The 113,308-nt window shown below is 72.0% G+C and carries 104 protein-coding genes, 1 tRNA gene and 2 pseudogenes (1 of these 107 cut by a window edge); 44 read left to right on the top strand and 63 right to left on the bottom strand.

Annotation, left to right across the window (positions count from 1 at the left end):
• A protein-coding gene (locus IE275_RS35260; protein ID WP_229870915.1) for an ABC transporter ATP-binding protein crosses the window boundary here: on the top strand, positions 1-432 show its 3' end. Its footprint begins 1,431 nt before the window's first position; the window shows 432 of its 1,863 coding nt (coding positions 1,432-1,863); its start codon lies off the left edge, out of view; it ends in the stop codon at positions 430-432.
• Between the two features lie 4 nt (positions 433-436).
• On the opposite strand, the gene IE275_RS35255 is transcribed toward IE275_RS35260, so the two are convergent.
• Positions 437-610 carry a DUF8839 family protein gene (locus tag IE275_RS35255; protein WP_189716717.1) on the bottom strand — a complete coding sequence of 58 codons (174 nt, stop codon included), beginning with the start codon at positions 608-610 and terminating at the stop codon, positions 437-439.
• Positions 611-763: 153 nt separating this feature from the next.
• Positions 764-1,408 (bottom strand): DUF899 domain-containing protein, encoded by a 645-nt coding sequence (locus IE275_RS35250; protein WP_189716716.1) that lies wholly within the window; start codon positions 1,406-1,408, stop codon positions 764-766.
• Between the two features lie 377 nt (positions 1,409-1,785).
• Here IE275_RS35250 and IE275_RS35245 point away from each other — a divergent pair, with 377 nt between their 5' ends.
• Complete coding sequence (locus IE275_RS35245; protein WP_189716715.1) at positions 1,786-2,772, top strand: endonuclease/exonuclease/phosphatase family protein; 987 nt, start codon at positions 1,786-1,788, stop codon at positions 2,770-2,772.
• Between the two features lie 16 nt (positions 2,773-2,788).
• Here IE275_RS35245 and IE275_RS35240 read toward each other — a convergent pair whose 3' ends face one another.
• Positions 2,789-4,669, bottom strand: coding sequence for an FUSC family protein (locus IE275_RS35240; RefSeq protein WP_189716714.1), 1,881 nt, complete (start codon positions 4,667-4,669; stop codon positions 2,789-2,791).
• Between the two features lie 280 nt (positions 4,670-4,949).
• A complete protein-coding gene (locus IE275_RS35235; protein ID WP_189716713.1) occupies positions 4,950-5,765 on the bottom strand; it encodes a nucleotidyltransferase domain-containing protein in 816 nt (271 codons plus the stop codon).
• A 786-nt stretch (positions 5,766-6,551) separates the two neighbouring features.
• On the opposite strand from IE275_RS35235, the gene IE275_RS35230 reads away from it, so the two are divergent.
• A complete protein-coding gene (locus tag IE275_RS35230; RefSeq protein ID WP_189716712.1) occupies positions 6,552-7,025 on the top strand; it encodes a RidA family protein in 474 nt (157 codons plus the stop codon).
• Between the two features lie 16 nt (positions 7,026-7,041).
• Here the strand turns inward: IE275_RS35230 and IE275_RS35225 are convergent, their stop codons facing one another.
• The gene (locus IE275_RS35225) at positions 7,042-7,755 is read right to left on the bottom strand and encodes an aspartate/glutamate racemase family protein (protein WP_189716711.1); all 714 of its coding nucleotides are present in this window, start codon (positions 7,753-7,755) and stop codon (positions 7,042-7,044) included.
• Between the two features lie 5 nt (positions 7,756-7,760).
• Positions 7,761-9,239 (bottom strand): annotated as a pseudogene (locus tag IE275_RS35220) (NCS1 family nucleobase:cation symporter-1).
• 206 nt (positions 9,240-9,445) lie between these two features.
• Between IE275_RS35220 and IE275_RS35215 the strand changes: the two are divergent.
• Together IE275_RS35215 and IE275_RS35210 are read left to right on the top strand one after the other, a co-directional pair.
• Positions 9,446-10,126, top strand: coding sequence for a GntR family transcriptional regulator (locus IE275_RS35215; RefSeq protein WP_189716710.1), 681 nt, complete (start codon positions 9,446-9,448; stop codon positions 10,124-10,126).
• Positions 10,127-10,192: 66 nt separating this feature from the next.
• A complete protein-coding gene (locus IE275_RS35210) occupies positions 10,193-11,659 on the top strand; it encodes a LamG domain-containing protein (RefSeq protein ID WP_189716709.1) in 1,467 nt (488 codons plus the stop codon).
• Positions 11,660-11,717: 58 nt separating this feature from the next.
• On the opposite strand, the pseudogene IE275_RS35205 reads toward IE275_RS35210, so the two are convergent.
• From IE275_RS35205 to IE275_RS35190, 4 genes and pseudogenes are all read right to left on the bottom strand, one after another.
• Positions 11,718-11,858, bottom strand: a pseudogene (locus IE275_RS35205) (uracil-DNA glycosylase); the annotation flags it as partial.
• Positions 11,859-11,873: 15 nt separating this feature from the next.
• Positions 11,874-12,335 (bottom strand): DoxX family protein, encoded by a 462-nt coding sequence (locus tag IE275_RS35200; RefSeq protein WP_189716708.1) that lies wholly within the window; start codon positions 12,333-12,335, stop codon positions 11,874-11,876.
• 92 nt (positions 12,336-12,427) lie between these two features.
• The gene (locus IE275_RS35195; RefSeq protein ID WP_189716707.1) at positions 12,428-13,105 is read right to left on the bottom strand and encodes a class I SAM-dependent methyltransferase; all 678 of its coding nucleotides are present in this window, start codon (positions 13,103-13,105) and stop codon (positions 12,428-12,430) included.
• A 122-nt stretch (positions 13,106-13,227) separates the two neighbouring features.
• Complete coding sequence (locus tag IE275_RS35190) at positions 13,228-14,130, bottom strand: acyltransferase domain-containing protein (protein ID WP_189716706.1); 903 nt, start codon at positions 14,128-14,130, stop codon at positions 13,228-13,230.
• A gap of 76 nt (positions 14,131-14,206) precedes the next feature.
• Here IE275_RS35190 and IE275_RS35185 point away from each other — a divergent pair, with 76 nt between their 5' ends.
• Positions 14,207-14,482 carry a DUF6343 family protein gene (locus IE275_RS35185; RefSeq protein ID WP_189716705.1) on the top strand — a complete coding sequence of 92 codons (276 nt, stop codon included), beginning with the start codon at positions 14,207-14,209 and terminating at the stop codon, positions 14,480-14,482.
• A 64-nt stretch (positions 14,483-14,546) separates the two neighbouring features.
• Here the strand turns inward: IE275_RS35185 and IE275_RS35180 are convergent, their stop codons facing one another.
• The 4 genes from IE275_RS35180 to rpsA form a co-directional block, all read right to left on the bottom strand.
• A complete protein-coding gene (locus IE275_RS35180) occupies positions 14,547-14,927 on the bottom strand; it encodes a tetratricopeptide repeat protein (protein ID WP_189716704.1) in 381 nt (126 codons plus the stop codon).
• Positions 14,928-14,977: 50 nt separating this feature from the next.
• Entirely contained in the window at positions 14,978-15,610 is a 633-nt protein-coding gene (gene coaE, locus IE275_RS35175) for a dephospho-CoA kinase (RefSeq protein ID WP_189716703.1), read from the bottom strand.
• A 72-nt stretch (positions 15,611-15,682) separates the two neighbouring features.
• Complete coding sequence (locus IE275_RS35170; protein ID WP_189716702.1) at positions 15,683-16,621, bottom strand: PAC2 family protein; 939 nt, start codon at positions 16,619-16,621, stop codon at positions 15,683-15,685.
• Positions 16,622-16,877: 256 nt separating this feature from the next.
• Positions 16,878-18,371, bottom strand: a complete 1,494-nt coding sequence (gene rpsA, locus IE275_RS35165) for a 30S ribosomal protein S1 (RefSeq protein WP_189716701.1) — start codon at positions 18,369-18,371, stop codon at positions 16,878-16,880.
• Positions 18,372-18,751: 380 nt separating this feature from the next.
• Between rpsA and IE275_RS35160 the strand changes: the two genes are divergently transcribed.
• Both IE275_RS35160 and IE275_RS35155 read left to right on the top strand, forming a co-directional pair.
• Positions 18,752-19,576, top strand: coding sequence for a class I SAM-dependent methyltransferase (locus tag IE275_RS35160; RefSeq protein ID WP_189716754.1), 825 nt, complete (start codon positions 18,752-18,754; stop codon positions 19,574-19,576).
• Between the two features lie 108 nt (positions 19,577-19,684).
• Positions 19,685-22,267: an ATP-dependent RNA helicase gene (locus IE275_RS35155; protein WP_189716755.1), complete on the top strand. Its 2,583-nt coding sequence runs from the start codon at positions 19,685-19,687 to the stop codon at positions 22,265-22,267.
• Here IE275_RS35155 and pgfA read toward each other — a convergent pair.
• The 3 genes from pgfA to IE275_RS35140 all read right to left on the bottom strand — a co-directional run bounded on the left by pgfA (position 22,257) and on the right by IE275_RS35140 (position 25,279).
• Entirely contained in the window at positions 22,257-23,249 is a 993-nt protein-coding gene (gene pgfA, locus IE275_RS35150; protein ID WP_189716700.1) for a cell envelope lipid trafficking protein PgfA, read from the bottom strand. The genes IE275_RS35155 and pgfA overlap by 11 nt on opposite strands.
• A 21-nt stretch (positions 23,250-23,270) precedes the next feature.
• Positions 23,271-23,405: an SPW_0924 family protein gene (locus tag IE275_RS35145; protein WP_189716699.1), complete on the bottom strand. Its 135-nt coding sequence runs from the start codon at positions 23,403-23,405 to the stop codon at positions 23,271-23,273.
• A gap of 134 nt (positions 23,406-23,539) precedes the next feature.
• On the bottom strand, positions 23,540-25,279 hold the full coding sequence (locus tag IE275_RS35140; protein ID WP_189716698.1) for a lytic transglycosylase domain-containing protein: 1,740 nt from the start codon (positions 25,277-25,279) through the stop codon (positions 23,540-23,542).
• Between the two features lie 314 nt (positions 25,280-25,593).
• Here IE275_RS35140 and IE275_RS35135 point away from each other — a divergent pair, with 314 nt between their 5' ends.
• Entirely contained in the window at positions 25,594-26,466 is an 873-nt protein-coding gene (locus IE275_RS35135; RefSeq protein WP_189716697.1) for a DUF4184 family protein, read from the top strand.
• Here the strand turns inward: IE275_RS35135 and IE275_RS35130 are convergent.
• Together IE275_RS35130 and polA are read right to left on the bottom strand one after the other, a co-directional pair.
• On the bottom strand, positions 26,429-26,869 hold the full coding sequence (locus IE275_RS35130; protein WP_189716696.1) for a hypothetical protein: 441 nt from the start codon (positions 26,867-26,869) through the stop codon (positions 26,429-26,431). The genes IE275_RS35135 and IE275_RS35130 overlap by 38 nt on opposite strands.
• 352 nt (positions 26,870-27,221) lie before the next feature.
• Complete coding sequence (gene polA / locus IE275_RS35125; RefSeq protein WP_189716695.1) at positions 27,222-29,948, bottom strand: DNA polymerase I; 2,727 nt, start codon at positions 29,946-29,948, stop codon at positions 27,222-27,224.
• A gap of 334 nt (positions 29,949-30,282) precedes the next feature.
• On the opposite strand from polA, the gene IE275_RS35120 reads away from it, so the two are divergent.
• The 9 genes from IE275_RS35120 to IE275_RS35080 all read left to right on the top strand — a co-directional run bounded on the left by IE275_RS35120 (position 30,283) and on the right by IE275_RS35080 (position 40,284).
• Positions 30,283-32,562 (top strand): FdhF/YdeP family oxidoreductase, encoded by a 2,280-nt coding sequence (locus tag IE275_RS35120; RefSeq protein WP_189716694.1) that lies wholly within the window; start codon positions 30,283-30,285, stop codon positions 32,560-32,562.
• A 50-nt stretch (positions 32,563-32,612) separates the two neighbouring features.
• The gene (locus tag IE275_RS35115; protein ID WP_189716693.1) at positions 32,613-33,101 is read left to right on the top strand and encodes a PaaI family thioesterase; all 489 of its coding nucleotides are present in this window, start codon (positions 32,613-32,615) and stop codon (positions 33,099-33,101) included.
• A 79-nt stretch (positions 33,102-33,180) separates the two neighbouring features.
• Positions 33,181-33,585 (top strand): hypothetical protein, encoded by a 405-nt coding sequence (locus IE275_RS35110; RefSeq protein WP_229870912.1) that lies wholly within the window; start codon positions 33,181-33,183, stop codon positions 33,583-33,585.
• Positions 33,582-34,220: a Tat pathway signal sequence domain protein gene (locus IE275_RS35105; RefSeq protein WP_189716692.1), complete on the top strand. Its 639-nt coding sequence runs from the start codon at positions 33,582-33,584 to the stop codon at positions 34,218-34,220. The genes IE275_RS35110 and IE275_RS35105 overlap by 4 nt, the downstream gene beginning before the upstream one ends.
• Before the next feature lie 288 nt (positions 34,221-34,508).
• Complete coding sequence (locus tag IE275_RS35100) at positions 34,509-35,738, top strand: branched-chain amino acid ABC transporter substrate-binding protein (RefSeq protein ID WP_189716691.1); 1,230 nt, start codon at positions 34,509-34,511, stop codon at positions 35,736-35,738.
• A gap of 115 nt (positions 35,739-35,853) precedes the next feature.
• A complete protein-coding gene (locus IE275_RS35095) occupies positions 35,854-36,786 on the top strand; it encodes a branched-chain amino acid ABC transporter permease (RefSeq protein ID WP_189716690.1) in 933 nt (310 codons plus the stop codon).
• A gap of 5 nt (positions 36,787-36,791) precedes the next feature.
• Entirely contained in the window at positions 36,792-38,615 is a 1,824-nt protein-coding gene (locus tag IE275_RS35090) for a branched-chain amino acid ABC transporter permease (protein ID WP_189716689.1), read from the top strand.
• Between the two features lie 5 nt (positions 38,616-38,620).
• A complete protein-coding gene (locus IE275_RS35085) occupies positions 38,621-39,571 on the top strand; it encodes an ABC transporter ATP-binding protein (protein WP_189716688.1) in 951 nt (316 codons plus the stop codon).
• Positions 39,568-40,284, top strand: a complete 717-nt coding sequence (locus IE275_RS35080) for an ABC transporter ATP-binding protein (RefSeq protein ID WP_189716687.1) — start codon at positions 39,568-39,570, stop codon at positions 40,282-40,284. The genes IE275_RS35085 and IE275_RS35080 overlap by 4 nt, the downstream gene beginning before the upstream one ends.
• An 84-nt stretch (positions 40,285-40,368) precedes the next feature.
• Here IE275_RS35080 and IE275_RS35075 read toward each other — a convergent pair whose 3' ends face one another.
• Complete coding sequence (locus IE275_RS35075) at positions 40,369-41,025, bottom strand: ANTAR domain-containing response regulator (RefSeq protein WP_189716686.1); 657 nt, start codon at positions 41,023-41,025, stop codon at positions 40,369-40,371.
• Between the two features lie 100 nt (positions 41,026-41,125).
• Here IE275_RS35075 and IE275_RS35070 point away from each other — a divergent pair.
• Both IE275_RS35070 and IE275_RS35065 read left to right on the top strand, forming a co-directional pair.
• Positions 41,126-41,200 (top strand) — tRNA-Leu (locus IE275_RS35070).
• A 106-nt stretch (positions 41,201-41,306) separates the two neighbouring features.
• A complete protein-coding gene (locus IE275_RS35065) occupies positions 41,307-42,053 on the top strand; it encodes a helix-turn-helix domain-containing protein (RefSeq protein ID WP_189716685.1) in 747 nt (248 codons plus the stop codon).
• Positions 42,054-42,056: 3 nt separating this feature from the next.
• On the opposite strand, the gene pyk is transcribed toward IE275_RS35065, so the two are convergent.
• Both pyk and IE275_RS35055 read right to left on the bottom strand, forming a co-directional pair.
• Positions 42,057-43,493: a pyruvate kinase gene (gene pyk / locus IE275_RS35060; RefSeq protein WP_189716684.1), complete on the bottom strand. Its 1,437-nt coding sequence runs from the start codon at positions 43,491-43,493 to the stop codon at positions 42,057-42,059.
• A gap of 155 nt (positions 43,494-43,648) precedes the next feature.
• Positions 43,649-44,347 (bottom strand): SIMPL domain-containing protein, encoded by a 699-nt coding sequence (locus IE275_RS35055; RefSeq protein ID WP_189716683.1) that lies wholly within the window; start codon positions 44,345-44,347, stop codon positions 43,649-43,651.
• A gap of 148 nt (positions 44,348-44,495) precedes the next feature.
• Here IE275_RS35055 and IE275_RS35050 point away from each other — a divergent pair, with 148 nt between their 5' ends.
• Positions 44,496-46,298 (top strand): bifunctional metallophosphatase/5'-nucleotidase, encoded by a 1,803-nt coding sequence (locus tag IE275_RS35050; protein WP_189716752.1) that lies wholly within the window; start codon positions 44,496-44,498, stop codon positions 46,296-46,298.
• 35 nt (positions 46,299-46,333) lie between these two features.
• Here IE275_RS35050 and IE275_RS35045 read toward each other — a convergent pair whose 3' ends face one another.
• The 4 genes from IE275_RS35045 to IE275_RS35030 all read right to left on the bottom strand — a co-directional run bounded on the left by IE275_RS35045 (position 46,334) and on the right by IE275_RS35030 (position 52,324).
• Positions 46,334-47,788 carry a lysine N(6)-hydroxylase/L-ornithine N(5)-oxygenase family protein gene (locus IE275_RS35045; RefSeq protein WP_189716682.1) on the bottom strand — a complete coding sequence of 485 codons (1,455 nt, stop codon included), beginning with the start codon at positions 47,786-47,788 and terminating at the stop codon, positions 46,334-46,336.
• On the bottom strand, positions 47,785-49,161 hold the full coding sequence (locus IE275_RS35040) for a pyridoxal phosphate-dependent decarboxylase family protein (protein ID WP_189716681.1): 1,377 nt from the start codon (positions 49,159-49,161) through the stop codon (positions 47,785-47,787). Before IE275_RS35040 ends, IE275_RS35045 begins: the two co-directional genes overlap by 4 nt.
• A 141-nt stretch (positions 49,162-49,302) precedes the next feature.
• The gene (gene pepN / locus IE275_RS35035; RefSeq protein WP_189716680.1) at positions 49,303-51,795 is read right to left on the bottom strand and encodes an aminopeptidase N; all 2,493 of its coding nucleotides are present in this window, start codon (positions 51,793-51,795) and stop codon (positions 49,303-49,305) included.
• Between the two features lie 94 nt (positions 51,796-51,889).
• Complete coding sequence (locus tag IE275_RS35030) at positions 51,890-52,324, bottom strand: chorismate mutase (RefSeq protein WP_189716679.1); 435 nt, start codon at positions 52,322-52,324, stop codon at positions 51,890-51,892.
• Positions 52,325-52,418: 94 nt separating this feature from the next.
• On the opposite strand from IE275_RS35030, the gene IE275_RS35025 reads away from it, so the two are divergent.
• Entirely contained in the window at positions 52,419-53,315 is an 897-nt protein-coding gene (locus IE275_RS35025) for a hypothetical protein (RefSeq protein WP_189716678.1), read from the top strand.
• Positions 53,316-53,447: 132 nt separating this feature from the next.
• Here IE275_RS35025 and IE275_RS35020 read toward each other — a convergent pair whose 3' ends face one another.
• Together IE275_RS35020 and IE275_RS35015 are read right to left on the bottom strand one after the other, a co-directional pair.
• Positions 53,448-54,353 (bottom strand): SDR family oxidoreductase, encoded by a 906-nt coding sequence (locus IE275_RS35020; protein ID WP_189716677.1) that lies wholly within the window; start codon positions 54,351-54,353, stop codon positions 53,448-53,450.
• Between the two features lie 12 nt (positions 54,354-54,365).
• Positions 54,366-55,151, bottom strand: coding sequence for an SDR family oxidoreductase (locus IE275_RS35015; protein WP_189716676.1), 786 nt, complete (start codon positions 55,149-55,151; stop codon positions 54,366-54,368).
• Positions 55,152-55,205: 54 nt separating this feature from the next.
• On the opposite strand from IE275_RS35015, the gene IE275_RS35010 reads away from it, so the two are divergent.
• From IE275_RS35010 to IE275_RS34995, 4 genes are read left to right on the top strand one after another with little or no spacing between them, the layout of a single operon-like run.
• Positions 55,206-55,973, top strand: coding sequence for an enoyl-CoA hydratase family protein (locus tag IE275_RS35010; RefSeq protein ID WP_189716675.1), 768 nt, complete (start codon positions 55,206-55,208; stop codon positions 55,971-55,973).
• A complete protein-coding gene (locus IE275_RS35005) occupies positions 55,966-56,802 on the top strand; it encodes a CoA transferase subunit A (protein ID WP_189716674.1) in 837 nt (278 codons plus the stop codon). The genes IE275_RS35010 and IE275_RS35005 overlap by 8 nt, the downstream gene beginning before the upstream one ends.
• Positions 56,799-57,518: a CoA-transferase subunit beta gene (locus IE275_RS35000; RefSeq protein ID WP_189716673.1), complete on the top strand. Its 720-nt coding sequence runs from the start codon at positions 56,799-56,801 to the stop codon at positions 57,516-57,518. The genes IE275_RS35005 and IE275_RS35000 overlap by 4 nt, the downstream gene beginning before the upstream one ends.
• Positions 57,518-58,567, top strand: a complete 1,050-nt coding sequence (locus tag IE275_RS34995; protein WP_189716672.1) for an NAD(P)H-dependent flavin oxidoreductase — start codon at positions 57,518-57,520, stop codon at positions 58,565-58,567. Before IE275_RS35000 ends, IE275_RS34995 begins: the two co-directional genes overlap by 1 nt.
• Before the next feature lie 58 nt (positions 58,568-58,625).
• Here the strand turns inward: IE275_RS34995 and IE275_RS34990 are convergent, their stop codons facing one another.
• The 3 genes from IE275_RS34990 to IE275_RS34980 are packed head-to-tail and all read right to left on the bottom strand — an operon-like array spanning position 58,626 to position 61,225.
• The gene (locus tag IE275_RS34990) at positions 58,626-59,783 is read right to left on the bottom strand and encodes an acetyl-CoA C-acetyltransferase (RefSeq protein ID WP_189716671.1); all 1,158 of its coding nucleotides are present in this window, start codon (positions 59,781-59,783) and stop codon (positions 58,626-58,628) included.
• Between the two features lie 26 nt (positions 59,784-59,809).
• Complete coding sequence (locus IE275_RS34985) at positions 59,810-60,421, bottom strand: TetR/AcrR family transcriptional regulator (RefSeq protein ID WP_189716670.1); 612 nt, start codon at positions 60,419-60,421, stop codon at positions 59,810-59,812.
• Positions 60,422-60,436: 15 nt separating this feature from the next.
• A complete protein-coding gene (locus tag IE275_RS34980) occupies positions 60,437-61,225 on the bottom strand; it encodes an SDR family oxidoreductase (protein ID WP_189716669.1) in 789 nt (262 codons plus the stop codon).
• Between the two features lie 67 nt (positions 61,226-61,292).
• Between IE275_RS34980 and IE275_RS34975 the strand changes: the two genes are divergently transcribed.
• Positions 61,293-62,432 carry an acyl-CoA dehydrogenase family protein gene (locus tag IE275_RS34975; RefSeq protein WP_189716668.1) on the top strand — a complete coding sequence of 380 codons (1,140 nt, stop codon included), beginning with the start codon at positions 61,293-61,295 and terminating at the stop codon, positions 62,430-62,432.
• Positions 62,432-63,382, top strand: a complete 951-nt coding sequence (locus tag IE275_RS34970; RefSeq protein ID WP_189716667.1) for an acyl-CoA dehydrogenase family protein — start codon at positions 62,432-62,434, stop codon at positions 63,380-63,382. Before IE275_RS34975 ends, IE275_RS34970 begins: the two co-directional genes overlap by 1 nt.
• Positions 63,383-63,409: 27 nt before the next feature.
• Here the strand turns inward: IE275_RS34970 and IE275_RS34965 are convergent, their stop codons facing one another.
• Positions 63,410-63,901: an FBP domain-containing protein gene (locus IE275_RS34965; protein WP_189716666.1), complete on the bottom strand. Its 492-nt coding sequence runs from the start codon at positions 63,899-63,901 to the stop codon at positions 63,410-63,412.
• Between the two features lie 71 nt (positions 63,902-63,972).
• Between IE275_RS34965 and IE275_RS34960 the strand changes: the two genes are divergently transcribed.
• Together IE275_RS34960 and IE275_RS34955 are read left to right on the top strand one after the other, a co-directional pair.
• Entirely contained in the window at positions 63,973-64,545 is a 573-nt protein-coding gene (locus tag IE275_RS34960; protein WP_189716665.1) for a TetR/AcrR family transcriptional regulator, read from the top strand.
• Complete coding sequence (locus IE275_RS34955) at positions 64,542-65,744, top strand: GDSL-type esterase/lipase family protein (RefSeq protein WP_189716664.1); 1,203 nt, start codon at positions 64,542-64,544, stop codon at positions 65,742-65,744. Before IE275_RS34960 ends, IE275_RS34955 begins: the two co-directional genes overlap by 4 nt.
• 16 nt (positions 65,745-65,760) lie before the next feature.
• Here the strand turns inward: IE275_RS34955 and qcrB are convergent, their stop codons facing one another.
• Both qcrB and IE275_RS34945 read right to left on the bottom strand, forming a co-directional pair.
• Positions 65,761-67,398: a cytochrome bc1 complex cytochrome b subunit gene (gene qcrB / locus IE275_RS34950; protein WP_189716663.1), complete on the bottom strand. Its 1,638-nt coding sequence runs from the start codon at positions 67,396-67,398 to the stop codon at positions 65,761-65,763.
• A 73-nt stretch (positions 67,399-67,471) separates the two neighbouring features.
• Entirely contained in the window at positions 67,472-68,194 is a 723-nt protein-coding gene (locus IE275_RS34945; RefSeq protein WP_189716662.1) for a vWA domain-containing protein, read from the bottom strand.
• Between the two features lie 73 nt (positions 68,195-68,267).
• On the opposite strand from IE275_RS34945, the gene IE275_RS34940 reads away from it, so the two are divergent.
• Positions 68,268-69,176, top strand: a complete 909-nt coding sequence (locus IE275_RS34940; RefSeq protein ID WP_189716661.1) for a rhomboid family intramembrane serine protease — start codon at positions 68,268-68,270, stop codon at positions 69,174-69,176.
• 121 nt (positions 69,177-69,297) lie between these two features.
• On the opposite strand, the gene IE275_RS34935 is transcribed toward IE275_RS34940, so the two are convergent.
• From IE275_RS34935 to IE275_RS34925, 3 genes are all read right to left on the bottom strand, one after another.
• A complete protein-coding gene (locus tag IE275_RS34935) occupies positions 69,298-70,758 on the bottom strand; it encodes a glutamate synthase subunit beta (RefSeq protein ID WP_189716660.1) in 1,461 nt (486 codons plus the stop codon).
• Entirely contained in the window at positions 70,751-75,358 is a 4,608-nt protein-coding gene (gltB, locus tag IE275_RS34930) for a glutamate synthase large subunit (RefSeq protein WP_189716659.1), read from the bottom strand. Before gltB ends, IE275_RS34935 begins: the two co-directional genes overlap by 8 nt.
• A gap of 373 nt (positions 75,359-75,731) precedes the next feature.
• The gene (locus IE275_RS34925; RefSeq protein WP_189716658.1) at positions 75,732-76,463 is read right to left on the bottom strand and encodes a VIT1/CCC1 transporter family protein; all 732 of its coding nucleotides are present in this window, start codon (positions 76,461-76,463) and stop codon (positions 75,732-75,734) included.
• 273 nt (positions 76,464-76,736) lie between these two features.
• Here IE275_RS34925 and IE275_RS34920 point away from each other — a divergent pair, with 273 nt between their 5' ends.
• From IE275_RS34920 to IE275_RS34890, 7 genes are read left to right on the top strand one after another with little or no spacing between them, the layout of a single operon-like run.
• Positions 76,737-77,816: an ADP-ribosylglycohydrolase family protein gene (locus IE275_RS34920; RefSeq protein ID WP_229870910.1), complete on the top strand. Its 1,080-nt coding sequence runs from the start codon at positions 76,737-76,739 to the stop codon at positions 77,814-77,816.
• Positions 77,813-79,285 (top strand): ADP-ribosylglycohydrolase family protein, encoded by a 1,473-nt coding sequence (locus IE275_RS34915; RefSeq protein ID WP_189716657.1) that lies wholly within the window; start codon positions 77,813-77,815, stop codon positions 79,283-79,285. The genes IE275_RS34920 and IE275_RS34915 overlap by 4 nt, the downstream gene beginning before the upstream one ends.
• Positions 79,286-79,293: 8 nt before the next feature.
• The gene (locus IE275_RS34910) at positions 79,294-80,472 is read left to right on the top strand and encodes an ADP-ribosylglycohydrolase family protein (protein ID WP_189716656.1); all 1,179 of its coding nucleotides are present in this window, start codon (positions 79,294-79,296) and stop codon (positions 80,470-80,472) included.
• Positions 80,460-81,827: an ADP-ribosylglycohydrolase family protein gene (locus tag IE275_RS34905; RefSeq protein ID WP_189716655.1), complete on the top strand. Its 1,368-nt coding sequence runs from the start codon at positions 80,460-80,462 to the stop codon at positions 81,825-81,827. Before IE275_RS34910 ends, IE275_RS34905 begins: the two co-directional genes overlap by 13 nt.
• On the top strand, positions 81,824-82,717 hold the full coding sequence (gene rbsK, locus IE275_RS34900) for a ribokinase (RefSeq protein WP_189716654.1): 894 nt from the start codon (positions 81,824-81,826) through the stop codon (positions 82,715-82,717). The genes IE275_RS34905 and rbsK overlap by 4 nt, the downstream gene beginning before the upstream one ends.
• On the top strand, positions 82,714-83,919 hold the full coding sequence (locus IE275_RS34895) for a CaiB/BaiF CoA transferase family protein (protein WP_189716653.1): 1,206 nt from the start codon (positions 82,714-82,716) through the stop codon (positions 83,917-83,919). Before rbsK ends, IE275_RS34895 begins: the two co-directional genes overlap by 4 nt.
• Positions 83,916-84,746 carry an HpcH/HpaI aldolase/citrate lyase family protein gene (locus IE275_RS34890; protein ID WP_189716652.1) on the top strand — a complete coding sequence of 277 codons (831 nt, stop codon included), beginning with the start codon at positions 83,916-83,918 and terminating at the stop codon, positions 84,744-84,746. The genes IE275_RS34895 and IE275_RS34890 overlap by 4 nt, the downstream gene beginning before the upstream one ends.
• A 66-nt stretch (positions 84,747-84,812) precedes the next feature.
• Here IE275_RS34890 and lgt read toward each other — a convergent pair whose 3' ends face one another.
• The 11 genes from lgt to hisI form a co-directional block, all read right to left on the bottom strand.
• Complete coding sequence (gene lgt / locus IE275_RS34885) at positions 84,813-85,886, bottom strand: prolipoprotein diacylglyceryl transferase (protein WP_189716651.1); 1,074 nt, start codon at positions 85,884-85,886, stop codon at positions 84,813-84,815.
• A gap of 84 nt (positions 85,887-85,970) precedes the next feature.
• Positions 85,971-86,747, bottom strand: coding sequence for a thioredoxin domain-containing protein (locus IE275_RS34880; RefSeq protein WP_189716650.1), 777 nt, complete (start codon positions 86,745-86,747; stop codon positions 85,971-85,973).
• Between the two features lie 111 nt (positions 86,748-86,858).
• The gene (gene trpA / locus IE275_RS34875; protein WP_189716649.1) at positions 86,859-87,677 is read right to left on the bottom strand and encodes a tryptophan synthase subunit alpha; all 819 of its coding nucleotides are present in this window, start codon (positions 87,675-87,677) and stop codon (positions 86,859-86,861) included.
• The gene (gene trpB, locus IE275_RS34870; protein ID WP_189716648.1) at positions 87,674-88,957 is read right to left on the bottom strand and encodes a tryptophan synthase subunit beta; all 1,284 of its coding nucleotides are present in this window, start codon (positions 88,955-88,957) and stop codon (positions 87,674-87,676) included. The genes trpA and trpB overlap by 4 nt, the downstream gene beginning before the upstream one ends.
• Before the next feature lie 66 nt (positions 88,958-89,023).
• Positions 89,024-89,227: a tryptophan biosynthesis modulator TrpM gene (trpM, locus tag IE275_RS46255; RefSeq protein WP_229870908.1), complete on the bottom strand. Its 204-nt coding sequence runs from the start codon at positions 89,225-89,227 to the stop codon at positions 89,024-89,026.
• A 22-nt stretch (positions 89,228-89,249) separates the two neighbouring features.
• Positions 89,250-90,059 carry an indole-3-glycerol phosphate synthase TrpC gene (trpC, locus tag IE275_RS34865; protein WP_189716647.1) on the bottom strand — a complete coding sequence of 270 codons (810 nt, stop codon included), beginning with the start codon at positions 90,057-90,059 and terminating at the stop codon, positions 89,250-89,252.
• Between the two features lie 151 nt (positions 90,060-90,210).
• The gene (locus tag IE275_RS34860; RefSeq protein WP_189716646.1) at positions 90,211-90,645 is read right to left on the bottom strand and encodes a DUF2752 domain-containing protein; all 435 of its coding nucleotides are present in this window, start codon (positions 90,643-90,645) and stop codon (positions 90,211-90,213) included.
• Between the two features lie 87 nt (positions 90,646-90,732).
• On the bottom strand, positions 90,733-90,993 hold the full coding sequence (locus IE275_RS34855; RefSeq protein ID WP_189716645.1) for an HGxxPAAW family protein: 261 nt from the start codon (positions 90,991-90,993) through the stop codon (positions 90,733-90,735).
• A gap of 197 nt (positions 90,994-91,190) precedes the next feature.
• Positions 91,191-91,841: a TIGR02234 family membrane protein gene (locus IE275_RS34850; protein WP_189716644.1), complete on the bottom strand. Its 651-nt coding sequence runs from the start codon at positions 91,839-91,841 to the stop codon at positions 91,191-91,193.
• Between the two features lie 52 nt (positions 91,842-91,893).
• Positions 91,894-93,387 carry an anthranilate synthase component I gene (locus IE275_RS34845; protein WP_189716643.1) on the bottom strand — a complete coding sequence of 498 codons (1,494 nt, stop codon included), beginning with the start codon at positions 93,385-93,387 and terminating at the stop codon, positions 91,894-91,896.
• A gap of 11 nt (positions 93,388-93,398) precedes the next feature.
• Positions 93,399-93,791, bottom strand: coding sequence for a phosphoribosyl-AMP cyclohydrolase (hisI, locus tag IE275_RS34840; protein WP_189716642.1), 393 nt, complete (start codon positions 93,789-93,791; stop codon positions 93,399-93,401).
• Between the two features lie 128 nt (positions 93,792-93,919).
• Here hisI and IE275_RS34835 point away from each other — a divergent pair, with 128 nt between their 5' ends.
• Positions 93,920-94,555 carry a TIGR03085 family metal-binding protein gene (locus IE275_RS34835; RefSeq protein WP_189716641.1) on the top strand — a complete coding sequence of 212 codons (636 nt, stop codon included), beginning with the start codon at positions 93,920-93,922 and terminating at the stop codon, positions 94,553-94,555.
• A gap of 13 nt (positions 94,556-94,568) precedes the next feature.
• On the opposite strand, the gene IE275_RS34830 is transcribed toward IE275_RS34835, so the two are convergent.
• The 10 genes from IE275_RS34830 to hisD form a co-directional block, all read right to left on the bottom strand.
• Positions 94,569-95,819 carry an MFS transporter gene (locus IE275_RS34830; protein WP_189716640.1) on the bottom strand — a complete coding sequence of 417 codons (1,251 nt, stop codon included), beginning with the start codon at positions 95,817-95,819 and terminating at the stop codon, positions 94,569-94,571.
• 14 nt (positions 95,820-95,833) lie between these two features.
• Entirely contained in the window at positions 95,834-96,421 is a 588-nt protein-coding gene (locus IE275_RS34825) for an ArsR/SmtB family transcription factor (RefSeq protein WP_189716639.1), read from the bottom strand.
• A 123-nt stretch (positions 96,422-96,544) separates the two neighbouring features.
• Positions 96,545-97,300 carry an imidazole glycerol phosphate synthase subunit HisF gene (hisF, locus tag IE275_RS34820; protein WP_189716638.1) on the bottom strand — a complete coding sequence of 252 codons (756 nt, stop codon included), beginning with the start codon at positions 97,298-97,300 and terminating at the stop codon, positions 96,545-96,547.
• Positions 97,297-97,698 (bottom strand): RidA family protein, encoded by a 402-nt coding sequence (locus IE275_RS34815; RefSeq protein WP_189716637.1) that lies wholly within the window; start codon positions 97,696-97,698, stop codon positions 97,297-97,299. The genes hisF and IE275_RS34815 overlap by 4 nt, the downstream gene beginning before the upstream one ends.
• Positions 97,695-98,420 carry a bifunctional 1-(5-phosphoribosyl)-5-((5-phosphoribosylamino)methylideneamino)imidazole-4-carboxamide isomerase/phosphoribosylanthranilate isomerase PriA gene (priA, locus tag IE275_RS34810; RefSeq protein ID WP_189716636.1) on the bottom strand — a complete coding sequence of 242 codons (726 nt, stop codon included), beginning with the start codon at positions 98,418-98,420 and terminating at the stop codon, positions 97,695-97,697. The genes IE275_RS34815 and priA overlap by 4 nt, the downstream gene beginning before the upstream one ends.
• Positions 98,417-99,064, bottom strand: a complete 648-nt coding sequence (gene hisH / locus IE275_RS34805) for an imidazole glycerol phosphate synthase subunit HisH (RefSeq protein WP_189716635.1) — start codon at positions 99,062-99,064, stop codon at positions 98,417-98,419. The genes priA and hisH overlap by 4 nt, the downstream gene beginning before the upstream one ends.
• Entirely contained in the window at positions 99,055-99,219 is a 165-nt protein-coding gene (locus tag IE275_RS34800) for a CG2302 family histidine operon protein (RefSeq protein WP_189716634.1), read from the bottom strand. Before IE275_RS34800 ends, hisH begins: the two co-directional genes overlap by 10 nt.
• Positions 99,216-99,818, bottom strand: coding sequence for an imidazoleglycerol-phosphate dehydratase HisB (gene hisB, locus IE275_RS34795; RefSeq protein ID WP_189716633.1), 603 nt, complete (start codon positions 99,816-99,818; stop codon positions 99,216-99,218). Before hisB ends, IE275_RS34800 begins: the two co-directional genes overlap by 4 nt.
• On the bottom strand, positions 99,815-100,954 hold the full coding sequence (locus IE275_RS34790) for a histidinol-phosphate transaminase (RefSeq protein WP_189716632.1): 1,140 nt from the start codon (positions 100,952-100,954) through the stop codon (positions 99,815-99,817). The genes hisB and IE275_RS34790 overlap by 4 nt, the downstream gene beginning before the upstream one ends.
• Complete coding sequence (gene hisD, locus IE275_RS34785) at positions 100,951-102,276, bottom strand: histidinol dehydrogenase (RefSeq protein ID WP_189716631.1); 1,326 nt, start codon at positions 102,274-102,276, stop codon at positions 100,951-100,953. Before hisD ends, IE275_RS34790 begins: the two co-directional genes overlap by 4 nt.
• Before the next feature lie 177 nt (positions 102,277-102,453).
• Here hisD and IE275_RS34780 point away from each other — a divergent pair, with 177 nt between their 5' ends.
• From IE275_RS34780 to ybaK, 4 genes are all read left to right on the top strand, one after another.
• The gene (locus IE275_RS34780; RefSeq protein WP_189716630.1) at positions 102,454-104,031 is read left to right on the top strand and encodes an oxidoreductase; all 1,578 of its coding nucleotides are present in this window, start codon (positions 102,454-102,456) and stop codon (positions 104,029-104,031) included.
• Positions 104,032-104,208: 177 nt separating this feature from the next.
• A complete protein-coding gene (locus IE275_RS34775) occupies positions 104,209-105,267 on the top strand; it encodes a hypothetical protein (RefSeq protein ID WP_189716629.1) in 1,059 nt (352 codons plus the stop codon).
• Between the two features lie 11 nt (positions 105,268-105,278).
• Positions 105,279-106,019: an LON peptidase substrate-binding domain-containing protein gene (locus tag IE275_RS34770; protein ID WP_189716628.1), complete on the top strand. Its 741-nt coding sequence runs from the start codon at positions 105,279-105,281 to the stop codon at positions 106,017-106,019.
• Between the two features lie 30 nt (positions 106,020-106,049).
• Positions 106,050-106,550: a Cys-tRNA(Pro) deacylase gene (gene ybaK / locus IE275_RS34765; protein ID WP_189716627.1), complete on the top strand. Its 501-nt coding sequence runs from the start codon at positions 106,050-106,052 to the stop codon at positions 106,548-106,550.
• Positions 106,551-106,582: 32 nt separating this feature from the next.
• Here the strand turns inward: ybaK and IE275_RS34760 are convergent, their stop codons facing one another.
• The 4 genes from IE275_RS34760 to IE275_RS34745 form a co-directional block, all read right to left on the bottom strand.
• Positions 106,583-107,266 carry an AAA family ATPase gene (locus tag IE275_RS34760; protein WP_189716626.1) on the bottom strand — a complete coding sequence of 228 codons (684 nt, stop codon included), beginning with the start codon at positions 107,264-107,266 and terminating at the stop codon, positions 106,583-106,585.
• A gap of 34 nt (positions 107,267-107,300) precedes the next feature.
• The gene (locus tag IE275_RS34755; protein ID WP_229870906.1) at positions 107,301-108,122 is read right to left on the bottom strand and encodes an ABC transporter permease; all 822 of its coding nucleotides are present in this window, start codon (positions 108,120-108,122) and stop codon (positions 107,301-107,303) included.
• Positions 108,123-108,186: 64 nt separating this feature from the next.
• Positions 108,187-109,158: an ABC transporter ATP-binding protein gene (locus IE275_RS34750; protein ID WP_189716624.1), complete on the bottom strand. Its 972-nt coding sequence runs from the start codon at positions 109,156-109,158 to the stop codon at positions 108,187-108,189.
• Positions 109,159-109,266: 108 nt separating this feature from the next.
• Positions 109,267-110,487 (bottom strand): NYN domain-containing protein, encoded by a 1,221-nt coding sequence (locus IE275_RS34745; RefSeq protein WP_189716623.1) that lies wholly within the window; start codon positions 110,485-110,487, stop codon positions 109,267-109,269.
• A 224-nt stretch (positions 110,488-110,711) separates the two neighbouring features.
• On the opposite strand from IE275_RS34745, the gene IE275_RS34740 reads away from it, so the two are divergent.
• Positions 110,712-110,876 (top strand): hypothetical protein, encoded by a 165-nt coding sequence (locus tag IE275_RS34740; protein WP_099053949.1) that lies wholly within the window; start codon positions 110,712-110,714, stop codon positions 110,874-110,876.
• Between the two features lie 83 nt (positions 110,877-110,959).
• Here the strand turns inward: IE275_RS34740 and dnaE are convergent.
• Positions 110,960-113,308: DNA polymerase III subunit alpha (gene dnaE / locus IE275_RS34735; RefSeq protein WP_189716622.1), on the bottom strand; the 2,349-nt coding region annotated here is incomplete at its 5' end.

The raw sequence follows: 113,308 nt of genomic DNA, 5'->3' as shown, positions 1-113,308 counted from the left end.
GCCGAGGCGGGGGCGGAGGAGGTGGTGGCGGATCTGCCGCGCGGTCTGGACACGCTGCTGGCCAGGAACTTCAGTGGTGGGCACGAGCTGTCGGGCGGGCAGTGGCAGCGGCTCGGCATCGCGCGGGCCGCGTACCGGCGGGGCCGCATCCTGATCGTGGACGAGCCGACGGCGGCGCTGGACGCCCGGGCCGAGCTGGAGGTCTTCGACAAGATCCGGGCGCTGGCCGACAGCGGGCAGACGGTCGTCCTGATCACCCACCGGCTGGCGTCGGTGCGCCACGCGGACCTGGTGCATGTCCTGGACCAGGGCCGGCTCGTGGAGTCCGGCACGCCGGACGAGCTACTGGCGGGCGGTGGGGTCTACGCGGAGCTGTACGCGCTCCAGGCGGAGCAGTTCACCTCGCCGGCGCCCACCTCGAAGGTGGGCTGACGGCTCATTCCGCCCCGTCGCCCCGGACGATCACCAGGAAGGTGTCGGTCGCCAGGTCCATGACCACCTCGGCGGCCAGCCCCTCCATGCGTCGTGCGTGCGCGAACTCCTCCGCGGGCCACGAGCCGCGCGGCCCGCCCGCGGAAAAGCGCTCGAGAACGGTTCGCCCGTTCACCATCTCGCACCTCCAGAAGCGTCGTACCTGTAGGAGTTAACGCCTTCCGGAGGCCCAACGGCTCGCTCGGTTGCGGTACTGAGACGTAGCTGACACGGGGTCTGCGCGGACCGTGAGGATCCGGTCACTTTCCGGACATCTTCGACACCGTCCGTGTCAGAAGTCGTACTCGTCGTGATAGCGGACACTCGGGTCGCCGACCGGTCCGAGAGCCGTGAGGTCCAGGAGGCTGGTGGTGGAACCGAGGGCGTCGAGGCCCTCGTACACCGAGTAGGTGTGGAAGATGCGCTCGCCCTCCCGCAGGAAGCAGCTGAGCCCGGGCCGCTCCACCAGCTCGCCGTCCCGCTCGCGCGTCACCTCGAAGTCGCGGTTGAAGTCGCTGTCGTACGACGAGTACCAGGGCAGCGTCCATCCCATCCGCGCCTTGAACGGCAGGATCCTCGGATACGGCGCCCGGGACACGGCGGCGAAGGAGGTGCCGCGCGCGTTGAGGTGCGCGAGGTGGCCGAGCTGGTCGAGGAAGCCCGCGCAGCCGGGGCAGCCGGCCTGCCACTGCGGGGCGAACATGAAGTGGTGCACGACGAGTTGCGGGCGCCCCGCGAAGAGGTCGAGCAGGGTGGCCTTGCCGTCGCCGCCGTCGAAGACGTACTCCGTGCCGACCTCGACCATGGGCAGTGCGCGCCGTTGCGCGTTCAGCGCGTCCCGCGCACGCGCCACCGCCTCCTCCTTGAGCAGCAGTTCCTCGCGTGCCGCGCGCCATGCGTCACGCGAGACGACCTCCGGAAGCTCCGGATGTGCCATGGGCCCCTCCTGTGCAGCGGTTCATTCGAAGGGGTGACTGAGGGGCCGCGCGGAACTCATCGCCCGTGCCCGGGAGTTTTTCGCGTACCGGACGGATTTCCTTGCCGGGCGGGCGAATCGGCGACCGCACCGGCTGTCGTGTCGACTGTCGTATCGGCCGTCGTGTCGGCCGTCGTGTCGGCCGTCGCATGGGAGGGAGGGTGAATCGGCGGCGCGGCCGGGCTCCGGGGCGGGCGTCGCAGAAGGCGTCGTCGCGTCGACGTACGACGGTGTCGTGCCTCGGTGTGAGCTGGGGCCCGCATCGTGTCGCGAAGCTGTCGCCGGACCGGCGCGGGCGGGCACCCTGGCGCCACCACGCCCTCTGGAGGGAGCCCGGCATGCTCCTCGGCACCTGGAACCTCGAGAACCTGTACCGGCCCGGCGGACCGTACGGCCCGAAGGACAAAGCCGCCTACGAGACGAAGCTAGCCGCCCTCGCCGACGGCATCCGCGCCCTCGGCCCCGGGCTGCTCGGCGTGCAGGAGGTCGGGGACCCGGAGGCGCTGGCGGACCTGGTGGAGACGGTGGGCGGCGCCTGGCACGCGGCGCTGTCCGGGCACCCCGACGGCCGGGGCATCCGGGTCGGTGTGATCAGCCGTACACCACTGGAGGTGCTGGCGGACACGCACGCGTTCCCGGCGCGGCTGCGTCCGGTGCAGACGGACGACGCCGGGACGGCGGTGGCGGAGTCGGGCCGCGGGTTCCTGGCGGTGGAGACGGTGACGGAGGCCGGCCCGCTGCGGGTGGCGGTGGCCCATCTGAAGTCGAAGCTGCTGTCGTATCCGGGCGGCCGTTTCTTCCCTCACGACGAGGGCGAGCGGGCTCGCTACGGCGCCTACGCCCTCTATCGCCGGGCAGCGGAGGCGACGGCGCTGCGGGCGCTCGCCGACGGCCTCCTGGCGGACGACGGCCGCGAGCGGGACGTGGCGGTACTGGGCGACCTGAACGACGAGGTGCAGGCGGCGACCACCCAGATCCTGCTGGGCCCGCCCGGCTCGGAGATCGGCACGCCCGGTTTCCGGGCCCCCGACCGGGGCGACGCGGCACGCCTGTGGAACGTGGCCCCACTGATCCCGGCCGAGCAGCGGTACTCCCGGATCAACTCCGGCCGCCGGGAGCTGATCGACCACATCCTGACGAGCCATCGCCTGGTCCACCGGGTGACAGCGGCAGGGACAGGGGCGGATACGGAAGCGGGGGCGGAAACGAGGACGGAAACGGGGACGCCGGAGGAGCCGCGGTTGCCGTCCGTGGGCGCGGACCCGGCGGCGCGGCGCGGCGAGCCGGGGTCCGACCACGCGCCGGTATGGGTGCGGATCGGCTGACGGGGGCGCGATCGCGTCACATGGCGCGAGGCAGCTCGGGCAGCGGGGCCGGCAACCCCACCCGGTCCCGTCGTACGGCGAGTTCGTCGAGGAGTTCGGCGAGCCGCTCCCGGTGCGGCGCGGCGAGCCGGCCGGTGTCGTCGAGGTGGACGGCGCAGGCGGTGGTGGTGTCGACGAGCCGTTCCAGGAGGGCGGCGACCTCGTCCGTGCCCTCGGTGTGCCGGGCGAGGGCGGGCAGTTCGGCGGCGGCGCGGGCGATGGCGGCGCGGGCCTCGGCGAGCGTGCGGTAGGCCTCGCGGCGCAGGGTCCATCGGGCGGCGCGGTCGTCCCGTCCTTCGAGCACATGGGTGAGGTAGGCGTGCGCGGCGACGGCGGCCGCGGCGAGCCGGGCGCGTACCTGGCCGCCGCGCTCCCCCGGCATCGGCAGATGCCCGACGATCAGCACGATCGCGCAGGCCAGCAGGGTCTCCACGATCCGGCTGACGGACGCCTGGGGCTCTCCGCCGACCATCACCAGGGACAGTACGAGGGCGGTGACGACGGCGGTCTGCGCGGCGAAGTGCCGGGTGGAGACGGGTATCAGCGCACCGCAGACGGCGACCAGCGCGACAAGCCCCTCCGGCCGGGGCAGCACGGCGGCGAACCCGGCGAACAGCAGCGCCCCGAGCACGGTCCCCGCGGCCCGGCACAGCACCCGTGACACCAGCGGCCCGAGGTCGGGCTTGACCAGGAAGACGGCGGTGGCGGGCAGCCAGTACCAGTGCGTGTGCTGCCCGTACCAGTGGGCGTGGTGCAGCGCCTGGGCGACGGCGGCGCTGGCCCCGAAGCAGAGGGCGACCCGCAGCCCGTACTCGCGGCCGCCGGCCCCGAACGCGGTCCGCAGCAGGTCACGCGCGCTGCGCCGGCGGGTGTGCAGATCGCCTCCGCCGCCCCGGTCGAAGGCTTCGGCGGCGTGCAGCAGCGCGTCGTCGAGCGCCCGCAGCGCCGGCACCGACCGGGAGGGCGCGGGCAGCGGCCCGGTGTGCGTGTTCCCGCGGACGGCCGCGGCGAGCCGCCGGGGTCCTTCACAGGCCCGCTCGGAGACGGGTTCCCCGGCCCAGGCGAGGGCCGTCGCGGCCTCGGCCAGGGGCAGCGCGGCGGCGTACTGGGCGTGCAGCCGGCGTTCGGCGGCGGAACTGGCGAAGCGGCGCAGCCGGGGCCCGGCGAGGGCGTCCTGGGCGTGGTCCAGAGCGGCGGTGAGGGCGGCGCGGCGGGTGGTGGCGTGGCCGGTGGCGGCGGCGTCGAGCAGCGCGGCGACCGCGTCGTACACCCCGGCCACCGCCTCCCGTTCCCCGTCGAACCGGAAGTCGCCGGTCATCGCCCCGGGTGTGGGCAGGGCCAGCCGCAGCGCGAGCAGCCATCCGGCGCCGGCGAGGAAGGCCAGGGCCCGGGTCCAGCCGTCCTCGGGCAGCGGCATCCCGGCCCCGATCGCCGCGGCGACCAGCAGTTGCGTCCCGGCGCCGGAGGCGACCGGCCCGATCGCGCTCATCCCGCCGGCGAGGAGCCCGAGCCCGGTGAGTACGGCCGTCAGCGCGACGGCCCCGACGTGATCCCCGGCGTACGTCCCGACGAGCAGCCCGCCGGCTCCCGCGAGCGCGGGCGCCCCGAGCCGCCTGACGGAGGCCCGCCGGCTGCCGGGCCGGTCGTTGATCCCGGCGAGCATCGCGGCGATGGCGGCCACCACCCCGAGGGGCGTACGGCCGGCCAGGACGGCGGCGAGCAGCAGTGGCCCGGCGGCCAGCGCCCCGCGCGTGACGGCGCTCCAGGGAACGGGCCCGCGCTGCGTGCGCAGGGCGTGCGCGAGCCAGGGCGGCAGGGCGGTGAATGCGCGAGCGGGAATGTGCGGGCGCGGGAACACGGGGCTCCTGTCGGTTCGAGGGCGGGGTGTGCCTTCGGGCGACGGCGGCCGGGGCGGTCAGCGGTGAGCTGTGGTGTCCACGGTACGGGGCGATCTTGGAGGGAGTGGGACGGATACGTTTCGACGAGGTGACGGCCGGGGCGAAACCCGCTTTCTTTATGAACGCAATGCCGGGCGGCCACGCATGGGCTGACGCGTGGGGGCCGCCGCGTGGGCCTGACGCGTGGGGGCCGGCGCGTGAGGGCAGCCGCGCTCGGGCCGCCGCGCGAGGACCCTCACATCACCGGGGCTCTCGTGGCAGGGCCGTGCGCATGGCTTCCGAGAAGAGGGTCTCGGCCTGTTCGAGGACCGCCTCCAGCCCGTCGGGGCCGACGTTCCCGACCTGGGCGACGAGTGCGTCGACGCCTCGCAGTCCCGCCCGTTCCAGCAACCGCTTCTCGTTCGTCACCCATTCCCCGCGCGCGGCCAGCACGGCGTGCCCCACCTGCGTCGCCGCCACGGCGAGGGCACCGGCGGCCTCGGTGCGCCGCCCGGCGGGCGCGTGATGGGCCCTGGCGTAGGCGAGGGTGGCGCGGGCGGTGCCGTACCAGCGGTCGGGGGCGGTCCTGCGGAGTCGCTCGGGATACGCCGCGGGCTGCCGCAACTCGCCGCGCAGCACCTGGTTGAGGGCCAGTTCGGCCACGACGAGACAGCTCGGGATCCCGGCGAGATGGAACATCAGCGGCTCCACCCGGAACCGCCCCTCCTCGGCCTCCGCCCACTCGTGTTCGACGACGTCCAGATCCCGGTAGTGGACGTCGACGCGGCGCCCGTCGACGGTCAGCCAGGCACCCCCGTTGAACACGCCGCCGCCCCAGCCCCCGATCTCGGAGACCTCTCCCTCCCAGCCGAGGGCCCGGAGATCGGCCGGGTCGAACGCGCCCCGGTAGTAGACGCCCAGATCCCAGTCGCTGTCGGGGCGGTGCGTGCCCTGGGCACGGGAGCCGCCGAGGGTGACGGCACGGACGCCGGGAAGGGACGCGAGACCGTCAGCGGTGGTGGAGAGGAAGACGGGGTCGCTGTGCACAGACACGGGCACGGGCACTGGCGCGGGCATCGGCTCGGATCTCCTCGACGTCATGGGGCGGGACAAGGGGCGGGGCAGGACAAGGCGAGGGCGGGGCAAGCGTGTCGGCGACCGGGGCCGGCTGTCGACCGGATATCCGCGAGGCGGGGCGGTCGTGTCGGGCCGATTGTCAGTGGCACGCGTTATCAATGAAGTCGTCACTCAACGTAACGACGGGGGAGGTCGTGATGACGACGCACGGGCGGAATCAAGAGGGGAACGGCGACGGCGGTACGCGCCCGCCCCGCGCCCATCTCTCCACGGCCGGGCTACGGGCCCGGGGATGGACGCCCGCGATGGTGCGCCGCCTGCTCGGCGAACCGGATCTGACGCGCCCCAATCCGTACGTCCGTTGCGCCCCGCACACCCGCCTCTACCGCCTCGAACGCGTCGAGGCAGCCGAGCGGAGCGACGGCTTCCGGGCGGTGTCGGCCGCAGCCCGCCGTATCTCCACGCTCGCGACGGCAACGGCGGCCGGCCGACGCGGGCGACGGGAGGCACGGGCCCGGATCGCCGCGGCGCGGGGAACCGACACCTGGACACCCCGTGGCCGGGACGCCCGCCCTCCGCCTTCCTTCACCGTCCCGCTCCTCCGCCCTCCCCCTTCGCGGTCCCGCTCCCCTCGCTCGCGGCTCCCTTGCCGCTCTCTTGGGGCTCTCTCGGGGCTCTCTCGGGGCTCTCTTACGGCCGAATACTCGGGTGCGCAGGGGGGCTTGAGGATCGGATGATCGACAGTTCACCCCTCACCCCTCACCTCTCACTCGTCCGGGAGCCGACATGATCCGCCGCGTCACGAGTCCCGCCCTCTGTCCCCCGCCCACCTACTCCCACGCGACCGTCGTCGAGGCCGGCACGAAGCTCGCCTTTCTCGCCGGGTCCGTCCCGCTCGACGCCACGGGTCGGCTGATCGGGGAGGGTGATCCGCTACGGCAGGCGGAGCAGGTGATCGCCAATCTGACCGAGCAACTGCGGGCGGTCGGCAGCGATTTGAGGCACGTCGTGACGACCGACGTGTACGTCGTCAGCAGTGACCCCGCGGTGCTCGCCGCCGTGTGGGGTGTGGTCGTACGGTCCGGACTCAGCACCGGGCCGCACTCGTCGACGCTGCTCGGGGTCGCGTGTCTCGGCTATCGGGGGCAACTGGTGGAGATCACGGCCACGGCCGTCGTTCCGGAAACGGACGCGAGAGCAGAGGGAGAGGGAGAGACGCCGGCACAGGAGCAGGCGCAGGTGGAGGAGCAGGTGGAGTGACCCCCTTCCGGACGGCTCATGTCACGTGCCACACCCGCCGCTTGGGCTCGGGCCGCGCGAAGCTTCCTCCGCGGCTCGTGGTCAGGCCCAGACCCACCAGAGCCTCGGCCAGTTTCACCGCCGCCCCCACACCGTCGACGACCGGGAGGCCCAGCTTGTCGCTCACCGCGCGTTGCAGTCCTGTCATACCGGCGCAGCCCAGGACCAGCACCTCGGCCCCGGCGTCCCGTGCCTTCTCGGCCGCCGCGAGGAAGGCACGCTCGGTGCGGTCGGCGTCGCCCAGGTCGAGCACACCGAGACCGGTGCCGACGACGAGGGCGCAGTTGCGGCCCACGCCGGCCAGTTCCAGGCTGTCCTCGATCTGGCCGCGGGACCGCTCCAGCGTCGTGACGACCCCGTACCGGCGCCCCAGCAGACACGCCAGGTGCGCCGCGGCCTCCGTGATGTCGACGACGGGGACGTCCACCAGCTCCCGTACGCCCTCGCGCCCGTGCTCGCCGAACCCGGCCAGGACGACGGCGTCGTACGGCGGACCGTCGTAGGTGCGCAGGGTGTCGAGGACGGCCGCCGCGGACAGGTAGCTGTCGAGCCAGCCCTCCGCCGATTCGGGCCCCCAGGCGGGGGTCAGTCCGGTCACGGTGGTGCCCGGGCCTGCGGCGGCCCGGGCACCTCGCACGATCTCTTCGGTCATCTCCTGCGTGGTGTTGCAGTTGGTGACGACGATCCGCACGATTCTCAGACCTCCACGGGCTTCTCGGGAGCGGCCGGAAGCTGCGCGGCCCGCTCGCCGCGGCACAGCAGCACGTACAGGCCGGCCGCGAGGGCCGTACCGATGAACCAGGAGTAGGGCGCCACATCACTGAAGGTCTTCACCAGAGCGAGCACCGCCGCGACGGCGGCCGAGGGGAGGAACGCCCACAGGGCCTTGGGGTTGACGCCGCCGCGGTAGTAGTAGCGGGAGCCGGGGGTGGCGTCGAAGAGTTCGTCGACGTCGACGCGGCCGCGCTTGACCCAGTAGTAGTCGACCATGATCACGCCGAACAGCGGGCCGAGGAAGGCGCCGAGGCCGCCGAGGAAGTAGTTGACGACGGTCGGGTTGGAGAACAGGTTCCAGGGGGTGACGACCAGTGCGGCGACCGTGCTGATCATGCCGCCCACCCTGAAGGTGATCTTCTGCGGCCAGACATTGGCGAGGTCGTAGGCCGGGGAGACGAAGTTGGCGACGATGTTGACGCCCATGGTGGCGATGGCGAAGGTCAGCGCGGCCAGGACGAGCACCCAGGTGTTGCCGACCTTGGCGACGAGTTCCGCCGGGTCGGTGATGGCCTCGCCGAACACCTCCAGCGAGCCGGCGGTGACGATCACGGAGACGACCACGAAGGCCGTCGAGTTGATCGGCAGGCCCCAGAAGTTGCCGCGCCGGACGGTCTTGTAGTCGGGAGCGAAGCGGGAGAAGTCGCAGAAGTTGAGCATCAGCGTGCCGTAGGTGGCGAGGATCAGCCCGATCGCGCCGAACCACTGCCGCCACTGCTCACCGACCGCGACCGGGTGCGGGGTGCTGGTGAGCGAGATGGTCCAGCCGGCCTTGGCCAGGACCCAGACGGCCAGCGCGATCATCACGAGCCAGATCGCGGGGCCGCAGAAGTCCTGGAACTTGCGCACCGACTCCATGCCCTGGCTGATGATCAACGCCTGGATCAGTCAGAGGGACACGAACGAGACCCAGCCGAGGGCGTCGAGCCCCAGGAAGGAGCTGTGCGTCCAGGACTCCAGGCCCGGCCAGGCCGCCAGCAGCATCACGTTGACGGCGACGGAGGCGAGGTAGGTCTGGATGCCGTACCACATGATCGCGATCACGGCCCGGATGAGGGCGGGAATGTTGGCGCCCCAGACGCCGAAGCTGATCCGGCTGACGACCGGGAAGGGCACGCCGTGACGCTGGCCGATCTTCCCCATCCAGTTCATGCCGATGTAGATGAGCACGAAGCCGACGAGGAGGGAAGTGAAGACCTGCCAGACGTTCATGCCGAGGACCAGCAGACCGGCGGCGAAGGTGTAGTTGCCGAGGTTGTGGACGTCGGACATCCACAGGGCGAAGAGGTCGAAGACCTTCCAGTTGCGCTTCTCGGCGGGTGCGAGGTCTTCGTTGGTGAGCCGGGGGTCGGGGACGAACGCGGGTGCGCCGGTGGCTTCGGCGCTGTCGGCGAGGGACACGGGGCCTCCATGAACGACAAGGGCGAGGGGACGGAGGAGGACTGCTGCCGGGGACGTCGGCGGGGTGCCGGGCCAGGGCCGGCGGGGTACCGAGGTGCGTTTGGTATACCAAACTGCGGTCATGGTCCCGCCGTCAAGCGTTCCGACCGATGTCCGTCCCGTTACGGCTCCGTAAAAGCCCCCTCGCGTCGGCGAAAATGGCTCCCATGAGCTCCACGGCGAAGATCGAACCCCTGGGCGCGGTACGCGAGCGCGTCCTGGCCACCCTGCGACAGGAGATCATCGCGGGCCGCCTGCGCCCCGGCGACCGCCTCGTGGAACGCGAACTGGCCGAGCGGTTCGGGGTCTCCCGCGTACCGGTCCGGGAAGCCATCCGCGCCCTGGTCGCCGAAGGCTTCGTCCTGTTCGAGACCCCGCGCCGCACGGCCGTACGACGACTGAGCCCCACCGACGTCAAGGAACTCTTCGAACTGCGCGAGGCGTTGGAGGTGTACGCGGCAGGACTCGCCGCGGCCCGGGCGACCCCACCGGCACTGGCGGAACTACGGGAACTGCTCGACCGGGCCGCCGAAGCGACCGCGGCCGGCGACGCCGAGGCGATCACCGACATCAACACCCGCTTCCACGACCGCCTGCTCGCCCTCGCCGACAACAGCCTGCTGATCTCCGTCATGGAACCGGTGGCCGGCCGCCTGCGCTGGCTCACCCGACGCAACGAGGAATGGCCCCAACTCCTCACCGAACACCAGGAGCTGTACGACGCCATCGCCTCCGGCGACCCCGACCGGGCCCGCGCCCACGCGCTGCGCCACGTCCAGGCCAACTACCGCTCCACGGTGCGGCACCTGTTCGGCGACCCCACCGAGGAACCGTCCCCTGGCAACTAGACTCTCCCGACCCTTCGGACAGGCGTCCGAAGGGACTCGGGTGGGGACAGGACGGAGAAGACGCACATGGTGAGCAGACGCGGGCTGTTGAGCGGAGCGGCACTCGTGGGGGCGGGCGCGATGACCGGTGTGATCGGCGGTGCCGGGACCGCCGCGGCCGACGCCCCGCTGGACACCCCGTTCACCCCCGTCGCCGCGCCCCACCTCCTGGAGGCCGAGCGGATGGTGCACTACCAGCGGCTGCTGGCGGCAGGCCACTTGCCCCAGGGTCTCGCCGGACACTGGCCACTGGACCGCGCCGCCGCCGACCGCTCCGGCCACGACCGGCCCGTCACCCTCGGCACCGGCGCGTCCTGGACGAACCGGCGGGCCGGCGGCGAGCTCACCCTCGACGGCAACCCCGCGGGATACGCCGCCACCGCCACCGTCCTGGACACCACCGCCCCCTTCACGGTCTCCGCCTGGGTCTGCCTGGCGGCCGACGCCGGCAAGGACACCATGTACACGGCGGTCAGCCAGGACGGCACCGGGTGCAGCCGTTTCCTTCTCCAGTACGACGACACCGCCCAGGCCTGGGCGTTCAAGGTGCGCGCCGAGGACCAGAGCGTCAAGATCTCCGCCGTGTCCACCACCCACCCCGAACCCGGAATCTGGACCCATCTGACCGGAGTGTGGGACGGCACCCGCGTCCACCTGTATGTGAACGGCACCCTGGAGGGCAGCGCCGACACAGCCCTGTCATGGGCCTCGCCCCAAGGCTTCAACATAGGCCGAGCCCGCTGGGACGGCGCCTACGTCAACCGCTTCAAGGGCGCGATCGACGACGTCCGCGCATACGGCCGCGCCCTGAACGCCGACGAGATCTCCCTGATCAGCGGCCTCACCGCCCGCCTCAACAACGTCTATCTGATCGGCTCCCCGTCGACCGTCGCCTGGGGCACGCCCGACGACCTCCCGAGCTGGATCGCGCGGGCACGCTGCTCGTCGTTCGTCACCTGGGTGCTGAAGCACACCTACGGATGGGCCACCGACGCCTACTTCACCCAGTACTTCCAGGACCGCATCCCGGAGGCCGCCGACTACCGCCAGGCGTTCGCCGACGGCACCGCCGGCCCGCGCTTCCAGCTGATCCGCAAGGTCACCGACCTCCTCCCCGGCGACCTGATCGCGGTGGACTACCAGGGCCAGGTCGACGGCAACACCGGCCACATCGTCATGGTCCGCGCGATCAAGGGCGTCTTCACCGGGGTCGCGGACTTCACCGGCGAGACCCAGTACGCCGTCGAGGTGGTCGACTGCACGGCCGACCCGCACGGCGTGTACGCGCTCACCAACTACCCCAGGTACCCGGACACCCGCATGGTCGGCGGCGAGAAGGAGAAGCAGTTCGAGGGCGTCGGCATCGGCCACATGATGTTCTACGCGTCCGCCTCCACCGGGGAGTTCTCCCGCTACCGGTGGAGCGTCAACGTCGCCAAGGAGAACGCCCACCCGGTGTCGTCCCGCCCTCTCGCCGCGGCCCGGATCGTCTGACCGGACCGGAGCCGCCGATACCGACGCCGCCTAAAGGACACCGGCGTCGGTGTCGGCGTCAGCCCGTCCCGCCGGACTCCGGCAAAGCGGCCTCCTCCGCCGCCGTACGCAGCACGTCCCTCAGCATCTCGGGGGTGAGCCGGCCGGTGAAGGTGTTGCGCTGGCTGACGTGGAAGCAGCCGTAGAGAGGGAGGGGCCCCACCCCTCCTCCCCCTCACTCCCCGCGCCGCACCAGCCCCCACAGCTCGTTGTTCGCCGCTCGCCGTGCCCACGCGATGAGGGCCAGGGGTACGAGCAGGATGAGCGGTGTCGCCGCGTTCTCCCCCTCGAACGCGGTCACCTGGACGATGAACGCGCCCACCATCAGCGCGCCCAGTGCCGTCGCGGCCACGGACTGGAGCACGGGGATCAACAAGGCGATCGCGCCGGCCAGTTCGAGGACGCCGATGGTGTACATGCCCCCGCTGCCCCAGCCGAGCCTGTCGAACGCCTCGGACGCCGACGGGTGCGCGATGAGCTTGGGCAGGGCGCTCGCGATCCCGTAGAAGAGGGCGAGCAGCACCTGTACGACCCGCAGTGCGGTCCGGGCGCGGCGGTGCCGGGCCGACGACGGGGTGACGGAATCGGCGGGGGTGACGGTGGACGCAGCGGGGGCGGAAGCCGTGGTCTCGGACATGGTGGTGGTCTCCTGGCGGATGAGGTCCGTTGTGCTGTCGGGGAGGTAGACCGCGCTCTCCCCTCCGACTCATCGCCGCCCGAGGCACTGTCTCAGGCTTTCACCGCCCTCACCCAGATCCGGTCCTCCGTCAGATACCGGTCGACCTCGAGGCCGGCCTCCGCGAGGGCCTGCTCGAACTGTTCCGTGGTCAGCGGGCGGGCCAGGAAGGTCTGGGTCCACACCGCGTCCGGGAACAGGTACTCGGCGCGCACTGAGTGGACTCCGTCGCCGACCGGGTCCGAGGAGACCATGCGGACGGTGAAGCCGGTGGGGTCGACGCGTTCGCGGGGCAGGTGGGAGTGGTAGTCCTCGCCCTCGCGTTGGATCAGTACGCAGCCGTCCTTCGCCACGTGGCGGGCGCAGGCGCGGAGCAGGCCCCGCCGTACGTCGAGGTCGCCGGCGTGGACGAGGAACGAGGCGAGCAGCACCACGTCGAACGTCTCGCCCAGATCGAGGTTCTCGGCCTGGGCGCATATCGTGCGGGCGCCGTGGACGCGGTCGAGCATGTCTGCGGACTCGTCCACCGCGGTGACGGTGAATCCGCGTTCCAGGAGGGCGTGTGTCATGCGTCCGACGCCGCTGCCCAGTTCGAGGATGTGCGCGCCCTCGGGTACGGCCGCGGCGATGACCTCCGGTTCGCTGCCCACGGGGAGGCGGGCGTACAGCTCGACCGCGCAGCCGTCCGGGGTGATCGCGCCGGGGCCGGTTCCTTCGTATCCCTCTCGCATGTGTCGTTCCATGCTTGTGCAACGGGCCGTTCCTGGGCGGTGGTTCCGATCTCGCGTCCAATCACTCGTTCGAGTGAGGAACGGGTTTCCGGGCGGCGGAGGCTCCAGCGGATTCCCTTTCCCTACAGGGGAAACCACCCGTGCCCCAGGTACCAGTGCCCGCCGTCGCGGAGGTGGTCCAGGACGGCTCGTTCCAGGATCGTGCGGCGGGGCAGCCGCTCCGGTGGGACGTCGGTGGTGCCGAAGACGAAGCGGAGGGGTTCCGTGTCCTCGGGTTCCGGCAGGAGGTGGCTGAGGCGGAACCGGTCCTGGAAGCGGACGATGTTGGAGTCGGCGGGGAGATAGCGCTTCAGCTGGGTGTCGAGCAGCCAGGATCCGCAGGTGGCCACCTGGTAGGGCTCTTCGGGGTAGTGGCGGGCGAAGAAGGCGCGGGCCAGGGTGAGCGAGCGGTCGACGGCCCGCGGGGTCAGCGGGCCCATGAAGTCGGGCACGTGGAGTCCCAGTGCGGGGTCGTGCGGTCCGAGGGGGAGTCCGGCCGCGGCGATCGAGTCGCCGGTCCAGGAGCCGATGCGGCCGCGCTGGAACTGGAGGCGCCCGAGTTGGTACAGCTCGCCGTGGAAGTGGAGGCCCAGCCATCGCGGGCTGAGCACGCCGCCCGTGCCGTGCCATCGCCGGTGCCAGGCGACCCCTCGGCCGACGTCGGCGAGGGTGCGTCGGGTGATGTCCTGCGGGATGCCCCGTTCGCGGTGGTGGGCGCGCAGGTGCGGCAGGGCGCCGACGAACACGTACAGGGGGAAGTAGTTCGCGAGCGGGCCCGAGGCGCCGGGGAGGACGGGGATGTCGGGGGTCTTCTCGCGGATCGTTCCCATCCCCTCGACGAGGTCCGCCACGGTTTCCTCCAGGAAGCGCAGTGCTTCCGGGTCGTCGCGGAGCCGTCGGCTCAGCCGTACGGCTTCGTCGATGTCCTCGTGCGGTACGGCGAGGTCGAGGAGCATCTCGGCCAGTTCGTCGGCGTGCGGCAGCATGGCGCCAACCCCCCTCTGTGGACTCGTGGCTTCTCTGGAGAACGTCCGGGGCGAAGAGTACGTTTCAAGGAGGGAGATGTTCCTGATGCGTACGGGCAGTGAGCCGGCGACCGCGCGCAGTGCGCTGCGGATGCGTCTCTGGCTGACCCTGTGGGGGCTGGTCTGGGCGATCTTCGGGACGGTCGCGTTCGCGCTGGTGGGGCGCCCGGGGTGGGCGCTCGCGTGCGGGGTGCTGTGGGTGGTGGTCACGGTCGATCTGACGCTGGTGCTGAGGCACATCCGGCAGGGTCCGCACTACCAGCCGGGCCGTGACATCCCGCCGTACCGGCCCGCCGAGCACCGTCATCCATGACGTCTCGGCCACTTCTGCCCGCCGCCGCCCGTGACGCGTCGGCGGCTCGGGTGCCCCGGTGGGGTCAGGTCTCGAAGCGTGCCGCCTTGAGGTACTGCGGGTTGGGGTCCAGCGCGGCCGCCAGGCGGAAGTGGCGTTTGGCCTGGTCGCCGCGTCCCTGCCGCTCGTAGGTGCGGGCGAGCGCGTAGTGCGCGAACGCGTTGTCCGGCTCCCGTTCCAGTACGACGGTGAACTCCAGCTCGGCGGGGCGCAGTTGCGCGGCGGCGAAGAAGGCGCGGGCGCGCAGCAGGCGGGCGGCGGTGTTCTCGGGGTGTGCGGCGATGACACGGTCGAGCAGTTTCACCGCGCCCCGCGGGTCCCGTGCGGCGAGCAGATGCTCGGCGGCGCGGAAGTCGATGACATGCGTCTCCGGAGTACGTCCGGTCGAACCGCTGGTATCGGGCACGGAAAAATCCTTCCCTTGCTGGGAGGGTTCAACGCGCGGAGCGAGGACCCCTATTCCTGGCCGGATCGCCGGCCGGGCGCCCGCCGGGTGCTCGCTCTGCTCACGAGGTCCGCCCATACCTCCCGCACGCGCTGTTCCAGTTCCGGGAGCGGTACGTCGTTGTCGATGACGATGTCGGCGATCTCGCGGCGCTTCTCGCGTGTCGCCTGGGCGGCCATGCGCGCGCGGGCGTCGTCCTCGGTCATGCCGCGCAGTCGGACGAGCCGGTCGAGCTGGGTCTCGGGGCGGGCGTCGACGACGATCACGAGGTCGTAGAGGGAGGCGAGGCCGTTCTCGGTGAGGAGGGGGACGTCGTGGACGACGACGGCGTCCTCGGGGGCGGCGGTTTCGAGTGCGCGGGAGCGGGCGCCGACGAGGGGGTGCACGATCGCGTTGAGGGCGGCCAGTTTGTCGGGGTCGGCGAAGACGATCGAGCCGAGCCGGGGGCGGTCGAGGCTGCCGTCCGGGGCGAGGACGTCCTCGCCGAAGGCTTCCACGACGGCGGTGAGTCCCGGTGTGCCCGGGGCGACGACTTCGCGTGCGATCCGGTCCGCGTCGATCAGTACGGCCCCGCACGCGACGAGCAGTCGGGACACCTCGCTCTTGCCGGCGCCGATCCCGCCGGTCAGGCCCACTGTCAGCATGAGCGGAAGCTTAGGGCCTGTCGGCGGCGACGCACCCGACAGGCCCCGGGGGAAAAGGCTCAGCGCTCGCGCTCAGCCTTCGCCCTCTCGCTCGGCCAGGAACTTCTCGAACTCGCGGCCGATCTCGTCGGCGGAGGGGATGTCGACGGGTTCGGCGAGCATGTTGCCGCGGGTCTCGGCGCCCGCGGCCGCGTCGTACTGGTGTTCAAGGCCTTGGACGAGGGAGGTGAGTTCCTCGTCGCCCTCCTGGACCTGGCGGTCGATCTCCGTCTGCGTGCGGTGGGCGTCCGTGCGCAGGGTGTGTGCGATGCCCGGCAGGACCAGGCCGGTCGCCGCGGTGATGGCCTCGACGACGGTCAGGGCGGCGTCCGGGTAGGCGGAGCGGGCGATGTAGTGCGGGACGTGGGCGGCGACGCCGAGGACGTCGTGGCCGGCTTCCATGAGGCGGTACTCGACGAGCGCCTCGGCGCTGCCGGGGACCTGGGCCTCGTCGAAGGGGCTGCGGTGGCCCGGGACCAGGTCCGTGCGGTTGCCGTGCGGGGTGAGGCCGACCGGGCGGGTGTGGGGGACGCCCATGGGGATGCCGTGGAAGTTGACCGACAGGCGTACGCCGAGCCGCTCGACGATCTGCTTCACGGCGACGGCGAAGCGCTCCCACTCGACGTCCGGCTCGGGGCCGGACAGCAGCAGGAAGGGGGCGCCGGTGGTGTCCTGGAGGAGTCGTACCTCGATGGCCGGTTCCTCGTACTCCGCCCAGCGGTCGCGCTTGAACGTCAGCAGTGGCCGACGCGCGCGGTAGTCGACGAGCCGGTCGTGGTCGAAGCGGGCGACGAGCTGGTGGGGAGTCGCGTCGAGCAGCCGGTCGACGATCTGGTCACCGGTCTCGCCCGCGTCGATGTATCCGTCGAAGTGGTAGAGCATGACAAGTCCGGCCGACTCCTGGGCGAGCGCCATGTCGACGACGGCCAGCCCTTTCGGCTCCCATGCGTACAAACCCTGCGGATCAAGCACTTGGACCGCTCCTCCTCGTGTTCCTTCATCACAACGCGCGGAGTGGCGCGGGCATTCCCGGTGAGGGCACAACTCCCTTGTGGGAAGCGCCGAGGAGCACCGGGAGCGCTGGGAGCACCCGGCGGCACTCAGGAGCACCGGGCGCACTGAGGAGCACTGGGGAGCGGCGGGAGCACTGAGGAGCGCCGGGCAGCACTGAGGGGCCGTACCCCGGAAGGTACGGCCCCTCAGTCAGGAGCTACTGCTCAGTGAGCGTTCAGCTCTGGCCGCCGGCCAGCTTCTCGCGCAGAGCGGCGAGCGCCTCGTCCGAGGCGAGCGCGCCGGAGGTGTCGGCACCCTCGGAGGAGTACGAACCGCCACCGGCCGCGGCCGGAGCGGCAGCCTCGCCGCCCTCGGCGGCAGCGGCCTCGTCGGCCTCGCGGGACTTGATGACCTGCTGCTGGTGCTGCTCGAAGCGGGTCTGCGCCTCGGCGTACTGGTGCTCCCACGCCTCGCGCTGGGTCTCGTAGCCCTCGAGCCAGTCGTTGGTCTCGGGGTCGAAGCCCTCGGGGTAGATGTAGTTGCCCTGGTCGTCGTAGGACGCGGCCATGCCGTACAGGGTCGGGTCGAACTCGACCGAGGCCGGGTCGGCACCGAAGGCCTCGTTGGCCTGCTTCAGCGAGAGGCTGATGCGGCGGCGCTCGAGGTCGATGTCGATGACCTTGACGAAGATCTCGTCGTTGACCTGGACGACCTGCTCCGGGATCTCCACGTGGCGCTCGGCCAGCTCGGAGATGTGGACCAGACCCTCGATGCCCTCGTCCACGCGGACGAACGCACCGAACGGAACGAGCTTCGTGACCTTACCCGGGACGACCTGACCGATCTGGTGGGTCCGGGCGAACTGCTGCCACGGGTCTTCCTGCGTCGCCTTCAGCGACAGGGAGACACGCTCGCGGTCCATGTCGACGTCGAGGACCTCGACGGTGACTTCCTGGCCGACCTCGACAACCTCGGAGGGGTGGTCGATGTGCTTCCAGGAAAGCTCGGAGACGTGGACCAGACCGTCGACGCCACCCAGGTCCACGAAGGCACCGAAGTTGACGATCGAGGAGACCACGCCGGAGCGGACCTGACCCTTCTGGAGGGTCGTGAGGAAGGTCTGGCGGACCTCGGACTGGGTCTGCTCGAGCCAGGCGCGGCGGGACAGGACCACGTTGTTGCGGTTCTTGTCCAGCTCGATGATCTTGGCCTCGAGCTCCTTGCCCACGTAGGGCTGGAGGTCGCGGACACGACGCATCTCGACGAGGGAGGCCGGAAGGAAGCCACGGAGGCCGATGTCGAGGATGAGACCACCCTTGACGACCTCGATGACGGTACCGGTGACGATGCCGTCTTCTTCCTTGATCTTCTCGATCGTGCCCCAGGCACGCTCGTACTGAGCGCGCTTCTTGGACAGGATCAGACGGCCTTCCTTGTCCTCCTTCTGGAGGACCAGGGCCTCGATCTCGTCACCGACGGCGACGACCTCGTTGGGGTCGACGTCGTGCTTGATGGAGAGCTCGCGGCTCGGGATGACGCCTTCGGTCTTGTAACCGATGTCGAGCAGGACCTCGTCCCGGTCGACCTTCACGATGACGCCGTCGACGATGTCGCCGTCGTTGAAGTACTTGATCGTCTCGTCGATCGCGGCGAGGAAGGCTTCCTCGTTACCGATGTCGTTGACCGCTACCTGCGGCGTGGTAGAGGTGGTCTCGGTGCTGCTCGTCATGTGGGAAAGGGCTCCGGTTACGGACAGAAAGTCGTAGGTACTGCTACGCCGGGAGCCCGTATCGCTCTGAAGAAGCCGGACAGCCAAGGAAGCGCCCCACCAGATAACTGGCGATGGCGCCTCGAAAACCGAGGGGACATACAACAGATGCGAGCGCAGCCTGCTAGGTCTGAGGTGCGCAGGCCCGCAGCGCAACTTGTAGCATACGGGGGCAGCCGGGCAGGGTCAATGCGCGAAGGCGCACACCCGGGGCGGATCGCCGCAATCCCGGCACACAAATCGTCTTCTGAGGCCACACAGGCCGCAGAAGATCCGTCCGGTGACACCTGAGCGGCGCCGCCGGGCGGGTTGCACGGAAGAGTACGACGAGGGAGCCGATCATCCAAGAGCCTGAATCGTCCGAGCAGCCGGCCTTCGAGCCGGAGGCCACCCGCCGCGACGCGGACGTCACGGAGAGCACCCGGGCCAACCGGGGCTGGTGGGACCGCAACGCGGACGAGTACCAGATCGAGCACGGCACGTTCCTCGGTGACGACCGCTTCGTGTGGGGTCCCGAGGGTCTCGACGAGCTGGAGGCCGAGCTGCTCGGCCCGCCGGAGGCCCTGAAGGGCAAGGACGTCCTGGAGATCGGCGCCGGCGCGGCCCAGTGCGCGCGCTGGCTGGCCGCGCAGGGCGCGCGTCCGGTCGCCCTGGACATCTCGCACCGCCAGCTCCAGCACGCCCTGCGCATCGGCGGCGCGTTCCCGCTGGTGTGCGCCGACGCGGGCGCGCTGCCGTTCGCGGACGGCTCCTTCGACCTGGCCTGCTCGGCTTACGGGGCGCTGCCGTTCGTCGCCGAGCCGGTGCTGGTGCTGAGGGAGGTGCGGCGGGTGCTGCGGCCCGGTGGCCGGTTCGTGTTCTCGGTGACCCATCCGATCCGCTGGGCCCTGCCGGACGAGCCGGGCCCCGAGGGCCTGACCGTCTCCTCGTCCTATTTCGACCGTACGCCGTACGTCGAGCAGGACGACCAGGGCCGGGCGGTGTACGTCGAGCATCACCGCACGCTCGGCGACCGGGTCCGTGACGTCGTGGCCGCGGGCTTCAAGCTGGTGGACCTGGTCGAGCCGGAGTGGCCGGCCTGGAACACCTCCGAGTGGGGCGGCTGGTCCCCGCTGCGCGGGAATCTGATCCCGGGCACGGCGATCTTCGTCTGCGAACGCGACTGACCGTCCGCCCGGCGACCTGTACGTCCGCCTGACCACCCGTACGTTCCGTGGCGTGCGTGCACGCGCGCGTAGGGGTGGTTCTCGCGCGCGTACGACACTGGGGGCGTGATCCTCCGTGACGACGCCCTGGACGCGCTGCCCGTGCGGGCCGCCCTGCCCGCCCTGAACGACGCCCTGGACGGGCACGGCACCGCGGTCCTGGCCGCGCCGCCGGGCACCGGGAAGACCACGCTGGTACCGCTGGCGCTGGCCGGTCTGCTGGGCGAGGGGCCGGCGCGCCGGGTGGTCGTGGCCGAGCCGCGGCGGATCGCGGCCCGGGCGGCGGCGCGGCGGATGGCGTGGCTGCTGGGCGAGCGGGTCGGCGCGAGCGTCGGTTTCACCGTGCGCGGGGAGCGGGTCGTCGGGCGGCACACGCGCGTGGAGGTCGTCACGACCGGTGTGCTGCTGCAACGGCTCCAGCGCGACCAGGAGCTGTCGGGCGTCGACGTGGTGATGCTCGACGAGTGCCACGAGCGGCATCTGGACGCGGACACGTCGGCCGCCTTCCTGTGGGACGTACGGGAGACGCTGCGGCCGGAGCTGCGGCTGGTGGCCGCGTCCGCGACGACCGACACGCAGGGGTGGGCGCGGCTGCTGGGCGGTGCGCCGGTGGTCGAGGCCGCCGGTTCCTCGTACGGCGTGGAGGTGGTCTGGGCTCCGCCGGCGCGTGCGGTGCGGCCGCCGCACGGGATGCGGGTCGATCCGGCGCTGCTGGCGCACGTGGCGTCGGTGGTGCGGCGGGCGCTGGCCGAGCGGTCGGGGGACGTGCTGTGTTTCCTGCCGGGTGTCGGGGAGATCGCGCGGGTGGCGGCGGGCCTCGGGGGCCTGGACGGGGTGGAGGTGCTCCAGGTGCACGGGCGGGCGCCCGCCGCCGTGCAGGACGCGGTGCTGGCGCCGGGCGAGCGGCGGCGGGTGGTGCTGGCCACGTCGGTCGCGGAGTCCTCGCTGACGGTTCCCGGGGTGCGGGTGGTGGTCGACTCGGGGCTGGCGCGGGAGCCGCGGGTGGACCACGCGCGCGGGCTGAGCGCGCTGGCGACGGTGCGGGCCTCGCAGGCGGCGGCGCGGCAGCGGGCCGGGCGGGCGGGTCGTGAGGCGCCGGGTGCGGTGTACCGGTGCTGGACGGAGGCGGAGGACGCCCGTCTGCCGCGTTTCCCGGCGCCGGAGATCAAGGTGGCGGACCTGACCGCGTTCGCCCTCCAGGCGGCCTGCTGGGGCGATCCCGAGGCGTCGTCGCTGGCGTTGCTGGATCCGCCGCCGGGTGGGGCGATGGCGGCCGCGCGTCGTCTGCTGACGGCTGTCGGCGCGGTGGACGCGGCCGGCCGGGTCACGGACCGGGGGGTGCGGCTGGCGCGGCTGGGGCTGCATCCCCGGCTGGGGCGGGCGTTGCTGGACGGGGCCCCGGCCGTGGGCGGTGAGCGGGCGGCGGAGGTGGTCGCGTTGCTGAGCGAGGAGGCGCCGCGGGAGTACGGCGACGATCTCGCGGCCGCGCTGCGCGCTGCCCGGCGCGGCAAGGACGCCTACGGTGCGCGGTGGCGGTCGGAGGTGCGGCGGCTGCGGGCCGTCCTCGCGACGGACCTGCCGGGCCCGCCCGCCGGTTCGGGTCCGCGGGGCGGTGGCCGGCCGGGGCCGGGCACCAAGGACGATCGGTTTGCGGGCGGGCGGGCGGGGCCGGACACCGGGGACGATCAGGTCGCCGGTCTCGTCGCCGCGCTGGCGTTCCCGGAGCGGATCGCGCGGTCCGACGGGGGGTCGTATCTGATGCTGTCCGGGACGCGCGCCGAGCTGCGTGAGGGTTCCGCGCTGCGCTCCGCTCCCTGGCTCGCCGTGGCGGTGGCCGACCGGCCCGTGGGGAAGGGGCACGCGCGGGTGCAGCTCGCGGCGGTCGTCGACGAGGAGGTGGCGCGGTTCGCGGCCGGTGCGCTGCTCGTCGAGCGGGAGGAGGTCGGCTGGGCCGGCGGGGATGTCGTCGCCCGGCGGGTCGAGCGGCTGGGGGCCGTGGAGCTGGCGGTGCGTGCGCTGCGGGACGCCGACGCCGCTCTGGTGCGCGGGGCGCTGGTGGAGGGGCTGCGGGAGGAGGGGCTGCGGCTGTTGCGGTGGTCACCGGAGGCGGACGTGCTGCGGCAGCGGCTGGCGTTCGTGCGTCTGCAGGTCGGGGAGCCGTGGCCGGACGTGTCCGACGCGTCGCTGCACGCGCGTGTGGACGAGTGGCTGGAGCCGGAGCTGAGCCGGGCGCGGCGGCGGAGCGATCTCTCGCGGATCGACGCGGGGCAGGCGCTGGGGCGGCTGCTGCCCTGGGCGTCGGGGGAGGCGGCGCGGCTGGACGAGCTGGCGCCGGAGCGGATCACGGTGCCGAGTGGGTCCAGGATCCGGATCGACTACGGGGATCCGGAGCGGCCGGTGCTCGCGGTGAAGTTGCAGGAGATGTTCGGGCTGCACGAGTCGCCGGCCGTGGCGGGGGTGCCGGTGCTGGTGCATCTGCTCTCCCCCGCCGGGCGGCCGGCCGCGGTCACGGCGGATCTGGCGTCGTTCTGGCGGGACGGTTACCAGGGGGTGCGGGCGGAGTTGCGGGGGCGGTATCCGAAGCATCCGTGGCCGCAGGATCCGGCCTCGGCGGAGCCGACGCGGCACACCAACGCGCGGCTCAGGCGGTGACGGGTTCCGCCTCGGTGTCCCTGGCCGGGGCCGGGCCGGCGGGGCGTCGGCCGCGGGCTTCCAGGTAGAGGGAGAGGGCGAGCAGGAGGATGCCGAGGGTGAGGAAGCCCCAGGGCAGGTAGGAGGTCAGCAGCAGGACCAGGGTGCGGTTGTGCTTGACGAGGGCGACGGTGTGCTCGATGTAGTCCTCGCGCATCTTCACGTGGCCGGCGAACGCGGTGACCTTGTCGCGGTCGCCGAGGAGGGTGCCGCCGCGCAGTTCCTCGCGGTGGATCTCCTCGCCGTAGACGGGTGCGCCGGTGAGGGGTTCGACCCAGAACTTGCGGACGGTGGTGTACCAGCGGGTGGTGCCGGTCTTGGCGACGGTCTCGGGGGTGATGCCCTGGACGGGCATCACCTTGGGCATGGGGACCTCGGTCCAGGGGATGGTCTGTTCGAAGTAGTAGACCTCGACGCCGCGGAAGTCCTGGGTGCCCTTGTAGTGGATGGGGGCGGTGAGGCGGGCCTGGGCGTCGAAGTACTCGTAGTCCCGTTTCTCCGTCATGAAGGGCCATTTGAACTCGATGCCCTCGCGGCGGACGGGGTCGCCGTCGACGGCCTCGCCGGTGGCGTGGACGGGTTCCTGGGTGTGGGCGTCGAAGATGTACCGCTCGGGGACCTTGGAGACCATCTTGCCGTCGGGGCCCTGGACGTAGGACAGGCCGTCCCAGACGACGACGTCGCGGCCCGCGGTCTTCTCGATCTTCTCGGAGGCCTCCACATCGCCCTTGAGGGTCTGCACGATGGTGACGCGGGGGACGGTGCGGGCGGTCATGGTGCCGTAGTCGAGGAGGGTGGCGTTCCGCGCCTCCAGGACCATGGTCTGGTACTCGTCGGCCGGGACCTTGGCCAGGCGGGGGAAGGCGTACCAGCGCAGCAGGGGGGACAGGGCCGTGAAGAACACGGCGAGGGCGAGCAGGATCAGGCTGGTCTTGCGGCGCATCTCGGCCTCCTTCCCGGGCGGTTACGGGTGTGCGGGCACGGTCGTCAGCATCGGTTCCGGGGAGGTCTTCCCGGTGGGGGCGCCCACGGCGGTGAGGGTGAGGACGAGTGCGAACGCGACGGCGAGACCGGTCGCGGCGGCGATCAGGGCACGCACAGGGGGCCTCCCTTAGCTGACAGGGCGTCAGGTGCGGCACCGTAGCAACGGGTGGTTGAGATGAGAACAGGTCGGACAGCACTGCGGCGCCCCTCCGTCGGGAGGGGCGCCGCGCGGGCCGGGCTGGAGCGGGGTTACGAGGCGGAGGTGGACGACTCGCTGGGCGTGGCGCTCGGGGACGAGGTGTCCGACGGCTCGGTGGGCTCCGGGCTGGGTGTCGTGGGCTCCGGCGCGGTGACGGTGAGTTCGACCGTCAGGGTCGCGCCGCCGGTGGTGGTGATGCGCAGGAGGAAGGTGCCGGTGGTGTCGTCCGCGTAGAGCTTCGGCAGCTTCAGCAGGCCGTTCGCGTCGGTCTTCAGGCCTGTCAGGGTGCGGACGGGGTTGCCGGTGGCGTCCTTGAAGAAGGGGCCCTTGTCGGCGGCGGTCGGGTCGTCGGCCGACTTCACCAGGGTGGCGGTGGCGGCGACCTGGTCGGCGACGGCGCCCTTGTAGGTGGCCTTCACCTCGACCTGATCGGCGAACTCGCCGCCCGCGACGCAGGTCGGGGCCGCGGTGCCGGTGCGGGCGAGGGTGTCGGCGGCGCGCGCGGTGACGGTCGCCTTGTAGTCGACGGCGGTGACCGTGCGGCCCACGACGGTGGCGCGGACGGTGAAGGTGCCGGTCTTCTCGCCCGCCTGGAGCGCGGGGGCGGCCGCGACGCCCTTGCGGTTCGTGGCGACCGTGGCCACGCTCTCGCCGCCGGCGAAGGTGGCGTCGGTGTCGCCGACGATGGTGAAGCGGACCCTGACCTTGGCGACGGCCTTGCCGGCCGCCGTCTCCGTGCGGGTGCTGATCTTCGTGGTGAACGCGTCGCCCGCCATGGCGGTGAGCTTCGCGGTGCCGGCGTCCTCCAGGTGGTGGACCGTGTCGGTCGGCGTGGGGGGCGTCGACGGGGTGCTCGGAGTGCTCGGCGGTGTGCTGGGGGTCGACGGGCTGGACGGCGTGTTCGGGGTGGACGGGCTCGACGGCGTGACGGGTGTCGTCGGGTCCGTGGTGTCGTCGCTGCGGTCGGAGGGCACGGTGCCGGTGCCGTCGGGGATCTCGTGGGTGCCCTTGCGGTAGTACTCCAGCCACGACATGACGGTGTTGTAGTAGTCCGTCGAGTTGTTGTAGCTGAGGATCGCGCTGCGCAGGCCGGACGTGGTGGACATGTCCCAGCTGAAGCGGCACAGGTAGTGGCCGGCGGCGAGCGCGGCGTCGTAGATGTTGTTGGGGTCCTTCTTGCCGTCGTCGTTGCCGTCGCGGCCCGCCCATTCCCAGGTGGAGGGGATGAACTGCATGGGGCCGACGGCGCGGTCGTAGGTGGCGTCGCCGTCGTAGGCGCCGTTGTCGGTGTCGCTGATGTTCGCGAAGCCGACGCCGTTGAGGACCGGGCCGAGGATCGGCGAGAGGGTGGTGCCGTCGGCGGAGACGCGGCCGCCGCGGGCCTGGCCGGACTCCACCTTGCCGATGGCGGCCAGCAGTTGCCAGGGCATGTTGCAGCCGGGCTTGGACTGCGCCAGCTCCGCCTCGGCCTTCTTGTAGGCGTCCAGGACCGTGGCGGGGATGCCGGCCTCGGCACTGCCGGTGGTGACGGGGGTGGTGTCGGCGCTCGCGCTCGGGGCGGGCAGGGGGCTGTTCAGCGGCGGCAGGTCCGTGTAGTAGGGCGAGTTGCCGGTCGCGCTGTCACCGGTGGCCTGGTCGGCGGCCGGGGCGTCGGCGGTGGTCTGCCTGCCCGTGGTGTCGGCCGTGACGTCCGGGGCCTGGGAGGCGGCCAGGGCCGCGACGGCCAGCGCGGCCACCGTGGTGTTGACGGCCCCCTTGCGCAGCCTGTTGCCGAAATGCGCCGACGACATGTAGTGAACCCCTCCCGTGGACGCCCGAGCGCCCATGTCCTTTTTCTGCACCACGCCTGTGGCTGTTGTGACGATCGGCCCGCCCCGGGGGTTGCGTCCGGAGGGGCTTCGCACCGTTCTGTTCTTTTGTTCGACTGCATCCGGCGGCACGGCAGCCCAAGCGACCCTACGACAACTTCTTTTGCACCGGCACCCGTTCGCGTGTCGATTTCATCCGCCGGCCGGGTTCCGTTCGCCGGGAACCGTCTCCCGCGCCCCCGCGTCGTCGATCAAGGGGCCGACCGGTCCGCCGACCCTCGCCCCCGGGAGCCGCGTTGCCGTTCACCCTGAGTCATGCGGCGGCCGTGCTGCCCGCCGTGCGCGCCGACGGCACCGGCCGCGGGCGGCTGGTGCCCGCCGTCCTGGTGGCGGGCAGCTTCGCGCCCGACATGACCTATTACGCGGCGAGTGTCGCGGACGAGGCGATGACGTTCGGCGACGTCACCCACTCCTTCCCGGGCGTGTTCACCGTCGACGTGGCCATCGCCTGGGCCCTGGTGGGCCTCTGGCTGCTGGTCCGCGAACCGCTGGTGGCCCTGCTGCCGCGCGCCCGCCAGGGCCGCACCGCCGCCCTGACCCGCAGCGGACGGCCCCGCGCGCGGACAGGGCCGGCCACGGTCCTGTGGTGGTACGTCTCCGCCGTGGCCGGCGCGCTGACCCATGTGGTCTGGGACGCCTTCACCCACCTCGACCGCTGGGGCATGCGGCTGTTCCCGGTCCTCGGCGAGACCGTCGCGGGCTCGCCGCTGTACTGGTACCTCCAGTACGGCGGCTCGGCCGTGGCCGCCGTCGTGATCGCCGTGTTCCTCACGCGCGCCCTGCGTCACGCGCCGGACGGGGCGCCGGACGGTGTGCCGGCGCTGTCGGTACGGGACCGGTGGTGGGCCGCGGCGGTGATCGGCGGCTGCGCGCTGGTCGCGGCGGTGCGCCGGGCGACCCGCTGGTGGGAGTACTGGGGGGCGCGGGAGGCCAAGCCGTGGGAGCTGATCCCGACCGTGTGCTTCGGCGCGGGCGCGGGCCTGGTGCTGGGAGTGCTGCTGTACGCCGTCGGCGTGCGGCTGTGGCGGCCGGCCGCCCGGGGTGCTGTGACCGCCGGGCGGCCGGAGCGGGTCACCGTCGGGGAGCGGAGCCGTCCGGGTGTTCGGTGAGGGGCGGCACGAGCCGTAGCGGCAGCGGGGCCGGCGGCGGTACGACGAAGAGGCTGATCCGGCGGGCCCTGCGGCGTCCGCGGAGCCGGCCGAGCGTGCCGAGCGCGAGGGCCAGGCAGCCGCGGGCCGTCTCGCACCACGGGCGCCAGGCGCCGTCCCGGAACCGGTGGACGAGCCGGGTGAGCCGGTCGAGCCGGTCAAGGACCCGGTCGCGGAGCCGTCTCAGGGCCGCGCGCAGGGCCGTGACCGGCGTCCTGGGGACGCGGGGCGTGGCGGCGCCGGGTGCGAGGGCGGGCAGGGGACGCGGCGCGGGGCCCGCGTCGGGATCGACCCGTGTGTCTGTGGTCGCCGTGGCGTGAACGCGTGCGTGTGCCGTCCGGCGGTGAAGCATGCGTATACCCATGGCGGCATCCTTGCGGGCGCGGGCGGTGGGCGGCGTTCTGGCGGGGGCCACGTGGGTGAGGGCCCTTCGGGGGATGTACCGCGCGTGACGGAGGAAGGGCACCGTCGGCCCCGCGCCGCGGCGGCGGCGGAGCGTGGCGGCGCAAGGGTGCGAGGGGTGGCACGGGGGTCACTGGGGGCACGGGGGGCACGGGGGTGCGCACCCCTCCGGGACGGGGAAGGGCCCCGTCCGCGGCGGACGGGGCCCTTCTCTCGGCTCGCATCGGGAACCGGTCGTGTCGGGAACGGCTCGAAACCGCCGGCGTCGGGAACGGCTCCCGCTCCCGCGCCGCAGGCTAGGCCGTGTCCGCGACCTAGTGCGCCGCGGACTCCCAGTCCGCGCCGGAGCCCACCGAGACGTCCAGCGGGGCCCGGAGCCGGACCGCGTCGCTCATCTCGCGGCGGACCAGCTCCTCCACGGCCGCGCGCTCGCCGGGGGCGATCTCCAGGACGATTTCGTCGTGGACCTGGAGCAGCATGCGGGACCGGAGGTCCGCGGCCCGCAGCGCGTCGTCCACCTTGAGCATGGCGATCTTGACGATGTCCGCGGCGGTGCCCTGGATGGGCGCGTTGAGCGCCATGCGCTCGGCGGCCTCGCGGCGCTGGCGGTTGTCGCTGTTGAGGTCGGGGAGGTAGCGGCGGCGGCCGAAGAGCGTCGCCGTGTAGCCCGTCGCCCGTGCCTCGTCCACGGCCCGGCGCAGATAGTCGCGGACGCCGCCGAAGCGCTCGAAGTAGGCGTCCATCAGGGCGCGCGCCTCGCCCGCCTCGATGTTCAGCTGCTGCGAGAGACCGAACGCCGACAGGCCGTACGCCAGGCCGTAGGACATGGCCTTGATCTTGCGGCGCATCTCGGCGTCCACGGCGGTCGGCTCGACGCCGAACACCTGGGAGGCGGCCGTGGTGTGCAGGTCCTCGCCGGAGGTGAACGCCCGGATCAGGCCCTCGTCCTCGGAGAGGTGGGCCATCACGCGCAGTTCGATCTGGCTGTAGTCGGCCGTCATCAGGGACTCGAAGCCCTCGCCGACGACGAAGCCGCGGCGGATGGCCCGGCCCTCGTCGGTGCGGACGGGGATGTTTTGGAGGTTCGGGTCCGTGGACGACAGACGGCCGGTCGCGGCGACCGTCTGGTTGAACGTGGTGTGGATCCGGCCGTCGGCGGCGATCGTCTTGATCAGGCCCTCGACGGTGACGCGGAGCTTCGCCTGCTCGCGGTGGCGGAGCATGATCACCGGGAGTTCGTTGTCCGTCTGGCCCGCGAGCCAGGCCAGGGCGTCGGCGTCGGTGGTGTAGCCGGTCTTGGTCTTCTTGGTCTTGGGCAGGCCCAGTTCGCCGAAGAGGACCTCCTGGAGCTGCTTGGGCGAGCCCAGGTTGAACTCGTGCCCCGCCGCCGCGTGCGCCTCCTTCACGGCCTGCTGGACGGCGCCGGCGAACATCTGCTCCATGGCCTCCAGGTGGGCGCGGTCGGCGGCGATGCCGTGCCGCTCCATCCGGGCCAGGAGGACGGAGGTGGGCAGCTCCATGTCGCGCAGCAGGTCCGCCGCGCCGACCTCCTCCAGCCGGGACCGGAACGCCTCGCCCAGGTCGAGGATCGTGCGGGCCTGCACCATGAGGGCCTCGGCCTCGGCGCCGTCGTCCGCGCCGAAGGCGAGCTGGCCGTCGGCCGCTGCGGCGGGGGCCAGCTCACGGCCCAGGTACTCCAGGGAGAGCGCGTCCAGGTCGAAGGAGCGGCGGCCCGGCTTGACCAGGTAGGCGGCGAGCGCGGTGTCCATGGAGACGCCGGCGACGGACCAGCCGTGCTCGGCGAACACGCGCATGGCGCCCTTGGCGTTGTGCAGGATCTTGGGGCGGTCCCCGGCGGCGAGCCAGGCCGCCCACGTGCTCTCGTCGGACTCGTCGAGCTGGGACGGGTCGAACCAGGCGGCCGCCCCGCCGTCGGCGGCGAGCGCGACCTCGGCGACCGAGCCGGTGCCCAGCGCCCAGGTGTCGACCGTGGCGACGCCGAGGGTCTTCGTGCCGTACTCGGTGAGCCAGCCGGTCAGCTCGCCGGTGCCGAGGACCGTGCCGTCCACCTCCACGCCGGCGGTGGCCACCGGGGCCGCCTCGGCCTCCTGGCCGCCGGGGTCGACGGCCAGGAGCCGCTCGCGCAGCGAGGGGTTCCTGATCTCCAGGGTGTCGAGGACCATCGCGACCGCCGTGCGGTCGTAGGGGGCGCGCTCCAGGTCGACGACGGTCCTGGGCAGCTCGACCGTGCGTACCATCTCCGTGAGGCGGCGGTTGAGCTTGACGGCGTCCAGGTGGTCGCGGAGGTTCTGGCCGGCCTTGCCCTTGACCTCCTCGACGCGCTCGACCAGCTCCGCGAACGAGCCGAACTGGTTGATCCACTTCGCGGCCGTCTTCTCGCCGACGCCCGGGATGCCCGGGAGGTTGTCGGACGGGTCGCCGCGCAGGGCCGCGAAGTCGGGGTACTGGGCGGGCGTCAACCCGTACTTCTCGATGACCTTCTCCGGGGTGAACCGGGTCAGCTCCGAGACGCCCTTGGTCGGGTACAGGACCGTGGTGTGCTCGGTGACCAGCTGGAAGGAGTCCCGGTCGCCGGTGACGATCAGCACCTCGAAGCCCTCGGCCTCGGCCTGGGTGGCGAGCGTGGCGATGACGTCGTCGGCCTCGAAGCCGTCGACCGCGAACCGCGACACGTGCATCGCGTCGAGCAGCTCGCCGATCAGCTCGACCTGGCCCTTGAACTCGTCCGGGGTCTTGGAGCGGTTCGCCTTGTACTCCGTGAACTCCTCGGAGCGCCAGGTCTTGCGGGAGACGTCGAAGGCGACCGCGAAGTGCGTGGGCGCCTCGTCACGCAGGGTGTTGGCCAGCATCGACGCGAAACCGTAGATCGCGTTCGTCGGCTGGCCCGTCGCGGTGGTGAAGTTCTCCGCGGGCAGCGCGAAGAACGCGCGGTAGGCCAGCGAGTGCCCGTCCATGAGCATCAGGCGCGGGCGGCTCTCGCCGGAGGGGGTGTCGGTCTTCTTCGCTGCTGTGTCTGCCACGCCCCCGATCCTGCCACGCCCCACTGACACTCGGCCCCGGCCACCACCGCTCCGGGGACCGACGGGGGCGTTGGGGGTGGCGGAGGACGGCGGAGATCGGTGCGGGGCCCGCCGGGGGCGCGGCGGGCGCGGGACCCTCGGGGACGCGGCGGGCGTGACCCGCGGGGGCCCACCAGGCCCGACCACCGGTCCCCCGCCCACGCCCCTGCCGCGCTCCCGCCCACGCCCCTACCCGTGCCCCCGCCCGTGCCCCGCCCGCTCTCCGGTGCTGTCCGTGGCCCGTGCGAGGATCCCGGGGGTATCGCATCGACAGCTGGTCGAAGGAGAGCGCGCGATGGCAACGAAGCCGCCCAAGGCCGATCCGGTCCAGAACGCTCCGCAGGTCGCCGAACCGCAGCACGCGGCGGCGGGGCTGACGGCCATCGGGCACACCCTGCGGATCGCGCAGCAGCAGATGGGCGTGAGGCGGACCGCGCTGACGCTGCTGCGCGTGAACCAGAAGGACGGCTTCGACTGCCCGGGCTGCGCCTGGCCGGAGCCGGAGCACCGGCACGCGGCGGAGTTCTGCGAGAACGGCGCGAAGGCGGTGGCCGAGGAGGCGACCCTGCGCCGGGTCACGCCGGAGTTCTTCGCCGCCCACACCGTCACGGACCTCGCCGGCCGCAGCGGCTACTGGCTCGGCCAGCAGGGGCGGCTCACCCACCCCATGTACCTGCCCGAGGGCGGCACGCACTACGAGCCGGTCTCCTGGGAGCGCGCGTTCGACATCGTCGCCGAGGAGACGGCCGCCCTCGCCTCCCCCGACGAGGCGGTCTTCTACACCTCGGGCCGCACCAGCAACGAGGCGGCGTTCCTCTACCAGCTCTTCGCGCGCGAGCTGGGCACGAACAACCTGCCGGACTGCTCCAACATGTGCCACGAGTCGTCGGGCTCGGCGCTGTCGGAGACGATCGGCATCGGCAAGGGCAGCGTCCTGCTGGAGGACCTCCACCGGGCCGACCTGATCATCGTCGCCGGACAGAACCCGGGGACCAACCATCCGCGGATGCTCTCCGCGCTGGAGAAGGCCAAGGAGGGCGGCGCGCGGATCATCAGCGTGAACCCGCTGCCCGAGGCGGGTCTGGAGCGGTTCAAGAATCCGCAGACGCCCCGGGGCCTCACCGCGGGCGCCACGCTCACCGATCTGTTCCTCCAGATCCGCATAGGCGGCGACCAGGCCCTCTTCCGGCTCCTCAACAAGCTGGTCCTGGAGACCGAGGGCGCGGTGGACGAGACGTTCGTCGACGCGCACACCCACGGTTTCGAGGAGTTCGCCGCGGCCGCCCGCGACGCCGACTGGGACGAGACGCTCGCCGCGACCGGCCTCACGCGCGCGGAGATCGAGCAGGCGCTGGGCATGGTGCTCGCCTCCGAACGCACCATCGTCTGCTGGGCGATGGGCCTCACCCAGCACAAGCACTCCGTGCCGACCATCCGCGAGGTGGTCAACTTCCTGCTGCTGCGCGGCAACATGGGCCGCCCGGGCGCGGGTGTGTGCCCGGTCCGCGGACACTCGAACGTGCAGGGCGACCGCACCATGGGCATCTTCGAGCGCCCCGCCCCGGCCTTCCTGGACGCCCTGGAGAGGGAGTTCGGCTTCGCGCCCCCGCGCAAGCACGGCTTCGACGTCGTGCGCGCCATCCGCGCGCTGCGCGACGGCGAGGCGAAGCTGTTCTTCGCCATGGGCGGCAACTTCGTGTCGGCCTCCCCCGACACCGAGGTCACCGAGGCGGCCATGCGGCGCGCCCGGCTGACGGTGCACGTGTCGACGAAGCTCAACCGTTCGCACGTCGTCACGGGCGCGCGTGCGCTGATCCTGCCGACCCTGGGGCGCACCGAGCGCGATCTCCAGGGCGGCGGCGAGCAGTTCGTGACGGTCGAGGACTCCATGGGCATGGTGCACGCCTCGCGCGGCCGCCTGGCGCCCGCGAGCGACCGGCTGCTGTCCGAGCCGGCGATCGTGTGCCGGCTGGCCCGCAGGGTGCTCGGCGAGGCCAGCAGGGTGCCGTGGGAAGAGTTCGAGAAGGACTACGCGACGATCCGGGACCGGATCGCGCGCGTCATCCCCGGCTTCGAGGACTTCAACGCGCGTGTGGCGCGGCCGGGCGGCTTCACGCTTCCGCACGCCCCGCGCGACGAGCGCCGTTTCCCGACGGCCACCGGAAAGGCCAACTTCACGGCCGCGCCGGTCGAGTACCCGAAGCTGCCCGAGGGCCGCCTGCTGCTCCAGACACTGCGTTCGCACGACCAGTACAACACCACGATCTACGGCCTCGACGACCGCTACCGGGGGATCAGAAACGGCCGCCGGGTCGTGCTGGTCAACGCCGAGGACGCGCGCGTGCTCGGGGTCGCGGACGGGTCGTACGTCGACCTGGTCGGTGAGTGGCGGGACGGTGTGGAGCGGCGGGCGCCCGGCTTCCGGGTGGTGTTCTACCCGACCGCCCGGGGCTGCGCGGCCGCGTACTACCCGGAGACCAATGTCCTGGTGCCGCTGGACGCCACCGCCGACACCAGCAACACCCCGGCCAGCAAGTCCGTCGTGGTCCGTCTGGAACAATCGTCGACCGACTGAGCGTTTGCTCAGACACCGCACGATGTGATCGACGAACGGAGCCGGGCCCCATGGGCGAGCAGCAGCACGTGAAGTTCCCGCAGGAGGTCCTCGACGAGTACGCCGCGCTCGGCGTCGATCTCGTGGCCCTGTTCTCGGCCGGGCACCTCGGCAGCCGGATGGGTGTGGAGATCGTCGAGGCCTCCACGGACCGGGTCGTCGGCACCATGCCGGTCGAGGGCAACACCCAGCCGTACGGGCTGCTGCACGGCGGCGCGTCCGCGGTGCTCGCCGAGACCCTCGGCTCGGTCGGCGCGATGCTGCACGGCGGCAGCTCCAAGATCGCCGTCGGGGTCGACCTGAACTGCACCCACCACCGGGGCGTGCGCTCCGGTCTGGTCACCGGTGTGGCCACGCCGGTGCACCGGGGGCGGTCCACGGCGACGTACGAGATCGTGATCAGTGACGAGCAGGACCGGCGGGTGTGCACCGCCCGGCTGACCTGTCTGCTGCGCGAGGTGCGGCCGGGCGACGCGGCGCGGGCGGGCGCGACCGGCTGACGGCACCCACCCCACGCCCCCGCGCCCCGGCCGGCGCGGGGGCGTTGCCCCATGCGGCGCGGCGGCCTAGCGTCGGGGTATGACCACGGGAGGGGCCATGGCGGGAGCGGCGCGAGCCGGGGCGGCTCGGCTGCTCGGACCGGCCCTGCTGGCAGGCGTGTTGGCGACCGGCTGCGCCGGCGGAAACGGCGCAGCCGAGGCCCCCTCCCCCTCTCCGGCCACCACCCCGCCCGAGGTGCTGTGCACCCGCCTGGTCACCCACTGGGCGCGCGAGGTCCTGGACAGCGGCACCTACGGCGACTACCAGTCGATGGGGCTGTCCAACGGGCAGTACGAGATCCTGCGCGGCGTCGTGGACGCCGCACGGGCCGAGAAGAAGCGCCAAGGAGCGGACGCGGCAGACGAGTTGATCGGCCGCGAGGCCCACGAGGGCTGCGTCGAGTGGTACCGCTCCGGCGGGCCCGGCGAGGGGCCCTGGCGGTGAGCGGCGTCGGACCGATCGAACCCGGTGAGGGCACGACCCCCCGGGACACCCCCGACTCCCTTGACGTCGAGGGCACTTCCCGCGGATCCGGCCACCGAGAGGGCTCTCCCCTCGCCCGCCTCCTCGCCACCCACCGCCGCGCCGTGCTCGCCGCCGCCACCGCCGTGCTGCTCCTCGCCGGCGGCGGCTACCTCTACGCGACCCGGCCGCACGAGAGCCAACCGGCCGCCGCCGCACCGCCGTTCCCGTCCCAGGTCGTCGATGTCACCTATCTCGGCGGACACGCCGTACCGCCCGGCACCCGGCCCCGGACCTTCGCCTTCGACGTGCTGCTCGGTGTGGAATCCGGACCCGCGGTGACCGTGACGCGAGTGTCGCAGCCGTACGACGGCCTTTCGCTCACCTCGGCGCCACCGACTCCGTTCCGGACCCGGGCCGGTTCCGCCCGGGAGATCGTCATCACCATGCATGTCACGGAATGCGGAAAAGTGCCGCGGAACGCCGGTCTCCCTTTCCTGGACGTAACTCTACGTAATGCGCGCGCAATACAGGTTCACAGTTACATCCTGGGCCCGCGGTATGCACAGGACCTGTCAGAGGCCCTACAAGTCGCCTGTAGCAACGATTCCCGGTAATCACCAAAACACCCGAGACACCTGAACACCGCGGTGTTCCTCCTGCACGTTCTCAACATGTGGACAGGGCGAATCGGCCTGAAATTCGCTGTTCCACCCGCCAAGTACCGCTCTGCATTACCTCGTGTCATAACAAGAGCGTCACAGCCTTCGTCAGACCCTCCTCCGTCTTCCCTTCCCCCGCTTAGAGTCACGCCCAGTCACCGCACGGCTGAAAAACCCCTTCGGCCTCAGCGCTCGACTCGGCCCCTTCCAGGGGGGAGGGCCGCCCAGGGAAAGGACTGGAACGTGCGTCAACGTTCGCTCATCGCCATCACCGCCGCGCTGTCCGCCGGAGCTCTCACCCTCACCGCCTGCGGTTCGCGCGACAGCGGCGGCGACAAGGGCTCCGACAGCGGCGGCACCGTCGTCACCATCGGCGTGGACGCCCCGCTCACCGGCGACCTGTCCGCGCTGGGCCTCGGCATCAAGAACTCCGTGGACCTGGCCGCCAACACGGCCAACAAGCAGAAGTTCGTCGAGGGCGTCACCTTCAAGATCGTCGCCAAGGACGACCAGGCCCAGCCCTCCGCCGGCCAGCAGAACGCCACCGCCCTCGTCGCGGACAAGTCCGTCCTCGGCGTCGTCGGCCCGCTGAACTCCTCCGTCGCCGAATCCATGCAGAAGGTCTTCGACGACGCCAAGCTGGTCGAGGTCTCCCCGGCCAACACCAACCCGGCGCTCACCCAGGGCACCGACTGGGCCAAGACCAAGAAGCGCCCGTACACGTCGTACTTCCGCACCGCGACCACGGACGCCATCCAGGGCCCCTTCGCCGCGCAGTACGTCTACAACGACGCGAAGAAGAAGAAGGTCTTCGTCATCGACGACAAGAAGACCTACGGCGCCGGCCTCGCCGCCACCTTCACCGCCGAGTTCAAGAAGCTCGGTGGCAAGGTCGTCGGCACCCAGCACATCAACCCCGACGCCAAGGACTTCTCCGCCGTCGCCACCGAGGTCAAGAACTCCGGCGCCGACGTCGTCTACTACGGCGGCGAATACCCGCAGGCCGGCCCGCTCAGCAAGCAGATCAAGGACGCCGGCGCCAAGATCCCGCTCGTCGGCGGCGACGGCATCTACGCCGAGGACTTCATCAAGCTCGCCGGCAGCGGCGCGTCCGGCGACCTCGCCACCTCCGTCGGCGCCCCCGTCGAGGACCTGCCCTCCGCCAAGGAGTTCGTGGCCAACTACAAGGCCGCCAACTACAAGGAGGACTACGCGGCCTACGGCGGCTACTCCTACGACTCCGCCTGGTCGATCATCGAGGCCGTCAAGAAGGTCGTCGACGACAACGGCGGCAAGCTGCCCGACGACGCCCGCGCCAAGGTCACCGCCGCCGTCCAGAACGTCTCCTTCGACGGTGTGACCGGCAAGGTCTCCTTCGACGAGTTCGGTGACGCCACCAACAAGCAGCTCACCGTCTACGCCGTCGAGAACGGTGCCTGGAAGGCCGTCAAGTCGGGAACCTACTCCGGCTGACCCCACCACCCGCACCACTCCTGAGCCGCGCGGGGCGCTGTTCCACTGGCGCCCCGCGCGGACTCGCATCCGGCCCCACCCGTCGAAACATCCGAACCGTCTCGGAGGACATGCGGTGAACGAACTGCCGCAGCAGCTGGTCAACGGCCTGCTACTGGGATCCATGTACGGCCTTGTCGCCATCGGCTACACAATGGTCTATGGCATTGTCCAGCTCATCAACTTCGCCCACGGCGAGATCTTCATGACCGGAGCGTTCGGCGCTCTCACGGTCTACGTGTACGTACTGCCCGACGGCACCAGCATGGCGATCGCCCTGCCACTGATGCTGTTCGGCGCCGTGATGGTCTCCGTGACCGTCGCCGTGGGAGCGGAACGGTTCGCCTACCGCCCGCTGCGCAACGCACCCCGCCTCGCCCCGCTCATCACCGCCATCGGCCTCTCCCTCGCCCTCCAGCAGGCCGTCTGGGCCTGGTACCCCGAGGCCAAGTCCGCCCGCGTCTTCCCCCAGATCGAAGGCGGCCCCTTCGAGATCGGCAGCGTCACCATCCAGACCGGTGACATCTTCCTCCTCGTCGCCGCCCCCATCAGCATGGCCGTCCTCGCGTACTTCGTCATGAAGACCCGCACCGGCCGAGGCATGCAGGCCACCGCCCAGGACCCCGACACCGCCAAGCTCATGGGCGTCAACACCGACCGCATCATCGTGATCGCCTTCGCCCTCGGCGCCGCGTTCGCCGCCATCGGTGCCGTCGCCTACGGCCTCAAGTACGGCCAGATCGACTTCCGCATGGGCTTCATCCTCGGCCTCAAGGCATTCACCGCGGCCGTCCTCGGCGGCATCGGCAACATCTACGGCGCCATGATCGGCGGCGTCGTCCTCGGCATCGCCGAGACCCTCGCCACCGCCTACATCGCCGACATCCCCGGCATGGAGCAGTTCGGCAGCCAGTCCTGGGCCGACGTCTGGGCCTTCGTACTCCTCATCCTCGTGCTCCTCCTGCGGCCCCAGGGGCTGCTCGGCGAGCGCGTCGCGGACAGGGCGTGACACCGATGACCACACAGACCACCGCGCCCGAGACCGCGGGCACCACCGGCACCGCCCTCGCAGGCCTCATCGCCATACCGGCGAACACCGCCCGCGCCCTCGCCACCGGCGGCGCCGCCCTCACCATCATCTCCACCTTCCTCGCCTGGACCTGGACCTCCGCCTTCCCCGGCGACCTCACCGTCTACGGCTACCCCGGCGGCCTCCAGGTCCTCGTCCTGATCGGCGCCATCCTCACCACCCTGTTCTGTCTCGCCTCCTACGGCGTCAAGGGCCTCGGCTGGCTCATCCCCGCCGGCGCCGACGGAGCCATCAAGTTCGCCGCCCTCGCCACCTTCGCCACCACCTGGTACACGGTCCTCGCCATCAGCGTCGACCTCGGCGGCGCCGTCAACCTCGAGCCCGGCGGCTACATCGCCGCCCTCGGCAGCCTCACCGCCCTCCTCGGCGCCCTGGCCCTGCCCTTCGAGCACCCCACGCCCGACCCGATCGACCCCGACGACACGTCGTGGGAGCACAACAAGCACAAAGCCGCCCACCAGTGGCAGACCGTCAAGGCCGCCTTCTCCTCCGGCACCGCCCGCCCGGTCGGCGCGCTCCCCTCGTACGCCGAGATCCTGATCATCGTCGCCGTCCTCGCCATCGGCCTCACCGTCTTCACCTACGGCATCGGCACCGAGTACGACGAACTCTTCATCGGCTTCCTCATCACCGTCGGCCTCGGCTTCGCCGCCCTCGGCAAGTCCGGCCTCGTCGCCCAGGCAAGCCAGATCACCGCCCGGCACCAGAACATCACCACCTGCGGCGCCTTCGTCGCAGCGGCACTGTTCCCCTTCACCCAGACCGACGACCAGTACGCGACCCTCGGCGTCTACATCCTCATCTTCGCCACCGTCGCCCTCGGCCTGAACATCGTCGTCGGCCTCGCCGGCCTCCTCGACCTCGGATACGTCGCCTTCCTCGGCGTCGGCGCCTACGCCGCCGCCATGGTCTCCGGCTCCCCCAGCTCGCCCTTCGACCTGCACCTGCCCTTCTGGGCCGCAGCGCTCGTCGGCGCCGGCGCATCCCTGGTCTTCGGCGTCCTCATCGGCGCCCCCACCCTCCGCCTGCGCGGCGACTACCTCGCCATCGTCACCCTCGGCTTCGGAGAGATCTTCCGGATCACCGCCAACAACCTCGACGGCACCTCCGGACCCGACATCACCAACGGCTCCAACGGCATCTCCTCCATCCCGAACCTCGACGTCCTCGGATTCGACTTCGGCGCCGTGCACGACATCGGCGGCTTCTCCATCGGCCGCTTCGCCAACTACTTCTTCCTGATGCTCCTCGTCACCGCCGTCGTCGTCCTCGTGTTCCGACGCAGCGGCGACTCCCGCATCGGCCGCGCCTGGGTCGCCATCCGCGAGGACGAGACCGCCGCCCTCGCCATGGGCATCAACGGCTTCCGCGTCAAGCTCATCGCCTTCGCCGTCGGCGCCTCCCTCGCCGGCCTCGCCGGCACCATCCAGGCCCACGTCACCTACACCGTGACCCCCGAGCAGTACCTCTTCGCCGGCCCCATCCCGCCCAACTCCGCCTTCCTCCTCGCCGCGGTCGTCCTCGGCGGCATGGGCACCATCAGCGGCCCCCTCATCGGCGCCTCGCTGCTCTTCCTCATCCCCAACAAGCTCCAGTTCCTCGGCGACTACCAGCTCTTCGCCTTCGGCCTCGCCCTCATCCTGCTGATGCGCTTCCGTCCGGAAGGCATGATCCCCAACCGGCGCCGTCAGCTCGAGTTCCACGAAGAGGCGGAAGCTCCCACCGTCCTGACGAAGGCAGGGGCCTGACCACCATGACCACCGACACCACCACCACGGTCGCCCCCGCCGCCGAGAGGGTCCTCGACGCACGCGGCGTCACCATGCGCTTCGGCGGCCTCACCGCCGTCCGCAACGTCGACCTCCACGTCAACGCAGGCGAGATCGTCGGCCTCATCGGCCCCAACGGCGCCGGCAAGACCACCTTCTTCAACTGCCTCACCGGCCTCTACATCCCCACCGAGGGCGAAGTCCGCTACAAGGACACCGTCCTGCCGCCCAAGTCCTTCAAGGTCACGGCCGCAGGCATCGCCCGCACCTTCCAGAACATCCGTCTGTTCGCCAACATGACGGTCCTGGAAAACGTGCTGGTCGGCCGCCACACCCGGACGAAGGAAGGTTTCTGGTCCGCGATCCTGCGCGGCCCCGGCTTCCACAAGGCCGAAGCCGCCTCCCGCGCCCGCGCCATGGAACTCCTCGAGTTCGTCGGACTGGAGAAGAAGGCCGACCACCTCTCCCGCAACCTCCCCTACGGCGAGCAGCGCAAGCTCGAAATCGCCCGCGCACTCGCCAGCGAGCCCGGCCTGCTCCTCCTCGACGAGCCCACCGCCGGCATGAACCCGCAGGAGACGCGAGCCACCGAGGAACTCGTCTTCGCCATCCGCGACAAGGGCATCGCCGTCCTCGTCATCGAGCACGACATGCGCTTCATCTTCAACCTCTGCGACCGCGTCGCCGTCCTCGTCCAGGGCGAGAAGCTCGTCGAGGGCGACAGCGCCACCGTCCAGGGCGACGAGCGTGTCGTCGCCGCCTACCTCGGCGAACCCTTCGAAGACGCCCCCGGCAACGAAGAGATCGCCGAGGTCGAGGCCGCCGAAGCCAACGCCGACACCCCGGCCGACACCGAGGCCCCGACGGACGCCGACACCCCGGCGGACGCCGAGACCACGACGGACGCCGCGCCCGGCAAGGAGAACGACCGATGACCGCACTGCTCGAAGTCGAGGACCTCCGGGTCGCCTACGGCAAGATCGAGGCCGTCAAGGGCATCTCGTTCAAGGTCGAGGCCGGCGAGGTCGTCACCCTGATCGGCACCAACGGCGCCGGCAAGACGACCACCCTGCGCACCCTCTCGGGCCTGCTCAAGCCCGTCGGCGGCCAGATCAAATTCAACGGCAAGTCGCTGAAGAAGATCCCGGCCCACGACATCGTCTCCCTGGGGCTCGCCCACTCCCCCGAGGGGCGGCACATCTTCCCGCGCATGACGATCGAGGACAACCTCCGCCTCGGCGCCTTCCTCCGCAGCGACAAGGCAGGCATCGAGAAGGACATCCAGCGCGCCTACGACCTCTTCCCCATCCTGGGAGAGCGCCGCAAGCAGGCCGCCGGAACCCTCTCCGGCGGCGAGCAGCAGATGCTGGCGATGGGCCGCGCGCTCATGTCCCAGCCCAAGCTGCTGATGCTGGACGAGCCCTCCATGGGCCTGTCCCCCATCATGATGCAGAAGATCATGGCGACCATCGCCGAACTCAAGTCCCAGGGCATGACCATCCTGCTCATCGAGCAGAACGCCCAGGCAGCCCTGTCCCTGGCCGACCACGGCCACGTCATGGAGGTCGGCAACATCGTCCTCTCCGGCACCGGACAGGACCTCCTGCACGACGAGTCCGTCCGCAAGGCCTACCTCGGCGAGGACTGACCCACCCGTCCCCGGACAGCCACGAGGCCCGCGCCCCTTCTCCGGGCGCGGGCCTCGTCGTCTGTGTGAAAGGGCTCAGCCTGCTCAGCCCTTGGACGCCTTCTTCTCCTCGGCATCCTCGATGACCGCCTCGGCCACCTGCTGCATCGACATCCGACGGTCCATCGACGTCTTCTGGATCCACCGGAACGCCGCCGGCTCCGTCAGCCCGTACTCCGTCTGAAGAATCGACTTCGCCCGGTCGACCAGCTTCCGCGTCTCCAGCCGAAGCGTCAGGTCGGCGACCTCCCGCTCCAACTCCTTCAGCTCCGTGAACCGCGAGACAGCCATCTCGATCGCCGGCACCACATCACTCTTGCTGAACGGCTTCACCAGATACGCCATGGCACCGGCGTCACGCGCCCGCTCCACCAGGTCGCGCTGCGAGAAAGCCGTGAGCATCAGGACCGGGGCGATCCGCTCCTCGGCGATCTTCTCCGCGGCGGAGATACCGTCCAGCTTGGGCATCTTCACGTCGAGGATGACGAGATCCGGCTGGTGCTCGCGGGCCAGCTCGATCGCCTGCTCGCCGTCACCGGCTTCACCGACGACGCTGTAGCCCTCCTCCTCCAGCATCTCTTTGAGGTCGAGGCGGATCAGGGCCTCGTCCTCGGCGATGACGACACGGGTCGTCAGCGGAGGCACGTGCGACTTGTCGTCGTCGGGCGCGTCTACGGGCTGGGGCGACTCGGGGGCGGTCACTTGGGCTCCTCGTTCAGGGCAGGGGTACTGCTGACAAGAGCCTACCTAGCTGCGGTAAGGTGGGTGCGCGGAGGGTCAAGGGAAACCTTGGATTCTGCGAGCCCCGGTAGCCCAATTGGCAGCAGGCAATGGATTCAAAACCCATACAGTGTCGGTTCGAGTCCGACCCGGGGCACTTTTCCTTGGATTCCAAGGTCGGCATTGGAAAGCGGATGTTCCCATTCTCGTGAACATCCGCTTTTTGGTGCGCGTCGCGGCGATCACTCTCACAGAGTGTCCATATGTACGACGTCAGCTCGCGCAAGCGAGCACTCACGCTGGTTGCGCAGGGGCGCAGTCTGAACTCCGTCAGCCGAGAAACAGGCATGTCGCGCGCCGCAATTCGCTCCTGGCAGACCCGACTTGAACCACTGCCCCGAATGTACACCCCGCTACCCGACCCGCCGAGCGACCGAGTCGCGTACTCGTACCTACTCGGCCTCTATCTGGGTGACGGGTGCATCAGCCCCCACCCACGCGGCGTCGGCCACTACCTCCGCATCGCATGCGCGGATGCCTGGCCCGGCCTCATCGACGCCTGCGAAGCAGCCGTCCGCGCGATCAGTCCCGCACACACCGCGTACCGCGTCCAAGCGGTGGGCTACGTATCAGTAGTCGGCTACTACGCACACTGGCCCCACCTGTTCCCACAACATGGCCCCGGCAAGAAGCACGAGCGCCTGATCACCCTGGAACCCTGGCAGCAGACCATCGTCCGCGAGCACCCCTGGGAGTTCATCCGCGGCCTCATCCACTCCGACGGCTGTCGCATCACCAACTGGACCGAGAAGATCATCGGTGGTGTGCACAAGCGCTACGAATATCCGCGCTACTTCTTCAGCAACCTGTCGGGCGACATCATCCGCCTCTTCACCGACGCGCTGGACCGCGTGGGCGTCGAATGGAGAATGGCGAACCCCAGGAACGTCTCCATCGCCAAGAGAGCCGCCGTAGCTCTCATGGACACCCACGTAGGCCCCAAGCACTAGCCCCTACTTGGGACTGTCGTCCTCCCCGATGTGATGCACCCGGACCAGGTTCGTCGAGCCCGACACCCCGGGAGGCGACCCCGCCGTGATGACCACGACATCTCCCTTCGCGCACCGTCCGTACCGCAACAGCAGCTCGTCCACCTGGTCGACCATCGCGTCCGTCGAGTCCACGTGGGGGCCCAGGAACGTCTCCACACCCCACGTCAGGTTCAGCTGGGAGCGGGTCGCCGGTTCCGGGGTGAAGGCGAGGAGGGGGATCGGGGAGCGGTAGCGGGAGAGGCGGCGGACGGTGTCGCCGCTCTGGGTGAAGGCGACGAGGAATTTCGCGCCGAGGAAGTCGCCGATCTCCGCGGCCGCGCGGGCGACCGCGCCGCCCTGGGTGCGGGGCTTGTTGCTTTCGGTGAGGGCGGGGAGACCCTTGGCGAGGATGTCCTCTTCGGCCGCCGTGACGATCTTCGCCATGGTGCGGACGGTCTGGGCGGCGTATTTGCCGACGCTGGTCTCGCCGGAGAGCATGACGGCGTCGGTGCCGTCGATCACGGCGTTGGCGACGTCGGAGGCTTCCGCGCGGGTGGGGCGGGAGTTGTCGATCATCGAGTCGAGCATCTGGGTGGCGACGATCACGGGTTTGGCGTTCCGTTTGGCCAGTTTGATCGCGCGTTTTTGGACGATGGGTACGAGTTCCAGTGGCATCTCGACGCCGAGGTCGCCTCGCGCGACCATGATCCCGTCGAAGGCGGCGACGATGTCGTCGATGTTCTCGACGGCCTGGGGCTTTTCGATCTTGGCGATGACGGGGAGTCGGCGCCCTTCGTCGTCCATGATGCGGTGGACGTCGACGATGTCCTTGCCGCTGCGGACGAAGGAGAGGGCGATGGCGTCGAAGCCGGTGCGCAGGGCCCAGCGGAGGTCTTCTTCGTCTTTTTTGGAGAGGGCGGGGACGGAGAGGGCGACGCCGGGGAGGTTGAGGCCCTTGTGGTCGGAGACGATGCCGCCCTCGATGACGCGGGTGTGGACGCGGGGGCCGTCGACGGTGGTCACTTCGAGGCAGACTTTGCCGTCGTCGACGAGGATGCGTTCGCCGGGGGTGACGTCTGCTGCGAGTCCGCCGTAGGTGGTGCCGCAGATCTCGCGGTCGCCGGCGATGCCTTCTTCGACGGTGATGGTGAAGGTGTCGTCGCGTTCGAGGAGTACGGGTCCTTCGGCGAAGTGGCCGAGGCGGATCTTCGGGCCTTGAAGATCGGCGAGGAGGCCGACGCTGCGTCCGGTGTCGTCGGAGGCCTTGCGTACGTGCCGGTAGCGCTCCTCGTGTTCGGCGTGGTCGCCGTGGCTGAGGTTGAGGCGGGCGACGTCCATTCCGGCTTCGATCAGGGCTTTGATCTGGTCGAAGGTGTCGGTGGCGGGGCCCAGGGTGCAGACGATTTTTGCTCGGCGCATGAGTCGAGCCTATGTCTTACCGATCGGTAGGGAATTGGGAGGACATGGCCGGGCAACAAGCGTTGGGTGAAGGGCAGTTGACAAGTGTTGAATTGTGCGGGTGGCCGCTCCGATGAGCGATTCATGAATCATCACTTAATCCGAACGGGTGAATTTCACAGGCGCGGTGGATTCATCGTGAATTGCGCGGTGACTTCCGCTCGGACCCACATCCGCTGGGGTTCCAGGTCGAGTGGTTCGGCTTCCGTACCGGCTTCGGCGGCGACGGCCGACATGCGGACGGCGCGGCGGTCGAAGGCGGAGCGGGGGCGTCCGCCGCCGGTGCCGGCGTCGGCCAGTTCGACCAGGGCGGCCACTGTGGTGCCCAGTGCCTCGGCGTATTCCTTGGCTCGCCGGACGGCTTCGTGGACGGCTTGCCGGCGGGCTTCGCGGTGGGCGGGTGAGTGGGGGCGCAGGTCCCACCAGGGGCCGTCGATCCTGGTCAGGTCGAGGTCGGCGAGGCGGGTGGTGAGTTCGCCGAGGGCGGTGAAGTCGGTGAGTTCGGCGGTGAGGCGGATCGTGCCCTGGTAGGTGCGGACGCGTTCGCCGCGGCCGCGGCGGGTGAGTTCCGGGGTGATGGACATGGCTCCGGTCGACAGGTTCTCCACGGTGTCGCCGTAGGACTTGATCAGGTCGAGGGCGACGGTGTTGCGGCGGGTGAGGTCGTCGAGGGTGGTGCGGCGGTCTCGGCCGCGGGCGGTGAGGGTGACGGTGATGCGGGCGATCTCGGGGTCGACGTCGAGTTCGGCCTCGCCGCGGACTGTGAGGAGGGGGGTGTCGGGGGTGCCGTGGGGCGGGGTCTGCGGTGAGGTCATACGTACCACTCTGTCACGGTGCTCCCTTTTCCGGGGCGGGAGTTGACCGTGCCGGTCATCAGATCGCAACCTCCTGGACCTGTTGCCGTCGGTCATGCCCGGGTCAGAATCTACGCGCGTTGTTGACCTTCCCCGAGGAGCACGAGAGATGCCGTTGAACCGTCGGAAGTTCCTGAAGAAGTCCGCCGTGACCGGGGCGGGGGTGGCGATCGCGGGTGCGGCTGTGGCTCCGGCGCAGGCCGCGGAGGCGAAGAAGCCGGCGAAGGCGCCGAAGCGGTACTCGCTGACCGTGATGGGGACGACGGACCTGCATGGTCATGTCTTCAACTGGGACTACTTCAAGAACGCGGAGTACTCCGACAAGGCGGGCAACGCGCAGGGTCTGGCTCGTATCTCGACGCTGGTGGAGCAGGTGCGTGCGGAGAAGGGCCGTTGCAACACGCTGCTGCTGGACGCGGGTGACACGATCCAGGGGACTCCGCTGACGTACTACTACGCGAAGGTGGACCCGATCACCGCCAAGGGTGGTCCGGTGCATCCGATGGCGCAGGCGATGAACGCGATCGGGTACGACGCGGTGGCGCTCGGGAATCACGAGTTCAACTACGGCATCGAGACGCTGCGGCGGTTCGAGCAGCAGTGTCGTTTTCCGCTGCTGGGTGCGAACGCGGTGGATGCGAAGACGTTGAAGCCGGCGTTCCCGCCGTATCTGATGAAGACGTTCCATGTGAAGGGTGCGCCGCCGGTGAAGGTGGCCGTGCTGGGGCTCACGAACCCGGGTATCGCGATCTGGGACAAGGCGTATGTGCAGGGGAAGCTGGCGTTCCCGGGCCTGGAGGAGCAGGCGGCGAAGTGGGTGCCGAAGCTGAAGTCGATGGGTGCGGACGTGGTGGTGGTGTCGGCGCACTCGGGTTCGTCGGGTACGTCGTCGTACGGTGATCAGTTGCCGTATGTGGAGAACTCGGCGGCGCTGGTGGCGCAGCAGGTGCCGGACATCGACGCGATTCTGGTGGGGCATGCGCATGTGGAGATTCCGGAGCTGAGGGTCACCAACGCGAAGACCGGGAAGACGGTGGTGCTGTCGGAGCCGTTGGCGTATGCGGAGCGGCTGTCGCTGTTCGATATCGAGCTGGTGTTCGCCAAGGGTCGGTGGGCGGTCGAGTCGGTGGCGTCGAAGGTGCTGAACTCGAACGCGGTGGCGGACGATCCGAAGATCACGAAGCTGCTGTCGGACGAGCACGCGAAGGTCGTGGCGTACGTCAACCAGGTGGTGGGGTCGGCGACGCAGACGCTGACGACGGTGGACGCGCGGTACAAGGACGCGCCGATCATCGACCTGATCACGAAGGTTCAGGAGGATGTGGTGCGGGCGGCGCTGGTGGGGACGTCGTACGCGTCGCTGCCGGTGATCGCGCAGGCGTCGCCGTTCTCGCGGACGTCGGAGATTCCGGCGGGCGAGGTGACGATCCGGGACCTGTCGGGTCTGTATGTGTACGACAACACGCTGGTCGCGAAGGTGATGACGGGTGCGCAGGTCAGGGCGTACCTGGAGTATTCGGCGGAGTACTTCGTGCAGACGGCGGCGGACGCGGTCGTGGACGTGGAGAAGCTGACGAACGCGGGGAACCGTCCGGACTACAACTACGACTATGTGTCGGGGCTGTCGTACGAGATCGACATCGCGCAGGCGGCGGGTTCGCGGATCAAGGGCCTGATGTACAACGGTGCGGCCCTTGACGACGCGCAGCAGTTCGTGTTCGCGGTGAACAACTATCGGGCGAACGGTGGCGGCGCATTCCCGCACGTGGCGTCCGCCACCGAGGTGTGGTCGGAGTCGACGGAGATCCGGACGCGGATCGCGGAGTGGGTGACCGCGAAGGGTGTGCTGGATCCGGCGGACTTCGCGTCGGTGGACTGGAGGCTCACGCGGAACGGTACGCCGGTGTTCTAGCCGGGGTTTCCGGGCCGGGGTGAGGGGTGATGGCCTCAGATTCCGTCGCGCAGGGGGGTCAGCGTGCGTGGCTGGCGTGCGGGCGGGATCTGGGGCTGTCGTTGTTCCAGGCCGAAGGTGGTGAAGGCGGTGCGGGTGGGGAGGGGGTAGTTGTCCTTGCCGGTGAGGGTGTTGAGGATGGTGGCGCTGCGTCGGGCGGCGAGGCCGAGGTCGGGGGCGCCGACGCCGTGGGTGTGGCGTTCGGCGTTCTGGACGTAGACGTTGCAGCCGGTGGCGGTGACGCAGGGGTCGAGGACGAGGCGGTAGTGCTCGTCGATGCGGGGGCGTTCGGAGTGGTCGCGGCGGATGTAGGGGTCGAGGCCGGCGAGGAGGGGGTCGAGGGGGCGTTCGCGGTGGCCGGTGGCGAGGACGACGGCGTCGGTGGTGAGGCGGCTGCGGGTGTTCTGCTGGCGGTGTTCGAGGTGGAGTTCGATCTGGGTGGTGGCGATGCGGCCGGCGGTGCGGAGGTGGACGCCGGGGGTGAGGACGGTGTCGGGCCAGCCGCCGTGGAGGGTGCGGCGGTAGAGCTCGTCGTGGATGGCGGCGAGGGTGCCGGCGTCGATGCCTTTGTGGAGTTGCCATTGGGTGGCGCCGAGGCGGTCGCGGACGGGTTCGGTGAGGGCGTGGAAGTAGCGGGTGTAGTCGGGGGTGAAGTGTTCGAGGCCGAGTTTGGAGTACTCCATGGGGGCGAACGCGTCGGTGCGGCCGATCCAGTGGAGTCGTTCGTGGCCGGCGGGGCGGGCTCTGAGGAGGTCGAGGAAGACTTCGGCGCCGGACTGTCCTGATCCGACGACGGTGATGTGGTCGGCGGCGAGGAGGGTGTCGCGGTGGGTGAGGTAGTCGTCGGCGTGGAGGACGGGGACGCCGGGGGCGTCGGCGAGGGGGCGTAGGGGGTCGGGGATGTGGGGGCGGGTGCCGATGCCGAGGACGATGTTGCGGGTGTAGGTGCGGCCGAGGGCTTCGGCTTCGCCGTCGGTGTCGAGTTGGGTGAAGTCGACTTCGAAGACGTCGCGTTCGGGGTTCCAGCGGACGCCGTCGACCTGGTGGCGGAAGTGGATGCCGGGGAGGTGTTCGGCGGCCCAGCGGCAGTAGGCGTCGTATTCGGCGCGTTGGATGTGGAAGCGCTCGGCGAAGTAGAAGGGGTAGAGGCGTTCGCGGGTGCGGAGGTAGGAGAGGAAGCTCCAGGGGCTGGTGGGGTCGGCGAGGGTGACGAGGTCGGCGAGGAAGGGGACCTGGATGCGGGAGCCGTCGATGAGGAGGCCGGGGTGCCAGGCGAAGGCGGGGGCCTGGTCGTAGAAGACGGTGTCGAGTTCGGCGAGGGGGTGGGCGAGGGCGGCGAGGGAGAGGTTGCTGGGGCCGATGCCGATGCCGACGAGGTCGCGGGGGGTGTCGGGTTCGGGGTGGAGGGGCGGGGGCGGGGGTGGCGGTGGCGGTGTCGGTGGCGTCGTCATCGGGAGGTGTTTCCTTCCACCAGGGTCAGGAGGGCGGCCAGGTCGTCGGGCCGGGTGTGGGGGTTGAGGAGGGTGGTCTTGAGCCAGAGGCGGCCGTCGATGCGGGTGCGGCCGAGGACGGCGCTGCCGTCGGTGAGGAGGCGGCGGCGTGTCTCGGCGACGGTGGTGTCGGTGGCGCCGGTGGGGCGGAAGAGGACGGTGCTGATGGTGGGTGGGGCGTGGAGTTCGAGGTGGGGGTGTGCGCGGATGAGGGCGGCGAGTTCGTGGGCTCGGTGGCAGACCTGGTCGACGAGGGTGCCGAGGCCGTCGCGGCCGAGGGTCTTGAGGGTGACGGCGATCTTGAGGATGTCGGGGCGGCGGGTGGTGCGCAGGGAGCGGCCGAGGAGGTCGGGGAGGCCGGCTTCGGTGTCGTCGTCGGCGTTGAGGTAGTCGGCGCGGTGTCGCAGTGCGGTGAGGTCGGTGGTGTCGCGGACGGCGAGGAGGCCGGCGGCGACGGGTTGCCAGCCGAGTTTGTGCAGGTCGAGGGTGACGGTGTGGGCGGCGTCGAGGCCGGTCAGTGCGGAGCGGTGGCGGTCGCTGAAGAGGAGGCCGCCGCCGTAGGCGGCGTCGATGTGGAGGCGGGCGCCGTGGGTGCGGCAGAGGGCGGCGATGTCGGGGAGGGGGTCGATGCGTCCGGTGTCGGTGGTGCCGGCGGTGGCGGCCACGACGACGGCGGTGCGGGGGCCGGGGAGGGTGGCGAGGGCGTCGTCGAGGGCGGCGGGGTCGAGGGTGCCGGTGGGGGTGGGGACGACGACGGGGGCGGGCAGGCCGAGCAGCCAGGCGGCCCGGGGCAGCGAGTGGTGGGCGTTGGCTCCGTGGACGAGGCGGAGGGTGGCGCCGTGTGTCTCGCGGGCGAGGAGGAGGGCGAGTTGGTTGGATTCGGTGCCGCCGGTGGTGACGAGGGCGTCCGCCGGGGTGGGGCCGTAGATCTCCGCCGCGAGGGCCCGGGTGACGAGGGTTTCCAGTTCCGAGGCGGCGGGGGCCTGGTCCCAGGAGTCGAGGGAGGGGTTGAGCGCGGAGACGGCGAGGTCGGCGGCGGTGGCGACGGCGAGGGGCGGGCAGTGCAGGTGGGCGGCGCAGAGGGGGTGGGCGGGGTCGGCGGAGCCTTCGGTGAGGGTGTGGACGAGGGTGCGCAGGGCGTCGGGGTCGCCGTGCGGGGGGAGGAGGTCGCCGGTGGCGGCGCGCACGCGTGCGGCGACGGCGTCGGGGCCGCCGGCGGGCAGGGGGCCGCCGCGGGCCCGGCGGCCGCTGTCGAGGGCGTCGAGGACGGTGTCGAGCAACGGCCGCAGCGCGTCGGGGCCTTCGGGTCCTGAGGCGAGGGGCGGCGTGCTCACGGGGGGCCTCCGGGCGTGCGCGGAACAGAGGGGTTCCAGCTTGTACGCCGTGGGGCGGGTGTGCCCGGGAGGCGGGCGATCGGTACCCGAAAGTGGGTACCGATCGCCGCGGGGCTGCCCGGGGCCGTCCCGGGGTGGTGCTCAGGCGGAGCGGACCTTCAGGGCGCGGGCCAGGTCGTCGAGCTGGTCGACGAGCTTGCGGCGCAGGGCGGGGATGGGGTCGGTGTCGCGCAGGCAGGTCTCGCCGTGGCGGAGCGCCATGGCGTCGACGGCGTGGGCGGGGAAGGCCCAGCGGCCGGCGGCGTCGGCGACGGCGGGTCCGCGTCGGGCGGCGACGGCGACGGCGTCCTCGTAGAAGCGGGTGACGTAGGGCCGGACGAGGTCGGCCTGTTCGGGCTGCCAGAAGCCCTGGGCGGTGGCGGTGAACAGGTAGGCGGAGAGGTCGTCGGTGGCGAACATCGCCGTCCAGGCCTTCTCCTTGGCCTCTTCGGTGGGCAGGGCGGCGCGGCAGCGGGCGGCGCCTTCCTGGCCGGTGGCGGAGGGGTCCCGCTGGAGTTCGGCGGCGATGGCGCTCTCGTCGGTGGCGCCGAGGACGGCGAGCCGGGCGAGGACGCGCCAGCGCAGGTCGGGGTCGAGTTCGGGTCCGCCGGGCACGGTGCCGTCGGCGAGCCAGGCGGTGATGGTCTCGGGGTGGGCGGCGACGTCGATGAAGTGGCGTACGGCGATCAGGCGCAGGCCGGGGTGGTCGCCGTCCTCGGTGCGGCGGATGAGGTCGCGGCACAGGGAGGTGAGGGTGGCGAGGGCGGCGGGGCGTGCGTCGGGGGTGACGTAGCGGTCGGCGATGTGGGTGGAGGCGAAGGCGAGGACGCCCTGGACGAGGGCGAGGTCGGTTTCGCGGGGGAGGTGGGCGCGGGCGGTCTCCAGGTAGGCGGCGGGGGCGAGTTCGCCGTCGCGGACGGCGTCGCGCAGGGCGTTCCAGACGACGGCCCGGGTGAGGGGTTCGGGCAGTGCGGACAGGCAGCTGCGGACGGTCTCGAAGGACTGGGTGTCGAAGCGGATCTTGGCGTAGGTGAGGTCGCCGTCGTTGAGGAGGAGCAGGGCGGGGCGCTTGCCGAGTGGGTGGGGCGCGGTCTGCGGGATGTCGACGTCGAGGCGTTCGCGCAGGACGAGGCGGGCGGGGCGGCTGTCGTCGTCGGAGAGGTCCTGGTCGTAGAGGCCGACGGCGATGTGGTGGGGGCGGCTGCCGTGGTGCTCGACGGTGAGGGTGCGGTCGCCGTTCTCGCCGGTGACGACGGGGGTGAGGGTGTCGACGCCGGTGGTGCGCAGCCAGGTGTCGGCCCAGGCGTGGACGTCGCGTTCGGTGGTGCTGGCGAGGGAGTCGATGAAGTCGGCGAGGGTGGCGTTGCCGAACCGGTGGCGGGTGAAGTGGGTGTTGATGCCGGCGAGGAAGTCCTTCTCGCCGAGCCAGGCGACGAGCTGGCGGAGTGCGGAGGCGCCCTTGGCGTAGGAGATGCCGTCGAAGTTCAGGAGTGCGGAGGCGGTGTCGGGGACGGATTCGGGGGCCACGGGGTGGGTGGAGGGGCGCTGGTCGGCGTCGTAGCCCCAGGCCTTGCGGACGACGCCGAAGTCGGTCCAGGTGTCGGTGAAGCGGGTGGCTTCGGTGAGGGTCTGGTAGCCCATGTATTCGGCGAAGGACTCGTTGAGCCAGATGTCGTCCCACCACTGGAGGGTGACGAGGTCGCCGAACCACATGTGGGCCATCTCGTGGGCGACGACCATGGCGCGGGTCTGGCGTTCGGTGTCGGTGACGGCGGAGCGGTAGACGAATTCGTCGCGGAAGGTGACGAGGCCGGGGTTCTCCATGGCGCCGGCGTTGAACTCGGGGACGAACGCCTGGTCGTAGGAGTCGAAGGGGTAGGGCTCGTCGAACTTCTCGTGGTAGCGGTCGAAGCACTGCCGGGTGATCTCGAGGAGTTCCTCGGCGTCGGCGTCGAGGTGGGGGGCGAGGGAGCGGCGGCAGTGCAGGCCGAAGGGCAGGCCGCGGTGTTCGGTGGTGACGGAGTGCCAGGGGCCGGCGGCGACGGCGACGAGGTAGGTGGAGACGAGGGGGGTGGGGGCGGCCTGCCAGCGGCCTTGGCCGAGGTGTTCGGTGATGCCGTTGGCGAGGACGGTCCAGTGTTCGGGGGCGGTGACGGTCAGCTCGAAGACGGCCTTCAGGTCGGGCTGGTCGAAGGCGGCGAAGACGCGCTGGACGTCGTCCATGAAGAGCTGGGTGTAGAGGTAGGTCTCGCCGTCGGTGGGGTCGGTGAAGCGGTGCATGCCTTCGCCGGTGCGGGAGTAGCGCATGGTGGTGCGGACGTGCAGTTCGTGTTCGCCGGCGCGGAGGTCGGGCAGGGGCAGCCGGTTGCCGGTGAGGGTCGCGGGGTCCAGGGGCTGTCCGTCGAGGGTGACGGAGCGCAGCTCGGCGGGCTTGAGTTCGACGAAGGTGCTGCCATCGGCGCGCGCGGTGAACCGGATGGCGGTCCGGGACTCGAAGGTCTCGTCGCCGGTGGTCAGGTCGAGCTCGATGGTGTAGCGGTGTACGTCGAGGAGCTGGGCACGGTGCTGCGCTTCGTCGCGCGTCAGTACGGACATGAACGACATGCTGCCTGATGCCGCAGGCGGGGCACAGGGGCGGATCGGTACGCGCCCTATGTCCGCTCTCGCGCCGGAGGCGCCGATGCCGGTGTCAGCCTGCCGCGGGTGCCGTGCCGGCGGTGTCGGCGGTGCCGGTGGCGTGAGCGGTGCCGGTCGGGTGGGCGGTGTCGTCCGCGTCGGTGGTGTCGGCGGTGTCCTGGCCGGCGTCGTCCGCGATGCGCTCGTGGTGGCGGATCACCTCGGCGATGATGAAGTTCAGGAACTTCTCGGCGAACGCGGGGTCGAGCCGGGCGTTCTCGGCGAGGGTGCGCAGCCGGGCGATCTGGCGGGCCTCGCGGGCCGGGTCGGCGGGCGGCAGCTGGTGGCGGGCCTTGAGGTGGCCGACCTGCTGGGTGGCCTTGAAGCGTTCGGCGAGCATGTGGACGACGGCGGCGTCGATGTTGTCGATGCTCTCGCGGAGCCGGGCCAGCTCCTCGCGCACGGCCTGGTCGACGTCACCGGTTCCCGGGGTGTTGCTGGTGGTCATGGGCGATCACCCTAGTGCGTCGGCCGCCGGGGGCCGAGACCGGTGGCACCCTCGTACAGTGGGACCGGGTACACGGCGTCTTGGGGGTGCGGGCGTGGCCAACGGCGGACCGGTCGAGCACGGCTTTCCGCATCTGGAGACGGTGCGGGCGGCTGTCACGGCCCTCTACAGACGACTGTCGTACGACACGGTCCAGCTGTTCGCCACCAGTGTGGCGCCGGCCGAGGTGGCGTTCTGCGACGGTGACGACCTGCATCTGGGGGCGCAGCGGGTGGCGCGGGAGCTGGTGCGGCACTACCGGCTGCCGGACGCCCGGATGGTCGTCGCGTTCCGGGAGATGGAGCACGCGGCGCATGTGGAGCTGACGGCCGGGCCCGAGTACTTCATCGAGCTGAACGACCGGTTCCGCACGCATCGGCGGGACATCGGGGCGGCTCTGGCGCACGAGATCATGCATGTCTACCTGCACCGGCTGGACCTGTCGTTCCCGGGGACGCGGGACAACGAGATCCTCACGGACACGGCGACGACGTATCTGGGGGCGGGCTGGCTGCTCCTGGACGCCTATCGGGAGGACGGGGCCTCCTCGCAGAAGCTGGGGTATCTGACGCCGGAGGAGTTCGGGTACGTGCTGGCGAAGCGGTCGCTGGTCTTCGGTGAGGATCCGTCGGTGTGGTTCACCAGCGCGCAGGCGTACACGGCGTACGGACGGGGGCTGGAGCGGGCCCGGCACGACGAGCGGCAGCCGCCGCTGACGGCGGCGGGCTGGGCGGGGCGGCGGCGGTACGCCCGTGACCGGCGGCAGGCCCAGGACCGGCGGGCCGGCGGGGCGGGCCCGGGCTCGCCGTACGTGTTCGCGCCCGACCCGGTGGGGCCGCTGCGGGTGACGTTCCCCTGCCCGACCTGTCATCAGCGGATCAGGGTGCCCGTGCGGGGGCGGGTGCGGGCGCGGTGCGGGCTGTGCCGGACGGTCCTGGAGTGCGACACGTAGTCCGCGACGGCCGGCCGGACGCCAGACGCCGGACGCCTGACTCCCGGACACCCGGACACCCGGACACCCGGGCGGCCGGACACCCGGGCGGCCGGCCGCCCGGCCCCACCCTGGCGCCCCGCGCGGGCCTTTCTACGCCCCGTACACCGCCCCCGGCGCCTCCGCCTCGGTCAGGAGTTTCCGTACGGCCTCCCCGGCCTCCCCCGGGCTCCAGCGGGCTCCCTTGTCGGTGGTGGGTCCGGGGCGCCAGCCCTCCATGACGGTGATCCGCCCGGCCTCCGCCGCGAAGACCCGGCCGGTGACGCCCGTGCTGGCGGCGGAGCCGAGCCAGACGACGAGCGGGGAGACGTTCTCGGGGGCCATGGCATCGAAGCCGGACGCGGGTGCCGCCATGGTCTCGGCGAAGGTCCGTTCCGTCATCCGGGTGCGGGCGGCGGGCGCGATCGCGTTGACCTGGACGCCGTAGCGGGCGAGTTCGGCCGCCGCGACCAGGGTCAGGGCGACGATCCCGGCCTTGGCGGCGCTGTAGTTGCCCTGGCCGAGCGAGCCCAGCAGGCCGGCGCCGCTGCTGGTGTTGACGATCCGTGCGGCGGGCGGGCGGCCGGCCCTCGCCTCGGCGCGCCAGTGCGCGGCGGCGTGCTTGAGCGGCAGGAAGTGTCCGGTGAGGTGGACGCGCAGGACGGTGTCCCAGTCGTCCTCGTCGAGGTTGACCAGCATGCGGTCGCGCAGGAAGCCGGCGTTGTTGACCAGGGTGTCGAGCCGGCCGTAGGTCTCCAGGGCGGTCGTGACGAGGGAGGCGGCGCCCCGGGGGGTGGCGATGTCGCCGCCGTGGGCGACGGCCTCGCCGCCGGCCGCGTGGATCTCCGCCACGACCCGCCCGGCGGGGCTGTCGGGGCCGGGGGTGCCGTCCAGGCCGACGCCGAGGTCGTTGACGACGATCCGGGCGCCCTCGGCCGCGAACGCGAGTGCGTGCGCGCGTCCGAGTCCGCGTCCGGCGCCGGTGACGACGACGACCCGGCCGTCGCAGATTCCGCTCATCCCGTGCTCCTCTCAGGTGTCCGTGCTGGCGTCTGGGGTGTCGTCCGTGCCCGCGTCTCGGGTGTCCTTGTTGGCGGTCGCGGCGTCGAGAAACGCGGGTCGTTCCCCTCCCCCGTGCACGAGCAGGCTCGCCCCGCTGATGTAGACGGCCGCGTCGGAGGCGAGGAAGACGGCGGCGGCGCCCACGTCGGCGGGGCGGGCGAGCCGTCCGAGCGGGACGGTGCGGGCGACGGCGTCGATCCCGTCCTCGCCGCCGTAGTGCAGATGGGACAGTTCGGTGCGGACCATGCCGACGACGAGGGTGTTGACGCGGACCCGCGGCGCCCACTCCACGGCCATCGAGCGGGCGAGGTTCTCCAGGCCGGCCTTGGCGGCGCCGTAGGCGGCCGAACCGGGTGAGGGGCGGCTGCCGCTGACGCTGCCGATCATCACGACCGAGCCGCCCGCGCGGTGGAGGTGGCCGTGGGCGGCGAGGGACACGGTCAAGGGTGCGAGGAGGTTGAGTTCGATCACGCGCGCGTGCCGCTCGGCGTCGGCCTCGGCGAGCGGGCGGTAGGGGGCGCCGCCCGCGTTGTTGACCAGGACGTCGACGCGGTCCAGGCCGGCGAAGAACGTGCGTACGGCGTCGCCGTCCCGGACGTCGAGCGGCACGAACGCGGTCCCGGGCACCGGGGCGTGCGGCGCCCGGCGGGCGCAGACGACCACCTCGGCTCCGGCGTCGGCGAAGGCCCGCGCGATGCCGGCGCCGACGCCCCGGGTGCCGCCGGTGACGACGGCGACCTTCCCGTCCAGCTCCATCCGCTGCTACCTTTCACCTAACAAACGTTTGGTGGAAAGGTAGCTGATGCTTCCATGGGTGTCTCCACCTCGTCCCCGGAAAAGGGGCCCGCGGGAGAGGGAATCGCCGTCGTCACGGTCGACTTCCCGCCGGTGAACGCGCTGCCGGTGGCCGGCTGGTTCGCGCTGGCCGACGCGGTGCGCACGGCGGGCCGGGACCCCGGGACCCGGTGCGTGGTGCTGACCGCGGCGGGCCGGGGGTTCAACGCGGGCGTGGACATCAAGGAGCTCCAGGCGCGCGGTCCGAGCGCGCTGGTCGGCGTCAACCGCGGCTGCTTCGAGGCGTTCGCCGCGGTGTACGAGTGCGAGGTCCCGGTGGTGGCGGCGGTGCACGGCTTCTGCCTGGGCGGCGGCATCGGCCTCGTGGGCAACGCGGACGCGATCGTCGCGAGCGAGGACGCCACCTTCGGGCTGCCCGAGCTGGACCGCGGCGCGCTCGGCGCGGCCACGCATCTGGCCCGGCTGGTCCCCCGGCAGCTGATGCGCGCCCTGTACTACACCTCGCGCACGGTCACGGCGGCCGAACTGCACGCGCACGGCTCGGTGTGGCGTGTGGTGCCGCGCGAGGAACTGCGGGCGGCGGCGCTGGAGCTGGCGCGCGAGATCGCCGCCAAGGACGGTGAGCTGCTGCGGCTCGCGAAAGCGGCCATCAACGGCATCGACCCGGTCGACGTGCGCCGCAGCTACCGCTTCGAGCAGGGCTTCACCTTCGAGGCGAGCGTCAGCGGGGTGGCCGACCGGGTCCGGGACACGTTCGGGAAGGAGGGCGGGTCGGATGGGTGACAAGACGATGACCGCCGAGGAGGCCGTCTCCCGGCTGGAGAGCGGCATGACCCTCGGCATCGGCGGCTGGGGCTCGCGCCGCAAACCCATGGCGCTGGTCCGGGCGCTGCTGCGGTCGCAGGTCACGGACCTGACGGTCGTCTCGTACGGCGGCCCGGACGTCGGGATGCTCGCCGCGGCCGGCCGGATCCGGAAGCTGGTGACCGCGTTCGTGACCCTCGACTCGATCCCTCTCGAACCGCACTACCGCGCGGCCCGCGAGCGGGGGGCCTTCGCGCTGACGGAGGTCGACGAGGCGATGTTCCTGTGGGGCCTGCGCGCGGCGGCGAACCGGCTGCCGTTCCTGCCCGTGCGGGCGGGGATCGGTTCGGACGTGATGCGGGTCAACCCCGGTCTGCGGACGGTGACCTCCCCCTACGAGGACGGGGAGACGTTCGTCGCCATGCCCGCCCTGCGGCTGGACGCGGCCCTGGTGCACGTGAACCGGGCCGACCGGCTGGGCAACGGGCAGTACCTGGGACCGGACCCGTACTTCGACGACCTGTTCTGCGAGGCCGCGGACACGGCGTACGTCTCCTGCGAGCGGATCGTCGACACGGCCGAGCTGACGAAGGCGGCCCCGCCGCAGTCGCTGCTGATCGGGCGGCATGTGGTGACGGGGGTCGTCGAGGCGCCCGACGGCGCGCACTTCACGTCCTGCGCCCCCGACTACGGCCGGGACGAGGCGTTCCAGAAGCGGTATGCGACGACGCCGTGGCCGCAGTTCGCGGCGCGGTATCTGGCCGGGGACGAGGCGGCGTACCGGGCGGCGGCCGGGGAGGAGTCATGAGCGGGGTGACCCGCGCCGAGTACTGCGTCGTCGCGTGCGCCGAGGCCTGGCGGGGCTCGGGGGAGATCCTGGCGAGCCCCATGGGGCTGATCCCCTCCGTCGGGGCGCGGCTCGCCCGGCGGACCTTCGCGCCCGACCTGCTGCTGACCGACGGCGAGGCGATGATCGTCGGCTCGGACGGCACGGTCGAGGGCTGGCTGCCGTACCGCCGGCACCTGGAGCTGGTCACCGGGGGCCGGCGGCACGTGATGATGGGCGCGAGCCAGATCGACCGGCACGGCAACCAGAACATCTCCTGCATCGGCGACTGGGCGCGGCCCGCGCGGCAGCTGCTCGGGGTGCGCGGCGCGCCGGTCAACACGCTCAACAACCCGACGAGTTACTGGATCCCCAGGCACTCCCGGCGGGTCTTCGTGGCGGAGGTCGACATGGTGTGCGGGGTCGGGTACGACCGTGCGGCCGGGGCGCGTCACCACCGGATCCCGCGGGTGGTGTCCGACCTGGGGGTCTTCGACTTCGCCACGCCGGGCCGCACGATGCGGCTGGCGTCGGTGCATCCGGGGGTGACGGTGGAGCAGGTCCGGGAGGCGACGGCGTTCGACCTCGTGATCGACGGCGAGGTGCCGTACACCCGTGAACCGACCGCCGCGGAGCTGCGGCTGATCCGCGAGGTGATCGATCCGGGGAACACCCGGGACCGGGAGGTTCCGGTCTGATGGACACGGCACTCACCCGGCTGGTCGGGGTCCGCCGCCCGATCGTGCAGAGCGGCATGGGCTGGGTGGCGGGCCCGCGTCTGGTGTCGGCGGCGGCCGAGGCGGGGGCGCTGGGCGTGCTCGGCTCGGCGACGATGACGGTGGACGGGCTGCGCGAGGCGGTCCGCGAGGTGCGCTCGCGCACGGACGCGCCGTTCGGGGTGAATCTGCGGGCCGACGCGGCGGACGCCGGCGACCGGGTGCGGATCCTGCTCGACGAGGGGGTGCGGGTGGCGTCCTTCGCGCTCGCGCCCTCCCGGGAGCTGATCACCGAGCTGAAGGAGGCGGGCGTCGTCGTCATCCCCTCGGTCGGGGCCCGGCGGCATGCCGAGAAGGTCGCCGCGTGGGGTGCGGACGCGGTGATCGTGCAGGGCGGGGAGGGCGGCGGGCACACCGGTGAGGTGGCCACGACGGTGCTGTTGCCGCAGGTCGTGGACGCGGTGGACATCCCGGTCGTGGCGGCGGGCGGCTTCTTCGACGGGCGGGGTCTGGTCGCGGCGCTGGCGTACGGCGCGGCGGGGGTCGCGATGGGGACGCGGTTCCTGCTGACGTCGGAGTCGACGGTGCCGGACGTGGTGAAGGCGCGCTATCTGGCGGCGGGTGTGCGGGACGTCACGGTCACCCGGGCGGTGGACGGGCTGCCGCACCGCATGCTGCGTACGGACCTGGTGGCGTCCCTGGAGCGTGCCGGCCGGTCGCGAACGCTGCTGCACGCGGTCGGCCGGGCGGCGGCCTTCCGCAGGCTCTCGGGTCTCTCCTGGCCGCGTCTGGTCCGCGACGGTCTGGCCATGAAGCGCGGCAAGGAACTGTCCTGGAGTCAGGTCCTGCTCGCCGCCAACACCCCGATGCTGCTGAAGTCGGCGATGGTGGACGGCCGTACGGATCTCGGGGTCATGGCGTCCGGGCAGGTCGCCGGGGTGATCGACGACCTGCCGTCGTGCGCGGAGCTGGTGGAGCGGATCATGAAGGAGGCGGAGGAGACCCTGGAGGGCCTCACCGCCTCCCCCTGACAGCCGTCACGGCCGCCGTCCCTGCCCGGCGGTCACGGCCGCCGTCCCTGCCCGGCCGTCACAGCCGTTCGATGATCGTCACGTTCGCCTGCCCGCCGCCCTCGCACATCGTCTGAAGGCCGAACCGGCCGCCCGTGCGCTCCAGTTCGTGCAGCAGGGTCGTCATCAGCTTGGCGCCCGACGCGCCCAGCGGGTGGCCCAGGGCGATCGCGCCGCCGTTGACGTTGACCTTCTCCGGGTCGGCGCCGGTCTCCTTCAGCCAGGCGAGGACGACGGGCGCGAAGGCCTCGTTGATCTCGACGAGGTCGAGGTCGTGGATCGACAGCCCGGTCTTCTTCAGGGCGTGGGCGGTGGCCGGGATCGGCGCGGTCAGCATGCGGATGGGGTCCTCGCCGCGTACGGAGAGGTGGTGCACGCGCGCGCGGGGGGTGAGGCCGTGCTCGCGGACGGCCCGCTCGGAGGCGAGCAGGAGGGCGGCGGCGCCGTCGGAGACCTGCGAGGAGCAGGCGGCGGTGACGGTCCCGCCGTCGATGACGGGCTTCAGCGCGGCCATCTTCTCCAGGGAGGTGTCCCGGCGCGGCCCCTCGTCGACGGTGACGGTCCCGTGGGCGACGGTCTCCCGCGCGAAGCGGCCCTCGTCGATCGCGCGCACCGCCCGCCGGTGCGAGCGCAGTGCGAACTCCTCCTGGTCCTGGCGGCTGATGCCCCATTTGGCGGCGATCATCTCGGCGCCGGCGAACTGGTTGACGGGCCGGTCGCCGTAGCGGGCGCGCCAGCCCTCGCTGCCCGCGAAGGGGCCCTGGGTGAAGCCGAGCGGCTCGGCGGCCTGGCGGGTGGCGTAGGCGATGGGGATCTGCGACATGTTCTGCACGCCGCCCGCGACGACGAGGTCCTGGGTGCCGGAGAGCACGGCCTGGGCGGCGAAGTGCACGGCCTGCTGGGAGGATCCGCACTGCCGGTCCACCGTCACCCCCGGTACCTCCTCGGGCAGCCCGGCGGCCAGCCAGGCGGTGCGCGCGATGTCCCCGGCCTGCGGCCCGACCGCGTCCAGGCAGCCGAGGACGACGTCCTCGACGGCCGCCGGGTCGATGCCCGCGCGTGCGACGAGTTCCTTGAGCGCGTGCGCCCCGAGGTCCGCCGGGTGCACCCCGGCGAGCCCTCCTCCGCGCCGCCCCACGGGCGTACGGACCGCTTCGACGATGTAGGCCTCGGCCATGGCGACTCCCCAGTGCGTCCAGTGGGTTACGTGCGTACGGCGATCCCGTCCAGCACCATCGAGAGGTACTGCCGGGCGATCTCCTCCGGGCTGTGCTGTCCGCCGGGCCGGTACCAGGAGGCGGCGACCCAGACGGTGTCACGGACGAAGCGGTAGGTGAGGCGGACGTCGAGGTCGGCCCGGAAGACCCGGTCGGCCACCCCGCGCTCCAGCGTGGACAGCCACGCCTTCTCGAACCTGCGCTGCGATTCGGCGAGGAACGCGAACCGTTCCTGCGCGACGAGCTGCTTGCTCTCCTTCTGGTAGATCGCGACGGCGGCCCGGTGCCGGTCGATCTCCCGGAACGACTCGGTGACCAGGGCCTCGAGGGTCTCGCGGGGGCCCGACCCGGCGGCCAGGACGGTGTCGTAGCCGTCCCACAGCTCGTCGAGGAAGGTGCGCAGGATCTCCTCCAGCATCGACTCCTTGGAGTCGAAGTGGTAGTAGAGGCTGCCCGCGAGCATGCCCGCGTGGTCCGCGATCTTGCGGACGGTGGTGGCGTTGTAGCCCTGTTCGGCGAAGACCTCGGCTGCGGTGCTGAGGAGTTCACCGCGGCGCGCGGGCGCGGCGGTCACCTGGGGCTTCTTCTTGGTCGGCACGAACACATTGTGGTCCTAGGCGTGCTGGCTGCTGACGGCGACGACCTCGCCGGTCATGTACGAGGAGTAGCCGGAGGCCAGGAACACGATCACGTTGGCCACCTCCCACGGCTCGGCGTACCGCCCGAAGGCCTCGCGGGCGGTGAGTTCCTCCAGCAGTTCGGGGGTGGTGACCTTCACCAGGTGGGGGTGCATGGCCAGGCTCGGGGAGACCGCGTTGACCCGCACCCCGTACGCGGCGGCCTCGATCGCCGCGCAGCGGGTCAGGGCCATCACCGCGGCCTTGGCGGCGGCGTAGTGGGCCTGTCCGGCCTGGGCGCGCCAGCCCACCACGGAGGCGTTGTTGACGACGACCCCGCCGCCGCTGTCGCGCATCCGCCGCAGCGCCGCCCGGGTACAGCGGAAGGTGCCGTTCAGTGTCACGTCGAGCACCCGGGTCCATTGCTCGTCGGTCATGTCCGCCAGCGGTGCGGTGCCGCCGAGTCCGGCGTTGTTGACGACGACGTCCAGCCGGCCGTGCTCGCGCACCGCCGTGTCGAAGAGGGCCGTCACCTGGGTCTCGTCGGTGACGTCGCAGGGCAGTGCGCAGACCGCGGCGGCGCCGAACTCCTCGGCCAGTTCGGCCTGGTAGGCCTTGAGCCGGCGTGTGTGCGCGTCGCTGATCAGGACGCGGGCGCCTTCCTCGAGGAAGCGGCGTGCGGTCGCGCCGCCGATGCCCGCGCCGGCCGCCGCGGTGACGACGGCCGTGCGTCCGGCGAGCAGCGCGTGCCCGGGAACGTACGACGGACCCTCGACGTTCTTCATGACAGCACGCTAACCTACCAAACACTTGTTAGGGAAGTTCCAGGGCGACAGGGCAAGGAGGCTGGCCGTGGACCTCACGCTCTCCCCCGCCGACGAGGCGTTCCGCGCCGAGGCGCGGGGCTGGCTGCGCGCGCGGGTGCCGTCCGCGCCGCTGCCCTCGCTGGAGACGGCCGAGGGCTTCGCCGCGCACCGCGCGTGGGAGGCCGAGCTGGCCGCGGCCGGCTGGTCGGTGGTCGACTGGCCGACCCGGTACGGCGGCCGCGCGTGCGGCCTGCTGCGCTGGCTGCTCTTCGAGGAGGAGTACTACGCGGCGGGCGCGCCCGGACGGGTCAACCAGAACGGGATCGCCCTGCTGGCCCCCACCCTCCTCGGCCACGGCACACCGGAGCAGCGGGCGCGGGTGCTGCCGCCGATGGCGACCGGGGAAGTGGTCTGGGCCCAGGCCTGGTCGGAGCCGGAGGCCGGTTCCGATCTGGCGTCCCTGCGCTCCCGGGCGGTGCGCACGGACGGCGGCTGGCTCTTGAGCGGCCAGAAGACCTGGTCCTCGCGGGCGGCCTTCGCCGACCGCGCCTTCGGCCTGTTCCGCAGCGATCCGGCGGCCGAGAAGCCCCACCAGGGGCTCACCTACGTCATGTTCGGGCTGCGCGACCCGGGGGTCACGGTCCGGCCGATCGGCCGTCTCGACGGAAAACCGGCGTTCGCCGAGCTGTTCCTGGACGAGGTGTTCGTCCCGGACGAGGACGTGATCGGTGAGCCCGGCCGGGGCTGGGCGATCGCGATGGCGACGGCGGCCGACGAGCGCGGGCTCACGCTCCGCTCCCCCGGCCGCTTCCTCGCCACGGCCGAGCGCCTGCACGCCCTGTGGCGCGCCCGGGGCTGCCCCGCGTCGTCGGCGGGCCGGGTCGCCGACGCCCTGATCGGCGCCCGCGCCTACCAGCTGTTCACCTACGCGGCCGCGTCCCGTTTCCTCGCGGGCGAGCGGCTCGGCCCCGAGTCCAGCCTGAACAAGGTCTTCTGGTCCGAGTACGACATCGCCGTGCACGAGACGGCCCTCGATCTCCTCGGCGAGGAGGGCGAACCGGCGGACGGCGAGTGGGCGCAGCGGTACGTCTTCGCCCTGGCCGGCCCGATCTACGCGGGGACGAACGAGATCCAGCGCGACATCGTCGCCGAGCGCCTCCTCGGCCTGCCGAAGGGACGCCGGTGATGCGTTTCCTCCCCGACCCCGAGCAGCGGGCGTTCACCGGTTCGCTGGACGCGCTGCTGACGGCCGCGGACACCGCGAGGGTCGTGCGCGAGTGGAGCCGCGGCGAGCACGCGAGCGGGCGCGCCCTGTGGTCCCGGATCGCCGAGGCGGGGGTCTTCGCGCTGGCGGTGCCGGAGGCGTACGAGGGGTTCGGGCCGCGGCCGGTCGAGCTGGCCCTGGCGTTCGTGGAGCTGGGGCGGCACGCGGTGCCGGGGCCGCTGGTGGAGACGGTCATGGCGGCGGTGCTGATCGATGAACTGGGCCCGGCGAAGCGGCTGCTGCCCGCGCTCGCCGCGGGCCGGTCGATGGCGACGGTGGCGCACGAGGGGTCGTACGCGCTGGACGGCGATGTGGCGGACCTGCGCCTGTCGCTGAGCCCCGGTGGCCTGCGGCTGGCCCCCGGCGGCGGTCCGGTGCGCGCCGGTCTGGACCCGGCGCGCAGGCTCACCCGGTTGCGGCCGGGCGGGGAGCTCCTCGCGGCCGGCCCGCCGGTCCCGCGGGCGCTGCTGTGGGCCCGGCTCGCGACGGCCGCGCAGGCTCTCGGCGTCGGCCTCGCCCTGCTGGAGCGGACGGTCGCGTACGTCGGGCATCGCACGCAGTTCGGGGTCCCCGTCGGCTCGTTCCAGGCGGTCAAGCACCGGCTGGCCGACGCGCGGATCGCGCTGGAGTTCGCCCGCCCGCTGGTCCTGGGGGCGGCGGTCACGATGGCGCCGGCGGACGTGGCCGCGGCGAAGGTGAGCGCCTGCGAGGCGGCGTACGCGACGGCCCGGACGGCGCTCCAGCTGCACGGCGCGATCGGCTACACCGCCGAGTACGACCTGTCGCTCTGGCTGACCAGGGCCCGTGCCCTGCGGTCGGCGTGGGGCAGCCCCGACGTGTGCCGGGCCGATGTGCTCGACGCCCTCATATGACCCTCAGCCAACCCTCAGCCGTGACCTTCAGCCGGTCACCCTGGCGACGAAGGCGGCCAGGTTGGCCACGGTCCGCCCGATCTTCTCCTCCAGCGTGATCGTCTCGGGCAGCCGTGCCCCGATGCCCGCGTCGCGCAGTCCCCGCACATAGAGCGAGCAGGCGAGGTCGCTGCACAGGTAGGCGCCGACGGAGTTGCCCTGCTGGCCCGCCCGGCCCGCTTTCGGCGCGACCATCAGCGAGACGCCGCCGGAGTGGGTGGTCAGACACATCGAGCACATGCTGCGCCGCGCCTGCCCGACGGCGCCGGCCGAGCCGCGCAGGGCGAGCGCCTTCGGGCCGCCGTCCAGTTCGGCGACGAGGTAGGCCCGGTCGGGGGCCTGGGGGTCGCGCCAGCCGAGGTAGTCCAGGTCGCCCCAGGGGCGCTCGGCCAGGTCGCGCGGCACGGACAGGCGCTTGGCCTCGCCCTTGGTGCAGTTCACGAAGGCGGCGCGGATCTCTTGCTCGGTCAACGGCTTCATAAAGGTGACGGTAATTTGCCTAAAGCTTTTAGGCAAATACATAATCAGTGCAGACGACTGGGAGGATGGCGATGGCACGGGTGGGACTGACCCCGCAACGGCTGACCCGAGCGGGCGCGGAACTGGCCGACGAGAGCGGCTTCGATCAGGTGACCGTCTCGGCACTGGCCCGGCGGTTCGACGTCAAGCCGGCGAGTCTGTACTCGCACGTGAAGAACTCCCAGGACCTCAGGACCCGGATCGCGCTGCTCGCACTCGAGGAGCTGGCCGACCGCGCCGCCGACGCCCTGGCCGGACGGGCCGGCAAGGACGCCCTGGCCGCTCTGGCGAACGTCCACCGCGACTACGCCCGGGAACACCCCGGCCGCACCACCGCCGCCCGGCTGCGCCTCGACCCGGAGACGGCGGCCGCCAGCGCGGGCGTCCGGCTCGCCCAGATGACCCGGGCCATCCTGCGCGGCTACGACCTCGCGGAACCCGACCAGACGCACGCGGTCCGGCTGCTGGGCAGCTTCTTCCACGGCTATGTCAGCCTGGAACTCGGCGGCGGGTTCAGCCACAGCCTGCCCGACTCCGAGGAGACCTGGACCCGGATGCTGGACGCCCTCGACGCGCTGCTGCGGAACTGGCCGGCCCCGTCATGACCACGACCGGACGCCACGACCTGATCACCACGCCGGTCACCGCCGACCTCGTGCGCGGCGCCCTGGACCTGGAGCGCACCGAGCGCGGCCTGCTGCCCCACCGGCTCCCCGCCCGGGCCCGCGCCCAGTGCGACGACGGCCAGCTCGCCATGGCCGAGTCCCAGCCCTCGGGCATACGGCTGGCCCTGCGCACCCGCGCCACCGTCGTCGAACTCGACGCCCTGCCCACCCGCCGGGCCTACGCCGGCGTCCCGGCCCGCCCGCACGGGGTGTACGACCTGCTCGTCGACGGCCGGCTGACCGCCCAGGGCGGTGTGCCGGACGGCGGCCACCTGCTGACCGTCGACCTGGCCACCGGCGCGACCTCGTTCCGCCCCGGGTCACCCGGCACCGTGCGCTTCGAAGGCCTGCCCGCCGGACCGAAGACCGTCGAGATCTGGCTGCCCCACAACGAGACCACCGAACTCCTCGCCCTGCGCACCGACGCCCCCGTCGAGCCCGCCCCGCCCCACGGCCGGCCCGTCTGGCTGCATCACGGCAGCTCCATCAGCCACGGCTCCGACGCCGCGAGCCCCACGGCCGTCTGGCCCGCGCGCGCCGCCTCGCTCGCCGGCGTGGAGCTGATCAACCTGGGCCTGGCCGGCAGCGCCCTGCTCGACCCGTTCACCGCGCGCGCCCTGCGGGACACACCCGCCGACCTGATCAGCGTCAAGATCGGCATCAACCTGGTGAACCTCGACGTGATGCGGCTGCGGGCGTTCACCCCGGCCGTGCACGGCTTCCTCGACACCGTCCGCGAGGGCCACCCGACCACGCCCCTGCTGGTCGTCTCACCGGTCCTCTGCCCGATGCACGAGACCACGCCCGGCCCCACCGCCCTCGACGTCACCGCCGCCGGCGGCGGACAGGTGCGCTTCCAGCCCATGGGCGACCCGGCCGAGGTCGCGCAGGGAAAGCTGACCCTGCGCGTGATCCGCGCCGAACTGGCCCGGATCGTGGCGGCCCGCGCCGCCGACGACCCCGCCCTCCACCACGTCGACGGCCGCGACCTCTACGGCGAGTCCGACGCCGACGAACTCCCCCTGCCCGACGGCCTCCACCCCGACCCGGCCACCCACCACCGCATCGCCGAACGCTTCGCCCCCCTGCTCCGGGACCTGCTCCCCCGACCCCGGCCCCGACCCCGGCCCGAGTCCTGACAGGGCCGAGCCCGGCCTAGTGACCGGGCCCGCGGGTGAGTTCGCGGTACTCCTCCGGGGTCGGCTTCGGGATCCGGCTCTCCGGGCCGAACATGGCCCGCGCCAGCCGCGCCCGCACCCGCTGGGAGACGGTGACCGGCCGGCGCACACCGTTGTGGTCGACGCGCGCGCCGATCTCGTAGGGCGGCTGCTCCTCGTGCTGGGTGAGGGTGAACAACTGCTCCCGGCCGAGGGGTTCATGGACCTCGACGTACTCGCCGTGCGGAAGGCGCTTGATGGTGCCGGTCTCCCGGCCGTGCAGCACCTTCTCCCGGTCCCGGCGCTGGAGCCCCAGACAGATCCGCTTGGTCACCATGAAGGCGGCCACCGGCCCCACGAAGACGGCGATCCGCACGAACCAGGTGATGGCGTTGATGGACAGATGCAGATGCGTGGCGACGATGTCGTTGCCGCCGCCGATCAGCAGCACCACGTACAGGGTCAGCCAGGCCACTCCGAGGCCCGTGCGGACGGGCACGTTGCGCGGCCGGTCGAGGATGTGGTGCTCCCGCTTGTCGCCGGAGATCCACCCCTCGACGAACGGATAGAGGCCGAGGGCCAGCAGGATCAGCGGGAAGAGGGAGAAGGGGATGAGGACGCCCGGGATCAGCGTGTGCCCCCAGGCGCTGATCTCCCAGCCCGGCATCACCCGGATCAGCCCCTCGGAGAACCCGAGGTACCAGTCGGGCTGCGCGCCGGTGGTCACGAGATCCGGGCGGTAGGGCCCGAAGGCCCACACCGGGTTGATGGTCGCGACGCCCGCCATCACCGTCAGCACACCGAAGACGAGGAAGAAGAAGCCGCCCGCCTTCGCCATGTAGACCGGCATGAAGGGCATGCCGATCACCGACTTCTGGTCCCGTCCGGGCCCGGGGTACTGGGTGTGCTTGTGGAAGAACACCAGGATCAGATGGGCCACGACGAGCCCCAGCATGATCCCGGGCAGCAGCAGGACATGGATCGGATAGAGCCGCGAGATGATGTCGTGGCCCGGGAACTCCCCGCCGAAGAGGAAGAACGACAGATACGTCCCGACGACCGGGATCGACAGGATCGCGCCGTCGGCGAAGCGGATGCCGGTGCCGGAGAGCAGGTCGTCGGGGAGCGAGTAGCCGGTCAGGCCGGTGAGGATGCCGAGCATCAACAGGGTCCAGCCGAACAGCCAGTTGACCTCGCGCGGCTTGCGGAAGGCGCCGGTGAAGAACACCCGCATCATGTGCACCAGCATGCCGGTGACGAAGACCAGCGCCGACCAGTGGTGGATCTGACGGATCAGCAGCCCGCCGCGCACGTCGAAGCTGATGTCGAGCGTCGACTCGTACGCCCTGGTCATCGGGATGCCGTTGAGCGGCACGTAGGAGCCGTCGTAGACGACCTCGGCGCTGCTGGGCTCGAAGAACAGGGTGAGGTAGATGCCGGTGAGGATGAGGACGAGGAAGCTGTAGAGGCAGACCTCGCCCAGCATGAAGGACCAGTGGTCGGGGAACACCTTGCGCAGGTTCGTCCGGGCCAGCCCGTAGACGCCCAGACGCCCGTCGGCCCAGTCGGCGACCCGCTCCCCCTTCGCGGGCTCGCCGCCCCTGCCCCCGTGCCCCGATCGCGCGTCGTCTTCCATGCGCCGCCGCCTCCCCGTCGGATCTTCCCAGGGTGGCACGGCGGCGCGGCGGGGCCAATGGTGCGTACGCGCGTTACGGCCGGACGATGCCCGCCGCCCGCGCCGCCACCAGCCACTTCGGGAACTCGCCGACCAGCCGGTCGTACAGTTCCGCGTCCGGCACCGTGCGCGGGTCCGCGCCGGCGTGGAAGTAGCCGGCGTTGTCGACGACCCGCTTGGCCGGTACGGGGAGTTCGTCGAGCCTGCGCAGGAAGTCGAACTGCTTGCTGCCCCGGTCGCCGAAGCCGATGAACTGCCAGAACAGCGGCAGCCGCGCGGCCTTGCACAGGTACCGCTCGGCGGCGAGTTTGTTGATCGGGCCGCCGTCGGTCTGGAAGACGACGAGCGCGGGGTCGCGTGAGCCGCTGTCGAGGTAGTGGTCGATGACCGCGTCCATCGCCAGGTGGTAGCTGGTCTTCCCCATGTGTCCGAGCCCGGCCGCGATCCGCTCCACCCGCCCCTGGTGGTCGGCGAGCGCGATCTCGGTGACGGCGTCGACGTCGGTGGAGAAGAAGACGACGGGGACCCGGCCGTCGTCGTCGAGGTGCGCGGACAGCCCCAGCACCCGGTCGGCGAGCGCCTGTACGCTCCCGTCCCCGTAGTACGGCTTCATCGACCCCGAGTAGTCGACCACGAGGTAGACGGCGGCCCGCTGCCCGTCGAGCCCGTGCTTCGTGAGGGAGACCCCGGCGCTCTTGTAGAGGTTGACCAGCGCGGGTGCGGTCTCCTGAACCTTGCTGAGACTGATCGCGACCATGGCCCCCACCCTCCCACACCCACCGGCGTTCGCTATTTTGTTCGCTCTTGCCGAGAATCCCGAGGAGCCGGCCGTGGAGCCCGAGTCCGCCGTCACCACGTGCTACCGCCACCCCAAGGTGGAGTCGTACGTGAGCTGTACCCGCTGCGAGCGGTTCATCTGCCCGGACTGCATGCGCGAGGCGGCCGTCGGCCACCAGTGCCCGGAGTGCGTACGGGAGGGCGCGCGGTCGGTCCGCCGGGCCCGTACGGTCGTCGGCGGCCGCGTGTCGGCCGTGCCGATGGTGACGTACGTGCTGATCGGGCTGAACGTCCTCGCCTACCTGGGCGAGTTGGTGCGCCCGGCGCTCGTGGACCGCTTCGAGATGCTCGGCGCCGCGCTCACCGGACCGGACGGCGGGCTGTACGTCTGGAGCTCCTCGTACCCGGCCGGCTTCCACCCCACGGGGGTGGTGGACGGCGAGTGGTACCGGCTGCTGACCGGCGCCTTCCTCCATATGCCGGCCACCGAGGGCACGTTCGGGATCCTGCACATCGTGATGAACATGGTGTCGCTGTGGAACCTGGGCCGGGTGGTCGAGTCCCAGCTCGGCCGGATCCGCTATCTCGCCCTCTATCTGCTGTCGGCGCTCGGCGGTTCGGTACTGGTGCTGCTGATCGCGCCCGCCACCCCCACGGTCGGCGCGTCCGGCGCGATCTTCGGCGTCGGCGCCGCCTACTACGTCATGGCCCGCCGCCTCGGCGCCGACATGAACGCCGTCAACCGCTTCATGGCGGGCCTGCTGCTGTGGCTGGTGATCTCCGCCGGCCTCACCTCCTGGCAGGGCCACCTCGGCGGGCTGCTCGCGGGCGCGGTGGTGACGGTGGCGTACGCGTACGCGCCCCGCGGCGGGCGCCGCCCGTGGATCCAGGCGGGGGTGTGTCTGGCCCTGCTCGCCCTGCTCGTCGTCCTCGTCGTCGGCAAGGTCGGCGCACTGGCCTGAGAAAGGCGGCGGCGCCCGCCCCATCGTCCGGTCGGGGACTGGGGGCAGGCGCCGTCTGTGTTCCGTACGCCTTTGTACGGGACGTGTGCGGGGCCCTCGGGCGAGCGAGGGCCGGCGGGGATCAGACCATCAGGGAACGGTCCGTCGGACGGATCGGGGCCGGCAGTTCGCTGGCTCCGGTGAGGAAGCGGTCGCAGCCGCGGGCGGCCGAGCGGCCCTCCGCGATCGCCCACACGATGAGCGACTGGCCGCGGCCCGCGTCACCGGCGACGAAGACGCCCGGCACGTTGGTCTGGAAGTCGGCGTCACGGGCGATGTTGCCGCGCTCGTCGAGGTCCAGACCGAACTGCTCGACCAGGCCGTTCTCACGGTCGGTGCCGGTGAAGCCCATGGCGAGGGTGACCAGCTGGGCGGGGATCTTGCGCTCCGTGCCCGGCTTCGGGGTCAGCCTGCCGTCGATGAACTCGACCTCGGTGAGGTGCAGCCACTGGACGTTGCCGTCCTCGTCGCCCTCGAAGTGGGTGGTGGAGACGGAGTAGACCCGCTCGCCGCCCTCCTCGTGGGCCGAGGTGACCTTGTAGAGCATCGGGAAGGTCGGCCACGGCTGGCCGGCGTTCCGCTCCTCGCCCGGGCGGGGCATGATCTCCAGCTGGGTGACGGAGGCCGCGCCCTGACGGTGGGCGGTGCCCACGCAGTCGGCGCCGGTGTCGCCACCGCCGATGACGACGACGTGCTTGCCCTCGGCCGTGATCGGGGAGGTGACGTAGTCGCCCTCCTGGACCTTGTTGGCCAGCGGCAGGTACTCCATCGCCTGGTAGACGCCCTTGAGCTCACGGCCGGGGACCGGGAGGTCACGGGCGGTCGTGGCGCCGGCGGCGATGACGATCGCGTCGTACCGCTTCTTCAGGTCGGTCGCCTTGAGGTCGCGGCCGATCTCGATGCCGGTACGGAAGCGGGTGCCCTCCGCGCGCATCTGCTCGATACGGCGGTTGATGTGCCGCTTCTCCATCTTGAACTCGGGGATGCCGTAACGGAGGAGGCCTCCGACACGGTCCGCGCGCTCGTAGACGGCGACGGTGTGGCCCGCCCGGGTCAGCTGCTGGGCGGCGGCCAGGCCCGCCGGGCCCGAGCCGATGACCGCGACGGTCTTGCCCGACAGGCGCTCCGGGGCCTGCGGGGCGACGGTGCCCGCGTCCCACGCCTTGTCGATGATCGAGACCTCGACGTTCTTGATGGTGACGGCCGGCTGGTTGATGCCGAGCACGCACGCCGACTCGCACGGGGCCGGGCACAGACGGCCCGTGAACTCCGGGAAGTTGTTCGTGGCGTGCAGCCGCTCCGACGCGGCCGACCAGTTCTCGCGGTAGGCGTAGTCGTTCCACTCGGGGATCAGGTTCCCCAGCGGACAGCCGTTGTGGCAGAACGGGATGCCGCAGTCCATGCACCGGCTGGCCTGCTTGCCGATGATCGGCAGCAGGGAGCCCGGGACGTAGACCTCGTTCCAGTCCTTCAGACGCACGTCGACGGGACGGGACTTGGCGACCTCACGGCCGTGGTTCAGGAAGCCCTTCGGGTCAGCCATTGGTCGCCGCCTCCATCATCTTCTCGGTGATCTCGGACTCGGAGAGTCCCGCTCGCTCGGCGGCGTCCTTGGCGGCGAGCACGGCCTTGTACGTACTGGGGATGATCTTGGTGAAGCGCTCGGCGGAGGCGTCCCAGTCGACCAGGAGCTTCTCGGCGACCGTGGAGCCGGTCTCCTCCGCGTGGCGGCGCACCACGTCGTGCAGCCACTGCTTGTCCGCGTCGTCCAGCGCCTGGACGGCGTCCAGGTTGCCGACGTTGACGTTGTCGCGGTCGAGGTCGATCACATAGGCGATGCCGCCGGACATGCCGGCCGCGAAGTTGCGGCCCGTCTCGCCGAGGACCACCGCGTGACCGCCGGTCATGTACTCGCAGCCGTGGTCGCCCACGCCCTCGGAGACGACCAGCGCGCCGGAGTTGCGGACGCAGAACCGCTCACCGGTACGGCCGCGCAGGAACAGCTCGCCGCCGGTCGCACCGTAGGCGATGGTGTTGCCCGCGATCGTGGAGAACTCGGCGAGGTGGTCGGCGCCCCGGTCGGGGCGGACGACGACCCGGCCGCCGGAGAGGCCCTTGCCGACGTAGTCGTTGGCGTCGCCCTCCAGGCGCAGCGTGACACCGCGCGGCAGGAAGGCGCCGAAGGACTGGCCCGCGGAACCGGTGAAGGTGATGTCGATGGTGCCCTCGGGCAGGCCCGCGCCACCGAACTTCTTCGTCACCTCGTGGCCGAGCATGGTGCCGACCGTGCGGTTGATGTTGCGGATGGAGACCTGGGCGCGCACCGGCTGGGCGTCGGTCGCCGAGTCGGCGGCCAGCGCGTCGGCGGCGAGCTTGATCAGCTCGTTGTCCAGCGCCTTCTCCAGGCCGTGGTCCTGGGGGACGACCTGGTGCAGGGCCGCGCCCTCGGGCAGGGCGGGCACGTGGAACAGCGGGGTCAGGTTCAGGCCCTGCGCCTTCCAGTGGTCGACGGCACGCGCCACGTCGAGGACCTCGGCGTGGCCGACGGCCTCCTCGATGGAGCGGAAGCCCAGCTCGGCGAGGAGCTCGCGGACCTCCTCCGCGATGAACTTGAAGAAGTTCACCACGTACTCGGCCTTGCCCGAGAAGCGGTCGCGCAGGACCGGGTTCTGGGTGGCGATACCGACCGGGCAGGTGTCCAGGTGGCAGACACGCATCATGACGCAGCCGGAGACGACGAGCGGCGCGGTCGCGAAACCGAACTCCTCGGCGCCCAGCAGCGCGGCGATGACCACGTCACGGCCGGTCTTGAGCTGGCCGTCGGTCTGGACCACGATCCGGTCGCGCAGGCCGTTGAGCAGCAGGGTCTGCTGGGTCTCGGCCAGGCCCAGCTCCCAGGGGCCGCCCGCGTGCTTCAGCGAGGTCAGCGGCGAGGCGCCCGTGCCGCCGTCGTGGCCGGAGATGAGCACGACGTCCGCGTGCGCCTTCGACACACCGGCGGCGACCGTGCCGACGCCGACCTCCGAGACCAGCTTCACGTGGATCCGCGCCTGCGGGTTCGCGTTCTTCAGGTCGTGGATCAGCTGGGCCAGGTCCTCGATGGAGTAGATGTCGTGGTGCGGCGGCGGGGAGATCAGACCGACGCCCGGGGTGGAGTGCCGGGTCTTGGCGACCCACGGGTACACCTTGTGGCCGGGCAGCTGGCCGCCCTCGCCGGGCTTGGCGCCCTGGGCCATCTTGATCTGGATGTCGTCCGCGTTGACCAGGTACTCGCTGGTCACGCCGAAGCGGCCGGAGGCGACCTGCTTGATCGCCGAGCGGCGCGCCGGGTCGTACAGACGGTCCGGGTCCTCGCCGCCCTCACCGGTGTTGGACTTGCCGCCCAGCTGGTTCATGGCGATGGCGAGGGTCTCGTGCGCCTCCTTGGAGATGGAGCCGTACGACATGGCGCCGGTGGAGAAGCGCTTGACGATCTCGGAGACCGGCTCGACCTCGTCCACGGGGATCGAGGGGCGGTCCGAGGTGAAGCCGAAGAGCCCGCGCAGGGTCATCAGCCGCTCGGACTGCTCGTTCACGCGGTCCGTGTACTGCTTGAAGATGTCGAAGCGGCCCGCACGCGTGGAGTGCTGGAGGCGGAAGACCGTCTCCGGGTCGAACAGGTGCGGCTCGCCCTCGCGGCGCCACTGGTACTCGCCGCCGATGTCGAGGGCGCGGTGGGCCGGCGCGATGCCGGACGCCGGGTACGCCTTGGCGTGCCGGGCGGCGACCTCCTTGGCGATGACGTCGATGCCGACGCCGCCGATCTTGGTGGCGGTGCCGTTGAAGTACTTCTCGACGAAGGCGTCGTCGAGACCGACGGCCTCGAAGACCTGGGCGCCGCGGTAGGAGGCGACGGTCGAGATGCCCATCTTGGACATGACCTTCAGGACGCCCTTGCCGAGCGCGTAGATCAGGTTGCGGATCGCCTGCTCGGGCTCCAGGCCGTTGATGAAGGTGCCCGCGCGCAGCAGGTCCTCGACGGACTCCATCGCCAGGTACGGGTTGACGGCGGCGGCGCCGAAGCCGATCAGCAGCGCGACGTGGTGGACCTCGCGGACGTCACCGGCCTCGACGAGCAGGCCCACCTGGGTGCGCTGCTTGGTGCGGATGAGGTGGTGGTGGACGGCCGCGGTGAGCAGCAGCGACGGGATCGGCGCGTGCTCGGCGTCGGAGTGGCGGTCCGACAGGACGATCAGCCGGGCGCCGTTCTCGATGGCGGCGTCGGCCTCGGCGCAGATCTCGTCGATCCGCGCGGCGAGCGCGTCGCCGGCGCCGTGCACCCGGTACAGGCCGGAGAGGGTCGCGGCCTTGAAGCCGGGCATGTCGCCGTCGGCGTTGATGTGGATGAGCTTGGCCAGCTCGTCGTTGTCGATCACCGGGAACGGCAGGGTGACGCTGCGGCAGGAGGCGGCCGTCGGCTCGAGGATGTTGCCCTCGGGGCCGAGCGACGAGCGCAGAGAAGTGACGAGCTCCTCGCGGATCGCGTCCAGCGGCGGGTTGGTGACCTGCGCGAACAGCTGGGTGAAGTAGTCGAAGAGCAGCCGGGGACGCGCGGAGAGCGCGGCGATCGGCGAGTCGGTGCCCATGGAGCCGAGCGGCTCGCCGGCGGTCTTGGCCATCGGCGCCAGGATGACGCGCAGCTCCTCCTCGGTGTAACCGAAGGTCTGCTGGCGGCGGGTGACCGAGGCGTGGGTGTGGACGATGTGCTCGCGCTCGGGCAGGTCGCCCAGCTCGATCTCGCCGGCCTCCAGCCACTCGGCGTAGGGGGCCGCGGCGGCGAGCTGCTCCTTGATCTCGTCGTCCTCGATGATGCGGTGCTCGGCGGTGTCGACGAGGAACATCTTGCCGGGCTGGAGACGGCCCTTGCGGACCACCTTGGCGGGGTCGATGTCGAGGACGCCGACCTCGGAGCCGAGGACGACGAGGCCCTCGTCGGTGACCCAGTAGCGGCCGGGGCGCAGACCGTTGCGGTCGAGCACGGCGCCGACCTGGGTGCCGTCGGTGAAGGTGACACAGGCCGGGCCGTCCCAGGGCTCCATCATCGTGGAGTGGTACTGGTAGAAGGCGCGGCGGGCCGGGTCCATGGAGTCGTGGTTCTCCCACGCCTCCGGGATCATCATCAGCACGGAGTGCGGCAGGGAGCGGCCACCGAGGTGGAGCAGTTCGAGCACCTCGTCGAAGGACGCCGAGTCGGAGGCGTCCGGCGTACACACCGGGAAGACGCGCTCGAGGTCGTTGTTCCCCTGGCCGGCGGAGCCGAACGCGTCGGAGACGAGCTGGGACTCGCGGGCGCGCATCCAGTTGCGGTTGCCCTTGACGGTGTTGATCTCACCGTTGTGCGCCACGAACCGGTACGGGTGGGCGAGCGGCCACGACGGGAAGGTGTTCGTGGAGAAGCGGGAGTGGACGAGCGAGACGGCCGAGGCGAAGCGGCGGTCGGACAGGTCCGGGAAGAAGGGCTCCAGCTGACCGGTGGTCAGCATGCCCTTGTAGACGATGGTCCGCGCGGAGAGCGACGGGAAGTACACGCCGGCCTCGCGCTCGGCGCGCTTGCGCAGCACGAACGCCTTGCGGTCCAGGGCGATGCCCTCGCTCCGGCGGTCGGTGACGAACACCTGGCGGAAGGCGGGCATGGTGGAGCGGGCGGTGGCGCCGAGCAGCTCGGGGGCGACGGGGACCTCGCGCCAGCCGAGGACCGTGAGGCCCTCCTCGGCGGCGATCGTCTCGATCGTTGAGACGGCGTCCTGGGTGTCGTCCTCGGGGAGGAAGGCGATGCCGACGGCGTAGGAGCCGGCCTCGGGCAGCTCGAACCCGGTGACCTCGCGCAGGAACGCGTCGGGGACCTGGGTGAGGATGCCCGCGCCGTCGCCGGAGTCCGGCTCGGAGCCGGTGGCGCCGCGGTGCTCGAGGTTGCGCAGAACGGTCAGCGCCTGCTCGACCAGCGTGTGGCTCGCCTCTCCGGTGAGGGTGGCCACGAAGCCGACGCCGCAGGCGTCGTGCTCGTTGCGGGGGTCGTACATACCCTGCGCAGCAGGGCGAGCATCCATGAAGGACCAGTTCTGGCCATTCGCGGAATGCTGGGACGGCTGGCGCGGCGTACGCATCGGCTCTCCCGTCGTCGTCTCAAGTGGCATATCTGGCGTGCCGAGGGACGACGTTGGCCCTCTGCGTGTTCGCAAAATTTCGTGCAGGTTACATGATGGAGCGGTTCTCGGGAACCGGATACTCCGTTCCAACATGCGGACGCCATGGGCGTGCGGCGGGGGTACCGCGCACCTGGCTGAAAGTGTGTGGGGACCGAACGGGACAGATCGATGTCCGTCGGTCCGAAAGGCAGCGTGGGCGACTACGCCCACCCCGCGAGTGCGCCACAGGCGTCATTGCCCACAGCGCTTACGGCTCATGCCCGCTGGTTAAGCAGTCGAAACCAGTCAGTAACGGCTACTTATGCGGCCCATCGCATAACTAGCGGTCGCACTATCCTACGGCCGTTCCGAAGAAACTGCCCAGGACGTACGTCACACCGGCCGCCGCACCGCCGAGCGCGAGCTGGCGCAGCCCGCTGAACCACCAGCTGCGCGCGGTCACGCGCGCCACGACGGCGCCGCACGCGAACAGTCCGAACAGCGCCAGCAGCACGGCCGGCCACAGCGCGCTCGCCCCGAGCAGATAGGGCAGGACCGGCAGCAGCGCGCCCAGCGCGAACGATCCGAAGCTCGACACGGCGGCGACCAGCGGCGAGGGCAGGTCGGACGGGTCGATGCCCAGCTCCTCACGGGCGTGGATCTCCAGCGCCTGCTCGGGATCGCGCGACAGCTGGCGGGCGACCTGCCGGGCCAGCTCGGGCTCGACGCCGCGCGTCTCGTAGAGCGCGGCGAGCTCGGCCTCCTCGTCCTTCGGGTGCTTGCGCAGCTCCCGGCGTTCGACGTCCAGCTCGGCCTCGACGAGTTCCCGCTGGGAGGCGACGGAGGTGTACTCGCCGGCGGCCATGGAGAAGGCGCCCGCGGCGAGCCCCGCGAGACCGGTGAGCACCAGGGCCTGCCGTCCGGCGTCCCCGCCCGCGACACCGGTCATCAGGGCGAGGTTGGAGACCAGGCCGTCCATCGCGCCGAAGACGGCGGGGCGCAGCCAGCCGCCGTTCACATCGCGGTGCGTGTGGTTGTCGCGGTGCGCCTCGTGCAGCGGCGCCTCGGTGTCGATGATGGCCATGAGGATCCCCCAGGATGGAGCCGGAAAGCTAAGTCTGGACAAGTTCTAATTTACGACAGCCATCAAGATACGCCGGTCATACCTGATCCACCAGCAAGGAAAGGCTGGGCTAACCTGCGCTTTTACCGTCGAGCGCTCATTCGATCAAGGTGGCGCACAAATGTCGACCGGGTGACATGAGGGGATTCGAGGCTCAGGTCAACCGCCGATGGTGGGACACATCCGCCAACGGCTCCGCGCCCGTGCGGAGCCCCGGAGGAGAGGCCGCCGCCCTTGCCATCGATCCGCGAGCGGGCCCGTGGCGCCCTGCTCGGCCTCGCCGTCGGAGACGCCCTCGGCGCACCGGCCGAGAACCTGAAACCCTCGGAGATCCGCGCCCGCTGGGGCCGCATCACCGGCTATGTCGCCGACCGGCCCGCGGGCACCGACGACACCGAGTACGCGATCTTCTCCGGCCTGCTGCTGGCCCGGCACGGCTCCGCACTCACCCCCGCCCACGTGGAGGCGGCCTGGCACCACTGGATCGCCGACCGCGAGGAGGGCCCCTTCCGCGGCGCCGGCTTCAGCGAACGCGGCACCCTGGAGAACCTCCGCCGGGGCCTGGCCGCCCCCATCTCCGCCCAGCACCGGCACGCCTGGAGCGACGGTCTGGCGATGCGCGCGGCACCGTTCGGCGTGTTCGCCGCGGGCCGCCCGGCCGAAGCCGCCCGGCTCGTCGCCATCGACGGCTCGGTGAGCCACGACGGCGAGGGCATCTACGGCGGCCAGGCCGTCGCGGCGGGCGTGGCGGCGGCGATGGCGGACGCGCCGACGATCGCCGTCATCGCCTCCGCGCTGGCCGTCGTCCCCGAGGACTCCTGGACGGCCCGCTCCCTGCGCCGGGCGGTGGCGGTGGCCCACCGCGGCGAACGCGCGGTCCGCTCCGCCGTCGTCATCGGCGGCTACCCCTGGACCGACCTCGCCCCCGAGGCCGTGGCCCTCGCCTTCGGCGCGTACGCGGCGGCCGACGGCGACTTCGCGCAGGCGGTCCTCACGGCGGTCAACATGGGCCGCGACGCCGACACCACCGCGGCGGTCGCGGGCGCGCTGGCCGGCGCGACCCAGGGCGTCTCCGCCATCCCCGCCGACTGGGCGGCGGCCATCGGCCCGGCCCGCGGCAGCTGCCTCCCGTCGATGGCCGGCCACCACGTCCTGGACGTGGCCGAACTGCTGGTGCCGGGCGAGGGCGGGAAGTGGGGCGAGGGGGTGGTCGTACCCGACCTGGTGCCGAGCCTGCTGGGCCACGACCCGGCCCCGACGGCCGAAGCGGAGACCCACCGAACGGAGATCCACCGAACGGAGACAGAGCGATGAGACCACCTGGCCCGGGCCCCTGGGACGAGGGCATGACCGCCGGGACGACCACGGCGGAACCGAAACCGCCCGAGGCACAGGAACCGGCGACCACGACGGAACCGGATCCACCCGAGGCGCAGAGCGCGACGATCACGGCGGAACCGGCACCGCCCGAGGCGCAGAGCGCGACGATCACGGCGGAACCGGGCGTGCCCACGGCCGTCGGCGGCACGGGCGCCCCACCGGCGCCACCCCCGCCCACACCCACACTCGCGCCAGCACCCACGCCCACGCCCGCACCCGGCACCCGATGCCGCCCGGACGGCGAAGGCGCGAGCCGTCGGGCCGAAGGCGAGAAGGCCGCGCCGCCCCGCCCCCGCCGCGTCACCGGCCTCCTGCTCGGCCTCGCCGCCGGCGACGCCGCCGGCTGGCCCGCCGCACGGCACCGCGCCGCCCGGATGCCGGAGTGGACCCGCCGCCTCACCCGCGAACTGGACACCTTCGCCGAACACAACGCCACCACCACCCTCCCCGTCCCCATCGCCCTCAACCAGCCCCCCGAGCCGCTGCGCCTCGGCCCCTCCGACGACGCCGAGTGGGCGGCCTTCGCGGCCGAGGCCGTCCTGCGGGCCGGCGACGACACCGCCCTCGGCGACCTCAGCCGCGAACGCCGGATGCGCGCCGCCATCGACCTCACCTGGAACGCCGTCGCCAGCGAAGTCGCGGCGGCGGCCGACCGCGCCCCGGAGATCGAGTCCGCGGTCCTCCCGCTGCGCGCCCGGATCTCCGTCCGCGCCGGCCTCGGCAACCTCGCCGCCGGGCTGCGCCCGCCCGCCACCGGCCACGACAACCCCCACTACTTCGACGACGCGGCCTGTGTACGCGCCTGCGTCCTCGCCGTGGCCCACCCCGGCGACCCCCGACTCGCCGCCGAACTGGCCGAGTTCGACGCCCGCTACACCCAGGACGGCGACGGCGTGCACGGCGCCCGGGCGATGGCGGCCGCGCTCGCGCTGGCCCTCGTCGGCGCGGACCCCGGGACCTGTGTGTCGGCGGCCCTCGCCGAACTCCCGGAGGGGACGGAGATCGGCCGCAACACCCGCCACGCCCTGAAACTGGCGCACGACGCCGAGAGCGCCTTCGCACTGGTCCCCCTCCTGGAGCACCAGATCGTGGACCACGTCTACAGCTACGGCATCGCGGCCGCCGAGACCGTCCCGGTGGCCCTCGCCCTGGCCCTCGCCTCCGGCGGCCGGGTCGCCGAGGCCGTCCCGGCGGCCGCCTGTCTGTCCCGGGTCGCGGACTCGGCCCCGGCTCTGGCGGGCGCGCTCACCGGGGCGTTGGGGGGCGGCGACGCGATCCCCGCCTCCTGGCGCGACACCTGCCGCACCCTGTCCGGCTGTGTGCTCCCCCGCCTCACCGACACCGACCTGGTGGAACTCGCCGAACTCCTGGAAGCCGCACAACCGGCCCCACCAGGAGGATGATTCGGGGCATGACGCCCAAAGCAGTAGAAAGCCATGAGGCGGGTCTGGACGAACGGATCACCGGCGCCCTGGTCGGCGCGGCCGTCGGCGACGCCCTCGGCGGCCCGGTCGAGGGCTACTCCCCCGACCAGATCGCCGAGCGCCACGGCGGCCGCGTCCACGGCATCGTCGGCCCCTGGAACGGCGAGGCCTGGCGCACCGCCCGCCCCATCGCCCCGTACCACAAGGGCGACGGCCACGTCACCGACGACACCCTGATGACCCACGCCCTGATCAGGGTCTACGCCACGGTCCGCGACCACCTCGACGCGTACGCGATCGCCGACCACCTGGTGCCCGACCTGATGACGACCCCCCGCTGGATCCCGGAGCTGGAGGCGGAGGCACTCCCCCTCCAGCGGATCTTCCTGGCGGAGAAATGGCTCGTCGCCCGGCTCCACTACGGCCATGTGGACCCCCGCGAGGCCGGCGTCGGCAACATCGTCAACTGCGGTGCGGCGATGTACATGGCCCCGGTCGGCCTGGTCAACGCGGCCGCCCCGGCGGGCGCCTACGCCGAGGCCCTGGACATCGCCGGCGCCCACCAGTCCTCGTACGGCCGGGAGGCGGCGGGTGTCTTCGCGGCGGCGGTCGCGGCGGCCTGCGCGCCGGGCGCGACACCCGACTCGGTCGTGACAGCCTGTCTGGCCCTGGCGAAGGACGGCACCCGCACGGCGATCGAGACGGTCTGCGAAGAGGCCTCCCGCCACCGGGACTTCGAATCGGCCCTGCTCCCTCTGCGCCGGGCCGTGACCCCGTACGACACGGTGGGCCCCGACTACCGCCGGCCCTCCCTCGGCGCCCGCCGCCCCTCCCGGCTGCACGCGATCGAGGAACTCCCCGTCGCGCTCGGCATGTTGCTGGTCGCGGACGGCGACTACCGGCACGCCGTCCTCGGCGCGGTGAACTACGGCCGCGACTGCGACTCGATCGCCACGATGGCGGGCGCCCTGGCCGGCGCCCTGGGCTCGCCCGTCCCGGACGAGTGGGCGAAGCAGGTGGCGGAGGCCAGCCGCCTGGACCTGTGGGAGCCGGCCCGCACCCTGGCGGAGGTCACCCGCCACGTCGTCGCCCAGGACATCCGCAGACGCCGGTCCCACGAGTCGGCCCTCGCCACCCTCCTCGGAGGCCCAGGATGCTCCGACTGACCTGGGTCCAGCCGGAGGACCTCCTGGGCCACGAACTCCGCCAGGCGGCCGAGGACGGCCGGGAACCCTGGACCGTCGCCGCCCGCTGGCGAGCGGCGGGCGGCCCCGAGGCGCCGGCCCGGGCCGGCGCCTCCCCCCGCCCGGCCTCCCGCTACCTGCGCCAACTGGCCGAGGACCTGCTGGACGAACTGGCCGACCTGCCCAGCAGACTCGCGGAGGACGAACCGACCGACCTCGCCGCCATCCGCCGCCACACCCCGCAGGCTCCGGACCTCGCGACCCGACCCCGCCCGGCCGCCCCCGCCCCGGCCGCCCTGGAAGCCTCCTGGCTGGGCCGGGCGGCCGGCTGCCTTCTCGGCAAACCCGTGGAGAAACTCCCCCTGGACGCCATCCGCCGGCTCGCGCGGTCCACCGGCAACTGGCCCCTGGACAGCTACTTCACCGCCCGGGGCGTCCCCGCCCCGCTCCTCGCGGAACACCCCTGGAACCGCCGCTCGGCCGGCACCTCCCTCGCCGAGAACATCGACGGCATGCCCGAGGACGACGACCTCAACTACCCCCTCCTCAACCTGCTCCTGCTCCGCCGCCACGGCCGGGACTTCACCACCACCGACGTGGCGGGTCTCTGGCTGGACGAACTCCCTGCGGGCCGCACCTTCACCGCCGAACGCATCGCCTACCGCAACCTCCTCTCCGGCATCGAACCCCCGCGCACCGCCCGCCACCGCAACCCCTTCCGCGAATGGATCGGCGCCCTCATCCGGGCCGACGTCCACGGCTGGACCAACCCCGGCGATCCGGCCGCCGCCGCCGCACAGGCCCACCGCGACGCCACCCTCACCCACACCGCCAACGGCGTCTACGCGGCCATGTTCACGGCGGCCACCCTGGCGACGGCGGCGACGGGACGCCACGACATCCACACCTGCCTGCACACCGGCCTCACGGTGATCCCGCCCCGCTCCCGTCTCGCGCGAGCGATCACCCACGCCGTCGAACTGGCCGAGGTCCACCCCGACTTCGACACCGTCGTCGACGAACTCCACACCGTCCACAAGGCCACCCACTGGGTCCACGCCGTCCCCAACACCGCCCTGATCGCCGCCGCCCTCACCCACGCGAACGGCGACTTCACCGGCTCCGTCTGCCGCGCGGTGTCCGGCGGCTGGGACACCGACTCCAACGGCGCGACCGCGGGCAGCATCGCCGGCCTGCTCGCCGGCGACCCCACCGCACTGCCCGACCGCTGGACCGCCCCGCTCAAGAACCGTCTCGCCACCTCCGTCGCCGGCTTCGACGGCACCGGCTTCGACACCCTCGCCCACCTCACCCACCGGGAGGCGTCCCGCCCATGACCGACATCGTCGTGCTCGGCAGCACGAACATGGACCTCGTCGCATACGTCGAGAAGGCCCCGCAGCGCGGGGAGACCGTCACCGGACGGGAGTTCCGTACGATCCCCGGCGGCAAGGGCGCCAACCAGGCGGTCGCCGCCGCCCACGCGGGCGCCACCGTCTCGATGATCGGTGCGGTCGGCAACGACTCCTTCGGCGCCCGGCTGCGCTCCACCCTGGAGCACTCCGGCGTGAACACCGATCATCTGCGCACGGTGGAGTCCCCTTCCGGCACCGCGCACATCGTCGTGGACGACGAGGGCGGCAACGCGATCGTCGTCGTCCCCGGCGCGAACGGCACCGTCGACCACCTCGCCCCCGGCGACGAGGGCCTGATCGCCTCCGCCGACGCGCTGCTCCTCCAGCTGGAGGTCCCGCTGCCCGCCGTCGTCGCCGGTGCCCGCGCGGCCCGCGCCCACGGCGTCCGTACGATCCTCACCCCGGCCCCCGCCCGGCCGCTGCCGCCCGAACTCCTCGCCGCCGTCGACCTGCTGGTCCCCAACGAACACGAGGCGACCACCCTCACCGGCCGCACCGACCCCCGGGAGGCGGCCGCGGCCCTGCTGGACAGCGTGCCGGAGATCGTCGTCACGCTCGGCGCGGCCGGCAGCCTCTATGTGACACGCGGCGCCGAACCCGTCCTCGTCCCCGCCCCCCAGGTCGCCGCCGTCGACTCCACCGGCGCGGGCGACACCTTCGTCGGCGCGCTCGCCGTGGCCCGCGGCGAGGACCGCCCCATCCGCGAGGCCCTGGCCTGGGCGGCCGCCGCGGCCGCGCTCTCGGTGCAGCGCCCGGGCGCCTCCGCCTCGATGCCGTACCGCTCCGAGATCGACAAGCAGTACGCCTCATGACCGAGAACACCCCCAGGACGGCCCCGCTGCACGGCCTGCGCGTCCTCGACCTCGCCACCCTGTTCGCCGGCCCGCTCGCCGCCACCCTGCTCGGCGACTTCGGCGCGGAGGTGATCAAGGTCGAGCACCCCGCGAAACCCGACCCCTCCCGGGGCCACGGCCCGTCCAAGAACGGCGTCGGCCTGTGGTGGAAGCTCCTCGGCCGCAACAAGCGCACGATCACCCTGAACCTCTCCACGCCCGGCGGCCGCGCCACCCTGCTGCGCCTGGCCGCCACCGCCGATGTGATCGTCGAGAACTTCCGCCCCGGCACCCTGGAGAAGTGGGACCTCGGCTGGGAGGAGCTGTCGGCGGCCAACCCCCGGCTGGTCCTCACCCGGGTCACCGGCTTCGGACAGTTCGGCCCCTACGCCCACCGGCCCGGCTTCGGCACCCTCGCCGAGGCGATGAGCGGCTTCGCCGCGATCACCGGCGAACCGGACGCGCCCCCGGTCCTGCCGCCCTTCGGACTCGCCGACTCCATCGCCGCCCTGGCCACCGCCTACGCCGTCATGACGGCCCTGGCCGCCCGCGACCGCACCGGCGAGGGCCAGGTCGTGGACATGGCCCTGATCGAACCGATCCTGATGGTCCTCGGCCCGCAGCCCCTCTGGTACGACCAGCTCGGCCACGTCCAGGAACGCACCGGCAACCGCTCCGCGAACAACGCCCCGCGCAACACCTACCGCACGGCCGACGGCACCTGGGTCGCCGTCTCGACCTCGGCCCAGTCGATCGCGGAGCGCGTGATGCGGCTGGTCGGCCGCCCCGAGCTGATCGACGAGCCGTGGTTCGCGACGGGCGCCGAGCGTGCCGCCCACGCCGACGTCCTCGACACGGCGGTCGGCGGCTGGATCGCCGCCCGCTCCCGTACCGAGGTCCTCGCCGCCTTCGAGAAGGCGGAGGCGGCGATCGCCCCGATCCAGGACGTCCGGGACGTGATGGCCGACCCCCAGTACCAGGCCCTCGACACGGTCACCACCGTGGACGACCCGGAGCTGGGCCCCCTGCGGATGCAGAACGTCCTCTTCCGGCTCTCCGCCACGCCCGGCGCGATCCGCTGGGCCGGCCGCCCGCACGGCGCCGACACGGAGAGCGTCCTGACCGAGCTGGGTCTGACGAGCACCGAGCTGACGGCCCTCCGCGAGGCGGGCGCTCTGTGATCCCCACCCCGCTGACCTGGCTCTACGTCCCCGGCGACCGCCCGCACATCGTCAGCAAGGCGCTCGCCTCGGGCGCCGACGTCGTCATCATCGACCTGGAGGACGCGGTCGCCCCCGACCGCAAGGAGTACGCCCGCACGGCCACCGCCGAACGCCTCCGCGACCCCCAGCCGGTCCCGGTGCACGTCCGGGTCAACGCCCTCGACGGCCCGCTGGCCGCCGCCGACCTGCACGCGGTCGCCGCCCTCCCCGGCGTCCGCGGCCTCCGGCTGCCCAAGGTCACCTCCGCGGCCCAGATCACCCGGATCGCCGAGGCCGTCACCCCGCCGGTGGGCGCGGCCCCGCCCCTGTACGCCCTCCTGGAGACCGCGCTCGGCGTCGAGCACGCCTACCCCATCGCCGCCGCGCACCCCGCCCTGCGCGGGATCGCCCTCGGAGAGGCCGACCTCCGCGCCGACCTGGGCATCCGCGCCGACGCCGGCCTGGACTGGTCCCGCTCCCGGGTGATCGTCGCCGCACGGGCCGCGGGCCTGATCCCGCCGCCGCAGTCCGTCCACCCCGACACACGCGACCTGAACGGCCTCGCCTCCTCCTGCGCCCACGGCCGCGCCCTCGGCTTCCTGGGCCGCGCCGCCATCCACCCCCGCCAGCTCCCGATCATCGAGCGGGCCTACCTGCCCACCGAACAGGAACTGGAGGAGGCGGAGACCGTCATCAAGGCCGCGTCGGTGGAACAGGGCGCCCAGGCCCTCCCGGACGGCAGGTTCATCGACGCGGCGGTGGTCGCGGCGGCGCACCGCACCCGGTCCCTCGCCCGCAGGCGTTAGCCCGTGCCCGCACACGACGAGGGCGCCCGGCAGAACCGGGCGCCCTCGTCGTCGTACGGTCGCGGGTCAGCTCTTCTTGCCCGCCGACTCCGCCTCGTCCTTGACCGCGTCCTCACCGTCGGCCTCGACCGCATCCTTGGCGTCGGCCTTCGCGTCGGCCTCGACATCGGGCTTCGCACCGGCCTCGGCGTCCGGCTCGGCCTCGGCCTTCGCACCGGCCTCGGCGTCGGCCTCGGTGTCCGTCTTCGCCTCCGCCGGCTCCGTGGACGCGGCGTCGGTCTCGCTCTCGGAGGCACTCCCGCCGTCGGCGGCGGCCTCGCCGTCGGCGCCCGGCTCCACGATCTCCTCGCGGCCCGGCCGCTTGATCGCCGACACCACGATGTACGTCACCGCGAGCACGAACACCGCGATCGCGGTCCAGACGTTCAGCCGGAGACCCAGGACGTGGTGGGCGTCGTCGATCCGCATGTACTCGATCCAGCCGCGCCCGGCGCAGTACGCGGCGACGTACAGCGCGAACGCCCGCCCGTGCCCGAGCTTGAAGCGGCGGTCGGCCCAGATGACGAGCAGGGCGACACCGACGCACCACAGCGACTCGTAGAGGAACGTCGGCTGGTAGTACCCGGGCACCCGGCCGTCCGTGGAGGACGTGATGTGCAGGGCCCAGGGCAGGTCGGTCGGCTTGCCGTACAGCTCCTGGTTGAACCAGTTGCCCCAGCGGCCGATCGCCTGGGCGAGCGCGATGCCGGGCGCGACGGCGTCGGCGTAGGCGGGCAGCGGGATACCGCGGCGGCGGCAGCCGATCCACGCGCCCAGCGCGCCGAGCGCGATCGCGCCCCAGATGCCGAGGCCCCCCTCCCAGACCTTGAAGGCGTCCACCCAGTCACGGCCCTCGCTGAAGTACAGCTCGTAGTCCGTGATCACGTGGTAGAGGCGGCCGCCGACGAGGCCGAACGGCACCGCCCAGACGGCGATGTCGGCCACCGTCCCGGCCCGCCCGCCCCGGGCGATCCAGCGCCGGTTGCCGAGCCAGACCGCGACGAAGACGCCGATGATGATGCAGAACGCGTAGCCACGCAGCGGAATGGGTCCGAGGTACAGCACCCCGCGCGACGGGCTGGGAATGTAGGCAAGTTCCATGGCAGGGTCGACGCTACCGTGCCGGACCGGGCGCACGACGGGCAGCCCGGCTACGGCTCCATAACAGGCGGGTGAGAAACCGCCTTACCCTTGGTCGGCCTCCTCCACCATCTGCTTCAGCTTCTGCGGTGTCATCGTCTGGTCCTGGTAGATGTTCTTGCCGTTGAACAGGACGGTCGGGGTGCCGCCGAACCGGCCGTCCTGGAAGGCCTGGTTGGACTTCACGACCCAGCTGTCGTGCGTGCCGTCCTCGACACACTTGCGGAACGCCGGGGTGTCGAGGCCGTCGACCTTGCCGGCCAGCTCGATCAGCTTGCTGTTCTCGGCGTAGGCGTCGTCGGTCTCCTCGGGCTGGTTCTCGAAGAGCACGTCGTGGTACGCGGTGAACTTTCCGGCGTCCTGGGCGCAGGCGGCCGCGTTGGCCGCGGCACGGGAGCCGCTGCCGCCCATGTTGCCGTCGATCAGGGTCGCCAGGTGGTAGTCGACCTTGAGCTTTCCGGACTCGGTCAGCTCGTGGATCGTCGGGCGGTAGGCCGCCTCGAAGGCCTTGCAGGCCGGGCAGCGGAAGTCCTCCCACACCGTGAGCGTGGACTTGGCGCTCTCCTCGCCCACGGGGATCGCCAGGGCGTCCTTGCCGTTCGCCCCCGAGGGAGCGACGACCGGGCCCGCGTCGGCGCTGTCGTCGTCCTTGCCCGAGTTGGCGGCGACGATGCCGATCACCGCGGCCAGCCCCAGGACGCAGACGACGCTCGCGCCGACGATCAGCGTGCGCCGCCGCCGCTCCGCGGCCTTCTGCTTCTCGCGCTCCGCCGCCAGCCGCTCCCGGGCATTGCGCTTTCCGTCACGATTCTTCTCGCTCACACCCCCAGAACGAACCGGGGAGGCGCATTGCGCCTCCCCGGTCCCAGGTCCACCCGTACGGGTGATCCCGGGAGATGTCCCGCCCTGTCACGCCTCTCGGCGCACGAGGTGTTACGCCGTTCGGCGCACGCCCTTGGCGAGGTCGCCCGCCAGTTCCCGGACCGCCTCGACACCGGCCGCGTCGTCCGGCGCGTCCAGCATGCGCTTGACGAAGGCCGAACCGACGATCACGCCGTCCGCGAAGCCGGCGACCTCGGCCGCCTGCTCGGTGTTGGAGACCCCGAGGCCGACGCAGACCGGCAGGTCGGTGCCGCTGGCCCGGGTGCGTTCGACCAGCTCCTGGGCCTGCGCGCCGACCGACTCACGGGTGCCGGTGACACCCATCAGCGAGGCGGCGTAGACGAAGCCGCTGCCCGCCGCGGTGATCTGCGCGAGCCGCTCGTCCTTGCTGCTCGGCGCCACGACGAAGACCGTCGCGAGGCCGTGCTTCTCGGCGTGCTCCCTCCACAGCGCCGACTCCTGCACGGGCAGGTCGGGCAGGATGCAGCCCGCGCCGCCCGCCTCGGCCAGCTCGGCGGTGAACCGCTCGACGCCGTAGCGGTCGATCGGGTTCCAGTACGTCATGACGAGCACCGGCTTCCCGGTGGCCGCGTGCGCCTCGCGGACCGTGCGCATGACGTCGGCGATCCGCACCCCGCCGCGCAGCGCGATGTCGTCGGCGGTCTGGATGACCGGGCCGTCGAGGACGGGGTCGCTGTGCGGCAGGCCCACCTCGACGATGTCGGCGCCGCCGTCGAGGACGGCCTTGATCGCCTCGATGCCGCCGTCGACGGTCGGGAACCCGGCCGGCAGATAGGCGATCAGCGCGGCCCTGTTCTCGGCCTTGGCGGCGGCGAGGGTGTCGGACAGCAGCCGGATGTTCCCGCTCACTTCGCGTCCCCCTCGATCTCGGCGGTGTCCGCCGCGTTGGCGGCGACCTCGGCGTCGGTGTCGTACAGGCTGAAGTAGCGGGCGGCCGTGTCCATGTCCTTGTCGCCGCGGCCGGACAGGTTCACGATGATCAGCCCGTCCTTGCCCAGCTCCCGGCCGACCTCCAGGGCTCCGGCGAGGGCGTGCGCGGACTCGATGGCCGGGATGATGCCCTCGGTGCGGGACAGCAGGCGCAGTGCCTGCATGGCCTGGTCGTCGGTGACCGCGCGGTACTCGCCACGGCCGCTGTCCTTGAGGTAGGAGTGCTCGGGGCCGATGCCCGGGTAGTCCAGACCGGCCGAGATGGAGTACGGCTCGGTGATCTGGCCTTCGTCGTCCTGGAGGATGTAGGAGCGCGAACCGTGCAGGATGCCGGGCTCGCCCGCGGTGAGGGTGGCCGCGTGCTCGCCGGTCTCGACGCCGTGGCCGGCCGGCTCGCAGCCGATCAGGCGTACGCCGGTGTCCGGGATGAAGGCGTGGAAGAGGCCGATGGCGTTGGAGCCGCCGCCGACGCAGGCCACGGCCGCGTCGGGCAGGCGTCCGGCGCGCTCCAGGATCTGGCGGCGGGCCTCGACACCGATGACCCGGTGGAAGTCGCGGACCATGGCCGGGAACGGGTGGGGCCCGGCGACCGTGCCGAAGAGGTAGTGGGTGTGGTCGACGTTGGCGACCCAGTCGCGGAAGGCCTCGTTGATGGCGTCCTTCAGCGTGCGGCTGCCGGACTTCACGGCGACGACCTCGGCGCCGAGCATGCGCATCCGGGCGACGTTGAGGGCCTGGCGCTGGGTGTCGATCTCGCCCATGTAGATGGTGCAGTCGAGGCCGAAGAGGGCGCAGGCGGTGGCCGTGGCGACGCCGTGCTGGCCGGCGCCGGTCTCGGCGATGACCCGGGTCTTGCCCATGCGCCGGGTCAGCAGGGCCTGCCCGAGCACGTTGTTGATCTTGTGGGAGCCGGTGTGGTTGAGGTCCTCGCGCTTGAGGAACACCCGGGCGCCACCGGCGTGTTCGGCGAACCTCGGCACCTCGGTGAGGGAGCTGGGGCGGCCGGTGTAGTGGACGAGCAGGTCGTCGAGTTCACGGGCGAACTCGGGGTCGTGCTTGGCCTTGTCGTACTCGACGGCGACCTCGTCCACGGCGGCGACGAGGGCCTCCGGGATGAACTTGCCGCCGAAGTCGCCGAAGTAGCCTTCGGCGCTGGGAACCCGGCCCTCGGGGTCGGGGATGAAGAACTCGCTGGGCATGCGGAAACCTCACGGTGAGTTTGGTGAAAAACCTGTCGCCGTGGGGGCGGGGGTCGTCCTACGGCCTCAGGCCGTACATGGCTGGTCGCGCAGTTCCCCGCGCCCCTGAGAAACCTGCCATCGACGCCCGTTGACCTGCCCGGGTTCGTCACCGATGACGTACCGCACCCTGCGGCCGTGGACACGCCTCGCCGGGGCTCGGCAGCCCCTCGGGCGGCAGCCGCGCGCCAGGCGGGCGTACCGGTCCACGGTCGTCACGGTGAGAGTCATCGTCGATCAGCCTAGCGGGAGATCAGCCCCGGCCGTGGCGGAGTGCGGGGTGCTCGCCCGCCGCCACCAGGTCGGCGACCGCCGTCCTGGGGTCGCGGCCGGTGACCAGGGACTCGCCGACCAGGACGGCGTCGGCGCCGGCGTTGGCGTACGCGATGAGGTCGTGCGGGCCGCGGATGCCGGACTCGGCGATCTTGACGATGTGGCCGGGGATCTCGGGGGCGACCCGCTCGAAGGTGGAGCGGTCGACCTTCAGGGTCTTCAGGTCGCGCGCGTTGACGCCGATCACCTTCGCGCCGGCGTCGACCGCGCGCTCGACCTCGTCCTCGTCGTGGACCTCGACGAGCGGGGTGAGACCGATGGAGACCGCGCGCTCGATCAGCGACTCCAGGGCCGGCTGGTCGAGGGCGGCGACGATCAGCAGGGCGAGGTCGGCGCCGTACGCGCGGGCCTCCCACAGCTGGTACGAGGTGACGATGAAGTCCTTGCGCAGCACGGGGATGTCCACGCGGGCGCGGACCGCCTCGAGGTCGGCGAGGGACCCGCCGAAGCGGCGCTGTTCGGTGAGGACGGAGATGACGGCGGCGCCGCCCGCCTCGTAGTCGGCGGCCAGGCCGGCCGGGTCGGCGATCGCGGCCAGGGCGCCCTTGGAGGGGCTGGACCGCTTGACCTCGCAGATCACCTTGACGCCGTCGCCGCGCAGGGCGGCCACGCCGTCCTTGGCCGCGGGAGCCTTCGCCGCGCGCTCCTTGAGCTCGTCGAGGCTGACGCGCGCCTGCCGCTCCGCGAGGTCGGCACGGACTCCGTCGATGATCTCGTCGAGCACACTCACGCGAGCGGCCCCCTTCCCGAGGTTGGCAGTCGGCTGAGTGTTTCCAGCGACCGGCGGAACAAGATGGTCACTGCGATGGTATCCGGAGGAAGCCGAAGGCCTCACATCCGGTGGACGGCGGTCCCACCACCTGGACGTCCGCGGGCCCGGTTCAGGGATGGAGCCAGCCGCCGAACGGCAGGTTGCGGAGCACCGTGAAGCCCAGCAGCAACGCGCCCAGCGTCCACAGCCGTACGGGTGAGAGGTCGATCCGCAGGGGCCGTCCGCGGGCCGCGCGGACCACCCAGACGGTCCACAGCACGGCGAAGACCGGATAGCCGACGACGGCCATCGCGTTGGCGTGCAGGGCGGTGAGGAGGTCGCCGTGCACGACGGCGTACGCGCTGCGCAGTCCGCCGCAGCCGGGGCAGTACAGGCCCGTGACGCGCAGCAGGGGGCAGACCGGGTAGTGGCCGGGTTCGTTGGGGTCGACGGTCCCGACGTAGGCGAAGGCGCCGACGACGGCCGTGAGGATCCCGGCGGGCACGGCGAGCCGTCCCGCGACCGTTGTCGTCACCCGCTGGCTGTCGGCGTTCACGCCTCGCATTGTGCCCCGCGGGGGTGCCCGGCGCGCGTGAGGGGCGGCCGGTGTGGCACCGGCCGCCCCTCACGCACTGTCTCGCGGAAGGTCCGCTCAGCCCTCGGCGCTGACCGGCTCGCGGGTCACGGCGGCCGCCGCGACCTTCGGCGTCCGGTGGGTGTCGCGCGGCTGGCCCAGGCCGGCCATGCGCATGGCGCCGCCGACGACACCGCCCGCGGCCACGATCACCATGCCGGCCCAGAAGCCCAGGGGCTGGGCCATCACCATGAACGCGCCCGCGACGCAGAAACCGATGAAGGCGATGGTGACACCGGTCCAGGCGGCCGGGGTGTGTCCGTGGCTGCTGCCCGCCATTGCTTGCTCCTCATTGCTGTCTGTGGGGTACGAGCCGTCACGCGCGGTGCGTTTCGTACCTGTCCTGGCCGGACGTTCGTCGTCCATTGTCCCGTACGCGCGCGCCCACGGGACGCGGGGGTGGTCTCCGGTGGCGTCTGATTCACCACATCGAGAGGCGCGCGCGAGCCGTGCGCGAACGGCGCGCGACCCTGTGCTCACACCGGGTCGGCGCCCGTGGGGTCCTCGCCGCGGTCCAGGGCCTTCCAGATCTCCTCGGGCCGGTCCGGGTCGGCCGGCCGCGCCGCGCGCCGCGGGCGGGGGGTGCCGTCGCGTTCGTAGCGGCCGGACATGGCGGGCCAGCCGCTGCCGTAGCGCAGGGCGAGCAGGCCGGCCAGCAGGATCAGGGCGCCGCCGGCGACCGCGGCGTACGGCCACGCGGTGTGGCTGAAGGCGGCGACGGTGGCCGAGGTGTCGCCGGAGGCCTTGGCGGCCTGCTCGTCGAGCGCGGACGTGTCGCCGGCGCCGAGCAGGGCGGCGACGGCGATACCGGCGCCCGACAGGGCGAGCACGGCGGAGACGGCGAGGCGGCCGGCCCGGCGCACGGCGAAGACGGCGACGAGCGCGGCGAGTCCCACTATGGCGAGTGCCGCGGGGACGCCGGTGACGTCACTGCCCTGGGCGGTGAGGGGGAACGCGCCGCCGGCCACCGTCGCCATGCCCTCCGACCAGCGCTGTCTGGTGGACAGCAGGGCCACGGCCGCGCCCAGCGCGCCGCACAGCAGCGCGAGGGCGAGGCTCCGGCGGCCGGACCGGGTGGGGGCGGCGGCTTCGGAACGGGGGTGAGGTACAGCAGTCACGTAGTCCACTATCGCCTGAACCCCGGGCGAACCGGCACCCGGGGCTCACGTGAGACGCGCCCTATTTCCCCAGCCGGTTCGCCGTATGGACGGCGCGCAGCACCGCGGCGGCCTTGTTGCGGCACTCCTGGTCCTCGGCGACCGGGTCGGAGTCGGCGACGACGCCCGCGCCGGCCTGGACGTAGGCGGTGCCGTCGCGCAGCAGGGCCGTACGGATGGCGATGGCGGTGTCGGAGTCGCCCGCGAAGTCGAGGTAGCCGACGCAGCCGCCGTACAGGCCGCGGCGGGACGGTTCCAGTTCGTCGATGATCTGCATGGCCCGGGGCTTGGGGGCGCCGGAGAGGGTGCCGGCCGGGAAGCAGGCGGTGAGGACGTCGAAGGCGGTGCGGCCGGGCGCGACCTTGCCGGTGACCGTCGAGACGATGTGCATCACGTGGGAGTACCGCTCGATGGACATGAAGTCGACGACCTCGACGGAACCCGGTTCGCAGACCCGCCCCAGGTCGTTGCGGCCGAGGTCGACGAGCATGAGGTGCTCGGCGCGCTCCTTGGGGTCGGCGAGCAGTTCGTCGGCGAGGGCCTGGTCCTCCTGCGGGGTGGCGCCGCGGTGCCGGGTGCCGGCGATGGGGTGGACCATGGCCCGGCCGTCCTCGACCTTGACCAGGGCCTCGGGGGAGGAACCGACGACGTCGAACGCCTCTCCGTCCCCGTGGGGGAACCGGAACAGGTACATGTACGGCGAGGGGTTGGTGGCCCGCAGCACCCGGTAGACGTCCAGGGCGCTCGCCGTGCACGGCGTCTCGAAGCGCTGCGAGGGGACGACCTGGAAGGCCTCGCCCGCGCGGATGCGCTCCTTGATGTCCTCGACGGCCACCTGGTACTCCCGGCCGCCCCACAGCGCGGTGTACTCGGGCAGTTCGGAGGGCGGCAGGACGGCGGGCGGCTGGGCGACCGGGCGGGAGAGGTCGGCCTCCATGGCGTCCAGCCGGGCCATGGCGTCCGTGTAGGCCTCGTCGACCCCGGTGTCGAGGTCGTTGTGGTTGATCGCGTTGGCGATCAGCAGGACGGAGCCCTCCCAGTGGTCCATGACGGCGAGGTCGCTGGTCAGGAGCATGGTCAGCTCGGGCAGCCGCAGGTCGTCCCGCTCGCCGGGGCCGATCTTCTCCAGACGGCGGACGATGTCGTAGCCGAGGTAGCCGACCATGCCGCCGGTGAAGGGCGGCATGCCCTCCTGGTGGGGGGTGTGCAGGGCCTCGATGGTGGCGCGCAGGGCGGCCAGCGGGTCGCCGTCGACGGGGACGCCGACGGGCGGGGCGCCGAGCCAGTGGGCCTGGCCGTCGCGTGCGGTGAGGGTGGCGGCGGAGCGGACGCCGACGAAGGAGTACCGGGACCACGAGCGGCCGTTCTCCGCGGACTCCAGGAGGAAGGTGCCGGGCCGCTCGGCGGCGAGCTTGCGGTAGAGCGCGACCGGGGTGTCGCCGTCGGCGAGCAGCTTGCGGGTGACCGGGATGACCCGGCGGTCGGTGGCCAGCTTGCGGAACGTCTCGAGGTCCATGGCGGCTGACCTTACTGATCCGTGGCGGGTACGCCGGAATCGGCGTTCTCGATCAGGACATCGGCGTCGAAGCAGGTACGGGCTCCGGTGTGGCAGGCGGCACCGACCTGGTCGACCTTGACCAGCAGGGTGTCGGCGTCGCAGTCGAGGGCGACGGACCTGACCCACTGGAAGTGGCCGGAGGTGTCGCCCTTGACCCAGTACTCCTGGCGGCTGCGCGACCAGTACGTGCAGCGGCCGGTGGTGAGCGTGCGGTGCAGCGCCTCGTCGTCCATCCAGCCGAGCATGAGCACCTCACCGGTGTCGTACTGCTGGGCGATGGCGGGGACGAGCCCGTCGGCGCTGCGCTTGAGCCGCGCGGCGATCTCCGGGTCCAGGCTGCTGGGAGGGGGCGTGCTGGTCATGGGGCCATTGTGCCGCGCGCCACGGACAGTGACGGCCCGGTGTCCACTGGGTGGAAAGGGCCGGGCGGGTGAGGGGGTGGGCCGGGCGACGGGTGGGCGGACCGGTTACTCGGTCGTAGGCTGACTTCATGTCGACTTTCGCCAAGCGTGAACGACTCCTGCTCGCCGACCTCTTGGAGACCGCCGGTCCGGAGGCGCCGACCCTGTGCTCCGGATGGGTGACGCGGGACCTGGCAGCGCACGTGGTGGTGCGCGAGCGCCGTCCGGACGCCGCCGGGGGCATTCTGCTCAAGCAGCTCGCCTCCCGGCTCGACCGGGTGATGGAGGAGTTCGCCGCCAAGCCGTACGAGGAACTGATCCAGCTGATCCGGACCGGCCCGCCGCGGTTCTCGCCGTTCGCGCTGAAGCAGGTCGAGGAGATGTCGAACACCATCGAGTTCTACGTCCACACGGAGGACGTGCGCCGGGCGCAGCGCGACTGGTCGCCGCGCGAGCTGGACCCGGTGTTCCAGGACGCCCTGTGGAGCCGGCTGGAGCGCAGTGCCCGGCTGATGGGCCGCTCCGCCCCGACCGGTCTGGTGCTGCGTCGCGCGGACGGCCGTACGGTCGTCGCCAACCGGGACACACCGGTGGTGACGGTGACCGGTGAGGCGTCGGAGCTGGTGCTGTTCCTCTACGGCCGGCAGAGCGCCGCCCAGGTGGAGCTGGACGGCGACGCGGAAGCCATCGAGAAGCTGCACGACGGCAAGCAGCTCGGGATCTGAGGGGTCCCGGGCGTCAGCGGGGCAGTTCGGCGCGGCGCAGGGCGGGGACGCCGAGGGCGACGACTCCGCCGAGCCCGCAGACGACGGCGCTGACCACGAAGACCGGGCCGGTGCCCCAGGCGCCGATCGCGGCGGCGGACAGCGGCATGCTGAGCGGGGTGAGACCCAGGCTGACCAGGCCGGACACCGCCGTGACACGGCCCAGGCGGGCCGGGTCGGACTGGGTCTGGAGCAGCGCCCCGCACATCGCGCCGCTGAGCCCGGCGAGCAGACCGATCAGCAGGGCCGTGCCGACCGCGAAGACGATCGTCGGCATGTACGCGAGGGCGCCGATCGCGACCGACCCGGCGAGGATCGCCCAGCCGGCGACCCGCCCGGCGTGCGGGAGCCGGCCGCGGACGGTCAGCAGCAGGGAGGCGACGCCCGCGCCGACCCCGAACCCGGCGAGCACCCAGCCCATCCCGGCGGCGCCCCAGCCGCGTTCGTCGGCGAGCAGGGTCAGGCCCACGTTCAGCGGTCCGACGAAGCCGAGGTCGCCGAGGGCGATGGCGCACATCAGCGGGGCGAGCACCCGGTGGCGGCGGATGTAGCGCAGCCCGTCCATCAGGTCGGCCCGGGCGGTCGTCCCCCGGCTGCCGGGGGTGTCGTCCGGCGGCAGTTCCCGCACCCGCACGCCGACCAGCAGCGGCAGCGACAGGGCGATGAGCAGCCCGGCGACGGCGAAGGCGGCTTCCGCGCCGCCGACCGCGACCGCGAGTCCGCCGAGCGGGCCGCCGACGACGCTCGCGAACCGGATCCCGAGGCCGCGCATGCCCTGGACGCGGGCGAGCTGGCCCCGGCTCGTGAGCCGTGCGGGGAGGGCGCCCACGGCCGGCATGAACACGGCGTCCACGGCGCCGAAGACCATGGCGAGCAGGGCCAGCGGCCACAGACCGGGACGGGTGAGGAACAGCAGCGCCGCCACCGCGGCCACGGCCGCGCAGCGCACCGCGTCGCTGCCGATGACGACCCGGCGGGGCCCGAACCGGTCGGCCACGACTCCCCCGCCGAGCATCAGCAGGGCGCGGGGGACGGCGCTGGCCGCCATGACGAGGCCGGCCTGGGAGGGGGTGCCCGATTGGACGGCCGCCCAGGACAGGGCGATGTAGTAGACGCTGTCGCCGACCATCGAGGAGGTGTAGGCGGCGAGCCAGCGCAGGACGTTGGGGTCGCGGTGGGCGGGCCTCGCCTCGGCGGGGGCCTCGGCCAGGAGGGTGGCGGTCACGGGAGGCGGTCCTCTCAGACGCGGAACGGGAAGGCGTACTGGTGCAGCGCGACGTTCTCGCGCCCCTCGGTGCCGCCGTCGGCTTCGGCGGCCCGGCCCTGCTCGTCGTACCTCTTGATCACGTCGTGCAGTTCCTGCTTCAGCGCGGCCAGTTCCGCCGCCGTCAGGCGCAGCAGCGACTCGGAGTCGTGCGCGGCCTCGTTCCACTCGCGGCCCCAGTGCGGGCGCTCGTCGAGGTAGGTGCGGTACATCTCGGAGCGCTGCTCCTGGAAGAGGCGGGAGGCCGCCAGGTGGGCGGCCACCTTCTCGGGGGCGTCGTGGAAGTCCTCGTCCCGGACGCTGACCCCTTCCGAGGCCGGTCGCCACCAGCGCTCCCGGGCGTCGGCGCTGCCCGGTTCCGCCTCCTCCACGAGGCCGTGCTCGGCGAGTTTGCGCAGGTGGTAGCTGACCAGGGAGACGGCCTCGTCGACCTGTTCGGCGAGCTGCGAGGCGGTCGCGGAACCGGCCACGAACAGCAGGCGGTAGAGCTTCATTCGCAGGGGGTGGGCGAGCGCCTTGAGCGTCCCCAGGTCGGTGATGCGGCGGTTCTCCTTGCTTGCCATGCCTCCACCGTAGATACGAAAGAAAAATTGCACAACATATTTTGCGCAACTTTCCTTTCGTATCTCGCCACGAAGAAGCCCCGGCCACCCGGTGGCCGGGGCTCACGTCAACGCTTCAGGGCGTCAGCGGACCGGATGCCCCGATTCCCGCAGCGCCTGCTTCACTTCCCCGATCCGCAGGTCGCCGAAGTGGAACACCGACGCGGCCAGCACCGCGTCCGCGCCCGCCCCGACCGCCGGGGCGAAGTCGGCGAGCCGGCCGGCGCCGCCCGAGGCGATCACCGGTACCGTCACATGCCTGCGGACGGCGGCGATCATCTCCAGGTCGTAGCCGTCCTTGGTGCCGTCCGCGTCCATCGAGTTCAGCAGGATCTCGCCGGCGCCCAGCTCGGCCGCCCGGTGCGCCCACTCGACCGCGTCGATCCCGGTGCCCTTGCGGCCGCCGTGCGTGGTCACCTCGAAGGAGCCGGACTCCGTCCGCCGGGCGTCCACCGACAGCACCAGCACCTGGCTGCCGAACCGCTCGGCGATCTCCTTGATCAGCTCCGGCCGGGCGATCGCCGCCGTGTTGACGCCCACCTTGTCGGCGCCGGCCCGCAGCAGCTTGTCCACGTCCTGCGGGGTCCGCACGCCGCCGCCCACGGTCAGCGGGATGAACACCTGCTCGGCGGTGCGGCGCACCACGTCGTAGGTGGTCTCGCGGTTGCCCGACGAGGCGGTGATGTCCAGGAACGTCAGTTCGTCGGCGCCCTCGGCGTCGTACACCTTGGCCATCTCGACGGGGTCGCCCGCGTCGCGCAGGTTCTGGAAGTTGACGCCCTTGACGACCCGGCCGTTGTCCACGTCCAGGCAGGGGATGACTCGGACCGCCAGGGTCATGAATCCACGGCTCCTCTGTATGCCTCTAGCTCTACTTCGACCAGGATGCGCGGGTCGACGAAACCCTCCACGACCAGCAGGGTCGAGACCGGGCGCACGGAGTCGAAGATCTCCTTGTGGGCGCGGCCCGCCTCGTCGACGTCCCGCGAATGCGTCAGGTACATCCGGGTCCTGATCACGGACCCGACATCGAGCCCGAACGCGCCGATCGCCTCGACGGCGCTGGTGAAGGCCACCATGGCCTGTTCGTAGGGGTCGCCCTCCCCGTAGAGCACGCTGTCCTTGAAGGACGTGGTGCCCGCCACCAGCACACGGTCGCCCGCCGCGACGGCGCGTGCGAACCCGAAACTCTCCTCCCAGGGACTTCCGCTCTGCACCCGCCGTACGGCATCGGTCATGACGACACTGCCTCCAGTGCTTCTTCCAGCGTGAACGCCTTGGCGTACAGCGCCTTCCCGACGATGGCGCCCTCGACACCGAGGGGTACCAGCCCGGAGAGCGCGCGGAGGTCGTCCAGGGACGACACGCCACCGGACGCCACGACCGGGCGATCGGTGGCCGCGCACACGTTCCTCAGCAGCTCCAGGTTCGGGCCCTGGAGGGTGCCGTCCTTGGCGATGTCGGTGACCACGTAGCGCGTGCAGCCCTCCTGGTCGAGGCGCGCCAGCGTCTCGTAGAGGTCGCCGCCGTCGCGGGTCCAGCCGCGGCCGCGCAGGGTCGTGCCCCGGACGTCCAGGCCGACCGCGATCTTGTCGCCGTGCTCGGCGATGACCTTGGCGACCCACTCCGGGGTCTCCAGGGCGGCCGTGCCGAGGTTCACCCGGGTGCAGCCGGTGGCAAGGGCGGCGGCCAGGGTGGCGTCGTCACGGATGCCGCCGGACAGCTCGACCTTGATGTCCATCGCCCGGGTGACCTCGGCGACCAGCGCCCGGTTGTCGCCGGTGCCGAACGCGGCGTCGAGGTCCACCAGGTGCAGCCATTCGGCGCCCGAACGCTGCCAGGCGAGCGCCGCCTCCAGCGGGGAGCCGTACGAGGTCTCCGTGCCGGACTCGCCGTGCACGAGGCGAACGGCCTGGCCGTCGCGGACGTCGACGGCGGGGAGGAGTTCGAGCTTGCTCACAGGGTTCCGATCCAGTTGGTGAGGAGCTGGGCTCCGGCGTCGCCGGACTTCTCGGGGTGGAACTGGGTGGCCCACAGGGCGCCGTTCTCCACGGCGGCCACGAACGGCTTGCCGTGCGTCGACCAGGTCACCACGGGGGGCTTCATGGCCGGGTTGAACACCTCGAGAGACCAGTCGTGGACGGCGTAGGAGTGCACGAAGTAGAAGCGCGCGTCCGTGTCGAGCCCGGCGAACAGCTCGGAGCCGGCCGGTGCGTCCACGGTGTTCCAGCCCATGTGGGGCACGATCTCGGCCTGGAGCGGCTCGACCGTGCCGGGCCACTCGTCGAGGCCCTCGGACTCCACGCCGTGCTCGATGCCCCGCGCGAACAGGATCTGCATACCGACGCAGATGCCCATCACCGGGCGGCCGCCGGACAGCCGGCGGTCGATGATCCAGTCGCCGCGGGCCGCGCGCAGCCCCTGCATGCAGGCGGCGAACGCACCGACCCCGGGCACCAGCAGCCCGTCGGCGTTCATGGCCGCGTCGTAGTCACGGGTGATCTCGACGTCGGCCCCGGTGCGGGCGAGGGCGCGCTCGGCGGAGCGGACGTTGCCGAAGCCGTAGTCGAAGACGACGACCTTCTTGGGCGCGCTCAACTCCACACCCCCAGCCGCATGACACCGGCGACGAGACACATCCCGGCGCCGATCGACAGCAGCACGACCAGGCTCCTGGGCATGTCCTGCTTGACGAAGGAGTAGATGCCGCCGGCCAGGAAGAGGCCGACGACGATCAGGATCGTGGACAGCCCGTTCACAGCGCGCCCTTCGTGGAGGGGAGGATTCCGGCGGCGCGCGGGTCGCGCTCGGAGGCGTAGCGCAGGGCCCTGGCGAGCGCCTTGAACTGGCACTCCACGATGTGGTGCGCGTTGCGCCCGTAGGGCACGTGCACGTGCAGCGCGATCTGCGCCTGGGCGACGAAGGACTCCAGGATGTGCCGGGTCATCGTGGTGTCGTACTCGCCGATCATCGGCGCCATCTTCTCGGGCTCGGTGTGCACGAGGTACGGACGTCCGCTCAGGTCCACCGTCACCTGGGCGAGGGACTCGTCCAGCGGGACGGTGCAGTTGCCGAAGCGGTAGATGCCGACCTTGTCGCCGAGGGCCTGCTTGAAGGCGGCGCCCAGGGCGAGGGCGGTGTCCTCGATGGTGTGGTGCGAGTCGATGTGCAGGTCGCCGTCGGTCTTCACGGTCAGGTCGAACAGACCGTGCCGACCGAGCTGGTCGAGCATGTGGTCGTAGAAGCCGACGCCTGTCGACACATCGACCTTGCCGGTGCCGTCGAGGTTGATCTCGACCAGGACGGACGTCTCCTTGGTGGTGCGCTCGACTCTGCCGACGCGACCTTCGCGAGTCATGAACTCTGCTCCTTCGGGGGTGTGGGGGTGCCCCCCACGAAACACTTCAACTCACGGACCGCGTCGAGGAACGCGTCGTTCTCTTCGGGCGTGCCGGCGGTGACCCGCAGCCATCCCGGCACACCGTTGTCCCGGACCAGGACGCCCCGGTCGAGGATGTGCTGCCAGACCTCGTGCGAGTCCGCGAACCGGCCGAACTGCACGAAGTTGGCGTCGGACGCCGTGACCTCGTACCCGATCGCCAGCAGTTCGCCCACCAGCCGGTCCCGCTCCGACTTCAGCTGCTCCACGTACTTCAGCAGCGTGTCGGTGTGCTCCAGCGCGGCCAGCGCGGTCGCCTGGGTGACGGCCGACAGGTGGTAGGGCAGCCGTACGAGCTGTACGGCGTCCACCACCGCCGGGTGCGCGGCGAGGTAGCCGAGGCGCAGGCCGGCCGCGCCGAAGGCCTTCGACATCGTCCGGGAGACGACGAGATTCGGCCGACCTTCGAGCAGCGGCAGCAGCGAGTCGCCGTGGCTGAACTCGATGTACGCCTCGTCGACGACCACCATCGACGGCTTGGCGGCCTGCGCGGCCTCGTACAGCGCGAGGACCGTCTCGGCCGGGACCGCGGTGCCGGTGGGGTTGTTGGGGGTGGTGATGAAGACGACGTCCGGGCGGTGCTCGGCGACGGCCTTCTCGGCGGCCGGGAGGTCGATGGTGAAGTCCTCGCCGCGCGGGCCGGAGATCCAGCCGGTCCCGGTGCCGCGCGCGATGAGCCCGTGCATCGAGTACGACGGCTCGAAGCCGATCGCGGTGCGGCCGGGCCCGCCGAAGGTCTGGAGCAGCTGCTGGATGACCTCGTTGGAGCCGTTGGCGGCCCACACATTGGCCGTGCCGACCTCGTACCCGGAGGTGTCCGTCAGGTACTTCGCGAGCCGGGTGCGCAGCTCCACGGCGTCGCGGTCGGGGTACCGGTTGAGGTTCCGGGCCGCCTCGCGCACCCGCTCCGCGATCCGCTCGACCAGCGCTTCGGGCAGCGGGTAGGGATTCTCGTTGGTGTTCAGCCGTACGGGGACGTCCAGCTGCGGCGCGCCGTAGGGGGACTTGCCGCGCAGCTCCTCCCGTACGGGAAGATCGTCGATTCCGAGGTTCACTTGCTCGCCGGTACCTTCCAGTCGAACCGCGCCTTGATCGCCGCGCCGTGCGCGGGCAGGTCCTCCGCCTCCGCCAGCGTCACCACGTGGTGCGCGACCTCGGCCAGCGCGTCCTTCGTGTAGTCGACGACGTGGATGCCGCGCAGGAAGGACTGGACGGACAGGCCGGAGGAGTGGCAGGCGCAGCCGCCGGTGGGCAGCACGTGGTTGGACCCGGCCGCGTAGTCGCCGAGGGAGACGGGTGCCCAGGGGCCGACGAAGATCGCGCCGGCGTTGCGCACCCGGTCGGCGACCGCCGCGGCGTCGGCCGTCTGGATCTCCAGGTGCTCGGCGCCGTACGCGTCGACCACCCGCAGCCCCTCCTCGACGCCGTCGACGAGGACGATCGCGGACTGCCGGCCGCCGAGGGCCGGGACGATCCGGTCCTCGATGTGCCGGGTGGCCGCGATCTGCGGCTCCAGCTCCTTCTCGACCGCGTCCGCCAGCGCGACGGAGTCGGTGACCAGCACGGCCGCCGCGAGCGGGTCGTGCTCGGCCTGGCTGATCAGGTCGGCGGCGACGTGCGCCGGGTCGGCCGTGTCGTCGGCCAGGACCGCGATCTCGGTCGGGCCGGCCTCGGCGTCGATGCCGATCCGGCCGGTGAAGTAGCGCTTGGCGGCGGCGACCCAGATGTTGCCGGGGCCGGTGACCATGTTGGCGGGGGCGCAGGACTCGGTGCCGTAGGCGAACATCGCGACGGCGGTGGCGCCGCCCGCGGCGTACACCTCGTCGACGCCCAGCAGCGCGCAGGCGGCGAGGATCGTCGGGTGCGGCAGGCCGCCGAAGTCGGCCTGGGCCGGGGAGGCGAGCGCGATGGACTCGACGCTGGCCTCCTGCGCGGGCACGACGTTCATGATCACGGAGGACGGGTAGACCGAGCGGCCGCCGGGCGCGTACAGCCCGACCCGGTCGACCGGAACCCACTTCTCGGTCACGCTGCCGCCGGGCACGACCTGGGTCGTGCGGGTCGTACGGCGCTGGGCACGGTGGACGAGGCGGGTGCGGCGGATCGACTCCTCCAGGGCCGCGCGCACGGCCGGGTCGAGTTCCTCCAGAGCGCGGGCGAGGGCCTCGGCGGGCACCCGCACCCGGTCCAGCTTGACCCCGTCGAACCTCTCCGCGAAGTCGATCAGCGCCGCGTCGCCCCGATGATGCACGGCCTCGCAGATCGGACGCACCTTCTCCAGGGCGGCCGAGACGTCGAAGTCGGCTCGGGGCAGCAGGTCGCGCAGGGCGGGTCCCTCGGGGAGAGCGTCGCCGCGCAGATCGATTCGGGAGATCACGCCGTCAATTCTCTCAGACCGGGATCGGGCACCGTCCGCGCGTATCAATGGCTGATACAGAACGTGGCCGGAACCCGGAAGATCGCCTTCACGTCCAGCGTTCGGGGCGTCACCCAGCGGGCATGGACGTCTGTGCGAGCACGGTGGCGACGGAGGGCGACGGAGGGGGTGGAAGGGGTGAACGAGCGGGCAGGGGCGGGCGCCGGGGACCTGCCGGACGACCTGACGGCCGCCGAGGCGGGCATGTGGCAGGCCTTCCGCAACGGCAGTGTGTACGACCTGAGCAGCGGCGACACGGTCGTCGACGATCCGCACGGCGGGCATCCGTGGGGCCCCGAACGCACCGTGCGGGCCCGGATCGTCGCCTGGCTGCTGCTGGACGGACCGCCCGCGCTGGCGGGCCGGGTGGCCTCGCTGAAGCTGGTCGGCGTGCGGATCAGCGGCTCCCTCGACCTCGCCGGCGGCACCGTGGTGCCGTACCTGGAGCTGAAGCGCTGCCGGTTCGAGCGGGACGTGCTGCTGCCGGAGGCGCGGTTCACCACCGTGCGGATGGTGGACTGCTCGGTTCCGCGCCTGGAGGCGGCCCGGCTGCACACCGAGGGCGATCTGCACCTGCCGCGCTGCCGCTTCCACAACGGCGTCCGGCTCACCGACGCGCACATCGGCACGGACCTGCTGCTCAACCAGGCGATCGTGTACCGCGACCGCACCGGCCGCTCGATCGCCGCCGACGGGATGACGGTCGGCCAGGACCTCCAGGCCGAGCTGCTCGAGTCGCACGGCGAGCTGAGTCTGCGCAGCGCCAAGATCGGCGTGTCGCTGAGTCTGCGCGGCGCCCGGCTGGCCAACCCGTACACCCGGCTCGCGCTGAACGCGCCCCAGCTGACCGTGGAGCGCTCGCTGTACCTGACCCCGGCGGGGATCGGCGGGCAGGCGCTGAGCGGGGCGACTCCCGCGCGCGGGACCCGCATCCAGCGGTTCGAGTGCCGGGGCGGGCTGCGCCTGGACGACGGGCGGTTCGGGGACGCGGTCGACCTGGAGCGGGCCCGGTTCGTCCTCACCGACGACCAGGAGCTGTCGCTGCGCCGGGTGCAGACGCCCGAGCTGCGCTTCCTCGGGGAGCGGCCGCCGCGCGGCAAGGTGGTGCTGTCGGGCGCCCGGGTGGTCAATCTGGTGGACCGGGCGAGCGCCTGGCCGGGGCCGGGCAATCTGCACATGGGCGGGTTCGCCTACGAGAACCTGGTGCCGCAGGGCCCGTTCCCGCTGGCCGAGCGGCTGCGCTGGGTGGCCGCCGCGACCGCCGAGTACGCCCCGGAGCCGTACGAGCGCCTGGCGGCCGTGCTGCGGACCGGCGGGGAGGACGAGGACGCCCGCGAGGTGCTGCTCGCCAAGCAGCGCCGGCGCCGCGAGACGCTCCCGCCGGCCGCGAAGTTCTGGGGGTACGCGCAGGACTGGATGGTGGCCTACGGGTACCGGCCGGGCCGGGCGGCGGTGTGGATGGCGGTGCTGTGGGCGGCGGGCTCCCTGGCCTTCGCGCACGCCGCGCACCCGCCGGTGAACCGGGACGGGCACCCGCCGTGGAACCCGACCCTGTTCGCCCTCGACCTGCTGCTGCCCGTGATCGACCTGGGCCAGGTCGGCCAGTGGCGGTTCAGCGGCGGCTGGCAGTGGCTGTCCACGGTGCTGATCCTGCTCGGCTGGATCCTGGCGACGACGGTGGCGACGGGGGCCACGCGGACGCTGCGGCGGAACTGACCGAGGGACCCGGGCCCGACCGGCCGAGGGGCTCGGGCCCGCGGGTGCACCCACGGTTGCGGGTGCGCCCACAGTTGTTGAAGAAACCTCACCTTTTTACCGGTCCTTGACCTTCCGCCGTACAACTTTCCGCGTGTTCCCTCCGCCCTCTGGCGCAACCCCCACCTGCGGCTTTCAATGGGCGGCACCATGGCTCTGCTGCCCCCGTTCATCCGTGCCTCCCGGTTCTCCCCGACGGCCCGGACCGCCGCCGCCCCCCACCGCGCCGTCGACGGGCTCCCCGCCGACGACGAGGTACTCCTCGACGTGCCCGACGACCTGCTCGGTCCCGCGCTGGTCGCGGCCGCGCGGGACCAGTACGAGCCGGCCGCCCGGCTGCTGGCCCGCACCCGGGAACGGGCCGAGTGGGAGTACCACGACCGGTACGTGACCCGCCTCGCCTCCTTCGCCCGCTCCCGCCCGGAGTGGCTCGCAACGTGGCGCGCCGCCGCGCCCCGCGACCCGGACGTCCTGCTGCTCACCGCCCAGCTCGCGGTGGACCGGGCCTGGGAGTCGCCGGCCCGCGCCGAGCTGCTGCGCGAGGTGAGCCCGCTGATCACCGCGGCCGCGCAGAGCGACGTCCGCGACCCGGTGCCGTGGCGGATCGCCCTGGACCACGCGCGCGGCACCCGTGCCGGGCACAAGTACTTCGGTGAGCTGTGGGAGGCGGCCGTCCGGCGCGCCCCGCACCACTACGGCTGCCATGTGGCCGCCAAGCGCTATCTGGCCGAGTCGTGGCACGGCTCCCACCGCGAGTGCTTCGACTTCGCCGACCGGGCCGCGCAGGACGCCCCGGCCGGCTCCCTCGTGCAGGCCCTGCCGGTCCGGGCGGCCTTCGCCTATCTGACCGACGGCTGCGGCCCCGACGTGCCCCGCACCCGCCTGGACGCGGCCGCCGACCGCGCGATCGCGCTCTCCGCCCGCTTCCCCTCGGTCGACCCCTGGCCGGCCGAGATCCGCAACCTGCTGACGTACGTCCTGGTCCGTCTCGGCCGCCGCGACGACGCCCTCGTCCAGCTGCGCCTGATCGGCCCGTACGCCACGTCGTTCCCCTGGAGCCGGCTGTCGGACGACCCGCTGGGCCACTTCCTGGCGGTGCGCGAGGAGGTGCGCTCGGGCCGCCGGACGCCGTCCGGGCAGCCCCCGCGCCATCCACGGAGCGAGCACGGCGACCGAGCGCACTCCGACGACCACTAGGCTTCTACGCCGTGACCACCGTCCGTCTGCCACTCTTCCCCCTGAACACCGTTCTGTTCCCGGGGCTGGTGCTTCCGCTGAACGTCTTCGAGGAGCGCTATCGCGCCATGATGCGCGAGCTGCTGAAGACCCCCGAGGACGAACCGCGCCGCTTCGTCGTCGTGGCCATCCGCGACGGCCACGAGGTGGCGCCCGTCGCCCCCGGCATGCCGGACGGGACGGCGCCGCCCCAGCACGGCCCCGCGGCCGGCTTCGGCGACGACCCGCTCAAGGCGTTCCACGGCACCGCCTGCGTGGCCGACGCGGCGACCGTCCGGGAACGCGCCGACGGCACCTTCGAGGTGCTGGCGACCGGTACGACCCGCGTCCGGCTGCTGTCCGTGGACGCCTCCGGCCCGTTCCTGACGGCGGAGCTCGAGGAGCTTCAGGAACAGCCCGGCGACGAGGCGGGTGCCCTCGCGGAGGGGGTCCTGCGGGCCTTCCGCCAGTACCAGAAGCGGCTGGCGGGCGCCCGCGAGCGCTCCCTGGCGACGGGGGCCGACCTCCCGGACGACCCCTCGGTGGTGTCGTACCTGGTGGCCGCCGCGATGATGCTCGACACACCCACCAAGCAGCGACTGCTCCAGGCCCCCGACACGGCCTCCCGGCTCAAGGACGAACTGAATCTCCTGCGCGCGGAGACGGCGATCCTCCGTAATCTGCCCTCGCTGCCCGCGGCGGAGCTGACCCGCGGGCCGACCAGTCTCAACTGAGCCCGCACCGACGTCACCGAGAAGGCCCGTATGGCGAAGAAGTCCAAGAAGCAGCAGTCCGGCGGCACCCCCGCGACGGTGACCCTGACCGCCGCGGGCGTGGACTTCACGGTCCACTCCTACGACCACGACCCGGGCCACCCGTCCTACGGCGAGGAGGCGGCCGAGGCGATGGGCGTCTCCCCCGACCGGGTCTTCAAGACCCTGGTCGCGGACGTCGACGGCACCCTGACGGTGGCGGTGGTCCCGGTGGCCGGCTCCCTGGACCTGAAGGCCCTGGCGTCGGCGGTGGGCGGCAAGCGCGCCGCCATGGCCGACCCCGCCCTCGCCGAACGCACCACCGGTTACGTCCGCGGCGGCATCTCCCCGCTGGGCCAGCGCAAGCGGCTCGCGACCGTCCTGGACGACTCGGCGACGACCCACCCCACGATCTGCGTCTCGGCCGGCCGCAGGGGCCTGGAGGTGGAACTCTCCCCCACGGACCTGGCAGCCCTCACGGGGGCGGTCCTGGCCCCGATCGGCCGTGGCTGACGCGTCTTTCGGCGCGGCGGGGTGAGCACCCCTTACGTGAGCGGCGCCCCGTACGAGTCCTTCGGCACCGGCCCCTGCTGATACGGATCGGGATCCCGCGGCCCGAACAGCGCGGTCAGCCCCAGATGCACCAGCAGCGCGGCCAGCGACCACGCCAGCAGCGCCCCCTTCGCACCGAGCTTCAGCGGCGCCGAGAAGGTGACACCCTTGCCCACCGAGCGCGCCTGCGCGATCACGTCCGAGCCGGGCCCGAGCCACATGCCGAGCCGCCAGGCCAGCAGCGAGCCGAGCAGCCCGCCGACGGTCAGCGCCACCACCAGCGGCACGCCCCCGCGCCGCCGCCACACGAACACCGCGGCCGCGGTCACCGCGCCGAAGGCCAACGCCAGCAGCGTGAACGTCCCGTCCACCCCGACGGCCTGCTCGCCCTCGGTGTCCTTGAGGTAGACCACCCAGCCGCCGTTCACCACGTCACCGACGAGCGGCACCTTCGGCGCCAGCCACTGCCAGAGCACCCCGAGCAGCGCGCCGGACAGCGCGACGGCCACGGTGATCACGGCCGCTTCCCGCAGTTCGGTCTTCATCCCGGGCCCGTCCTGTCCGTACGAGGCGACATGGGGCACGGCGTCCACGCCCGCGTACCCGCCAGGCGGCGGCCAGGCGTGCTGCGGGGAGGGTTCGTGCGGCGGCGGGGGTGGAGTCAGCGGTGCGGTCACCCTGACATCGTGCCAGGCGTACCCGTGCGACGCGTCACCGGACGGCGGCCCGCCGGTACGCCCAGGTGGCGACGGCCAGCGAGACGACGCCGACGCCCGCGCAGACCGCGAGGTCACCGAGGACGTAGGCCCAGTCGGGGTTCGGTCCGAAGGTCCGCGCGAACGCCTCGACGCCGTACGTCGACGGCAGCAGGTCCCGGGAGAACCGCACCGCCTCCGGCATCCGGTCCGGCGGCAGCACACCCAGCAGCAGCGCCGCCGACATGCCGAGCTGCCCGAGCACGGTGGCCAGCTCCGGCCGGGGCGCGAGCAGCCCGAAGGCCGCCCCGAGCCCGGACAGCGCGGCGCCCGCCAGCGGGATCACGGCCGCGAGCACCCACAGGTGGGTCAGCGGCAGCCCGAACAGCACACACCCGAAGACCGCGGTCACCAGCGTCCCCGGCACGGTGAAGGAGGCGTACGCCCCGGCCGCGCCCAGCACGACGGCGGCGGGCGGCACCGGCAGCGTCGCGTAGTGGTCCAGCCCTCCGCTGGCCCGCAGCTGCCCGAAGTACTGCGCGAGCAGGTTCAGCGCGACGAAGGCGACGACCAGCACCGCCGACCCGGCCACCACGGCCTCCGCCTCGCGGCCGCCGTCCACGACGCCCCGCATCATGATCAGGATGCCGACCGACTGGAAGGTCGCCACGAACAGCAGCGGGATCCGCGCCACTCGCGCCCGGGACAGCTGCGCGCGGTACACGGCCACCAGCGACGGCCACAGCCGTGCGCGGGGCGCCAGCTCGGCGGCGGCCCGCACGGGCCGTGCGACGGCCCGGGCACTGCCCGGCAGAACCTCGGCGGGTACGACACTCACGTGGCGCTGCTCCTCTTCCCTACGGCTCTCATGCCATCCCATACGGAGACGAAGACCCTCGCGCTCACGCCCGCACCAGCCCCTGTCCCGCCCCGCCCAGCGCCAGGTAGACGTCCTCCAGGCTCGGTGTGGCCAGGGTGAAGTCGTCGAGGGCGGCGAAGGCCGCGCCTCCGGTGACGGTGGCGACGATCGCGCGGGCCTCGTCGGGGGCCAGCCGCAGCGTCCAGCGGCGCCCCGACTCCACGGCCCGCTCGCGCAGCACGGCGACCTCGGGCACGTCCAGCGGTGCCCGCTCCCGCCACACCAGCTCGACCCGCACCTCGCCGGCCACCTGCTCCTTGAGCCCGGCGGGCGTGTCGCAGGCGATGACCCGGCCCTGGTCGAGGACCGCGACCCGGTCGAGGACGGTCTCGGCCTCGATGACGTTGTGGGTGACGAGCAGGACGGTCGTGCCGCGCTCCGCCCGCCGGCGGTCCACGGCGCTCCACACGGCGCGCCGCGCCACCGGGTCCATCCCGGTCGTCGGCTCGTCCAGCACCAGCAGCGGCCGCTCGCCGACCAGCACGGTCGCGAAGCACGCCAGCCGCCGCTGTCCGCCGGACAGCTTGCGCAGCGGGCGTCCGGCGAGCGGGGTGAGGCCCAGCTCGTCGAGGACGGCGTCCCGCTCCTGGCGCGCCCGGCGGACGTCGAGGCCGCGCAGCCGTCCGGTGGTCTCGGCGGCGAGGGAGACGGTGAGTTCGTCGAGGGCGCTGGACTCCTGCCCGAGGTAGGCGAGGATCCGGGCGGCCCGCTCGGGGTGGCGCACGATGTCGTGCCCGAGGATCTCGACGCTGCCCGTGTCGGGCCGCATCAGCCCGGTCAGCTGGCGGACGAGGGTGGACTTGCCGGCCCCGTTCGGTCCGAGCAGCCCGAAGATCTCACCGCGCCCGATGTCCAGCCGTACGTCGTCGGTGGCCCGTACCTCGGGGGTCGCGGGGGTGCCCCGGCGGCCGCGGACCGCCGGATAGGTCTTGGTCAGCCCGCGCACGGCACACACGACCTCGTCCGTGTGCCGGATTGCCGATGCCGCGCGCGTACTCACAAGGGACGAGCCTACGGGGTCGGGGAGGTCCGCTCGCCGTCGGGTCGGCCCGCGCGCCGGGTTTCAGTCCGCGGGGGACGCGTGCTCGGCGGCGGTCCGTACGTCGATCTCCCGCCAGAAGCCCGCCCGGATGGCGTAGCGGTCGTGCTCGTCGATCTGGTCGTCCTTGTGGGCGAGCAGTCCGAAGCGGGCGGCGTAGCGCAGCAGCTCGCCGTCGATGCGGTGCGGGATGCGCGGGTACATGCCCGACAGCTTCTGGAAGTGGCCCTGGTCGCCGAGGCGCTCCATCCAGCGCCGGGCGAACACCTGCCCCACCTCGTAGGGGTCGCCGCCGACGGTGGTGATGTCCTCCTCGCGGTCGGCCCAGCGCTGCTCGGCCGTGGTGAGCTGGGCCAGCGTCGGCATCGAGGAGACCTCGGGCGGTTCGGTGACGGTGCCGGGGCGGTCGACCCAGCCCTTGTCGGAGGACCAGCGCAGGGTCGCGCTGGCCGGATGCCGGTCCGGGTGGGCGCCGGGCGCGCGCAGGGCGGCCAGGTCCTTCGGGGTCGGTACGCCCTTGGATGCGGGGATACGCTCCGGAGCGCCGTTCTCGGAGCCGGGCGCCGCGCCGGTGTGCTCGCCCTCCTCGGGCGCCCGGTCGGCCGCCGCGGCGAGGCCGGTGTCGGGCAGTGGCGCGGAGAGGATCGCGGCGATCTCGGGCCGGGGCACGGGCGGCGGCGCGCACACGCCGCCGAGTTCCTTCGCGCGGACGGCCTTGGTGATCCAGGTGCGGTCCAGGACCCGGCGTTCGTCGGCCTCGGCGACGAGGTCCTCGGACTGGTTGTAGTCGCCGTCGGCGGCCTGGACGGCCCACAGGTGGACGGCGACGCCGTGCTCCTTGGCGGCCATCATGCCGGGCAGCAGATCGCCGTCGCCGGTGACGAGGACGACGTCGGAGCAGGCGCGGTTGCGGGCCAGCTCGGTCAGCTCGGCGTGCATGGCGGCGTCCACGCCCTTCTGCGCCCAGCGGCCGTCGCTGCGGGTCAGGGCGCCCAGGCGGACGGTGACCCGGGGCATCACGCGCAGCCTGCGGTGCTCGGGCTGGGGGACGCGGTCGGGGGCGCCGTCGAACCAGTAGATGCGCAGCAGCGGCCGCTCGGTGTCGGACTCGGCCTGTTCGCGCAGCCCCTGGACGAGGGCGGCGTGGTCGACGGTGATCCGGGATCGCGAGGGTTCTCCGGCGAGGAGACTCGCGGCGGCCCCCAGCAGATACCCGGCGTCCACCAGGACGATGCAGCGGTCCACACGACTCACCCTCTTCCCGGGAGGTTTGCTTCGGGCTTCCTTCGAGTCTGCCCGACCGCGCGGAGGTTAACGGCCGGAACTCGATCTTCGGCGTGGCGTTTCGATCCGACGCGCTGCGACAACCCCTGTCACGGACGGTAATTATCCGAAATGCGCCTTGAGTCAGGGTATGTGAATCTGGTCGCGGCCCTGGCCCCTACATCCCCCACAGGAGGCAGATCACCGTGGCCAAGAACAAGAAGCAGGATCGCAAACAGCCGCAGTCCGAGCGTGGTCAGCAGCAGGCCCAGCAGTCCTCGATGCAGGAACAGGCCGAGCAGCGCATCTCCCAGGTGACACCTGCGGACGTCGCCCGCAAGGGCCGGCAGAAGCGCTTCGGACACAACTGACATCTGCGTGACGGGCTGTTGCAGCCCGGACACACCGAGGGGCGCGTCCGGTTCCGGACGCGCCCCTCGTGGTCGTTTCGGCCTCAGCCCGCCAGGCAGGACGGGCCGAGCAGCACCTTCAGATCACCGAACAGCGCCGGGTCGGGCTTGACCCGGTGCCGGTCCAGGCGCAGCACGGTCGTCCTGGTCGGGCCCTGGAGCTTGATCCGGACCTCGCTGTCGCCCTTGTGGTGGGTGAGGATCTCGTTGAGGCGGCTGACCATCGGCGGGGTGACCCGGGTGGCCGGGATGGTGAGGATCACGGGTGCGTTGGTGCCCGCGTTCGACAGGTCCGGGACCTGGAGCTCCATCGCGACGAGCCGCGGCACGTCCTCCCGCTTGTCCAGACGGCCCTTGACGAAGACGACGGCGTCCTCGACGAGTTGGGTCGAGACGAGCTGGTAGGTCGCCGGGAAGAACATGCACTCGATGGAACCCGCGAGGTCCTCGACCGTGGCGATCGCCCAGGCGTTGCCCTGCTTGGTCATCTTGCGCTGGAGACCGGAGATGATGCCGCCGATGGTGACGACCGCGCCGTCCGCGTGCTCACCTCCGGTGAGCTGGGCGATGCCCGCGTCCGCCTTGTCCGACAGCACGTGCTCCAGGCCGAAGAGCGGGTGGTCGGAGACGTACAGACCGAGCATCTCGCGCTCCTGCGCGAGCAGATAGGTCTTGTCCCACTCGTCGTCGGTGAAGACGACGTCGAGTCCGAAGCCGGGCTCGCTCGTCTCCTCCTCGCCCATGCCGCCGAAGAGGTCGAACTGGCCCTCGGCCTCCTTGCGCTTGACCGCCACCACGTTGTCGATCATCGGCTCGAACTGCGCGGTGAGGCCCTTGCGGGTGTGCCCCAGGGTGTCGAACGCGCCCGCCTTGATCAGCGACTCCGTGGTGCGCTTGTTGCACGCGACCGCCTCGACCTTGTCGAGGTAGTCGGGGAAGGAGCCGTACTTGCCCTTGGCCTTGCGGCTCCTGATGATCGACTCGACCACGTTCGTGCCGACGTTGCGCACGGCTTCGAGGCCGAAGAGGATCACGTCGTCGCCCTGCGCGGCGAAGTTGTGCACCGACTCGTTGACGTTCGGCGGGAGCACCTTGATGCCCATGCGCCGGCACTCGTTGAGGTAGACGGCCGACTTGTCCTTGTCGTCCTTGACCGAGGTGAGCAGCCCGGCCATGTACTCGGCGGGGTGGTTCGCCTTCAGGTAGGCGGTCCAGTACGAGACCAGGCCGTACGCGGCGGAGTGCGCCTTGTTGAAGGCGTAGCCGGCGAACGGGACCAGCACGTCCCACAGGGCCTGGATCGCCTCGTCGCTGTAGCCGTTCTTCTTCGCGCCGGCCTGGAAGATGGTGAAGTTCTTCGCCAGCTCGTCGGGCTTCTTCTTGCCCATCACGCGGCGCAGGATGTCGGCCTCGCCGAGCGAGTACCCGGCGATGATCTGGGCGGCCTTCTGCACCTGCTCCTGGTAGACGATCAGGCCGTAGGTGACGGCCAGGACCTCTTCCAGGGGCTCCTCCAGCTCCTTGTGGATCGGGGTGATCTCCTGGAGCTTGTTCTTGCGGAGCGCGTAGTTGGTGTGCGAGTCCATGCCCATCGGGCCCGGACGGTAGAGCGCGGAGACGGCGGAGATGTCCTCGAAGTTGTCGGGCTTCATCAGGCGCAGCAGCGAACGCATGGGGCCGCCGTCGAACTGGAAGACGCCGAGGGTCTCACCGCGCTGGAGCAGTTCGAAGGTCGTCGGGTCGTCGAGCGGCAGGGCCAGCAGGTCGAGATCGATGCCCTTGTTGGACTTCACCATCTTGACGGCGTCGTCCATGATCGTCAGGTTGCGCAGGCCGAGGAAGTCCATCTTCAGCAGGCCGAGCGACTCGCACTGCGGGTAGTCCCACTGCGTGATGGTCACGCCGTCGGTGTGCCGCACCCAGATGGGGGCGTGGTCGACGATGGGCTCGCTGGACATGATCACGCCGGCCGCGTGCACGCCCATCTGCCGGACCAGGCCCTCGACGCCCTTGGCGGTGTCGATGACCTTCTTGACGTCCGGCTCGTTCTCGTACATCGAGCGGATCTCGCCCGCCTCGCTGTAGCGCGGGTGCGAGGGGTCGGTGATGCCGTTGAGGTCGATGCCCTTGCCCAGGACGTCGGCGGGCATGGCCTTGGTGAGGCGGTCGCCCATCGCGTACGGGTAGCCCAGCACGCGCGCGGAGTCCTTGATGGCGTTCTTCGCCTTGATCTTGCCGTAGGTGCCGATCATGGCGACCTTGTCGGCGCCGTACTTCTCCGTCACGTAGCGGATCACCTCGACGCGCCTGCGCTCGTCGAAGTCGATGTCGACATCCGGCATGGAGACGCGCTCGGGGTTGAGGAACCGCTCGAAGATCAGGCCGTGCGGGAT

Origin of the sequence: Streptomyces phaeofaciens (assembly GCF_014648915.1) — a bacterium.
GTDB lineage: Bacteria > Actinomycetota > Actinomycetes > Streptomycetales > Streptomycetaceae > Streptomyces > Streptomyces phaeofaciens.
Note: the sequence above shows the minus strand (reverse complement) of the source record. Positions and strands in the feature narration are given on the sequence as shown.

Excerpts from the sequence above, each read along its gene's own strand:
- IE275_RS35255 (WP_189716717.1), bottom strand. The coding sequence starts at position 610 with ATGGTGAACGGGCGAACCGTTCTCGAGCGCTTTTCCGCGGGCGGGCCG.
- IE275_RS35250 (WP_189716716.1), bottom strand. The coding sequence starts at position 1,408 with ATGGCACATCCGGAGCTTCCGGAGGTCGTCTCGCGTGACGCATGGCGC.
- IE275_RS35245 (WP_189716715.1), top strand. The coding sequence starts at position 1,786 with ATGCTCCTCGGCACCTGGAACCTCGAGAACCTGTACCGGCCCGGCGGA.
- IE275_RS35235 (WP_189716713.1), bottom strand. The coding sequence starts at position 5,765 with ATGCCCGCGCCAGTGCCCGTGCCCGTGTCTGTGCACAGCGACCCCGTC.
- IE275_RS35230 (WP_189716712.1), top strand. The coding sequence starts at position 6,552 with ATGATCCGCCGCGTCACGAGTCCCGCCCTCTGTCCCCCGCCCACCTAC.
- IE275_RS35215 (WP_189716710.1), top strand. The coding sequence starts at position 9,446 with ATGAGCTCCACGGCGAAGATCGAACCCCTGGGCGCGGTACGCGAGCGC.
- IE275_RS35210 (WP_189716709.1), top strand. The coding sequence starts at position 10,193 with ATGGTGAGCAGACGCGGGCTGTTGAGCGGAGCGGCACTCGTGGGGGCG.
- IE275_RS35200 (WP_189716708.1), bottom strand. The coding sequence starts at position 12,335 with ATGTCCGAGACCACGGCTTCCGCCCCCGCTGCGTCCACCGTCACCCCC.
- IE275_RS35195 (WP_189716707.1), bottom strand. The coding sequence starts at position 13,105 with ATGCGAGAGGGATACGAAGGAACCGGCCCCGGCGCGATCACCCCGGAC.
- IE275_RS35190 (WP_189716706.1), bottom strand. The coding sequence starts at position 14,130 with ATGCTGCCGCACGCCGACGAACTGGCCGAGATGCTCCTCGACCTCGCC.
- IE275_RS35185 (WP_189716705.1), top strand. The coding sequence starts at position 14,207 with ATGTTCCTGATGCGTACGGGCAGTGAGCCGGCGACCGCGCGCAGTGCG.
- coaE (WP_189716703.1), bottom strand. The coding sequence starts at position 15,610 with ATGCTGACAGTGGGCCTGACCGGCGGGATCGGCGCCGGCAAGAGCGAG.
- rpsA (WP_189716701.1), bottom strand. The coding sequence starts at position 18,371 with ATGACGAGCAGCACCGAGACCACCTCTACCACGCCGCAGGTAGCGGTC.
- pgfA (WP_189716700.1), bottom strand. The coding sequence starts at position 23,249 with ATGCGCCGCAAGACCAGCCTGATCCTGCTCGCCCTCGCCGTGTTCTTC.
- IE275_RS35140 (WP_189716698.1), bottom strand. The coding sequence starts at position 25,279 with ATGTCGTCGGCGCATTTCGGCAACAGGCTGCGCAAGGGGGCCGTCAAC.
- IE275_RS35130 (WP_189716696.1), bottom strand. The coding sequence starts at position 26,869 with ATGGGTATACGCATGCTTCACCGCCGGACGGCACACGCACGCGTTCAC.
- IE275_RS35120 (WP_189716694.1), top strand. The coding sequence starts at position 30,283 with ATGGCAACGAAGCCGCCCAAGGCCGATCCGGTCCAGAACGCTCCGCAG.
- IE275_RS35115 (WP_189716693.1), top strand. The coding sequence starts at position 32,613 with ATGGGCGAGCAGCAGCACGTGAAGTTCCCGCAGGAGGTCCTCGACGAG.
- IE275_RS35110 (WP_229870912.1), top strand. The coding sequence starts at position 33,181 with ATGACCACGGGAGGGGCCATGGCGGGAGCGGCGCGAGCCGGGGCGGCT.
- IE275_RS35090 (WP_189716689.1), top strand. The coding sequence starts at position 36,792 with ATGACCACACAGACCACCGCGCCCGAGACCGCGGGCACCACCGGCACC.
- IE275_RS35085 (WP_189716688.1), top strand. The coding sequence starts at position 38,621 with ATGACCACCGACACCACCACCACGGTCGCCCCCGCCGCCGAGAGGGTC.
- IE275_RS35080 (WP_189716687.1), top strand. The coding sequence starts at position 39,568 with ATGACCGCACTGCTCGAAGTCGAGGACCTCCGGGTCGCCTACGGCAAG.
- IE275_RS35065 (WP_189716685.1), top strand. The coding sequence starts at position 41,307 with ATGTACGACGTCAGCTCGCGCAAGCGAGCACTCACGCTGGTTGCGCAG.
- pyk (WP_189716684.1), bottom strand. The coding sequence starts at position 43,493 with ATGCGCCGAGCAAAAATCGTCTGCACCCTGGGCCCCGCCACCGACACC.
- IE275_RS35055 (WP_189716683.1), bottom strand. The coding sequence starts at position 44,347 with ATGACCTCACCGCAGACCCCGCCCCACGGCACCCCCGACACCCCCCTC.
- IE275_RS35050 (WP_189716752.1), top strand. The coding sequence starts at position 44,496 with ATGCCGTTGAACCGTCGGAAGTTCCTGAAGAAGTCCGCCGTGACCGGG.
- IE275_RS35045 (WP_189716682.1), bottom strand. The coding sequence starts at position 47,788 with ATGACGACGCCACCGACACCGCCACCGCCACCCCCGCCCCCGCCCCTC.
- pepN (WP_189716680.1), bottom strand. The coding sequence starts at position 51,795 with ATGTCCGTACTGACGCGCGACGAAGCGCAGCACCGTGCCCAGCTCCTC.
- IE275_RS35030 (WP_189716679.1), bottom strand. The coding sequence starts at position 52,324 with ATGACCACCAGCAACACCCCGGGAACCGGTGACGTCGACCAGGCCGTG.
- IE275_RS35020 (WP_189716677.1), bottom strand. The coding sequence starts at position 54,353 with ATGAGCGGAATCTGCGACGGCCGGGTCGTCGTCGTCACCGGCGCCGGA.
- IE275_RS35015 (WP_189716676.1), bottom strand. The coding sequence starts at position 55,151 with ATGGAGCTGGACGGGAAGGTCGCCGTCGTCACCGGCGGCACCCGGGGC.
- IE275_RS35010 (WP_189716675.1), top strand. The coding sequence starts at position 55,206 with ATGGGTGTCTCCACCTCGTCCCCGGAAAAGGGGCCCGCGGGAGAGGGA.
- IE275_RS35005 (WP_189716674.1), top strand. The coding sequence starts at position 55,966 with ATGGGTGACAAGACGATGACCGCCGAGGAGGCCGTCTCCCGGCTGGAG.
- IE275_RS35000 (WP_189716673.1), top strand. The coding sequence starts at position 56,799 with ATGAGCGGGGTGACCCGCGCCGAGTACTGCGTCGTCGCGTGCGCCGAG.
- IE275_RS34995 (WP_189716672.1), top strand. The coding sequence starts at position 57,518 with ATGGACACGGCACTCACCCGGCTGGTCGGGGTCCGCCGCCCGATCGTG.
- IE275_RS34990 (WP_189716671.1), bottom strand. The coding sequence starts at position 59,783 with ATGGCCGAGGCCTACATCGTCGAAGCGGTCCGTACGCCCGTGGGGCGG.
- IE275_RS34980 (WP_189716669.1), bottom strand. The coding sequence starts at position 61,225 with ATGAAGAACGTCGAGGGTCCGTCGTACGTTCCCGGGCACGCGCTGCTC.
- IE275_RS34970 (WP_189716667.1), top strand. The coding sequence starts at position 62,432 with ATGCGTTTCCTCCCCGACCCCGAGCAGCGGGCGTTCACCGGTTCGCTG.
- IE275_RS34965 (WP_189716666.1), bottom strand. The coding sequence starts at position 63,901 with ATGAAGCCGTTGACCGAGCAAGAGATCCGCGCCGCCTTCGTGAACTGC.
- IE275_RS34960 (WP_189716665.1), top strand. The coding sequence starts at position 63,973 with ATGGCACGGGTGGGACTGACCCCGCAACGGCTGACCCGAGCGGGCGCG.
- IE275_RS34955 (WP_189716664.1), top strand. The coding sequence starts at position 64,542 with ATGACCACGACCGGACGCCACGACCTGATCACCACGCCGGTCACCGCC.
- qcrB (WP_189716663.1), bottom strand. The coding sequence starts at position 67,398 with ATGGAAGACGACGCGCGATCGGGGCACGGGGGCAGGGGCGGCGAGCCC.
- IE275_RS34945 (WP_189716662.1), bottom strand. The coding sequence starts at position 68,194 with ATGGTCGCGATCAGTCTCAGCAAGGTTCAGGAGACCGCACCCGCGCTG.
- IE275_RS34935 (WP_189716660.1), bottom strand. The coding sequence starts at position 70,758 with ATGGCTGACCCGAAGGGCTTCCTGAACCACGGCCGTGAGGTCGCCAAG.
- gltB (WP_189716659.1), bottom strand. The coding sequence starts at position 75,358 with ATGCGTACGCCGCGCCAGCCGTCCCAGCATTCCGCGAATGGCCAGAAC.
- IE275_RS34925 (WP_189716658.1), bottom strand. The coding sequence starts at position 76,463 with ATGGCCATCATCGACACCGAGGCGCCGCTGCACGAGGCGCACCGCGAC.
- IE275_RS34915 (WP_189716657.1), top strand. The coding sequence starts at position 77,813 with ATGAGACCACCTGGCCCGGGCCCCTGGGACGAGGGCATGACCGCCGGG.
- IE275_RS34910 (WP_189716656.1), top strand. The coding sequence starts at position 79,294 with ATGACGCCCAAAGCAGTAGAAAGCCATGAGGCGGGTCTGGACGAACGG.
- IE275_RS34905 (WP_189716655.1), top strand. The coding sequence starts at position 80,460 with ATGCTCCGACTGACCTGGGTCCAGCCGGAGGACCTCCTGGGCCACGAA.
- rbsK (WP_189716654.1), top strand. The coding sequence starts at position 81,824 with ATGACCGACATCGTCGTGCTCGGCAGCACGAACATGGACCTCGTCGCA.
- IE275_RS34895 (WP_189716653.1), top strand. The coding sequence starts at position 82,714 with ATGACCGAGAACACCCCCAGGACGGCCCCGCTGCACGGCCTGCGCGTC.
- lgt (WP_189716651.1), bottom strand. The coding sequence starts at position 85,886 with ATGGAACTTGCCTACATTCCCAGCCCGTCGCGCGGGGTGCTGTACCTC.
- trpB (WP_189716648.1), bottom strand. The coding sequence starts at position 88,957 with ATGCCCAGCGAGTTCTTCATCCCCGACCCCGAGGGCCGGGTTCCCAGC.
- trpM (WP_229870908.1), bottom strand. The coding sequence starts at position 89,227 with ATGACTCTCACCGTGACGACCGTGGACCGGTACGCCCGCCTGGCGCGC.
- IE275_RS34860 (WP_189716646.1), bottom strand. The coding sequence starts at position 90,645 with ATGCGAGGCGTGAACGCCGACAGCCAGCGGGTGACGACAACGGTCGCG.
- IE275_RS34855 (WP_189716645.1), bottom strand. The coding sequence starts at position 90,993 with ATGGCGGGCAGCAGCCACGGACACACCCCGGCCGCCTGGACCGGTGTC.
- IE275_RS34845 (WP_189716643.1), bottom strand. The coding sequence starts at position 93,387 with ATGGACCTCGAGACGTTCCGCAAGCTGGCCACCGACCGCCGGGTCATC.
- hisI (WP_189716642.1), bottom strand. The coding sequence starts at position 93,791 with ATGACCAGCACGCCCCCTCCCAGCAGCCTGGACCCGGAGATCGCCGCG.
- IE275_RS34835 (WP_189716641.1), top strand. The coding sequence starts at position 93,920 with ATGTCGACTTTCGCCAAGCGTGAACGACTCCTGCTCGCCGACCTCTTG.
- IE275_RS34825 (WP_189716639.1), bottom strand. The coding sequence starts at position 96,421 with ATGGCAAGCAAGGAGAACCGCCGCATCACCGACCTGGGGACGCTCAAG.
- hisF (WP_189716638.1), bottom strand. The coding sequence starts at position 97,300 with ATGACCCTGGCGGTCCGAGTCATCCCCTGCCTGGACGTGGACAACGGC.
- IE275_RS34815 (WP_189716637.1), bottom strand. The coding sequence starts at position 97,698 with ATGACCGATGCCGTACGGCGGGTGCAGAGCGGAAGTCCCTGGGAGGAG.
- hisB (WP_189716633.1), bottom strand. The coding sequence starts at position 99,818 with ATGACTCGCGAAGGTCGCGTCGGCAGAGTCGAGCGCACCACCAAGGAG.
- IE275_RS34775 (WP_189716629.1), top strand. The coding sequence starts at position 104,209 with ATGGGCGGCACCATGGCTCTGCTGCCCCCGTTCATCCGTGCCTCCCGG.
- ybaK (WP_189716627.1), top strand. The coding sequence starts at position 106,050 with ATGGCGAAGAAGTCCAAGAAGCAGCAGTCCGGCGGCACCCCCGCGACG.